We start from the raw sequence: 115,110 nt of genomic DNA, 5'->3' as shown, positions 1-115,110 counted from the left end.
CGCGCACTTCGTCGGGGGTGCCCTGAGCAGCCACCACCCCGGGGCCCAGGATGATCACGTGGTCGGCCAGGCGAAATGTGGCTTCCAGGTCGTGCGACACCACGATGCTGGTCAGCCCCATGGCATCGTTGAGCTGCCGGATGAGCTGGGCTGCGGTGCCCAGCGATATAGGATCCAGCCCGGCAAACGGCTCGTCGTACATGACGAGTTCCGGGTCCAGCGCAATCGCCCGGGCCAGCGCCACGCGCCGCGCCATGCCGCCCGAGATCTGGCTGGGCATGAGGTCACGCGCGCCGCGCAGACCCACGGCATGCAGCTTCATCAGCACCACGTCGCGGATCAGGGCCTCGGACAGGTCGGTATGCTCGCGCAGCGGAAACGCCACGTTCTCGAAAACGCTCATGTCCGTGAACAGCGCGCCGAACTGGAACAGCATGCCCATGCGCCGCCGAGCGGCATAGAGGCCAAGGGCGTCCATCCTGCCCACGTCCTGGCCATCAAACAACACCTCACCACTCTGCGCACGCTGCTGCCCGCCGATCAGGCGTAGCACTGTCGTCTTGCCACCGCCCGATGCTCCCATGAGGGCCGTCACCTTGCCTCTGGGCACCGACAGGCTCACGTCGCGCAGGATCACACGGTCGTCATAGGCGAACGTGACATTGCGCAATTGAGCGAGGACGGGACAGCCGGACATGCAGGAGTGCAGGTTTCTTGGAATCAGTGGGCAGCAGGTCAGGACCAAGCATGGCCCAGCACTCTTGATCGTACCCCGCAGCACTTACATACATTCATGAATGTCTGTAAAAGCCGCGATCACGATTGGGGTTTGCTCGCTTGCAAAAAGAACAGACAGAGCTTTTCAAGCGCCCGATTGTGCCAACAAAGGCGCTGACGCGGGAAACCACTGGTTGCAGCCTTCGGCAAACGCTGGCTTATCGGGCGGCTCAAGGGCTCTTTGGCAGCCGTTTGGATGACGCCAGCCCGTCCGGACGCACCCATGAAAAACGGCGCCCGGAGGCGCCGCTCTTGAGACTACACCGGATCAGCGTGGCAGGTCCGAGTACCCCATGAGGAACTCGTCCACGGCGCGGGCGGCCTGGCGGCCTTCGCGGATGGCCCACACCACCAGCGACTGGCCACGGCGGATGTCGCCGGCAGCGAACACCTTGGGCACGTTGGTGGCGTAGCCGCCATCAAAGTCCGTGGTGGCGCGTGCGTTGCCGCGGGCGTCCTTGTCGACGCCGAACGCATCCAGCACGGGCGCCACGGGGCTCACGAAACCCATGGCCAGCAGCACCAGGTCGGCCTTGAGCACCTGCTCCGAGCCAGCCACTTCCACCATCTTGCCGTCCTTGAACTCGACGCGCACGGTCTTCAGACCCGTGACCTTGCCCTTTTCGCCCAGGAATTCCTTGGTCGAAATGGCGAATTCGCGCTCGCAGCCTTCTTCGTGGCTGGAGCTGGTGCGCAGCTTGATGGGCCAGTAAGGCCAGGTCAACGGGCGGTTTTCTTCTTCGGGTGGCTGGGGCATCAGCTCAAACTGGGTCACGCTGGCAGCGCCGTGGCGGTTGCTGGTGCCCACGCAGTCGCTGCCGGTGTCGCCGCCACCGATCACGATGACGTGCTTGCCGTCGGCACGCAGCTGGCCCTTGAGCTTGTCGCCCGCGTTGACCTTGTTTTGCTGCGGCAGGAACTCCATCGCGAAGTGGACGCCATCAAGATCGCGGCCGGGCACTGGCAGGTCGCGCGACTGCTCGGCGCCGCCGGTCAGCAGCACCGCGTCGAATTCCTTGTTGAGTTGCTCGGGCGTCACGGTTTCCTTGGCCCAGTTGGTCACCTTGGATTCCTTGCCCAGGCCGTCCTTGGCCGCGCCAACAAACACGCCCGTGCGAAATGTGACGCCTTCGGCCTCCATCTGCTTAACGCGGCGGTCGATGTGCGTCTTTTCCATCTTGAAGTCGGGAATGCCGTAGCGCAGCAGGCCGCCCACGCGGTCATTCTTTTCGAACAGCGTGACGGCGTGCCCGGCGCGGGCCAGCTGCTGTGCAGCGGCCATGCCGGCCGGGCCGGAGCCGACCACAGCGACCTTCTTGCCCGTCTTGTGCTTGGGCACGCGGGGCTGCACCCAGCCTTCGGCCCAGGCGCGGTCGATGATCGCGTGCTCGATCGACTTGATGCCCACCGGGTCGTCGTTCACGTTGAGCACGCAAGCCGCCTCGCACGGTGCGGGGCAGATGCGGCCGGTGAACTCGGGGAAGTTGTTGGTCGAATCCAACACGGCCCAGGCGCTCTTCCAGTCCTGCTGGAAAACCAGGTCGTTGAAGTCCGGAATGATGTTGTTGACCGGGCAGCCGCTGTTGCAAAACGGCGTGCCGCAGTCCATGCAACGCGCACCCTGAACCTTGGCCTGCGCGTCATCGAGGCCGATGACGAATTCCTTGTAGTGCTTCAGGCGCTCGGGGACGGGCTTGTAGCCCTCTTCGATGCGCTCGTATTCCATGAAGCCGGTGGTCTTTCCCATGACGGTGTCCTTGTATCTCTATGAATGCTGTGCCGGAGTGCGATCAGGCGCACGCCTTACTTGGCGGGAGCTGCTACTTTTTTCGCAGCAGTCACGGCAGGTGTGTCAGGCTCTTGCAGCACTTTTCGTTCATAAATCTCGGCCAGGGCACGCTTGTACTCGGTCGGGAAGACCTTCACAAACTTGCCGCGCGAAGAAGCCCAGTTGTCCAGCAGTTCGCGAGCGCGCTTGCTGCCCGTCCAGCGGTTGTGGTCTTCCAGCAGCTTCTTGAGCTGGACCTCGTCCGCCTGGCCGTTGTGCCAGATCGAGCGTGGCACCGTGGCCTCCTGCTCCGTGGCGGGCAGGATGCGCTCCAGGGTCACCATCGACATGTTGCAACGGGTGTCAAACTGGCCGTCTTCGTCGTAGACGTAGGCGACGCCGCCGCTCATGCCCGCAGCAAAGTTGCGGCCTGTCTTGCCCAGCACCAGCACGGTGCCGCCGGTCATGTATTCGCAGCCATGGTCGCCCGTGCCTTCCACCACCGCCGTTGCGCCCGACAGGCGCACGGCAAAGCGCTCACCGGCCACGCCACTGAAGAAGGCCTCGCCCGTGGTGGCGCCGTACATCACCGTGTTGCCCACGATGGTGTTGCGAACCGCATCGCCGCGGAAGTCGATGCTCGGGCGCACCACCACGCGGCCACCCGACAGGCCCTTGCCCGTGTAATCGTTGGCGTCGCCGATCAGGTACAGCGTGATGCCGCGCGTGAGGAAGGCGCCGAACGACTGGCCGCCCGTGCCTTCGAGCTGGATGCGGATGGTGTCATCCGGCAGGCCTTCCGGGTGCACGCGGGTGACCGCGCCAGACAGCATGGCGCCGACCGAGCGGTTCACGTTGCGCGCCACCTCGATGAACTGCACGCGCTCGCCCTTTTCAATGGCGGGCTTGCTGCGCTCGATGAGCTTGCGGTCGAGCGTGTGCTCGATGTTGTGGTCCTGCACATCCACATGGAAGCGCGGCACGTCGGCGGGCACGTTTGGCTGTGCAAACAGGCGGCTGAAGTCCAGGCCGCGTGCCTTCCAGTGCTCCAGGCCCTGGCGGGTGTCGAGCAGGTCGGTGCGGCCGATCAGGTCGTCAAACTTGCGGATGCCAAGCTGAGCCATGATCTGGCGCACTTCTTCTGCGATGAAGAAGAAGTAGTTCACCACGTGCTCGGGCTTGCCCGAGAACTTCTTGCGCAGCGCGGGGTCCTGTGTGGCCACGCCCACGGGGCAGGTGTTCAGGTGGCACTTGCGCATCATGATGCAGCCTTCCACCACCAGCGGGGCCGTGGCAAAGCCGAACTCATCCGCGCCCAGCAGCGCGCCGATGGCGACGTCGCGACCGGTCTTCATCTGGCCGTCGGCCTGAACACGGATGCGGCCGCGCAGGCGGTTGAGCACCAGGGTCTGCTGGGTTTCGGCCAGGCCGATTTCCCAGGGGCCGCCAGCGTGCTTGATGGACGACCAGGGCGATGCGCCCGTGCCGCCGTCGTGCCCCGCGATCACGACGTGGTCGCTCTTGCACTTGGCCACGCCGGCCGCAATGGTGCCAACGCCCACTTCAGACACCAGCTTGACGCTGATGCCCGCATGCGGTGCCACGTTCTTCAGATCGTGGATCAGCTGGGCCAGGTCTTCAATCGAATAGATATCGTGGTGGGGCGGTGGCGAGATCAGGCCCACGCCGGGCACGCTGTGGCGCAGCTTGCCGATGTAGTTGGACACCTTGCCACCAGGCAGCTGGCCGCCTTCGCCGGGCTTGGCGCCCTGCGCCATCTTGATCTGGATCTGGTCGGCCGACGACAGGTACTCGGCTGTGACACCGAAGCGGCCTGACGCCACCTGCTTGATACGGCTGCGCAGCGAATCGCCGTCTTGCAGGGGGAGGTCTACCTCGACGTTCTCGGCACCGATCACGCTCTTCAGGGTGTCGCCCTTCTTGATCGGGATACCCTTGAGTTCGTTGCGATAGCGGGCTGCGTCTTCGCCGCCTTCACCGGTGTTGCTCTTGCCGCCGATGCGGTTCATGGCCACGGCCAGCGTAGCGTGTGCTTCGGTGGAAATGGAGCCCAGCGACATGGCGCCGGTGGCAAAGCGCTTGACGATTTCCTTGGCCGGCTCGACCTCGTCCACCGGGATCGCCTTGGAGGGATCGATCTTGAACTCGAACAGGCCGCGCAGCGTCATGTGGCGCTTGCTCTGGTCGTTGATGATCTGGGCGTATTCCTTGTACGTGTTCCAGTTGTTTGCACGCGTGCTGTGCTGCAGCTTGGCAATCGCGTCGGGCGTCCACATGTGGTCTTCACCACGGGCGCGCCAGGCGTATTCGCCACCTGCGTCCAGCATGGTTTCCAGCACCGGGTCGTCACCAAAGGCGGCCTTGTGCATGCGGATGGCTTCTTCGGCAATCTCGAACACGCCGATGCCTTCCACGCGGCTGGCGGTGCCGGTGAAGTACTTGCCGACGGTTTCGGTGTTCAGGCCAATGGCCTCGAACAGCTGGGCACCGCAGTAGCTCATGTACGTGCTCACGCCCATCTTGGACATGATCTTGGACAGGCCCTTGCCGATGGCCTTCACGTAGTTGTAGATGGCCTTGTCGGCCGACAGATCGCCGGCGAGGTCCTTGTGCATCTCGGCCAGGGTTTCCATGGCCAGATAGGGATGTACAGCCTCAGCTCCATAACCGGCCAGCACGGCAAAGTGGTGCACTTCGCGAGCCGTCCCCGTCTCAACCACCAGGCCCGCCGTAGTGCGCAGGCCTGCGCCGACCAGATGCTGGTGGATGGCGGACAGCGCCAGCAACGCAGGGATGGCCACTTGCGTGGCGCTCACGGCGCGATCGCTGACGATCAGGATGTTGGCGCCGCCCTTGATGGCATCGACCGCCTGCGCGCACAGCGAGGCCAGCTTGGCTTCCACACCCTCATGCCCCCAGCTCAGTGGGTAGGTGATGTCGATGGTCGCGCTCTTGAACTTGCCCTGCGTGTACTTTTCGATGTCGCGCAGCTTGGCCATGTCGGCAAAGTCGAGCACGGGCTGGCTCACTTCGAGCCGCATGGGCGGGTTGACCTGATTGATGTCCAGCAGGTTCGGCTTGGGGCCGATGAAGCTGTTGAGCGACATTACGATGGCTTCGCGGATCGGGTCGATCGGCGGGTTGGTCACCTGGGCGAACAGCTGTTTGAAGTAGTTGTACAGCGGCTTGTTCTTGCCGGAAAGCACGGCCAGCGGGCTGTCGTTGCCCATGGAGCCAATGCCTTCTTCGCCGTTCTTGGCCATGGGGGCCATCAGGAATTTGATGTCTTCCTGCGTGTACCCAAACGCCTGCTGGCGGTCCAGCAGCGGCAGGTCGGCAGGCGTAGCAGCGGCTGCGGTGTCACCGGCATCAATGCTGTCGAGCTTGATGCGCAGGTTCTCGATCCACTGCTTGTAGGGCTTGGTGTTGACGACGTTGGCCTTGAGCTCGTCGTCGTCGATCATGCGGCCTTGCTCCAGATCGATCAGGAACATCTTTCCGGGCTGCAGACGCCATTTGCGCACGATCTTGTTCTCGGGAATCGGCAGCACGCCCGATTCGGAACCCATGATGACCAGGTCGTCATCGGTGATGCAGTAGCGTGAGGGGCGCAGGCCGTTGCGGTCCAGTGTGGCGCCAATCTGGCGGCCATCGGTGAACACGATGGAGGCGGGGCCATCCCACGGCTCCAGCATGGCGGCGTGGTATTCATAGAAAGCGCGGCGGCGCTCGTCCATGGTGGTGTGCTGCTCCCAGGGCTCGGGGATCATCATCATCACGGCCTGGCTGATGGGGTAGCCAGCCATGGTCAGCAGCTCAAGGCAGTTGTCGAACGTGGCGGTGTCGGACTGGTCGGCAAAGCTGATGGGGTAGAGCTTTTGCAGGTCGGCAGCCAGAACGGGCGAGGCCATCACGCCTTCGCGGGCCTTCATCCAGTTGTAGTTGCCCTTGACGGTGTTGATTTCACCGTTGTGCGCCACATAGCGATACGGGTGGGCCAGCGGCCACTCGGGGAACGTGTTGGTCGAGAAGCGCTGGTGCACCAGACCGATGGCCGAAACGCAACGCTCGTCCGACAGGTCCTTGTAGTACACGCCCACCTGGTCGGCCAGCAGCAGGCCCTTGTAGACCACGGTGCGGCTGGACATGCTGGGTACGTAGTATTCCTTGCTGTGCTGCAGCTTGAGCGCTTGGATGTTGGCGCTGGCCGTCTTGCGGATCACATACAGCTTGCGTTCCAGCGCGTCCTGCACGATCACGTCGTTGCCACGGCCGATGAACACCTGGCGCAGGATGGGCTCCTTCTTGCGCACGGTGGGGGACATGGGCATGTCCACGTTGACCGGCACATCGCGCCAGCCCAGCAGCACCTGGCCTTCGGCCTTGATGGCGCGCTCCATCTCCTGCTCGCAGGCGAGACGCGAGGCGTGCTCCTTGGGCAGGAAGATCATGCCGACGCCGTACTCGCCCGCCGCCGGCAGGGTGACGCCCTGCTTGGCCATCTCTTCGCGGTACAGCGCATCGGGGATCTGGATCAGGATACCGGCGCCGTCACCCATCAGAGGGTCGGCACCCACCGCGCCACGGTGGTCGATGTTTTCCAGGATCTTCAGGGCCTGCGTCACGATGTCGTGGCGCTTGATGCCCTTGATGTGGGCCACGAACCCGAGGCCGCAGGCGTCGTGTTCGTTACCCGATGAATACAAACCGTGTTGTTGCAGATGCTGGATCTCGGCAGCCGTGGTCATGGCGCACTCCTATATTTTTCGCAGGGAATGGGAGATTAGTGCATTGCAACATGGTTTGGCAAGTGGATTAATTAGGGTCAGATACACCATTAAAGAAATACCAATGCAATCGTCTTTAAATTGGGGACATATCAAAATCTATAGCACCACAGGCAATGAATACTTTCGCCATGGCCGTATTCAGCTAGATTTTGTCTGGATGGGCGGCCTTCCCGCCCTCCCACGGGTAACCCTGCGCGGCGTACCGCTCTGCAGATCCTGGAGAAACTTAGCGTCGCCCAGAGCCCAGCCGCTCAACGCCGATGCCGTAAGCGCCTCCTGGTCCTGCGATCCGATGCCTGCCTGCACAAGCGCTGCGTAAGCCGCTTCGCGCGCAAATGGCGTGTTGCCCAGCGCCCAGTAAAGCGCATGGGGGGTCAACAGGCGGTCCTGGCGCAAACCCAGCCAATGGGCATGGCTCGACCACACGTAGTCGGCGGCGTGCACCACTTCGCCCGCACGCACCGGGTTCAGATCCAGGTAGACCATGCACGGAAGCAGGTATCGCTCGGGCTGTAGCACGGTGGAGCGGTAGCGCCCCTCCCACAAGGTGCCCGTGCGCGCGTGGCGCCGGTTGAAATACTGCACGTAACGCCGCCCTATCGCCTGCATCAGCTGGGGCAGGCCTTCCGCTGTGGCGGGCGTCACGAGCAGATGGAAGTGGTTGTCCATCAGCACATAGGCATGTACGGCCACGCCATATTTCGGCGCGTTGTCCGCCAGCAATGACAGCATGGTTTCGCGATCTTCGCGGTCAACAAAAATGGGCTGGCGGTTGTTACCCCGCTGGATGACGTGGTGCAGATGACCGGCAAGGGTCAGGCGCGGCAGGCGGGCCATGGCGGGGATGGAGAGCTGGGGTGGGCGCGATCATAAATCCGTCCCCGATTCGCGCGCGCCGCGGTGCAAGGTGGCGCGCGGTCAGAGCGGCGCGGCTGCGGTAGCCCCTGGAACGGAGTCAACCTGCGGGTCCAGCCCAAAGCGCGCACCCAGGGCCTTGTCGAGCCCAAACTCTTCCAGAATGGCCCGAAGACGCTCGGCGGCGCTGCGCTTCCTCTGCCCGGTGTAACGGGCAATGATCAGCTCGTTCTTCATGCTGTGCTCCCAGCCCACCAGTTCTGTCACCGTCACTTGGTAACCGCTGGCCTCCAGATACAGGCAGCGCAGCACGTTGGTGACCTGGCTGCCCAGCTCACGGGTATGTAGCGGATGGCGCCAGAGCTCTGCCAGCGGCGTGCGCGCCAGTTGCAGCGCCTTGCCTTGGCGCAGACATGCCGCCATCTCGGCCTGGCAGCAGGGCACCAGCACCATGGCGCGGGCGTGCTTCTGGAGGCCGAAGGCAAGGGCATCGTCAGTGGCCGTGTCGCACGCGTGAAGAGCAGTCACCACATCGATGCGTTCTGGCAGTTGACCGGCGGCCGTGGATTCCGCGACCGACACGTTCAGGAATGACATGCGTTCAAAGGCCAGCTGGTGCGCGAGCGCGCGCGATTTTTCCACCAGCTCGGTGCGCGTTTCAACGCCATAGATATGACCGCGGCCCAGAGCCTTGAAGTACAGGTCGTACAGGATGAAGCCCAGGTACGACTTTCCTGCCCCATGGTCGGCCAGCGTGGGGCCACCGTCAGGCGTGGAAAGCTCGGTCAGCAGGGGCTCGATGAAGTTGAACAGGTGGTAGACCTGCTTGAGCTTGCGCCGCGAATCCTGGTTGAGGCGGCCCTCGCGCGTGACGATGTGCAATTCCTTGAGTAGTTCGACCGACTGGCCGGGGCGCAGTTCGGACAGCTCGGCAGCGGCCGCATTGGGGGCGGCCGGCTTGGAACCGGCGTTGCGAGGTTGTTGCGTGCTGCGCGCCACAGTGGTGTCTTTTTTCTTCTTCATTGCGGCAGGTTCTGGGTTGTATCCGCTGGTGTTGGCGCCTTCGAATGCGGGCCGACATCCAGTGCCGCCCAGCCCGGCGCGCCCAGTGCCTCCAGCACCTCGATGTTGCGCTCGAAGATCGTTTCCGCCTCCGGGAACACCTCCACGGCGCGGTCGATGCTCGCCTCGCGCAGCAAGTGGAGCATGGGGTACGGTGAACGATTGGTGCAGTTGGTCACATCATCCGCATCGGTACCGGCGAACTGAAACCGGGGATGAAAGCTCGCGATTTGCAGGGTGCCGTCAAGCTCCAGCTCTTCGAGCAACGCGTCGGCCTCGCCCAGAAAATCATTGAAGTCCAGAAAGTCATGGAGGCAATGCGGGAGGATGAGCAGTGTCGTGTCCCGCACTTCGGCGGGCGTTGCGACCAGACCGGACAGCTCGCTACGCAGCAGACCCCGCACCCTGTCGAGGTCTTCCGTCATTGCCACCACGTAATGGATCTGACCCTTGACATGAACGCTCTTCGCGAAGGGGCAAAGGTTGAGCCCGATCACGGCACGCTCAAGCCACCGCACGGTGTCCTGAATGAACGGATCGGCGGCCTCGGCTGAGGCTGCCGAAGAAGTGGAAATGGGATGGGAGATCATGAAGCGCGCGCGCGGGGCGCGGTAGAGTGCCCGTGATTTTACGGGGGCGCTTTGCGCGCAGCCCTGACGACACTCAGTCGAAGAGGCGCCGCCCCGTCAGCCGCTCGTGCTCGCGCGTAGCAAAGCGGTCCGTCATGCCAGCAATGAAGTCGGCCACAGCGCGCGCGCGGAAGGCGCCCTCATCCAGCATCGCCTGTTCGGCAAACGCCGCCTTCATCTCCTGCGGGGAGGCTGTGTACGCCGCAAAAAGGTCGCGCACGACCTCCTGCGCGCGTGCCGTGGTCTCCATGACGCGCGGGTGGCGGTACAGGTTCTTGAAAAGGAATTGCTTGAGCTCCAGCGAGCGGGCGCGCATCGCGTCGCCAAACATCACGAGTGGAGGGGACCGCCGAACGGCCTCTACATCAGTCGGTGCAGCATCGGCTAGCGCAGCCTGCGTGGCGTCAATCACGTCATAGACCTGCGCACTGAGCATGCGGCGGATAGCTTCGAACAGCAAGCGCCTTTGCCGCCGAGGATGCGCAAGGTCTGGATACTCGGCCAGCGCCGCGGCGCGGTAATGGTCGAACAGCGCAACATCTTCAAGCTGGTCCAGCGTGATCAGCCCTGAGCGCACACCGTCGTCGATGTCGTGCGCGTTGTAGGCGATCTCGTCCGCGAGGTTGCACAGCTGGGCCTCCAGACTGGGCTGCTCCCGGCGCAGGAACCGCGCGCCAACGCCGCCGGGCTCAATGGCCTCCAGCTGCTGCGCATTGAGGCGCGAGCAGTGCTTGAGGATGCCTTCGCGGGTTTCGAACGTCAGGTTGAGGCCGTCGTACTGCGGATAGCGCTCTTCCAGCTGGTCCACGACGCGCAGGCTTTGCAGGTTGTGCTCAAAACCCCCGTGGGCTGCCATGCAAGACTGCAACGCGTCTTGCCCCGCATGACCAAACGGCGTGTGTCCCAGATCATGGGCCAGCGATATGGCTTCGACCAGATCCTCATTGAGGTGGAGTGACCGCGCGACGGACCGCCCGAGCTGTGCCACTTCAAGCGAATGGGTCAGCCGTGTACGGAACAGGTCCCCCTCGTGGTTGAGGAAAACCTGCGTCTTGTAGACCAGCCGCCGGAAGGCAGTAGAGTGCACGATCCTGTCGCGGTCACGCTGGTAATCCGTGCGCGTGGGTGCGGGCACCTCAGGATGGCGACGCCCTCTCGTGACAGCGGGGTCGCAAGCATAGGGCGCTAAAACGGTTTGCGGGATCAAAATGACCTGTAGCGCTTGTTTCAATTGCACCAATTGCTATAAAAAAAATAGCAATTGATGATCAGGTGCTATGCGCAACAGGCATCGATCACCTGCCGTACGAGCATGTCCGGCGCCGGTCGAACCGCAGCGCGGCCAGGACCGTCAATCACCACAAACCGGATCTCTCCCGCTTCCGACTTCTTGTCCAGGCGCATCAGCTCCAGATACCGCCCGGCGTTGTCTTGCGCATCCAGCACCGGCCCCTTCGTGGGAAGGCCCGCGCGTTCAATCAACCTCGTCAGTCGCTTCACAAAAGCCGCGTCGACCAGACCGAGCCGATGGGAAAGCTCGGCAGCCATCACCATGCCGGCACCAACGCCTTCACCATGCAGCCAGACGCCATAACCCATGCCGGTTTCTATGGCGTGCCCGAAGGTATGGCCAAAGTTGAGAATGGCTCGCAGTCCAGTCTCTTTCTCATCTTGCCCCACCACCCACGCTTTGATCTCGCAGCTACGGCGCACGGCATGCGCCAGAGCCTCTGGGGCCTGCGCAAGCAACTGGTCCATACTGACCTCTAGCCAACCGAGAAACTCGGTATCAGCGATGGGTCCGTACTTGATGACCTCGGCAAGCCCAGAGCTGAATTCACGCTTGGGGAGTGTGGAGAGCACAGAGAGGTCGCACACGACCAGTCGTGGCTGGTAGAACGCCCCGATCATGTTCTTGCCCAGCGGGTGATTGATGGCAGTCTTGCCGCCGACCGACGAATCCACCTGAGCCAGGAGCGTTGTCGGCACTTGCACGAACGGCACGCCGCGCATGTAGGTTGCTGCGGCAAACCCTGTCATGTCGCCGACCACACCGCCACCCAGTGCAAACAGTACGGTCTTGCGATCGCAACCCGCAGACAAAAGCGCGTCAAAGACTTTTTGAAGGGATTCCCAAGTTTTGAACTCTTCGCCGTCGGGCAACTGCAACTCGAGAATTCTCTCGTAACCCGCTTCTAACGCTTGCTTCAGTCTACTTACGTAAAGCGGAGCCACCGTCGTGTTGGAGACGATCAGTGCCGTGGACGCTCCGGGAAGGGTCGCGTAAGAAGCGGGGTTGTCGAAAAGGTCATCGCCGATAGCGATCTGGTAGCCCCGGTCGCCGAGTTCAATGGCCACTTGTTGCGTATGCACAGTCATGAAAGATCAAAAATGCCGTTATATCGTGATGATGACAGAGGGCGGTGGCCCTTAGGGGCTCTGATGCAGGACCCCTGTGAGATTCAACCTGAGAGACGGTCCAGGGAAATCTTCAGTTCTAGAAGCCTTGCACTCCAGCTGAGGGTTGACTACGAGCCCATGTACGCCGAATGAAGTGCAGCAGCCGTCCGTCGCCTCGCGCATCGCATATACCTCTGCAACCCGCCCTATGCCTTGTCGAGACCGTCATCAACATGCCTCCATGCGGTTGGTTCCCCCACAACGCATAGCAGGCCCCCTTGAAATGGAAAGCGACAAAAACAAAGGCCAACCCTTAGGTTGGCCTTCCAGGTCATCGCTTCGCTTTAAGGGCAAGCTACGGCGCCGCCATCCTTGATCGTCAACGTTACGGTTTGCTTCGCAAGCGTGGCATCGTAGATGTCAATCGGTATGGTTTTGTCCGCAGTTACACACCGGTTTTGACCGACAGGCACTGAGACCGTCAGCGTTGTCGCGGTGATCGCCACGCTAGTATTGACCGAGTCTGCAACGCTAATCAGCGGTGTGTACGGAGCAGTTCCACCTGAAATCAGGAAAGTCACCGGAGCGTTGCTGGTCTCAGGTACCTGCTGGGTTGCAGGAGCCACCGAAAGCGCATTGCTCGTGACAGTGACGGTTGAGGTCACGGATTTTCCCGAAGCATCAGTGACTGTGATCGTCGCAACACCCTGAGCGCGCAAGCTCACGGACACAGCAGATCCCGAGACTGTTGCTGTCGCGACGGTCGGGTTACTCGAATTGACCGAGTATGGAGCTAGACCACCGGAGACGGCGAACGCATTACTCGTGCCTGCAGGTCCCGAAATCGTAGCAGGGGTAATGCCCAAAGTCGTCACCTGGACAGTTATTGCGATCGAAATCGTGGCGCCTGCCGCATCTGTCACGAGCACAGTGGCTGTACCTCCTTTGGGCTGTCCGACGACTGTCACAGTTGCGTCGCTTACCGAAGCGGTCACCACGCCCGCATCGGAGCTGCTCACGGTGTACGGCATGACGCCGCCACGGATATTGAACTGTCGGGTTTCTCCCGGGGCAAGGGAGAGGGCGTTTCCAACGCTGCTTGCCATAGCCACCGCCTTTGCGGTGACGGTTATCTTCACCTGCTGGACAGGCAAACTGGTGTCGTACACGACGACATCAGAGGATCCCGCGCCATTAGCGCGAACCAAAACAATATTATCAGGTGTCAGGCCAACACTTATGGAAGAGTCGGAGCTGATCACACCATACGGAGGACGCCCACCTCGCACTTCAATATCCGTTGACCCGCTCGCGCCGACGGGAAGCGAAATGCCGCTAATCGGAGGAAACAGACGCAGTGTTGCCGAAGGGCCAGTAGGCGTTCCGCCTCCGCTGCCACCACCTCCGCAAGAGGCGAGCAGCACTGTCGCAGACAGCAGGATCGTATTCAATATTTTTTTCATTTAATCACCATTTACATTAACGCTTGGGACCGTTATCCGAGATCACCTTCGGAGTTATGAATACCAGCATCTCCCGCTTTGTGGATTCCTTTGTCCTGCTCTTGAACAGATTACCCACCACCGGGACATCACCAATCAGCGGCACCTTGTTTTCCTGGTTGGTCTCTTCCATCTCAAAAATACCGCCGATGACTACCGTACCACCATTTTCGATCAGGATCTGGGTCTTGATATGCTTGGTATCGATGGCAACGCCCTGGGAAGTCGTTTCACCACGGCTGTCTTTATTGATGTCCAAATCAAGAATGATATTACCCTCGGGCGTAACCTGTGGCGTGACCTCCAGCTTCAATACAGCTTTCTTGAACGCAAGTGTCGTCGCACCGTTAGGCGCCGTTACTGAATAAGGATACTCAGTTCCTTGCTCGATCAAAGCTTTGGTCTGGTCCGCAGTAATGATCCGAGGACTTGAAACGATTCGACCCTTCCCGTCGGCCTCCATCGCGGACAGCTCAAGGGTAAGAAAACGATTCGCTGCTGAATTGAAGATCGATAGCGCAAAGCTTCCCACGGAACTCACGTTGGACAGGCTTGCCGGCAAGTTGACGAAGTTTCCGTTGGCGTTGGTGGTCCCCCCTGCACCACTCGAAGCAACTGCGTCCGCATAAGACGAGCCGAATGCCACCCGGTTGTTACCGCCAAGCCCGTAGCCGCCATCCCCACCACGGTTTGCGCGCAGATCAGCACCCCCGAGTCGCACGCCCAGAGATCTGCCAAACGAATCACGTGCTTCAACAATGCGTGCCTCGATCAGCACTTGCCTCACCGGGACATCCAGGCTGGCGAGCAACTGGCGGACTTCTTCAAGTCGGCCCGGTGTATCAGTCACAAAAAGCTGATTTGTACGCGGTTCAGAGATTGCACTTCCCCGCTCCGACAAGAATCGTGTCGACGTATTACCATTTGAGCCGCCGGACGAATTCGCCAGTTGAACGACCAGATCAGACGCCTTGGCATAATTCAATTGAAACGCTTGCGTGCGCAAGGGTTCAAGCCTCTGAATCGCCTGAGTCGCTTCAAAGTCCTTTTTGGTCCGCGCATCGATTTCGTCCTTCGGCGCAATCCAAAGGACGCTACCGGTTTTACGCATCCCCAAGCTCTTCGCATCCATGATGATTTGCAAGGCTTGATCCCAAGGCACATCCTTCAGCCTGAGCGTAAGGGACCCAGTCACGGTATCCGAGGTAACGATATTGAAATTAGTGAAATCCGCAATTACCTGAAGTAGCGATCTGACTTCGATGTTCTGAAAATTGAGGGACAGCTTTTCCCCACTGAATCCCGGCCCTTGACTGAGTTTTGTCAGATCTACCTTCTTTTGGCGGATCTCGACCACGAACTGGTTATCGCTTTGATACGCACTGTGCTCCCACTCACCAGCCGCCTCAATATTCATGCGCACTCGTTCTGCAGACTGGGTGGTCGTTATCCTCTGGACCGGCGTGCCAAAGTCAGTGACATCCAGTCGCCGGCGCAAACCTTCAGGAAGCGACGACCGGAGAAACTCAACACTAAGACCCTTCCCTTGCTGCTGGATGTCAACACCGACGTCGCTGCTACCTAGCCCGATGACGACGCGGCCAGACCCATCCGCCCCACGGCGAAAATCAATGTCTTTGAGCGGCTGAATCGTTGATGCAAACACGTCCGATCCGGCGGCAGCCGCCACAGGCGCAGATGCCCCCCCTCCGGAAGAGTCAAGGGTCAGAAAAACCGTGCGTCCAGCGATCTCCGTGCGATATGACGTCGGAGATTTCAGGTTTAGAACGACCCGCGAGCGCTCGCCCGCCTGCACGATGGAAATCGATTTGAGATTTCCCTGATTGACCTCAACCGAACTCTTCCCGGTCGAATTCACCACTCCCGGAAAGTCCAGGGCGATGCGCGCGGGGGATTGAATCGCAAACCCGGATGGGGCAGCCAACAGAGGCTCACTCAGATCAATGCGAATTACCTCTGCACCGCCCTGCAGACTGCTTGACACGTTTTGAAGAGCGTTTTGCGCATGGGCTACCAGTCCAGCAACGGCCAGCGAAAGACCAAAAAATGCGTCGCGGGATCGCACCATGAAACCTACATGACCGTTCTTCATTTCTTCCCCTCTTGCAAATCAAGCGAAGTAATTCGCTCCATCCAGTCGCCGGTAGCGTCCTGCACGATTTCGCGCAACTGGATCTGGTTCTCTGAAATTTTTACGACCTTGCCGTAGTTCGGCCCAAGATAATTGCCAACGCGCACCTGATAAAGAAGATTGTCCACCTTCAACAGAGCCGTCGGCGCCCCAGTTTTATTCAAACTGCCAACCATGGTCATCGCGTCCAACGGAAACGATTCAAGTGGTTCTTTTCGCCGGGCCATCTCGGGTGCGATCAACGTTGCGTTCGATGCAACCTGGGTCGAATCACGTCGCAACGCTTGAGTGAGTTTCAGCTGGTTGAACGGATCAAGGGAGCTTTCAACGGCGTACGATTCGGGGGTAAATTTCTTCGGCTCAGAGAGAGGCGTTACCCTGGATTTCGTATTCGCACGCTGATCAGCCATCCACGCCGCAAGATCGTCATTCCCGGTTGGTAGGCAACCTGACAAAAGTGGAAGCGTGAAGGCGCAAGTCCAAACAATGTGCCTCGCCATCACTTTTTAGCTCCTGTCTTTTTCTGAGCCTGAATTTCTTCAGGATCAAGATATCGGTAGGTCCGTGCCGTGGCGTCCATCGTCAAAGTGCCACCGTCTTTCGCGTTCGGAGTTACCGAGATTCCATTCAATGTCACGATTCGTGAAAGATTCGCAATATCAGAAGCAAACGCACCGATATCATGATATTTGCCAGAAACTCGAACAGAAATAGGCAGCTCAGCATAATAGTCGCGAACGACTACCTGCCCAGGTCTAAACAACTCGAATTGCAGACTACGTCCGAGACCGGCTTGGTTGATATCAGAAAGCAGGGCCGCCATCTCGGCCTTGCTGGGGAGCTGCTTCTCAAGCTGTATCACATACTGCTGGATCTGCTCGCGTTGCTTCTTGAGAGCCTCGAGACTGACCGCCTTCACCAGCTTCTTTTGGTAGTCGTCCCTCAGCGCGACTTCCTTGGCTCTCTCCGTATCGAGCTCCACTTGGTAATCTGAAATGTGAATAAACCAAAGGAAAGCGGCTGTTGCTGTCGCGATGAAAGCGCACAACAGCACCTTTGGCAGGACAGGCCAAACAGATGGATCTTTCGTATCGAGATTGCGAAACTGGGCCTGTACCTTGGCGGCGAGCTCTGCAAAGTCAACTGATTTCTTTTGAATCTTGGCCATTTATTTCCCCTGGGTCGAGGACGTGACCGCGCCACTTGCATCAATCGTCTTTTGTGCCTCGCTGGCGCGCACGAGTTGCACACGCACATTGAACACGGCCACCCTCCGCTGGTCCCTTGGGCTCAGACTGAGGCTGTTGGCTACGATTTCAATCAGTTCCGGGCGGGTGAACCAAGGAGTATTTCCGGAAAGATTCCGGAGCATTTCCGAAACCCGCTCATTGGATTGCGCCATCCCCTGCAGCGTGATTGTCTGGCCGTCCTGCCGAAGGTTGGTGATGTAGACGCCATCCGGGAGTTGGCGCACCAGTTCATTCAGAAGGTGGACCGGGAGGTTGCGGTCGGATTGAAGATCCTCAACAGCCTTTTGCCGCGCCCGCAACGCAGCGATCTCGTCCTCTATCGAAGCAATTTCCTTGATCTGGTTTTCGAGGACCTTGATCTCCGTTTGAAGGAACGCATTCTTTCCTTGCTGGTCAGTGATCATCAACTGAAACCACCAATAAATTGCGCCGGCCACCACAAGTCCGATGAGCAGAGAGCCGAACATCGTGGCCTGAAAAGCTTCTCGCCGCTGCTTTCGGGCCGCCTCTCTGTGAGGCAGTAAGTTAATCAATATCACTGCAGGAACCTCCGCATTGCCAAGCCGCAAGAGGTCAGATAAGAGGGCGCTTCACGCACCATTTTCTTGAGGCGCACAGCCCCTCCGATCTCCATTCCGTCAAATGGATTAACCGCACTGCAGGCAAAACCCGTTTGCTGTGTCACCGCCTCCGTTAACCCCGGAAGCGGTGCCGAACCACCCGCGAGCATGATGTGGTCCACGCGGTTGTGAGGCGTGCTCGTGAAGAAAAACTGAAGCGCACGTCCGATCTCCTGCGCCATGCTATCCACAAAGGGACGTAGCACCGCAGACTGGTAGTCCTCAGGCAGATCGCCATTTCGTTTCTTGCTTTCAGCCTCCTCTATCGAAAACCCGTACTGACGAACTATCAATTGCGTCAGTTGAGCACCGCCAAAGGCTTGATCACGGTCATAGAGAACTTCTTCGTTCCGGATCACCTGCATGCTGGTTGTCAGCGCACCCACCTCGAACAGGGCAACCAATGCATTGAGGCCCTTGTTGGGAAGGGCCTCGATGAGCCGACCTGCGGCCAAACGGGATGCGTGGGACTCAATGTCGACAACAACGGGCTTAAGCCCGGCAGCTTCAGCCAGCCCCTGGCGATCCTGAACTTTTTCCCGCCGGGAAGCAGCAATCAGCACTTCGACATCCCCAGGAGCCGTTTTGCTCGGACCGATCACGCAAAAGTCGAGGCTGACCTCGTCGAGGGAAAACGGTATGTACTGATTGGCTTCCGACTCGACTTGGACTTCAAGCTCGCGCTCAGACATCCCGCCTGGCAGCGTGATCTTTTTAGTAATGACTGCAGATGGAGGCAAAGCGAGAGCGACGTTCTTGGTACGCGTACCGCTCTTTTTCACCAGACGTCGCAGCGCGTCTGCAACTTCATCGAACTTTTCGATGTTGCCGTCGGTAATCCATCCCCGCTCCAGCGGCTCGATGGCGCAACGCTCTAGTACCAGGGCACCGGCCTTGTCGCGTCCCAACTCCACCAGCTTGACGCTGGAAGAGCTGATGTCGATCCCGAGGAGCGGAGCTGTCTGGCGACTGAATAAAGACCCCATTGAGATCAAGATTGGTCCCCTGTAACTTGCCAAAATGAGGCAACAAAACTTAACACTTCACATGAATGCTATCAGTAAGGTAGTTCACCAGCAAAGATTTTTGCCCGCGGCCCTGCGGAGCACCGTTGTCAAAAGCAGACGGATTTCGGACCCGCCTGTCCACGACTCCACGGTCAATAGTTGCGTCCCGGCGGTTGGCACAGTCTTCGCGGCAGCGGGCCTTTTTATAATGATGGGTCTTTTCACTGGAGCGATATGCCTGCCTCGACACCCAAGCCTGCCTCAGCTGCAGGCGCTCCAGCAGCGCGTCCGCGCGTTCATTGGCTGTTCCGAGCAGTGCTTTGGATTGCAGGCCTAGCCGTCGCCGCTGGAGCTGCGCTAGGGCTGGGCATTGCTCTGGCTTTAGCGGTGGCCTATCCAAACCTGCCGGATGTTTCCGATCTGGCGGACTACCGCCCCAAGCTGCCTTTGCGCATCTACTCTTCCGAGGGCGCACTTCTGGGGGAATTCGGCGAAGAGAGGCGCAATCTCACCCCCATTGCAGAGATCCCCAAGGTGATGACGGACGCAGTGCTGGCGATTGAAGACGCTCGGTTTTTCGAGCATGGCGGGGTGGACTACAAAGGCATGGTTCGTGCAGCGCTGGCAAATCTCGGGAGGGTGAAAAGTCAGGGCGCATCCACGATCACCATGCAGGTAGCACGAAATGTTTATCTCTCGTCAGAGAAAACATTTACGCGGAAAATTTACGAAATATTACTTACCTTCAAACTGGAGCATCTGCTTTCCAAAAACCAGATTCTTGAGATCTACATGAACCAGATTTTCCTGGGCAATAGATCCTATGGTTTTGCAGCGGCCTCGGAGGCTTATTTCGGAAAGCCTCTCAAATCGATATCCGTGGCCGAGGCGGCCATGCTTGCGGGACTTCCGAAGGCGCCCTCCGCATACAACCCCATCAGCAACCCCAAGCGTGCACGCTCGCGTCAGCTGTACATCATTGAGCGGATGGAGGAAAACGGCTTCATCACGGCCCAGCAGGCCGTTGATGCGAAAAAGGAAGAACTCAAGATCCGTACCGGCCCGGACAACACCCGTATTCATGCCGAGTACGTGGCTGAGATGGCACGGCAGCTGATCTTCAGCCAGTATGGGAATGAGGCCTACACCCGGGGGTTGAACGTCTACACGACCCTCAATGCGGCAGAGCAGGAAGCCGCCTACACAGCACTTCGTCGCGGCATCATGGACTACGAGCGCCGCCAGCAGTACCGGGGCCCAGAAAAGTTTGTTGCTCTGCCCTCCGCCGCGCAGGAGGTGGAGGACGCTGTGGACGATGCGCTCGCGAACCACCCTGACAACGGCGATGTGCTGTCTGCCGTGGTGCTCGACGCAAATGCCAAGAAGATTATTGCGGCCCGCGCAAACGGCGACACGCTGGAAATTGTGGGGGATGGTCTCAAACCCGCCCAGTCGGGGCTGAGCGACAAGGCCCCGCCCAACATCAAGATACGCCGCGGCGCGATCATCAGAGTCGTCAAGACGCCCAAGAGCACCTGGGAAATTACCCAGCTGCCTGAAGTGGAAGGGGCTTTTGTCGCACTGGATCCGCGCACGGGGTCCATCCGGGCGCTCGTTGGTGGCTTCGACTTCGACAAGAACAAGTTCAACCACGTGGCGCAGGCCTGGCGGCAGCCGGGCTCCAGTTTCAAGCCGTTTATCTATTCGGCAGCGCTTGAAAAGGGGTTTACTCCTGCTACCGTGGTCAACGATGCGCCACTGTTCTTTGACGCAGGCATCACCGGCGGACAGCCATGGGAACCCAAGAACTATGACGGCAAGTACGACGGTCCCATGAGCTTGCGCACGGGCCTGGCCAAGTCCAAGAACATGATTTCGATCCGCGTGCTGCAGGCGGTAGGCCCCAAGAATGCCCAAGACTGGATCACCAGGTTCGGCTTTGAGGCGGAAAAACATCCCGCCTACCTGACGATGGCGTTGGGCGCTGGCTCTGTGACACCCCTCCAGATGGCGACAGCCTATTCCGTGTTTGCCAATGGTGGCTATCGCGTCAATCCTTGGCTGATTTCCAAGGTGACGGACCACAAGGGCAGGATCATTTCCGAAACTTCGGCACCTGCGCCCGGTGACCTGCCCCGTGTCATCGATGCCCGGAACGCCTTCGTCATGAACAGTCTGCTGCAGGAAATCACGCGCAGTGGAACAGCCGCGCGCGCGCAGGCAACGCTGAAACGCCCCGACCTCTACGGAAAGACAGGCACCACCAACGATTCGGTAGATGCCTGGTTTGCCGGTTATCAACCCACCATCGCGGCGGTGACCTGGATCGGCTATGACACGCCACGAAATCTCGGCAGCCGCGAAACTGGCGGCGGCCTGAGCCTTCCCGTGTGGATCAGCTTCATGGAGAAGGCGCTCAAAGGCGTGCCTGTCATGGAGCCGACAGTGCCCGCTGGAGTCGTCAACTCAGGAGGCGAGTGGTTCTATGAGGAGTACGCGCGCAACGCAGGTGTGGGCAGTGTCGGGCTGGATGAACGGTCCACGGCAAGCCCCGCAATTGCACCGCAGGCGCCTCCTCCCGCAGAGGAGCGTAGCCGGATCCTGGATCTTTTTCGCAACTGATGCCGCTCGCGCGGGGCGCCTATGTCGCGCCGCAATATCAGCGAGTGAGCGGCGAAAAATCCAGTGTCAGGCCCGACTGTTCGCTGGCGCTCTTGCTGAGGCACTGGAAAAACTCTCCGGCGCCCTTGGTGTCCTGCCACATGGCACCATCAAACCGGTAGTGGTAGCCACCTGACCGTGCGGCCATCCAGACTTCCTGGAGCGGCTTTTGGAGGTTGACGATAATCTGGCTGCGGTTGGGGAATGTCAGTGTGACCATACCACCAGTACGCTGGTTGTCCACGTCAGCATCCGACGCTTCGTTGATGCGGTCACAGCTGTGCTCAACAGCCTGAAGCAAGGCCTCTGCGTGATTCAGGAACTCGAGGTCGGTCATACAATTGCCAATGATGAAATCAACCCGAATTCTAGTGAGGACCTTTGTCCTTGCTGCGGGCGCGGCACTGGTATCGGCCTGCGGTCAACGAGGCCCGCTGTACCTTCCATCGCCCCAAGAGGCTCCGCAGCGCGCTAGCCTGCCCCAGACCTTGTCGCTTCCAAGCGCCTCGGAGTCATCACAGCGCAAAGACGCGCCAGGCTCAACACCTCGCTAACGCGCGGACCCCGTCAGCCATCGGTTATATCGGCACCTCGCACCATTGCATTTGCAATCGGATCGTCAAACGCTTGATATCCATCAAGGGCTCGCGCGAAGCCCCCTTCTACAGTGCGGTTTTTATTGCTCTGCAGGACGGCCATGGCCCTCGAACTCTACCGCGACAAGAATCACGCTTGCCTGATGTTCACTGACCTCGTCGAGGAAGACGGGCAGGCGGTGCAGGCCAATCAGTTCCTGATTGTCGACGACGACACCGGCGCGATCATTGATCCGGGTGGGAACCTGGCGTTCAACGAATTGTTCATGGGAATGACCAAGCACTTTGCGCCGCACAAGCTCAGCTACATCATCGCCTCACACGCAGATCCAGACATCATCGCTTCGCTGGACCGATGGCTGACCAGCACCAAGGCCAACCTTGTCATCTCACGCGTGTGGGAACGTTTCGTACCCCATTTCACCAAGGTAGGCAAGACCGAAAACCGGGTGATCGGCGTCCCCGACGAAGGCGGCCGCCTGCCGCTCGGGCGCCACGAACTTCATCTGCTGCCCGCGCATTTCATGCACTCCGAAGGCAATTTCCACTTCTACGACCCCGTGAGCCGGATCCTTTTCACGGGCGACCTGGGGGTCTCGATGATGTCGGGGGCCGAGGCCCGTGTCCCGGTGACGAACCTGAAAAATCACATTCCGCGCATGGAAGGCTTTCACCGACGCTACATGGTGTCCAACAAGGTCCTGCGGCTGTGGGTCAGGATGGCACGGCAGCTGGATATTGCGATGCTCGTCCCGCAGCATGGGGCACCGATACTGGGCAAGCCTGCCATCGAGGAATTCTTCTCGTGGATCGAAAACCTGATGTGTGGCGTGGACCTGTTTGACGACCGGGCCTATCAGCTTCCACAGGGGTACATTGATCCGGTCACAAGACAGATGCGGCCCAGCGTCCGGTCTGCCTGAAACAGACGTCCGAAAGCGCTTCACAGCGCCGCGACCGGCCCGGCTCCGAGCTAGACAACTATCTTGCCGTGTTGCGGCTTGCGGCAGCGGGCTGGCGGCCACCAGCGTGCGCCAGCTTCTGTCGCTTGCGAGCCCACTGCCAACCGCGCCACCCCAGCAACGCAGTTAGCACTGCACCATACACGGCAACTTCTGCAAAATCGTTCTTGCCGGCACGCATCCAGAAAAAATGCAGGATCGCAAGGCCAGCTACGGCATACACCGAAGCATGCAGGCGACGCCAGCGCACAGCCCCCAGCGATTTGATGGCGCGATTGAAGGAGGTCACTGCCATCAGCGTGAGCAACACGAGCGCCACAAAGCCCACCAGAATGAACGGCCGCTTGATGATGTCGGCCACGATATCACCCACGTCGAACGCCATGTCGAACCAGCTGTAGCTCAACAGGTGCAGCGCCGCGTAAAAGAACACAAACAGCCCCAGCATGCGCCGAAAGCGCGCGAGCTGGGGAGTCGAGGTCATCACACGTATCGGCGTGACCGCCAGCACCAGGCACAGCGCCCTCAAGGTCCAGTCGCCGGTGGCTCGAACCAGTGCCTCGGCAGGGTTGGCCCCCAACTGGTCCGCGAATGCGGCGTACACCAGCCAGAAAAACGGACCCAGGCACGCCACAAACACCAGGGGCTTGGCGGCGGGCGAAAGCAGTGATTTACGCATCTGGCAATGCGGTCAGCCAAGCGAACGAGCAAGCATCAGCCGCGCTCTTCAGTAGAACTTCTTGAGGTCCATTCCCGCGTAGAGCTGGCCGACCTGCGCCTCGTAGCCGTTGAACATCAGCGTCTTGCGCTTTTTGGCAAACAGGCCGTCTTCTCCAATGCGCCGCTCGGTGGCCTGGCTCCAGCGCGGGTGATCCACCTCAGGGTTAACGTTGGAGTAGAAACCGTATTCCTGCTTCGCAGCCTTGTTCCAGGCCGTGGCTGGCTCCTTCTCGACGAAGCGGATTTTCACGAGGCTCTTGGCGCTCTTGAAACCATACTTCCACGGCACTACCAGGCGTACCGGAGCCCCGTTTTGGTTGGGCATCACCTCGCCATACATGCCGAAGGCAAGCATCGTGAGTGGATGCATGGCTTCATCCAGTCGCAACCCTTCCACGTAGGGCCACTCCAGTACGCGAGAGCCGACAAATGGCATGGTGGCCTTGTCCGCCAGGGTGACGAATTCAACGTACTTCGCACTCCCCTGGGGTTCCACGCGTTTGATCAGCTCCGACAGCGAATAGCCCACCCACGGGACCACCATCGACCAGCCTTCCACGCAGCGCAGCCGGTAGATCCGCTCCTCCTGCGCGCTCAGCTTGATGAGGTCTTCTATGCCGTACTTGCCCGGTTTCTTCACCAGGCCTTCCACTTCCACCGTCCACGGTGCTGTCTTCAAGGTATGCGCGTTGCGCGCAGGGTCGGCCTTGTCGGTGCCGAATTCGTAGAAGTTGTTGTAGGTGCTGGCGTCCTTGTAGTCGGTAAGCTTTTCCAGCGTCGTTGCGCCAGCTACCGAAGAGCGGGCGCCTAGCAGAGCCGCGAGCTTGCCCGGGCGCGGGACGGCCGCCGCCTGCGCCAGCGCCTCGCGCCCGGCCCATGCCGCCAGCGCAGCCCCGGCTGTACCTGTGGCCATGAGCTTGAGCATTTGCCGACGCTGCTCGTACACCTGACGCGGTGTGATTTCGGAGGAGTGCGGGTGGTTGAAGCCCGAATCGCGGGAAGGGATCAGCATGGGGAGGTCTCCGGTCGGCATCAAAAGGTGCAGGTCACGCTATGAGCAGTACAACTGCCAGTTCGTTCCCTCCACACATCAGGTTACACCGAAGACGCCATGGTTGCAGCCCATGGTGCGGCTACCCGGCTGCAAAGCCCGGGGATAACGCCGAACGCGCGCCCCAGCCCTTTCGGGTCTTACAGCGTACCGTAGCTGTGCAGCCCGCTCAGAAACATATTGACGCCCAGAAACGCGAAGGTGGTCACGGCCAGACCCACCAGTGCCCACCAGGCAGAGATCGCACCGCGCAGGCCTTTCATCAGCCGCATGTGCAGCCAGGCAGCGTAGTTGAGCCAGACGATCAGCGCCCAGGTTTCCTTGGGATCCCAGCTCCAGTACCCGCCCCACGCCTCGGCAGCCCACAGGGCGCCCAGCACTGTGGCGATCGTGAAGAAAGCAAAGCCCACCGCGATCGACTTGTACATGACATCGTCGAGGATCTCGAACGACGGCAGCCGCGCTGCAATGCGCTTGCGGCCCAGCAGAATGCCCGCCACGATGAAGGCGGAAATGCCGAAGTACACCATCCAGTAGCCGCCACCATTTTCGGTAGCGCCCTGGCGGAACACGATGGGCTCAAAGCACAGCACCACGCCCAGCAGCCACAGTGGCGCCAGCTTGTACCAGCGCGTTTCCGTGGCCTGCTGCTTGATCAGGTAGGCAAAGGCCACCATGGCCGCCAGCGCAAAGGTACCGTAGCCGATGAAGTTGGCGGGCACGTGCAGCTTCATCCACCAGCTCTTGAGGGCTGGCACCAGTGGCTGGATCTCGTGCGCCTCACGCACCACGGTGTACCAGAGCAGGAACCCGACGGCCGCGCTCACCACCAGCATCACGAAGCCGCCCAGCGCACGGGTGTCGTACTGCTCTTCGTAGTACAGGTAGAAGGCGGCGGTCATCCAGCAAAACAGCACGAACACTTCGTACAGGTTGCTCACCGGGATATGGCCGATGTCGGGCCCGATCAGGTAGCTTTCATACCAGCGCACCATCGTGCCGATCAGCGCCATGGCCACGGCCACCCAGGCAATGCGCGAGCCGATGAGACTCATGGTGCGGCCCTCGCCGCGTGAAAACATGCCGATCCAGTAGAACGCTGTGCTCATGAAAAAGAGCATGCTCATCCACAGGATGGCCGACTGGCTGGACAGGAAGTATTTGAGCCCGAACACTGCATCGGCGCGGGCAAGGCTACCGGCACCGTCCTGCTGATACAGCCCGATGGCGAGCAGGGACGCAGCAGCCACGATCAGTGCCAGGCTACGCAACGGCCGCCAGAACCAGCCCAGCCAGATCATGGACGGAATGGTGCCGACCAGAATACCCTTTTCGTACCCGTCCATGAAGCTGCCGTAGCGCTGCAACGCGAAGACCCCGCCCACGGTCACAAGCAGGGCAAAAACCCAGTCGAACCAGTTGCGGCGAGAGAAATAGCCCTCGTTGAGGGTGACTGTGGTCGTCGTCGGATTCGGGGAAGATGTCGCGGTGTTCATGCGGTGCCTTGGCGGGGGGATGCCCCGATCAATTTCTGAGCAAGCTGTACAAACTCCTGGTCGCCGTCCATGGTCTTGCGGTTGGTCGACAGGGCCATGGTTGCGCGGGTGCGGCCGTCCTGCGGCGCAATCCAGATCCATACGCGCCGCTCACGCACGTACAGCATGGCAAATATGCCCAGGATCAGCAAGGCGCACCCCAGATAGACAATATTCTTTCCAGGGGCTCGCGCCACCTGGAACACGCTGGCCTGCACCTGCGTGAAGTCCTTGAGTTCGAACGCCAGGGGCGCGGGGTACACCTGGGCATCACTGAGCGACAGCACGGCCTGGGTCATGAAAGCCCGGGTCTGGTCGTCCTGGGCCAGCGGGGCCAGGCCCGCCTGCTGGCGTGTGAGCTGTGCCAGCTCGAACAGCGTGCCATTGAGAATGCGGACCAGCACCTCGCCGGCGCGCGCGCGCTCGGCCTCGGGCACGTTGGCCTCCATGAAATCCGAGACGGCCTGCAGCCCTCCGGTGGGCTTGCCGTTATCAAGGCCCTGCCCGGCAAACAGCGACAGCGCACGCGATGCCGACTGCTGCAGCTGGCCAGAAAGATCACCGCGCGCCGGGTCGATGGCCTGCGCCACGTAGCGGCGCACAGCCTCCTCGCGCGCCGCAGGGTCGACCAGCGCGGCCTTCATGCGCACAAAACCGTCCATGCTGCCCTTGTCGTCTGCGGGCACCCGCAGATAGCGAAACGGCTCCGAAGGCGTTTCGCGCACACCCATCAGAAATACTGGCACGCCGTCGCCCGTGTCCACGGGCAGCATGTAGTTGTGGAACTCGCGCGCCTGCCCTGCGGCATCGCGCAGCTTGTAAGTCACGCTGGGGCCCACGTTGCGCAGTTCCTTCTTGGTCACCGTCTTGTTGGCGGCCCCCAGACGGGACTCAACCGATTCGCGCAGGTCGACCTTGCGCACATCCACGCTGGTCTCGCCGGGGCCCGCACCGGCAAAGTTTTCCACGTTGATGGTGCGCAGGGCTGTGAACTCCAGGGTCAGCGTGTCGTTGCCGGGCAGCCCGCCCTTGTTGGTGAGCTGGGTGGAATTGCCCACCACGCCTTCCACATCAAAAGCCTTGGCGCCCGCCACCATGGGCACCGCGCGCAGCTTGAGGTGCGAGCCCCCGTCGTCAAAGCTCGACTGATAGATCTCAATGCCCTTGTAGCTGGCCGGGTGGTTTACCTCGACCCGCGCGGGCGTTTTCTCGCCGGTGGCCTTGTCGTGGATCACGATCTCGCTGGCAAACAGCTTGGGCATGCCGGTGGAGTAATGCTCCACGATGAACTTCTTGAGCTCGATGGCAAAGGGCAGGTCCTGCAGCAGCACGCCATCCGACTGGTTCAGGATGGCGGTGCTGGACTGCGTGCCCTCGGCCACCAGCAGGTTGCCGCGGAAGGTGGGGTTGCGCTCGGACAGGCGGTGCTCGGGTTTCACATCTGCGATCAGGCCGCCCCCCTGGTACGGCGTCTTGCCGCCCCAGAGCATCTGAGCGCGTACGATCAGGTCGCCATCGAGCAGCCCGCCGATGCACACCAGCACGATGGCGCTGTGCGCCGCGATGTAGCCCAGCTTGTTGGCGGCCCCCGCCTTGGCGGCCACCATCCAGCCGGTGCCGGGGCCTGCGGCTGTATCGCGCTGCTGCAGACGCACCTTCCACCCGCCACCGGCCAGCATGGTGCCGACGCGACGCGCCTCGGCCTCTGCCCCATCGGCCAATTCGGCCTCGGCCCTGTGATGGAACGCCTTGAGGCTCTGCTCACGGATGTTTTCCTTGTACACCCGCAGGTCCGCGAGGATTTTGGGGGTATTGCGCGCAATGCACAGCGAAGTGCTGAGCACCAGGAACGCCAGGATGAGCAGGAACCACCAGGCGCTGTAGACCGCATTGAGCTGGATGGCGCCAAACACTTCAGCCCAGAACGGACCGAACTGGTTGACGTAGTTGACCGCCGGCTCGTGCTGCTTGAGCACGGTGCCGATGACCGACGCGATGCAGATCACCGTCAGCAACGAGATGGAGAACCGCATCGAGGAGAGCAGTTCGATCGCGGCGCGCAGGGCCTGGGAGCCGTACCGGACGCGAAGGCCCTGGGTGTTGTCTGACATGGATGGAAGTGGCTACGGACACGAAAAAAAAGGGCGGGCCATCTGTGCGATGGACCCGCCCTTTTTGGGTTTGTTATTGGCGGTTGGTTCCGTGCGGCCAGGTGGTTCGGACCCCTGGCAGCAAATATCAGCGCAGGCCGGCGATGTAGTCAGACACGGCGCGGATTTCCTTGTCGTTCAGCTTGGCAGCCACTTGCGTCATCTGGGTGCTGTTGGCGCGCGAGCCGTCGCGGAACATGTTGAGCTGGGCCACGGTGTAGTCGGCGTGCTGACCCGACAGGCGCGGGTACTGCGCAGGGATACCAGCGCCGTTCGGGCTGTGGCAGCCTGCACAGGCCGCGATCTGGCGGTCGGCAATGCCGCCGCGGTAGATGCGCTCGCCCATGGCGACCAGTTCCTTGTCTTTGGCGAAGCCGGGCTTGATGGGCTTGGAGGCCACCCAGTAAGCGATGTTGCGCATGTCGTCGTCCGACAGCGCGCTGGCAAAGCCCTTCATGACCGCATTGTTGCGCTTGCCCGACTTGAATTCGTGCAGCTGCTTGACCAGGTACTCGGGGTGCTGCGCCGACAGCTTGGGGTTGGCAGCGATGGCCGAGTTGCCGTCTGCGCCATGGCAGGCCGCACACACCGCCGTGTACAGCGCCTCGCCCTTGACGAGATCCGGTTTGGCTGCTTTGGGCGCTTCACCCGCTGCAAAGGCCGTAAAAACAGGTGCTGCCAGTGCGGCAGCCGTCAGCATGGAGGCGAGCAACTTCATATCGAGGGTGTGTGTTTATGTGCGCAAAACCTCGCGATTCTACAATGATGCTCCTTCGCATCCCAATTCCCCATGACGACACTCCCTACCGCGCCAGTTGCTGGCTCTCTTCCGCCCGCACCTGACGCCAAGATCGCCATGGGCTGGATGCACACTGCGAGGTTCCTCACGACGGCCGCGCAGCTGCACCACCTGCCTCCGATCCACGTCCCCGAAATCGCCTTCGTGGGCCGCTCCAACGCAGGCAAGTCCACCTGCATCAACACCCTCACCCAGCAAAAGCAGCTGGCCTTTGCCTCCAAAAGGCCAGGACGCACGCAGCACATCAACCTGTTTTCGCTGGGCAAGCACGGCGTGACCGATGCGGTGCTGGCCGACCTGCCGGGCTACGGCTATGCCAAGGTCTCGCGCTCCGACAAGCAGCGCTGGCAGCAGGTGATGGTCAATTACCTGGTCAGCCGCCCGGGCCTCACGGGCATCGTGTTGCTGTGCGACCCCCGGCTGGGGCTGACCGAGCTGGACGAAGCGCTGCTTGAAGTGCTGCGCCCGCGGGTGGAAGAGGGCCTCAAGTTCCTGATCCTGCTGACCAAGGCCGACAAGCTCACACGCACCGAGCAGGCCAAGGTGCTGTCGATTACGCGACTGCAGGCCGGCGGCGGCGAGGTGAAGATGTTCTCGGCGCTCAAGAAACAAGGCGTGGATGAAGTGGCCCAGTTGCTGTGGCAGTGGTCGCACCCCGTCCAGCCAGGGGCCGCGGGGGCCGCCGAAGCGGCCGGTGGCACGCCAGAGCTGATCGCAGCCGCCCCGGGCGAGCCCGCAGGCCCTGCAAACGAAGAAATCCAGCCAAACTAGCCTCTAGCGCTTGATCCGATTGCGCTGGATGCTATTTAAAATATAGCAAAATGATCCAGACGCAATCTGTTCACCTGCCGCAGGGCATCACGCTCGAATGCCGTGTCAGCGGCCTGGCGGGCCGCCCCGTGCTGCTGTTCCTGCACGGTTTCCCCGAAGGGGCATTCATCTGGGATGAATTGCTGCTGGCCTTTTCCCACCCCGAAAACGGTGGCTACCGGTGCGTGGCACCGTACCTGCGCGGGTTTGGCCCGTCCAGCAGCCCGGCCGAGGTGGAGGCCTACCGGGCCAAGCACCTGGTCAATGACCTCGCCGCGCTGATCGATGTTGAGAGTGCCACGGGCACGGTGGAATGCCTGGTGGCCCACGACTGGGGCGGCGCCGTGGCGTGGAACCTGGCCAACCAGCAGCCAGGGCGCATGAAGCGGCTGGCCATCATCAACTCGCCGCACCCCGGCGCGTTCTTGCGCGAGCTGCAGCACCATGCGGGCCAGCAGGCCGCCAGCCAGTACATGCACTTTTTGTGTCGCCCTGATGCCGAAGAGCTGCTGGCCGAAGACGACTTCCGGCGGCTGTTCGGCTTTTTCGATGCGCCGGACGGCACCGCGCCCGCCTGGCTGACAGACAGCGTGCGCGCCCAGTACCGCACGCTGTGGCAGCACGGGCTGACCGGTGCCTGCAACTACTACCGTGCCAGCCCGCTGCGCCCGCCGCGCGAAGGCGACCCGGGTGCCCGGGCGGTGACGCTGCCCGAATCAATGCTAAGCGTGACCATGCCGACGCTCGTGCTCTGGGGCATGGACGACCCGGCGCTGCTGCCCGGTCTGCTGGACGGCCTGCCGGGCTGGGTACCGCAACTGCAGCTCAACCAGGTGGAGAAGGCCTCGCACTGGATCGTCCACGAGCACCCGGAGCGTGTGGCGCTCGAGCTCAAGCGCTTTCTTCAATAAAATTGATAGCAACACAGGCTTATAAGACCTGGGCTTGAGAGCAATTTGGCTTAAAAAACAGCCCGCACAGCCTTCAAAACGACCGCACGCACCGCCTGAGGGACAAGCACTGCGCTGATCAGTAAACGGAGGCCTCGCCCACCGGCCGGGTCTTGAACCGCTTGTGCACCCAGTAGTACTGGCCGGGCGACACATCGATATAGCCCTGCAGCTGCACGTTCATGCGCGCCGTATCGGCCTCGGCATCGTCGGATGGGTATCCGGACCACGCTGGCGTGATCTCGGCCACATAGCCAGAGGGCGTCAGCCGCGTGACCATGGCAATCACCTTGGCCCGGCCGAGCCGCGCAAAACGCGAGAGCGAGGGAACCGTGGCGGCCTGCACGCCATAGAACGGCACAAACAGCGAATCGTTGCGGCCAAAGTCCATGTCGGGCAGCAGGTACAGCAGACCGCCCTTTCGCAGGTTGGCAATGATGGGCTTGACGCCATCGCTGCGGTTGAGCATGCGCACATCGCCAAAGCGCTGGCGGCCTTCACGGAACCAGGCGTCCACGGCCGGGTCGGGATGCGTGGCGAAGATCGACGTGAACGCCCGGGGCGTGTGCAGCGTGAGCGCGGAGCCGCCCGCGTCCATGCCGTAGAAATGCGGCGCGAAGATGATGGTGGGCTGGTCACCCTCCAGCTCCTGCAAGGCACCGGTGAGCTTCACGCGCTGCTGCACCACGTCGCGCGGGGCAAACCACAGCCAGCTGCGGTCCAGCCACGACTGGCAGAACACCACAAAGGTCTCTTGTGCCCAGGCGCGCCGCTGCGCCTCCGGCACATCGGGGTAGCACAGCGCCAGGTTGCGCAGCGCCACGCGGCGGCGCGGGGCGGCCAGCACAAACAGCACCCGGCCGATCAGCCAGCCCATGCCGCGCAGCACCGGCAACGGCAGCCGGGCCAGCACACGCATGAACCACACGCCCAGGCGCCCGGTCATGCAGGACCTCCTGCGGCGGGCGCGCCTTCGCCACGGGGCTGCTTGTAGCGGCCGTAGCCCCACAGGTACTGCCCGGGGCACTGGCGAATCAGGTGTTCCATGGCCTGGTTGATCTGCACCAGCGCTTCGGTCATGTCGGCAGACAGCGGCTGCGCCAGTGGCTCGAAATACGCGGCAAAACCCCGGCCCGACGCCAGTCGCTCGCAGCGCACCAGCACCACCGCCGCGCCCGTCTGCTGCGCCAGGCGGGCGGCCAGCGTCATGGTGTACGCGTCCTGCCCAAAAAAAGGCGCCCACTGGCCCTGGCCCTCGGGCGGTACCTGGTCGGGCAGCAGGCCCACCGCTTCCCCGCGGCGCAGGGCCTTGATCATCTGGCGCACCCCCGCCAGCGTAGTGGGCACCGCCACGATGCCAGGGCGGTTGCGCGCGGTTTCCATCACCCGGGCCAGCCAGGCCTGGCGCGCGGGGCGGTACAGCACCGTGATCGGGCCATGGCGGCTGCTCCAGCCCCGCGCCACCGCCTGTGCAGACAGCTCGAAGCACCCCTGGTGTGGCGTGAGGAACACGACGCCGCGGCCCTCGGCATAGGCGTCGTCGACACAGTCCTGGCCTTCCACTGAACACGGCAGCGTAGCGCCCAGCCACAACCGCGGCAGTTCGGCCACCATGCGGCCCGCGTGCCCGACTGCCGCACGCACCTGCGCAAACCGGTAACCCGCCCGGGCCGAATTTGCCAGGAACCGCCGCCGGTACGTGGGCGACGCAGCAAACGCCACCCATCCCATGGCTGCGCCCAGCGCGTGCAGCAACCACAGCGGCAGTACTGAAAAGAATCGGAAGACGACTGGCATTAAAATGTTCAGGTCGCTGAGTTAAATGAGCAACTTGCAGGGCGACGTTAAAAAAATCTGCTAAAGCGTTCGCCAAAGCTCCCGAGGCTGCGGGCGACGCCCAAAATGCCGGAACACAGGAGTTTATTCAAATGGCGAACGACTTTCTCTTCACCTCGGAATCCGTCTCTGAAGGCCACCCCGACAAGGTGGCTGACCAGATCTCTGACGCGATCCTTGACGCGATCTTCACGCAGGACCCGCGCAGCCGTGTGGCCGCCGAGACGCTGACCAACACCGGCCTCGTCGTGCTGGCAGGCGAGATCACCACCAACGCGCATGTCGACTACATCCAGGTGGCGCGCGACACCATCAAGCGCATCGGCTACGACAACACCGACTACGGCATCGACTACAAGGGCTGCGCTGTATTGGTCGCCTACGACAAGCAGAGCAACGACATCGCCCAGGGCGTGGACCACGCGAGCGACGACCACCTGAACACGGGCGCCGGCGACCAGGGCCTGATGTTCGGCTACGCCTGCGACGAAACGCCCGAGCTGATGCCCGCGCCCATCTACTACGCACACCGTCTGGTTGAACGCCAGGCCCAGCTGCGCAAAGACGGCCGCCTGCCCTTTTTGCGCCCTGACGCCAAGTCGCAAGTGACCATGCGCTATGTGGACGGCAAGCCCCACAGCATCGACACCGTGGTGCTCTCCACCCAGCACCACCCCGACCAGAGCGAGACGCAAACCAAGATGAAGGCCTCGTTCACCGAAGCCATCATCGAAGAAATCATCAAGCCCGTGCTGCCCAAGGAATGGCTCAAGGACACACGCTACCTGATCAACCCCACGGGCCGTTTCGTCATCGGCGGCCCCCAGGGCGACTGCGGCCTCACGGGCCGCAAGATCATTGTGGACACTTACGGCGGTGCCTGCCCCCACGGCGGCGGCGCCTTCAGCGGCAAGGACCCAACGAAGGTGGACCGCAGCGCCGCCTACGCCGCCCGCTACGTGGCCAAGAACATCGTGGCCGCAGGCCTTGCGCGCCAGTGCCAGATCCAGGTGGCCTACGCCATTGGCGTGGCCGAGCCGATGAACATCACCGTGTACACCGAAGGCACCGGCGTGGTGTCTGACGACCGCCTGGCAGCCCTGGTGCGCGAGCACTTCGATCTGCGCCCCAAGGGCATCATCCAGATGCTGGACCTGCTGCGCCCCATCTACGAAAAGACGGCGGCCTACGGCCACTTCGGCCGCGAAGAACCCGAGTTCACCTGGGAGAAGACCGATAAAGCGGCGGCACTGCGTGCTGCCGCCGGACTGTAAAGCCCGCCGCGCGATAGCGCGGTTTCGGTCTTCGGGCGCAGTTCATATCGCGCTAGCGATGTGAACGAAGACCAAGGTACGGACAAGGCTGCTGCACTGCGTGCGGCAGCAGGGCTGTAAGCCCTCCGCGTATCGCGCGGCTTTCCGTACGTGGACGAAGCTCATATCGCGCCAGTGATGTGAACGCAGCCACAACGAGACAAGGCGGCCCAACCCTCCGCCTGCCCCCTACAAGCCGCAACTCCGCGTTGCGGCTTTTCTTTTGTCCGCACAGCGCCCCTCCCCACTGCGCGCCCTCCTACACCGTCTCGCATTGCCTGCTGACGGGTCTTGAAGGCGCCGGCACTTATCGTTCCTGCATCCCCTGTCGGGCCCGTCCGGGCCGCAACCTACCGCATTTCAAGGAACCGCAGCCATGCTCAAGTACGCCATCATCTTTGCCGTCATTTCGCTGATTGCCGGGGCACTGGGCTTCACCGGCGTGGCAGCAGGGGCTGCGGGCATCGCGAAGGTGCTGTTTGTCATCTTCCTCGTGATCGCCCTGGTCTTCGTGGTGCTGGCGATGCTGGGCGTGGGCGCAGCGCGCAAGGTACTGCGCAAGTGAGCGCGGCCCGATCCATGGACGCCGCCAACATTTTTGAAGCCCTGCGCGAGAGCCATGAACGCCAGCGCACGCTGTACCGGCAGCTGGTCGAGACGAGCGGCGACACGCCGGAGCGGCGCGAGCTTTTCCAGCAACTCAAGGAAGAACTGCTGGCCCATGAACTGGCCGAAGAGCGGCACTTCTACATTCCGCTGATGGCCCAGGATGCCGGTGTAGATCTGTCACGCCATGCCATTGCAGAGCACCACCAGCTCGACGAACTGGTGGAATCGCTGGAGGACACCGAACCCTCAAGCCCTTCCTGGCTGGTGCTGGCCAAGAAGCTGGCGCACAAGGTCGAGCACCACCTCACCGAAGAAGAGCACAAGTTCTTCCAGATGGCGGGCAAGCTGCTGACTGAGCAGCAAAAAACCTCGCTCGCAAAGTCCTACCAAGCCAGCTACGAAGAAGCCAAGGCCGCCACGGCCTGATCCACGTACCGGGACGCGAGCCCACGCCTCGGCGGTCGCTTGCGGTTCAGACTGCTTCCTGCGCCTGCACCACGCAATTGCGGCCGCTCGACTTGGCTACGTACAGCGCCGTATCGGCCCGCTTGATGAGCGCGTGGCTGTCTTCGTGGTGATCCCACGTGGCCACGCCAAAGCTGGCGCTGACGTGCCCCACGGCGTCGAATGGAGTTCCTGCGATGCGGGCGCGTAGCGCTTCGGCCATGGCCATGGCCGCATCCACCGGCGTTTCCTTGAGCAGGATGATGAATTCCTCGCCACCAAAGCGTGCCGCGCAGTCCGATGACCGCAGCAGTTCCCGCACGCGCAGCGCGGTGCTCTTGAGCACCACGTCGCCCGAGTCGTGCCCGAAGGTGTCGTTGATGCGCTTGAAGAAGTCGATATCGAACATGACCACCGACAGGCTTCCCTTCTTGATGCGGGTGTCAGCCATTTCGGCCTCCAGCCGCTCGAAGAACCGGCGGCGGTTGACCAGGTCGGTCAGGAAGTCCTTGGTGGCCAGGTCTTCGAGCTTGCTGTTCAAGCGTGCCATGGGGCCGATCACCAACCAAGACAGCGACAGGTTGAGCCCCACAAACAGCAGCACAAAGCTAGCTGCAAGCACGGCCATCACGGTGTGGAAGGTCTCGCGCGCTTTTTCCAGCGGGAAGTACATGGGGACCTTCACCACCTGGATGCCCACCGTTTCGTTCATCTTCCAGCCAAAGCCGTTTTGATCGCCGTACACCTTGAGCATGGTCGGCGGAGCAACAGCGGGTGTGCTGTGGCAGGCCATGCACTGCGCCTGCTTGATGGTGATGGGGCGTGCCACATACATCGCGCGGTTTACGCCCTCGCCGACCTCACCGGTCACTTCCTTTTTCAGGTCGGTCCGACCTTCGCGGAAGTCGGTGATGAGGCGCTCTTCCCACTCGTTGGCGCGGTCGCGCAGGTTGGTGGGGTTGAGCACGGCCTCCTTGTACTCGAAGCCCGGAAACCGGTTCTGGAGGCGGCGCAGCGTCTCGGTGGCGGCAAACGCGGGTACCGTCTGCGGCAGGAATTTCTCGTCCAGCGTTACGTCCAGATGCGGCTTGACCAGCTCGGTGGTGTAGTCGCGGATGGCCATGGCGGCGTGCATCATGATCTGCGACTTGTAGTGCACCTCATCGATGGCTTGCTGCTGCAGAAAGCGGTGCACGTACAGGCCGGCGCCGGCGGCTGCAAGCAGCAGCACGCCAGCGAGCACCAGATTGAATTTGAGTCGCAAAGACATGGGTTCCCTCTTGCGCCACCACATGCTCACACGTGACGGCTTGTGATGGCGGGACATGCGCCAAACGCGGCAAAGCGTGCAGTTGTGCCAGATTTCAACGGACAGGTCCACTCCATTGTGCGCCGCGCGAGGCATGCAGCAATCGAAATCGAAAGGCATGGGCGCCGCTGTGGAGCGACCACCAGCGGGCAATCGGTCGCGAACCCGTCTGACACCGTGCGCACGGTGGTGTGGGACGATGGAATGCCCGACTGCACGACGCCCTCTCTGTGTCACCGGCACTCGTGGCCTCCCTCGGACGGATGCCGCTGCACATGCGAGGCGAGCCCGCCCGGTTACTGTCATCGCACCGCAGCGCTGTCCGCGAAACGCGGCTTAGCGGTTTCGCCACCCATGACCCTGCAACACACAGACGATCCTGCCATGCTCCGCATCACCATCGCGCAACTCAATTTCACGGTCGGCGACATCGAAGGCAACGTCGCCCGCATGGTGGCTGCAGCACACGATGCTGCGCGCGTGCAGTCCGACCTGATCGTGTTCAGCGAACTGGCACTGTGCGGCTACTACCCCGGCGACTTGCTGGACGAGCCCGCTTTTTTGCAGCGCATCGACGCGGGGCTGGCCGCGCTGCAGCGCGCGTCTGCCGAGCTGCCGCAACTGCACTGGGTGGTAGGCACGCCCACCCCCGCCAGCGGCCCCGGAAAGAAGCTGCACAACAGCCTGGTGGTGCTGCAGGGCGGCAACGTGCGGCTTCAGTACGCCAAGCAGCTGCTGCCCACCTACAACATCTTTGACGAGCGCCGCCACTTCGAGCCCGGCCCGGACGTGGCCAAGGTGCTGCGCATCGGCAGCGCGCAAGTGGGCCTGCTGGTGTGCGAAGACGGCTGGAACGACCATGGCGGCGACTACGTGATCAACCCGTTTGAACGCATGCGGGATGCAGCGCCCGATCTGGTCATCAGCATCAACGCCAGCCCCAGCCACGTGGGCAAGCGCGAGCAGCGGCATGCGATGTTTGGCGGCTCCGCCCGCCGCCACGGCCTGCCCATCCTGTATGTGAACCAGGTGGGTGGGCACGACCAGCTGGTGTATGACGGCGGCTCGTTTGCCGCGGAGCCCGATGCCGGCATCGTGTTCGAGGCCAGGCGATTTGGGGAAGACCTGTGCACACTGCGCTTTCAAGAGGGCCGCTTTCTGGACGATGCGGGCGAGCGGCCCGCAGGGGTGCCCGCCCAGGGCTTACCGACCATGGAGTTCTACCGCCAGCAGATCCTGCTGGGCCTGCAGGACTACGCGCGCCGCTGCGGCTTTGCCCAGGTGGTGGTGGGCAGCTCCGGCGGCATCGACAGCGCGCTCACCCTGGCGCTGGCAGCGCAGGCGCTGGGGCCGGACAACGTGGTGGGCATCACGATGCCGTCGCGCTACTCCAGCAGCGGCTCGGTCGATGACTCGGTGGCGCTGTGCCGCAACCTGGGCGTGCAGCTGCTGACGCACCCGATTGCGGATCTTGTGGCAGGCTACGCGGCGCAGTTTGCGCAAAGCTTCGGCAAGCCTCTGCAGGGCCTGCCACTGGAAAACCTGCAGGCCCGCATCCGCGGCACGGTGCTGATGGAATACAGCAATGCCTTCGGACACCTGCTGCTCACCACGGGCAACAAGTCCGAGATCTCGGTGGGCTACTGCACGCTGTACGGCGACACCAATGGCGGCCTGGGACTGATCGGCGACCTCTACAAGACCGAGATCTTTACGCTGTCGCGCCACGTGAACGCGCAAGCCGGACGCGAGCTGATCCCGCAGGCCATCATCGACAAGGAACCATCGGCCGAGCTGGCCCCGGGCCAGCGCGACGTGGACAGCCTGCCGCCCTACCCTGTGCTGGACGAAGTGCTCAAGCTGCTGATCGAGGGTGACCGGCTCTCCGCGGCAGAGCACGCGTCGGCGACGGCATTTGTGGAGCAGCTGGAGCGCCAGCCCGAAGGCCGCGCGCTGGTGCAGCGGGTGCGCATGATGGTGGCGCGCAACGAGTACAAGCGCCGCCAGGCGCCGCCCATCCTGCGGGTGCGCGGGCGCGCTTTTGGCAGCGGCCGGCAGATGCCGATTGCAGCGCGGTATGTGTGACCCGGCGCTGGCGGTGCACGCGGCACGCACTGCTCAAGCCCACGCCGCACAGCAGTAAAATTACTATAAAAATAGTAGCTACCCAGGCATTTGCAACAAGCGCCGGGAGCCAAAAATACCTAAAAAACCCCGAACGGCGCCAGCGCCACCGCACGGGCTGCCCTGCCACCGGAGACACCGGACATACCGGAGACATATGTACGACACCGCCATCTACATCGGTCGCTTTCAACCCGTGCACAGCGGGCATGTGGCCCTGCTCGAGCGGGCGCTCGGCAGCGCCCGGGCCGTCATCGTGGTGGTGGGATCGGCATGGCAGGCGCGCTCGCCCAAGAACCCGTTCACCTGGCAAGAGCGCGAGGCCATGCTGCGCGCCGCACTGCCCGCTGCCGACAGCGCGCGGCTGCAGGTGCTGCCCGTGCGCGACTATTACAACGAGGCGGTGTGGGTCAAAGCCGTGCGCGCTGGCGTGGCGGGCTTGGTGCCGCACGGCGCACGCATCGGACTGGTGGGCCATTTCAAGGACGCCACCAGCGGCTACCTGCGCGCCTTTCCGGGCTGGGAGCTGATCCACATGGAGCGCCAGGGAGCCATCGACGCCACCGCCGTGCGCGACGCGTACTTTGGCGCAGCTCCCGGGCAGTCCGCGCAGGCGCTGGCGCCGCTGGCCGCACAGCTGCCTGCGGGTACGCTGGCGGCACTCGAAGACTTTGCGGCCACTCCGGCCTACCCGGCACTGCAGGAGGAATGGCGCATGCTGCGCGGCTACCGCGAAGCCTGGTCGGCCGCGCCCTACCCGCCGGTGTTTGTCACGGTCGATGCCGTGCTGCGCTGCCAGGACCAGATCCTGCTCATCCGCCGCGCCCATGCACCCGGCAAGGGCCAACTGGCCGTACCCGGCGGCTTCATCGAGCAACGCGAAACGGTGTGGCAGTCATGCCTGCGCGAGCTGACCGAAGAAACGCACTGCGACCTGCCCGAGTCCACCATGCGCGCAGCCCTGCAGGCGGTGGCCGTGTTTGACCACCCCGACCGCAGCCAGCGCGGCCGCACCATCACCCACGCGCACTACTTTGACCTGGGCGATGCCGCCATGCCCGCTGTACAGGCAGATGACGACGCCCTGGAAGCGCGGTGGGTGCCCATCGAGGCGCTGCGCGGGCGCGAGGAAGAGTTCTTTGAGGACCACTTCCACATGCTCGATCATTTTCTGGGGCTGACACCGCGGCCCTGAGATCACGATGCGCCTACGGAGGCGCGCAGCAGCGGTCACGCTGTCGAAGTGCGCGCTGGAATCGATCGGCCCGATGGCCCGCCCCCGACCAGCGCACTGCGCGCCCACGCGGGCCATGCAGTTCCGTCGACGGCGGGCGCACGCGCCATTAGCGCGGCGACGTCATTACCCCAGCGGCTGGGGTTGGGTGGCCTGCGGATCATCCAAGCCGGAGACGTCTCCCGCAGGCTGCACTGTGGCGCCGCATTCGACCCTGTTGCGCCCATTGGCCTTGGCCCGGTACAGGGCCGAGTCGGCCGACATGAAAAGGTCCTGAACGGTGTGGCCGTGGTCCGGGAACACCGCCACGCCAAAGCTGCAGGTGACCGGGCCGGCGTCGCCGAGCTCGGGCCAGACGGCGCTCTCGAGCTTGCCGCGCAGCTGGTGTGCCAGCAGGATCAGGTCGTGCAGGCTGATGTCGGTGCACAACATCAGAAACTCCTCGCCCCCCCAGCGAAACAGGTAGTCGGTAGAGCGCACCTGGTCCTTGACGAGCCGGGCCACGCCGCGCAGCACGGTGTCACCCACGGCATGGCCGAAGCGGTCGTTCACGCGCTTGAACCAGTCCAGGTCAAACAGGCACACCCCCATGGGCACGCGCAACCGGCGGCACAGGTCCAGCTGCTGCTGCAGGATGCGTTCGCACTCGCGGCGGTTGAGCAGGCCGGTCAGCACATCGTGTGCAGCGATTTCCTGCAGCGCCAGCTCGGTGTTCTTGCGGTCGGTGATGTTCTCGACCATGCCCACCACGCGGGTGGGGCGGCGATCGGCATCGCGCTCGCAGACCCGTCCCCGGTCGTGCACCCAGAGGTAGTGGCCATTGCGGTTGCGCAGCCGGTATTCGGCCGAATAGCGCTCGCGCAGTCCGTCAATGTGCTCGCGCAGCACGCGCTGCACCCGGGCTGCATCGTCGGGGTGCACGTTGTCTGCCCAGGTCTGCAGTTCGGGCGGCATCTCCTGCGGGCCGTAACCCAGCATCCGCTTGAGCTGGGGGCTGAAGAACACCTCGTTGGTCGTGAGGTTCCAGTCCCACAGGCCGTCGGATGCATCAGACAGCGCATAGCCCAGCTGCACGTCGCGGTTGGCCATGTCCCGTTCGGTGGCCACCCGCTGGGTGATGTCGCGGGCGATGGACAGAAACAGCTCGCGCCCTTCGTGCACAAAGCAGCTGGTATGCACCTCGACCGGCACCTCGGCGCCGCTCTTGTGCCGGTGCTGCCCGATGAAGTAATACCCGCGCGCATCGCGGATCGCCTGGGCAATGCTGCCCCACTGCTCAATCCCGACCACATCGCGCTGAAGGCTCAACACCGAGTGCTGCACGATCTCGCCCCGCTCAAATCCCACCTGTGCCAGGGCCGCTTCGTTGCAGTCGAGGATGCTGGAGGTCTGCGGGTCAATCAGAAAGACCGCGTCAGGCAGGTGCCTGAAAACCACCTCGAAAGAGGGCAAGGAAGGAGGCTGCATGGTGGGCGCCTGCGGCGAACTGTTACAAGTTGTTGGATGGTACTGCAGCCTTCCGGAAATAGGTTGTTCAAATGTGAATTGGAAGCCCCATAGGGGTAGGGTCCTTTGGAGATGAACCGCCGCAATTCCGGCCCGCTCGGCGTGAAGCGCCTCCGCTCATCAATCCCCTGCAGACCTCGGGCCTTGAAACTGTCACAAATGCCCGTATCATTAGCACTCGCCAAGGATGAGTGCTAACAACACCCTCCGAAGGAAGTTTGGTGCGTCCGGATGATCCGGGCGCCGAGTCAGCCTTTCAGCTTTTTTACCGAAACAGGAGCAATGCAATGAACCTTCGCCCTCTGAACGACCGCGTGATCGTCAAGCGCATCGAAAGCGAAACGAAGACCGCCTCCGGCATCGTCATCCCCGACAACGCGGCTGAGAAGCCCGATCAGGGTGAAGTGCTGGCCGTAGGCCCAGGCAAGCACGACGAAGACGGTGACCGCATTGCCATGAGCGTGAAGGTCGGCGACCGCGTTCTGTTCGGCAAGTACTCGGGCCAGACCGTCAAGGTCAACGGCGATGAGCTGCTGGTCATGAAAGAAGACGATTTGTTCGCCGTTGTGGAGAAATAAAGCTACTGCGCAGGCGCCAGGCGTCGTTGCGCGGTGCTCGCAATCCTCACGTACAGGAAGTACGTTCCGGTTGCTGCGCTCCGTGCGCCTAGCCTGACACCTGCTCGCTACGCTTTCTTTCCCCACCCCCCGCTATTCGTTTCAAGTTTTTAGATTTTCAGGAGCTCCAAATGGCAGCAAAAGACGTAGTTTTCGGCGGCGAAGCCCGCGCTCGCATGGTTGAAGGCGTGAACATTCTGGCCAACGCGGTCAAGGTCACGCTGGGCCCCAAGGGTCGCAATGTGGTGCTGGAGCGCTCGTTCGGCGCCCCTACCGTGACCAAGGACGGTGTGTCCGTGGCCAAGGAAATCGAACTCAAGGACAAGCTGCAGAACATGGGCGCCCAGCTCGTGAAGGAAGTGGCCTCCAAGACCAGCGACAACGCTGGTGACGGCACCACCACCGCCACCGTGCTGGCCCAGGCCATCGTTCGCGAAGGCTTCAAGTACGTGGCCGCCGGCATCAACCCGATGGATCTGAAGCGCGGTATCGACAAGGCTGTGACGGCCCTGGTCGAAGAGCTGAAGAAGGCTTCCAAGCCCACCACCACTTCCAAGGAAATCGCACAGGTCGGCTCGATCTCTGCCAACTCCGACGAAACCATCGGCAAGCTGATCGCTGACGCCATGGACAAGGTTGGCAAGGAAGGCGTGATCACCGTGGAAGACGGCAAGTCGCTGGACAGCGAACTGGACGTCGTGGAAGGCATGCAGTTTGACCGCGGCTACCTGTCGCCCTACTTCATCAACAACCCAGAAAAGCAATCCGCCATTCTGGACAACCCCTTCGTGCTGCTGTTCGACAAGAAGATCAGCAACATCCGCGACCTGCTGCCCACGCTGGAGCAAGTGGCCAAGGCTGGCCGTCCGCTGCTGATCATTGCCGAAGAAGTCGAAGGCGAAGCCCTGGCTACCTTGGTCGTGAACACCATCCGCGGCATCCTGAAGGTTGTGGCTGTCAAGGCTCCTGGCTTTGGCGACCGTCGCAAGGCCATGCTGGAAGACATCGCCATCCTGACGGGTGGCAAGGTCATCGCTGAAGAAGTGGGCCTGACGCTCGAGAAGGTGACCCTGGCCGACCTGGGCCAGGCCAAGCGCATCGAAGTGGGCAAGGAAAACACCATCATCATCGACGGCGCTGGCGCTGCTGCTGACATCGAAGCCCGCGTCAAGCAAGTGCGCGTGCAGATCGAAGAAGCCACGAGCGACTACGACCGCGAAAAGCTGCAAGAGCGCGTGGCCAAGCTGGCCGGCGGTGTGGCAGTGATCAAGGTCGGCGCTGCCACCGAAGTCGAAATGAAGGAAAAGAAGGCCCGCGTGGAAGACGCACTGCACGCCACGCGCGCAGCTGTGGAAGAAGGCGTTGTAGCCGGTGGTGGCGTGGCCCTGCTGCGTGCCAAGCAAGCCGTGGGCGACTCGATCAAGGGCGACAACGCTGACCAGGAAGCCGGTATCAAGCTGGTGCTGAAGGCCATCGAAGCGCCCCTGCGCGAAATTGTGAACAACGCCGGTGGCGAAGCCTCGGTGGTGGTAAACGCTGTGTTGGCCGGCAAGGGCAACTTCGGCTTCAACGCTGCCAACGACAGCTACGGCGACATGCTCGAGCTGGGCATCCTGGACCCCACAAAGGTCACCCGTACGGCCCTGCAAAACGCTGCCTCCGTGGCATCGCTGCTGCTGACGACCGAGTGCATGGTTGCTGAAGCCCCGAAGGACGAGTCTGGCGCCGGCGGCGCAGGCATGCCTGACATGGGCGGCATGGGTGGCATGGGCGGCATGGGCATGTAATTGCCCGGCTGAGCCTTACCGCTCACTGCAAGAAAAAGAAGGGCCGCGCAAGCGGCCCTTTTTCTTTGGTCGGACGGACAAGAAGAGGTGCCGTTTGACGCCGCCCTCAACGTCCATCGGCGAACCCCCTGAATGCTATCAATTAAATAGCTATAAAAGCATATAAATCAAGCGCTAGCGGCCTATTCCATTCAAAATCTGCCCGCCAGGCTCGCCACAGGCCTTTAACGCCTGCCCCCAAAGGCCAACGCCAGCGGCTCCGTCAGGCGCCGCGCAGCGCGTGCGTCTCGCGCGCCAGTTGGGTAATGCGCGCCCAGTCGCCGCTGCGGATGGCATCAGCCGGCGTCAGCCACGAGCCACCCACACAGCGCACGTTGGGCAGCCCCAGGTAGTTGGGCGCAGTGGCCAGCGTGATGCCGCCGGTGGGGCAGAAGCTGACCTGGCCAAACGGGCTGGCCCACGACTTGAGCAGCGGAATGCCACCCACCGCCTCGGCCGGAAACAGCTTGAGAAACGTCAGCCCATCGGCCAGCGCAGTCATGATTTCGCTGGAGGTTGCAACGCCCGGCAGCAGCGGCAAGTTGAGGCCCTTGCAGGCGCTGCCCACCGCCGACGTGTATCCGGGGCTCACGGCAAAGCGAGCACCGGCCTCGCTGGCGCGGCGGGCGTCGTCGGCATTGAGCACCGTGCCCACGCCCACGATGGCTTCGGGCAGGCTGCGGGCAATGGCCTCGATGGACGGCAGGCCTGCCGGGGTGCGCAAGGTAACTTCCAGCACTTTCACACCACCGGCCAGCAGGGCCTCGGCCAGGGGCAGTGCGTCTTCCACGCGGTCGATGACGATGACGGGGATGACCGGGCCGTGGGTGGCGATGTCAACGGGGTTCATGGGAATACTCCTTGGTATGGGGCGCCGCATGCGGCGTATGACGGGGGCGAGCTTCAGGCCAATGCGCCCTCTCCCACGCAGCGAGAGAGGAAGAAGGCGCGCAGCGACTCAAAGGGTGCGACCTGCTACAGCCAGGTGCAGGCGCCCTGCTCGGCACCGCCCGCATGGCGGCGGAAGTTGGCAAACAGCTCGCGGCCAAAGCCGGTAGCGGGGGGCACGGTGTAAGGCGCCAGCGGGCGCGCGGCCCAGGTGGCTTCGTCCACCAGCACATCCAGCGTACCGGCCACGGCGTCCACGCGCACGATGTCGCCATCCAGCACCTTGGCCAGCGGGCCGCCCGCCATCGCCTCGGGCGTGACGTGGATGGCAGCGGGCACCTTGCCCGATGCGCCGCTCATGCGACCGTCGGTCACCAGCGCCACCTTGAAGCCCTGGTTCTGCAGCACGGCCAGCGGCGGCGTGAGCTTGTGCAGCTCGGGCATGCCATTGGCCTGCGGGCCCTGAAAGCGCACCACGGCCACCATGTCCTGCTGCACCTCGCCCGCGGCAAAGGCGGCCAGCAGGGCTTCTTGCGAATCGAACACGCGGGCGGGGGCCTCGATGATGTGGCGGTCTTCCGGCACGGCCGATACCTTGATCACCGCGCGGCCAAGCCGGCCTTGCAGCAGCCGCAGCCCGCCCGTGGCCGAAAACGGGCGGTCTACCGGGCGCAGCACGGTTTCGTCGCCCGACACCTCGGGGGCGCCCTGCCCGCCTGCGGCAATGCCGCCTTCGTTGATGCTCAGCACATCGGGGTGCATGAAGCCGCCCTTGAGCAGCTCGCGCAGGATCCAGCGCGGGCCGCCCGCGGCCTCGAACTGGTTCACATCGGCATCGCCATTGGGGTACACGCGGGCCAGCAGCGGCACCACCGACGACAGCTCGTCAAAGTCCGTCCAGTCGATCAGGATGCCGGCGCTGCGCGCCACCGCCACCCAGTGGATCAGGTGGTTGGTAGAGCCGCCGGTGGCCAGCAGCGCCGCCATGGCGTTGACGATGCAGCGCTCGTCCACCAGCTTGCCGATGGGCGTGAAGCGCGGGCTGCGCTTGCCGATGTCGAGCACCGTGCGCACGGCCTGGCGGGTGAAGGCCTCGCGCTCCGCGGTGCCCGGTGGGGCAAAGGCCGCGCCGGGCACATGCAGGCCCATGGCCTCCAGCAGCATCTGGTTGCTGTTGGCCGTGCCGTAAAAGGTGCAGGTGCCGGGGCTGTGGTACGCGGCCGATTCGGCCTTGAGCAGCTCGTCGCGGCCGACCAGGCCCTGGGCGTACTGCTCTCGCACCTTGGATTTATCCTTGTTCGACAACCCGGTGCCCATGGGCCCTGCCGGCACAAACACGCAAGGCAGGTGCCCGTAGTGCAGCGCGCCGATCAGCAGGCCGGGCACGATCTTGTCGCACACGCCCAGCAGCAGCGCACCGTCGAACACATCGTGGGACAGCGCTACCGCCGTGGCCATGGCAATGGCATCGCGGGAGAACAGCGACAGCTCCATTCCGGGGGTGCCCTGCGTGACGCCGTCGCACATGGCTGGCACGCCGCCCGCCACCTGCACCGTGGCGCCATGGCGTGCAGCTTCGTCGCGCAGCACTGGCGGAAACGCCTGGTACGGCTGGTGGGCCGAGAGCATGTCGTTGTAGGCCGTCACCACGCCGATGTTGGGCGCCTTCTCGACCGTGACCTTGAACTTCTCGGACCCCGGCAGCGCGGCGTAGGCGTGGGCCAGGTTGGCGCAGCCCATGCGGTCTTGCGGGGGCTTGCGGGCGATCATCGCGTCCACCACCGCAAGGTAAGCCGCGCGCGTTTCTGCGCTGCGTGAAATGATGCGGGCCGTCACGCGCGCTACTGTTGAATGCATGCAATGCTCCATCGAAGGAATCAGGCGGCCCGGCGCGGGCGCCCGTTTTGTGAGGGCTTAGAATGTAACTCGATAACCACGCCACATCAAGCCATGACCCTGCAGATCCTGCCTGTTGCACCCTCCGAACTCGGCGAATCGCCCTTCTGGCACCCCGCCCAGCAGCGCCTGTACTGGTGCGATATCGAAGGTTTTGCCCTGCGCGCCTGGCACCCGGCCACTGGGCAGGAGTGGACGTGGAAGACCCCCAGCGAGCCCGCCTGCTGCGCACCTGTAACCGATGGAAAGATAGTAATCGGGTTACGTGATGGGTTTTATTTGCTGGACCCAGCCACCGGCGCCCTGCACTGCCTGGCCACCCTGCCCAACCCGCCCCACGATGTGACCCGCCTGCGCCTGAACGACGGCCGCTGCGACACCGCCGGCCGCTTCTGGGCGGGCTCCATGGTCACCCCGCGCATAGCGCCCGACGCCGCCCTGTGGCGCCTGCAAGTCGGCGCGGGTGGTTACGCGGTGGAGCAGATGGCCGGCGACAACTTCACCGCCAACGGCCTGGCCTTCAGCCCCGACAACCGCACGATGTACTGGTCCAACACGCCAGAGCACCGTATCGACCGCTTTGACTTTGATGTGGCCACCGGCACCATCACCAACCGCCGCCCCTGGGTGCAGTTCGACCGCAAGGTCGAAGGCCAGCCCTACGGCGGCCGGCCCGATGGCGCAGCGGTGGATGTGGACGGGAACTACTGGGTTGCGATGTACGAGGGGGCTTGCGTGCTGCAGCTATCGCCAGCGGGTGAGGTGCTGCAGCGCATTGCAGTGCCGGTGCAGTGCCCGACGATGGTGTGTTTTGGGGGGGAGGATTTGCGGACGCTCTATGTCACTTCGGCCCGTAAGGGGAGGCCGGCGGGGGAACAGGAGGCAGCAGTACCGGCAGGGTCGCTGTTCAGGTGCCAAGTGACTGTAGCTGGGCTACCTGTCAATCTTTTCACCATCTGAACCACCAGCGGGGGACCCACCGCGATATTGACTTGCCGATTAGACGAAGTGCGCCCACTCGATTGATCACCACGACGGCAATGACCGTGCGAGTTGCGACATCCGCAAGCTGCTCAAATAGCGATCACCCCATGTTTCCTCTATTTAACTCAACCACCTCGAATGCCAATTCAAGCTCGGAATCAGGTTTCGTACGTTCTTGTGTACATGCTGATTGGCGCGCTCATGCTGGAAGCATTGCGCGCCATCGCTCTTGGGGAATTGACCAAAACCTCGATGGTCACAGCAACCCTATTCGCCGTGACAGCCTTGGTGGGTGGCTGGATAAAAGCAGTGCAAAGTCGCCGCCGGGTTGAAATCGATCCGCGAACTGGACAAGTGACTATCTACTTTGTCTCCGCATTCTTCTCATCCATTCAAATTCGCTATCCCCTGGCACAGTTCGGTTCGGTGCGCTCGTACATAACGATCGGGCGCTTCCCAAAGAACTACGTCGAACTTGTCACAAGAAATGGGAGCGAAGCTTTGATAGTGGCGGCATTTGCTCCGACCAACGGTGCTTCCTCATTTTGGTCCTCTCCAACAGACACAGAGAGCGCAAAGGCGATGCACCTCAGAAAAGAGATTTCCAGCCAATGTGGGCTCATCGATGGAGGCTTCCTAGGATCGAGGATGGTTGGGGCACTGATCGGAACCCCAACTAGCTGAAAAGCGGAAGTCATCTCATATCTAAATCTTCCTGCACTCAAACCGTGCCCACCACCCCCAGCACGTCATAACACGCCCCCATGTTGTGATAGTCCACCTTACCCGCATTGCTCTTCTCGCGGGTGGTGTTGCGGTTGTCGCGGTGCAGGATGCGAAACCACGCGCCGTGTTCGTGGTCCACAAAGTGGGCCCAGCAGTAGGCCCAGATGCGGTCGTACCACTGCCAGTAGCGCGCGTCGCCCGTGCGCACGGCCAGCACCGCAGCGGCGGCCAGGCTTTCGGCCTGCACCCAGTGGTATTTGCCGTCGTCGCAGATGCTGCCGTCGGGCGCCATGCCGTAGTAGATGCCGCCGTGCTCGTCATCCCAGCCCTTGGCCATGGCGTCGTTGAACAGGCGCTCGGCACACGGCAGGTGCCAGTCAGCCGGTAGCAGCGCATCCAGCTGCAGCAGCAGCTTGGCCCATTCGGTCTGGTGGCCGACCTGGTAGCCCCAGGGGCGGAAGATATTGGTGCGGTCGTGGCGGTTGTAGTCCCAGTCCACGGACCAGTCGGCGTTGAAATGCTCCCACACCCAGCCTTCGGCCGCCGGGGCGCTGATGCGGTCTGACAGGGCGGCCTGGCGCTGGCAAATGCCTTGCGCCAGTTGCTCGGCGCGCTCGATGTAGCGGCGCTCGCCCGTGGCGCGATGGGCCGAGATCATGGCCTCGCAGGCGTGCATGTTGGCGTTCTGGCCGCGGTAAGCAGCCGGTTGCCAGCCGGGGCTGGCCTCGTCGGCGTACAGGCCAGCGGCGGGTTGCCAGAAGTGCTGCTCGGCGGTGTCGAAGGCCTCGCTCAGCCAATCGCGGGCTTCGGGCACGCCGGCTTCGAAAGCGCGGGCGTAGGCCAGCATCACAAACGCCATGCCGTAGCAGTGGCGGGTGGCGTCCAGCACGCGGGCATGGCCCTCATGCCAGTCAATGAGCCATGTGTAGCCGCCGGTGGCAGGGTCGAGGAAGGCCGTGCGCAGAAACTGCAGTGCATGCAGCATGCCGGTGCGGTAGCGCTCGTCGCCGGTGGTGCGCAGCAGCATGGCGTGCGTGACCACGTAGCGCGTGGCGCTGACCAGGTGGCGCGTGCGCGCGTCGGTCACTGTGCCGTCGTCCAGAAAGAACTGGTACATGCCGCCGCTGGGGTCGGTGGCCGTGCGGTCGTAGAACGCCATGGTTTCGCGCAGGTGGGCGCGCAGGAAATCGGGCGAGCGGAAATCGGGCAAGGGCGGGGTCATGTGCGAAGTCTCATGGCACGGATTCATGGGCGATCCGTTGGATGGGTAAGGGCCGTCAGAGCGGCTTTAGCGGGGCTGCTGACCTTTTGTGCGGCGCTTCGACCGGCTCAGCCTGAATGGACTGGGGAGTGATTGGCGCGAGGAGAATCCACAGCCCCTCAAAGCCAGTTGCCACAGCGCGGCAGGTCGTTTCCCGCTTGCAGCAGGTCAGTCGCCGCTGCGCAGCATGCCCAGCAGCCCGGCGGTGGAGCCATCCAGCCCCGTCACATCACCGCTGGCCAGCCGCGCCTCGATGTCCCTGGCCAGCACCTTGCCCAGCTCCACACCCCATTGGTCAAAACTGTTGATGCCCCACAGGCTGCCGCTGACAAACACGCGGTGCTCCTGCAGCGCGATCAGCGCGCCCAGCGATGCAGGTGTGAGCGCATCCAGCAGCAAGAAGGTGCTGGGGCGGTTACCCGGGAAGTGGCGGTGCGCATCGGCATCGCTGGCCTTGCCCACCATCAGCGCCTGGGCCTGCGCCAGGGCGTTGGCCAGCAGCTTGCCCTGGTGGCCGGGCAGCGGGTGCGTGGGCTGGCGCACTGCGATCAATTCGAGCGGCACCACATCGGTGCCCTGGTGCAGCATCTGGAAGAACGCGTGCTGGCCGTTGGTGCCGGGCTCGCCCCACAGCACGGGCGATGTGGCGTAGGGCAGCGTGCGGCCATCCTGGTCCACGCGCTTGCCGTTGCTTTCCATCTCCAGCTGCTGCAGGTAGGCCGGCAGGCGCCGCAGGGCCGCGTGGTACGGCGCGATGCAGCGGCTGGCAAAGCCGTGGAAGTTGCGGTACCACACGTCCAGCAGGCCCATGCGCACGGGCAGGTTCTGCGCCAGCGGTGCAGTGCGAAAGTGTTCGTCCATCGCGTGGGCACCCGTCAGGAATTCGCGAAACCGCGCAGCGCCGATCGAGATGGCCAGCGGCAGGCCGATGGCCGACCACAGCGAGTAGCGGCCGCCCACCCAGTCCCAGAAGCCGAAGGTGGTGTGGATGCCCATCTGCCGCGCCGCATCCACATTGGTGGTGAGCGCTGCAAAGTGGCGCGCCACGTCGGTGCCGCCCTGCGCGTCAAACCATGCGCGCGCCGATGCGGCGTTGGTCATGGTTTCGGCGGTGGTAAAGGTCTTGGATGCAATCAGGAACAGCGTGCTGTGCGGCTGCAAGCCCTGCAGCACGCTGTGCAGCTCGTGCCCGTCCACGTTGGACACAAAGTGCAGCCGCTTGCCCGGTGCGCGGAATTCTTCGAGCGCCAGCACGGCCATGTGCGGGCCCAGGTCAGAGCCCCCGATGCCGATGTTCACGATGTCGGTGATGGCGTCATCGCCGCGCACCGCGTCGGCATAGGCCAGCATGGCGTCGAGCGTGCCGTGTACTTGCGCGAGTTGCGCAGCGACTTCGGGACCGTCGCCCGGCAACGCCAGCCCGGCGGGGCGGCGCAGCAGCGTGTGCAGCACCGCGCGGCCTTCGGTGTTGTTGATGGGCTCCCCCGCAAACATCGCGTCGCGGTGTTGGGCCAGGCCGCAGGCCTGCGCCATGCTCAGCAGCAAGCCCTCGGTCGTGCTGTCCCACAGGTTCTTCGACAGGTCTGCAAACACATGCGGCGCCTGCTGGCTGAAATGCGCAAACCGCCCCGCGTCATTCGCGAAGGCATCACGCAGGTCGAACTGGCGCCCGCGCTGGGCAAAGTGGACCGCAAGTTCGGGCCACTGGGGGGTCTGGTCGCAACGGAGGTGCATGGCGGATAGCGGAATCTTCAGAACGGGCGCATGGTAACTTGATTACACGTTTTGACAAACATTCAGGGCCGCAAAAATGTCAAAAAGCGTTTATCAGGCTTAGGACTACACAATTTCATGTAACGTGATTACAATTTCGAGCCTCACACCTACCAAGCCCACCCGAGTTGGAGACCCCATGAGTTTTGACCTTGTCCTGTTTGGCGGAACCGGCGACCTGGCCTGGCGCAAGCTGATGCCTGCGCTGTTCCAGGCCTTCCGCCACGGGACGCTGCCCACGGGGGGCCGCATCATCGCGGTGGCCCGCGACGACCTGAGCGACGAACAATACCGCAGCCTGATCCGGTCGCGCTTTGACGGTGTGGACCTGGCCAAGCGCCCGGCCCCTGAAGAGTTCGAGCAGTTTGCCGCCCTGCTGCACTACCTGCGCATGGACCTGTCGCAAACGCAGGACTACGAGCGGCTGGCCGCCATGCTCAAAGAGCGCGCGGCCGAATCGGTAGTGATGTATGTGGCCACCGCGCCCAGCCTGTTCACCAACGTGTGCGAGCAGATCGCCGCCGTGGGCCTGAACGGCCCCACCACCCGTGTGGTGCTCGAAAAGCCGCTGGGCCACGACCTCAAGTCCAACCAGGCCATCAACGAAACGTTGCGCCGCGTGCTCAAGGAAGAGCAGGTCTTCCGCATCGACCACTACCTGGGCAAGCCGTCGGTGCAGAACCTGTTTGCCGTGCGCTTTGGCAACGCGCTGTTCGAGCCCCTGTGGCGGCGCGAGCACATTGCCAACATCCAGATCACCATTGCCGAGGAGCTGGGCGTGGAGTCGCGCGGCGCGTTCTACGACCAGACCGGCGCACTGCGCGACATGGTGCAGAACCACGCACTGCAGCTGCTGTGCGCGATTGGCATGGAGCCGCCCATCAACTCGGGCGCCAACGCCATCCGCGATGAAAAGCTCAAGGTGCTGCAATCGCTCAGGCCCTGGAGCATGGAAACGATTGGCCAGCATGTGATCCGCGGGCAGTACGCCGCGGGCAATGTGCACGGCCAGCAGGTGCCCGGCTACGCGCAGGAAAAAGGCGTGGCTGCCGGCAGCACCACCGAGACCTTTGTGGCGCTGCGCACCGAGATCAGCAACTGGCGCTGGGCGGGCGTGCCGTTCTACATCCGCACCGGCAAGCGGCTGGCGGGGCGCGATGCGCACATCGTCGTCAACTTCAAGCCCGTGCCCCACCCGATCTTCAAGACGGCCGCCGGTGCGGCCAACCGCCTGGTGATCAACCTGCAGCCCAAGGACGGGCTGGAGCTGCACCTGATGGCCCAGGGCGCCGCCCAGCACCAGACGGAGCCGGCCCTGTCGCAAGTGCACCTGAACCTGGACTTCGACCAGCGCTTTGGCGCCGAGCGCGTGGGTGCGTATGAGCGCCTGCTGCTGGACGTGATTGCCGGCCGCCTGAACCTGTTTGTGCGCAGCGACGAACAGGAAGAAGCCTGGCGCTGGGTGGAACCCATCCTGCAGTACTGGAAGAACGACCCTGCGGGCCCGCGCCCGTATGCACCCGGTACCTGGGGGCCGAATGCTGCGAGCGCGATGATTGCGCGAGACGGACATTGCTGGAGCGAAGAGATGTGATGTGGTGCAGGCCTGCCCTTCAAGGCAGCGCCGTGCCGCACCGCAGTGGGGGCCCTCGGGGCCCTTTTGTTTTGGGTCTGTGAAGAAGGTACCTGCCCGGTCAGCGCAGGCGTTCCACCAGTTCGATGGGCAGGCCGTCCGGGTCTGCGATGAAGGTGAAGCGTGCCCCGGTGAATGGATCGATGCGCACCGGTTCTGCCGTCACGCCGTGGGCTACAAGCGCGGCCAGGCTGGCATCCATGTCGTCCACGCGCAGCGCCAGGTGGCGCAGGCCGCAGGCCTCTGGGTAGGACGGCCGCGGTGGCGGGCTGGGGAACGAAAACAGCTCCACCTGCGTGCCGTCGGGCAGCGCCAGGTCGAGCTTGTATGACTGGCGTTCGGCGCGGAACACCTCGTGCACCACGCGCAGGCCCAGCACCTCGGTGTAGAAGCGGCGCGAGCGGGCGTAGTCGCCCGCAATGATGGCCACGTGGTGGATGCCGCCCAGTTGCAGCGCGGGCGGCTGGGGCGGCAGGTCCGCGCTGGTCATGGCGCCGAACCCGCGATGTCGAGCGCGCGGGATGCGCCGTACAGCGCAGGGGTGGCGCCGGGGTCGATCACCCAGACCGGAATACCCCCCAGATACGGCTGAAACCGCCCTTTGGCCTCGAACCGCGTGCGGAACGATGACTGGTCAAACCACGTGCCCAGCCGCGGCACGATGCCGCCGCCCAGGTACACGCCGCCGCGCGCACCCAGCGTAAGCGCCAGGTTGCCGGCCACGCTGCCTAAAAAACCGCAGAACAGGTCCAGCGCCTCCAGCGCCAGCGCATCGTTGGCCTGCAGGGCCAGCTCGGTCACTTGCGCGGCGGAGCTCACCTCTTTGCCGCCGCGCTGGGCCAGGCGGCGCAGCGCGTGGTACAGGTCCACCAGCCCCGCGCCACACACGGCGCGCTCGGCCGAGACATGGCCGTAGCGCTCTTGCAGGATGGCCAGCACATCGAATTCGCGTTGCGTCTGCGCGGCCAGCGTGACGTGGCCGCCTTCGCCCGACAGCGGTACGCCCGCCGACGAACCGGGCGGAAACACCAGGCCCGACACGCCCAGGCCGGTGCCCGGGCCCACCAGCGCAATCGCTGCGCCGGGCACGGCCTCGCCTCCGCCCACGGGGCGCAGCAGGTCGGGCGTGAGCAGGGGCAGCGCCAGGGCCAGCGCAGTGAAGTCGTTGATGACCACCAAGCGCTCAAAGCCAAAGGCCTCGCGCACGGCGCGCTGCGAAAAGCTCCAGCTGTGGTTGGTCATGCGGATGGCGTCGCCAGTGACCGGGTTGGCAATGCCGAAGGCGGCCTCGCGCGGGGTGGCGATGCCCACCTCGTGCAGGTAGGCCTGCAGGGCGGCATCCACGGTGGGGTACTGGGCGCAGGGCAGCACACGCGTGTCGTGCAGCGGGCCGTGGGGCGCGGCCTGCCAGGCAAGCCGGATGTTGGTGCCGCCGATGTCGGCCAGCAGGCGCAGGGGGAGTGAAGGAGGCATGGTGGGCAAGGGCTGCTGGGGATTCACCCAAATGCTATATTTTTAATAGCTATGAGGGCAATTGGAACAAGCACTACAGGCTGTTTTTACCTGAAATAGGGCCTGCAGCGGTAACAAAAAGCCTGTGCGGCATGCCCGCGGGCTGGGGCTGTTCGCCAGCAGCCAGTCTGATGGGCGCACGCGCCACAGCCACCGCCAGCGCTGCCGCCCGGGCCCGCATCGCCCGCCGGGCAGCGCCGGCGGTCGCTTGCTCAGGCGACGCGCGCTTCGGTCTTGGCGTCGAACCAGTGCGCGTGGGCCGGTGCCACGCTCAGGCCCACGCGGTCGCCGGGGCGCACGCGGGTCTGGGCGTCGGTGCGCAGGGTGACGTTGCCGGCGGCGGTGTCCACCACCACATAGGTGTCGGGCCCAGTGGGCTCCACCACGCTGACCTCACCGCGCCAGGGGGCGGCGTCGTCCAGCACCAGGTGCTCGGGCCGCACGCCCAGCATCATTTCTTCGGACTGCTGGGGCGCCGCCAGATCCAGCGACGCACCCTTGAGCCCGAACTGCCCCGCCTGCGGCGTGCCGCGCAGCAGGTTCATGGTGGGCGAGCCGATGAAGGTGGCCACGTACGTATTGGCCGGGCGGTTGTAGATCTCGTCGGGCGTGCCGAGCTGCTGCACCACGCCGCCTTTCATCACCGCAATGCGCGAGCCCAGCGTCATGGCCTCGACCTGGTCGTGCGTGACATACACGCTGGTGATGCCGCTGGCCTGGTGCAGGCGCTTGATTTCGGCGCGCATCTCCACGCGCAGCTTGGCGTCGAGGTTGGAAAGGGGCTCGTCAAACAGAAAGAGCTGCGGCTGGCGTGCCAGCGCCCGCCCCATGGCCACACGCTGGCGCTGCCCGCCCGAGAGCTGGCTGGGCCGGCGGTCCAGCAGGTGGCTGATCTGCAGCATGGCCGCGACTTCGTCGATGCGCTTTTGCCGCTGGGGCTTGGGCATCTTGCGCATCTCCAGCGCAAAACCGATGTTGTCGGCCACGCTCAAGGTGGGGTAGAGCGCGTAGCTCTGGAACACCATGGCGATGTCGCGGTCGCGCGGGGGCATGCCCACCACGTTCTTGCCGCCAATGCGGATCTCGCCCTCGGTGGGCTCATCGAGCCCTGCGATGATGTTGAGCAGCGTGGACTTGCCGCAGCCCGAAGGGCCCACCAGGATGAGGAACTCGCCGGGCGCAACGTGGATGTCCACCTTGCGCAGCACCTCCACGCTCTTGTCGCCCTTGCCGAAGCGCTTGTTGATGCCTGCGATGTCGAGTGATGACGCCATGATCTTTCCCTTACCCTCTTAACCTTTGACTGCGCCAGCGGTGAGCCCGCGCACAAAAAACTTTCCTGCCAGCACATAGATCACCATCGTGGGCAGGCCCGCGATGATGGCGGCGGCCATGTCCACGTTGTAGGCCTTCACGCTGCTGGAGGTGTTGGCCAGGTTGTTCAGCCCCACGGTGACGGGCTTGGATTCGGTGCCCGAGAACACCACACCGAACAGGAAGTCGTTCCAGATATTGGTGAACTGCCAGATCAGCGTGACCATGACGATGGGCGTGGACAGCGGCAGCACGATGCGCCAGAAGATCTGGAAGAAGCTCGCGCCATCCATGCGCGCCGCGTTCACCAGTTCTTTGGGGATGGCCGCGTAGTAGTTGCGAAAGAACAGCGTGGTACCGGCCAACCCCGCCAGGCAGTGCACCAGCACCAACCCGGTGATGGAGCTCGACAGCCCCAGCCAGCCCAGCACCTGGCTCATGGGCAGCAGCACCACCTGGAACGGCATGAACACGCCAAACAGCAGCATGCCGAACAGCGCATCGCTGCCGCGAAACTTCCACAGGCTGAGCACGTAGCCATTGAGCGCACCCCACACGGTGGAGATCAGCACCGCGGGCACGGCCATGGACACCGAGTTCCAGAAGAACGGGCGCAGGCCATTGCAATCCACACCCGTGCAGGCGCTGGACCATGCCGTGCCCCAGGCCGACCAGTTCAGTGCCGCGGGCAGCGCCAGCAGCGATGTGCTGCGGATCTCCTCGGCATCCTTGAACGAGGTGACCAGCATGGCGTACAGCGGCAGCAGGAAGAACGCGGTGGCCAGGGCCAGCACGGCATACACCAGCAGGCGACCGAGCGATGGAAAGAGGGAGGGCTTAGCGGTCATGGGGCTTGCTCCGCAGTTCGCTGTAGAGGTAAGGGATGACCAGTGCCGCCACGGTGGCCAGCATCATGGTGGCGCTGGCGGCGCCCAGGCCGATCTGCCCGCGCGAGAACGACATCGTGTACATGAAGGTGGCAGGCACATCAGTGGCAAAGCCGGGGCCGCCGGCCGTGAGCGCCATCACCAGGTCAAAGCTCTTGATGGCCAGGTGCGACAGCACCATGAGCGTGGAAAAGAACACCGGACGCAGCGCGGGCAGCACGATGCGCCAGTAGATGCGGGGCAGCGATGCACCGTCGACCTGTGCGGCCTTGATGATGCTGTCGTCAATGCCGCGCAAACCAGCCAGGAACAGCGCCATGGCAAAGCCCGCGCTCTGCCAGATACCCGCGATGACCACGCAGTAAATGGCCATGTCGGTGTCGACCAGCCAGCCGAATTCAAAATTGGGGAAGCCCCAGTCGCGGACCATTTTCTCGATGCCCAGGCCCGGGTTCAGCAGCCACTTCCAGGCCGTGCCCGTGACCACGAACGACAGCGCCATGGGGTACAGGTAGATGGTGCGCAGCGCGCCTTCGGCCCGGATCTTCTGGTCCAGCAGCACGGCCAGCAGCACGCCGATCAGCAGCGAGCCACCCACGTAGCCCACACCAAAAATGCCCAGGTTTTTCAGGGCCACCCACCAGCGGTCCATCTCCCACAGGCGCTCGTACTGCGCCAGGCCTGCCCATTCGTAGTTGGGCAGCATGCGCGACACGGTCAGGCTGAGCACGCCGTTCCAGACCATCAGGCCATAGATGAACGCGAAGCCCAGCACAAAGGCCGGGGCCACCACCAGCTTGGGCAGCCAGGTTTCAAAGGTGTTGTGCTTCATGGCCGTTGCACCTCCATCGGAAGGCGCACGCGCACCGGGGGCAGCGACCCGCGCAGCGGCGGAGCATGGGGGTCAGTTTTCATGGCTGCAAACATGGGTTGTGCGTGTAACGCATATCAAAAAAGGGGGGCACGCGGAGTGCCCCCCAATGAACAAAGTAACTTCAGACTAACTCGCAGACTCTTTCAGGGTCTGCCAACGATCCCCTGCGGGATCGCTGGCAGGCTCTTACCACCAGACTTCGTACTGCACACCCACCAGCGTGCGCGAAGTCTTGCCATTGGCCCCGAACGAGGCAGCATTGGCGAGTGCCGCTGCCTGGTTCCAGTTGGCCTTGGTTACGTACAGGCGCAGCTCGGGGCGCGACCAGAAATCTTCCGACAGGGCCAGGGCGCCGGCCAGCGTGACCTTGGACAGGCGCTGGTCCGGGCCTGTGCCCTTGCGGGTCGTGGTCGACACTTCAGCCAGGCCCTTGAAGTTCTTGGTGAACGCATACGAGCCACGGCCACCCAGCGAGAAGTCCTTGGTCTCCACGCCGGTCACGTCCGCCTTGTTGGTCTGGTAGGCAATCAGTGCCTGCCCGCCAAACGCGCCACGTTGCCAGTTGATCGAGTCGGCGATGCGGAACACGCGCTTGCCTGCCGACTTGCCATCGATGGACTCAAACTGACCATCGATGCGGGCGTGACCGCTGGATGTCTGCACAAACAGGGCGTTGCTCAGGCCAGGGATCAAGAAGTCCTTCTGGTTGTGCGACACCGAGATGCCCGAACCCGAACCGCCGTTGACCTGACCCGAGCCCGACACTGCGGTCAGCAGCACGCGCAGCTTGCCGCCAGGGTTGGTGTTGATTTCGGACAGGTCGGCGTTGATGCGACGCGCCTTCACGTTGGCGGGCTGGTTGCTGTCAAACTTGTCGCCCGTGAACACGCCCACGCCCAGCTTCATGCCGCCGATCGGGATGTCGGTGACGCCAGCGCCCTGGTTGTCGCCGTAGTTCATCAGGAAGTTGTCGACGATGTGCACGTCCTGGATGCGCAGGCGGCGCTGGCCGGCCCAGAACTTGGCCTCGGGAGCGAACGAGAAGCCGCTCATTTCCACAAAAGCCTGCTCGGTGCTGATGTCGCCACTGCCCCACTTGGCGGGCATGTAGTTGACCTTCCACTTGACGCCGCCAACATCGAAGGTGCGGGCAAAGTTCACTTCGATGCCGTTGTCGCCTTCGTTGCCCAGACGGAACTTCTGCAGTTCGCCGCCCAGGGTGAGGCCGCCCTTGACGCCGTCTTCGTGGTTGAACACCGGGCCGCCACGTGAGTAGCCGTTGAATTCAAAGCCTGCGACTTCCATGGCCATGGCGCCATTTGACAAGCCGGTCAGGCATGCGGCGGCCAAAGCCACCGCCGTCAGGCGGTTTCTTTTCATCATGATGAGATCCCTCGGGGGTTTGGTTTTAGTGTGCGTGCAGCACGCGGATTACTTGGTCTTCGCGGCGGCCGCGATCTTCTTCATGGCGTCAGCCACGGTCACCTTGTCGTCGTTCCAGAACTGGCTGACCACGTCCTTGATGGCGCCTTCGGTGGCAGGCGGGATCGCCATGCCGTGGGCCGTGCTGGGCACCAGGCTGCCGCTCTTGGCGGTGTCTGCAAAGTCCTTGGCCGAGGCCTTGGCGCAATCGTCGAACTTGTCCATCTTCATGCCGGCACGCACCGGGATGGAGCCCTTGTTCAGGTTGAACACTTCCTGGAACTCGGGGCTCATGATGGAGCTGGCCAGGTCGCTTTGCGCCTTCTGGGCGGCGGCGTCCTTGAGTTTGAACAGGATGAACGAATCGACGTTGAAGGTGAACGCGTTGGCGGTGCCCGGAGCGGCAGCGCACAGGAAGTCCTTGCCGGGCACCTTGCCTGCGGCCAGGAACTCACCCTTGGCCCAGTCGCCCATCAGCTGAAAGCCTGCCTTGCCCTGGATGAGCATGGCCGTGGCCAGGTTCCAGTCGCGGCCGGGGGCGCCTGCGTCGGTGTACGACTTGATGCGGCGGAAGGTCTCCAGCGACTTCTTCATGGTGTCGCTGTTGATGGCCGCGGCGTCGAGCTTGACCAGTGCATCCTGGTAGAACTTGGCACCACCCACGCCCAGCACCACGGATTCAAACGTGGTGAAGTCCTGCCAGTTCTGGCCGCCGTGGGCCACAGGAATCAGGCCAGCGGCCTTGAGCTTGTCTGCCGCGGCAAAGAATTCGTCGAAGTTCTTGGGCATGCTGGCCACGCCAGCCTTCTTCAGGGCGTCTGCACTGCCCCACATCCAGTTCACGCGGTGCACGTTGACGGGGGCGGCCACGTAAGCGCCCTTGTACTTCATCACGTCGGCGACCACCTTGGGCAGCAGGTCATCCCACTTCTCGGCCTTGGCCAGGGTGTCCATGTTGGCCAGCACGCCTTCGGAAGCCCATTCCTGGATGGCCGGGCCCTTGGTCTGCGCAGCGGATGGCGGGTTGCCCGAGATCACGCGGCTCTTGAGCACGGTCATGGCGCTGTCGCCACCGCCGCCGGCCACGGCAAAGTCGCGCCACGTGTGGCCCTTGCCCTGCATGATCTTCTTGAGCTCGGCGACCGACTTGGCCTCGCCGCCGGAGGTCCAGTAATGCAGGACTTCCACCTCGCCCGCGCTGGCCGACATTGCAGCCGCCAGGCCCACCGCCACAGCGGCAATTTTTGTCATCTTCCACATACCCATGTCTCCTCGATGTTGTGAACCGGTGGTGCTTCTCGTGCGCCGCATACCGGGTGCCGTTCAGCGCAGTCCGTACTTTAATTACAATAATTAATGAACTTATCAGGGGTTTCCCGGATGTGTCACAAAAGCTGCATGCAGCCGGAATACGGCCGCGCAACCGGCCGCACACCCAGCTGCCGGGCTGTCGGCGGGCTGCCCGGCAAGGGGCGCTTTGTTATGCTCAATACCCATGGCCACGATACTCATTGTTGAAGATGACCCCCTGCTGCTGGACGCATTGACCGGCCAGCTTCAGCAACTGGAGTTTGAGGTGTGCACCGCCAGCAGCGTGGCCGAGGGCACCGCGGTATTGCAGGCGCGTGCCGTGGACGGAATCATCCTGGACCTGGGCCTGCCCGGTGCCGACGGCATGGAGCTGCTGACCTGGGCGCGCTCGCACATCGCCGGTCTGCCGGTGCTCATTCTGACCGCGCGCGACGGCGTCGAAGACCGCATCCTGGGCCTGAACGCCGGGGCCGACGACTACATCACCAAGCCCTTCAACATGCAGGAGCTGCAGGCCCGCCTGCAGGCCATGCTGCGGCGCGCGCGCCAGCCCGCATTCACCCAGGCCAGCAGCGCCGCAGGCGGACCGAGCAGCACCATTGGCCCCCTGGTGCTTGACCACGGCACCCACACCGCACACCTGCAGGGCGAGCGCCTGGAACTGACGCAGCGCGAGTGGGAGCTGCTGGAGTTGCTGGTCAACCGCTGCGGCGAGGTCGTCACGCGCGACGACGTGCTGGCCGCCTGGCGCGCCGGCCCGCCCGAGCCCGGCCAGAGCACGGCGGCCCCGCTCAACTCGAATGCGCTGGAGGTGTACGTGCACCGCCTGCGCCGCAAGCTCGATGCCACCAACCTCAACATCCGCAACATACGGGGGTTGGGGTACATGCTGAACAGGCCGTGACGAGACACCCCCTGAGGCGCTGCGCGCCTTCCCCCTTGAAGGGGGACGACGGCCTTTGCTGCGGGGCGGCCCTTGCTGGCCGTCCTCGCGTTGACCCAGCGCCAGTTGCATCGGCCGCGAGTGGTGCACAGCGCCTCAAATAGCAAGCAACAATGCGCCACGTTCCGGGTGTTTCGCTTCAACGCAAGCTGCTGCTGTGGCTGCTGCTGCCGCAGCTGGTGCTGTGGCTGTCGGGCGGTTTCCTCGCGTGGCGGATTGCGCTGCAGAACGGCGAAAAAGGCATTGACCAGACGCTGACGCAGTCGGTGCGGGCGCTGGCGCGGCAGATCAAGCCCATTGGCGACGGGCTGCTGGTGGACTTTCCGAAGGCCGCGCAGGACATCCTGGAGCAGGACCCGGCCGACCGCATCACGTACATGGTGTCGTCCCCGCCCGGCCGCTTCCTGCTGGGCAACGCGCAGCTTCCCCCGCCGCCGCCCGTGACCGTGCGGGTGGGCGACCCCTACCTCTACCACGCCCGCGTGGACGACCGCGCCGTGCGCGTGGCGCTGCTGGACGTGGACTACGGCACCCCGCAAACGCGCCAGACCTTGCGCGTGCAGGTGGCGCAGAGCCTGACGGTGCGCGAGCGCATCGCGCAGGAGCTGCTCGAGCAGATGCTGCTGCCCATGTTCCTGATGGGCCTGACCCTGAGCGCCGTGGTCTACGCCGGCGTATCGCGCGGCCTGCAGCCGCTCAAGCGGCTGGAAGCACAGATCGAACGCGCCGGTGCCCGGCCCCAGGGCGGGCCGCAACTGCTGTTCTCGCCCATCGAACTGGCCTCGGCACCGCAGGAAGTGCGCTCGCTGGCCAGCACCATCAACCGCCTGCTGGACGCCGTGGCACGCGGCCAGCAAAAGGAAAAACGGTTTCTCAACGACGCCGCCCACCAGCTGCGCACGCCGCTGGCCGGCCTGATTGGCCAGACCGAACTGGCCCTGCACGAAAGCCACGAGCCTGCGGTGCAGGAGCGCCTGAAAAAGGTGCTGTCGGCCGCGCAGCGCAGCGCCCACCTGGTGCACCAGCTGCTGCAGCTGGCGCGCTCCGAATCGAGCGTGGACATGCAGCCCGTAGACCTGGCCGCCCTGGCCCGCGAAGTGGCGCGCGACTGGGCCGCCCGTGCACTCACGCTGGGTATGGACCTGGGCTACGAAGGCGACGACACGCTGGCCGTGCGCGGCCACCCCCTGCTGTTGCGCGAGGCGCTCAACAACCTGATCGACAACGCCCTGCACTACGCAGGCGCGGGCGCCACGGTGACGGTGCGCGTGGCCGCCTGCCCCGAAACACGCCGCGCGCTGCTGGTTGTCGAAGACGACGGTCCTGGCGTGGCTACGGCGCAGCTGGGCGACCTGTTTGCGCGGTTCTGGCGTGGGTCGGACAAGCCGGGTGGGTGTGGGCTGGGATTGTCGATCGTGGAGGAGATTGCGCTGCGGCACGGGGGGGAAACTGTGGCGGAGGCGGTGGAGCCGCAGGGGTTGCGGGTGGGGATGAGGTTGCCGAAGGGGTGATTTTTGGCGTTATTGGCTGATAGCGCTTGTTCTATTTGCCTGGATAGCTATTTATTTGATAGCGACATGTTTTGTCGCTCGGCTCGTTGGCATGGTTGGTGGTCGCATCCTCAAACCGTTCGGGCTGAGCTGTTCGAAGCCTGGCTTGGCGATGGCTACCGCGTGGTTGAGTTGAGGGCGGAGGCCGGGAGTCGCCCGGCGTGCGAGTAACTTTCTTTTGGCTCGCCAAAAGAAAGTCACCAAAGAAAAGGCGACCCCGCTGTCTGCGTCCCCTGCGCTTCGCTACGGGGCAACCTGCGGTGCTCGCGGGCGGGGTGCGCTGCGGAACTCGCTGCGCTGCCTTGCAGCTCCGCTCAAACAGCCGCAGCGAGTCAGTTCACGATGCGCGTGTGTCCTTCGGCACACGCGCCACCCCGCCCGCTGCGCTCCTCGGCGCATACAGAGGGGATTGGGGACCAGACATCCATTCGGGCCTTTGCTTCGCTCGGCCCCATCTCGCGGGCGCAGGCGCCTCGCGCAGCCAAGCGCCGCTGGCGACGAGCGCGACCCATGACGGGTCGAGCGCAGCGATGACCCGAATGGCTGTTCGGCTGTTCGGCTGTTTGGCGCCCCACCCCTTCTGGCTGCGCCTGCGCCGGGGCGGTTGCGGGGTGGCAGTCGCGCAGGTGCGCGGCTGCTTCGTGATCTGACTCGCCGTGGCTGTCCGAGCGGCGCGCGCAGCGCAAAGCGAGTTCCACGGCGCACCCCGCAACCGCCACGGCGCAGGTTTGCCCCGCAGCGAAGCGAAGGGGTCGCAGACTGAGGGTCGCCTTTTCTTTGCTTACTTTCTTTTGGCGAAGCAAAAGAAAGTGAGTCGCTCGCCGGGCGACTCCCGGCTCCCGCCCTGAACACGAGCACACCGCCAGATCTGTAGAAACCGATCTCCAAAGGAGGCCCCAAAAAACAAAAGCGGCCAGCGCCCAAAAGCACCAGCCGCCCAAAAAAGACGCGAAAAAACTCAGACGGCCAGAATCAGCTTCTCCAGCTTCACCGCATCCACCGCAAACGCCCGGATGCCTTCGGCCAGCTTCTCCGTCGCCATCGCATCCTCATTCAACGCATAGCGGAACCCCGCCTCGTCATAGTTCACCGCGGGCAAGTCCATGTCCCGGGCAGCATCCGCATCCAGCGCCTGCTGCAGCGGCGCGTCACTCGCAGCCAGCTGCGCCAGCAGTTCAGGCGCAATGGTCAGCAGGTCGCACCCCGCCAGCGCCGTGATCTGGCCCACGTTGCGAAAGCTCGCGCCCATCACCTCGGTGGCAATGCCAAAGCGCTTGTAGTGGTTGTAGATCTGCGTCACCGACTGCACGCCGGGGTCGTTGGCACCTGCGCGCGCAGCCTCGTCCCAGCTGGCGCCGGCCTGCTTCTTGTACCAGTCGTAGATGCGGCCGACAAAGGGCGAGATGAGCTGCACCTTGGCCTGCCCGCAAGCCACGGCCTGCGCAAACGAGAACAGTAGCGTGAGGTTGGTGTGGATGCCCTTGCGTTCGAGCTGCTCGGCGGCCTTGATGCCCTCCCAGGTGGCGGCGATCTTGATGAGCACGCGGTTGATGTGGATGCCCTCGGCCTCGTACAGCTCGATGATGCGTTCGGCGCGCGTCACGGTGGCGCTGGTGTCAAAGCTCAGGCGGGCGTCCACTTCGGTGGAGACGCGGCCGGGGATGGTGGCCAGGATCTCGCGGCCAAAGCGGACCAGCAGGCGGTCGATGATCTCGTCCATGGGGCGGCCTTTGAACCGCGCCACGGTTTCATGCAACAGGGGCGCGTATTCGGGCTTTTGCACCGCCTTGAGGATCAGCGACGGGTTGGTGGTGGCGTCCTGGGGCTGGAATTGCGCCAGTTGCTTGAAGTCGCCGGTATCGGCAACCACGGTGGTGAACTGTTTGAGGGCGTCGAGTTGGTTCATCGCGCCATTATTCCGCAACGCAACAGATTAGGGCCTGTTCACACTATTTTTGCCAGATGCGTTGCAATCCAAAAGAGCCAGGCGCTAGGCGCCAAACGAAGCTGGGGTGCGGCCCCAGCGAGGCTTGGCAACGACGCGGATGGCTCTTTTGGGTTGCAACCCGAAGGGAGGGCAATGCAAACCGCGCCACTCGTTGTTGCGTTCCTAGCCAAGGCCCCGGCCTTGGCGTCGTCACGCGCCTAGATTGGCGCGGTTTGCATCGCCTTCGCACTGGCAAAAATAGTGTGAACAGGCCCTAGCCCGTACTGCCCACCACCGATACACCGTGCACGCCCAGGGACAGGTGCACCTCGTCGCCCGGGGTCAGCACGTCGTCCAGGTCACCCGACACCACAAACACCCGCCCCAGCGCTGTCTCGAACGTGTACTCGTGCACCCCGCCCAGATACGCCAGCTGGACCAGCCGGGCTGCCAGGGTGGCCGGGTCCGCCTGCCGCGCAATGCGCCAGGCCTCTGGGCGTACCGCCACCTTCACGGGGCCGGCGGGCGGCGCCAGGCGCGGGCGCAGCACCAGCGGGCCCAGCTGCACCGTGCCGTCAGCCTGCCCCGTGCCGGGGAACAGCATGGCCTCGCCCATGAAGCCGGCCACGAACTCGCTGGAAGGCGTCTCGTACAGCGCGCGGGGGGTGCCGCGCTGGGCGATCAGGCCCTGGTCCATCACGATGATCTGGTCGCTCACGGCCATGGCTTCGGCCTGGTCGTGCGTGACGTACGCCACCGTGAGCGACAGCCGCTGCTGCAGCGCGCGAATCTCCTCGCGCATCTCGCGGCGCAGCCGGGCGTCGAGGTTGGACAGGGGCTCGTCAAACAGCAGCACCTCGGGCTCCAGCACCAGCGCACGGGCCAGCGCCACACGCTGCTGCTGTCCGCCCGACAGCTCGCTCGGCAGGCGCTCGTCAAAACCCACCAGCCCCACGCTGCGCAGCGCCTCCACGGCTTTGGCACGGGCGGGGTCCTTGGCCTGGCCCGACATGCGCAGGCCGTACATCACGTTCTCCACCACGTTCATGTGCGGGAACAGCGCGTAGCTCTGGAACATCATGCTCACGTTGCGCTGCGCCGGGCCCAGCGTGGTCACGTCCACCCCGCCGATGAGGATCTGGCCCGACGTGGGCGACTCCAGCCCCGCAATCATGCGCAGCGTGGTCGTCTTGCCGCACCCCGAGGGGCCGAGGATGGTGGTGAGCGTGCCACGCGGCACCTCGAAGCTGATGCCCTTGACGGCCAGCGGCGCACTGCTGCCGCTGCCGTAGCGCTTGGTGATGTTGCGAAACTCGATGCCCGCTGAGTTGGTATTCATGGTCTTTATATGTTCAATTCTTCACGGCACTCGGACAAGCCACCAGCCGCAGATACTGGCGCCCCCCGGCGCGAGGGACGCCGAGCAAGGGCCGCCCCGCAGTGAGGGCGTCGTCCACCTGGGGGGGAAGGCGCCGCAGGCGACTCAGGGGGGTCATCGTCTTCCGAGTTTGCGGTCGCCCACCAGCCACTGGATGAGCGCAATCGATGCTGACATCAGCAATATCAGCACCGTGCAGTACGCCAGCGCCACGCCGTAGTCACCGTTGCCCACGCGGCCAATGATGTAGGTGGTGGCCAGTTCGTTCTCTGCCGTGACCAGAAAGATCACCGCGCTGACAGTGGTGATGGCCCGCACGAAGCTGTAGACCAGCGCCGCCACCAGCGCGGGCTTGAGCAGCGGCAGGACCACATGGCGCAGTGTCTGCATGCTGCCGGCGCGCAGCATCACCGAGGCTTCGTCCAGCGACCGGTCGAGCTGCTTGAAGGCGGCGGTACCCGCCCGCACGCCCACCGGCAAATTGCGGAACATGAAGCACAGCACGATGATGAGCGCCGTGCCCGTCAGTTCAAACGGCGGCACGTTGAAGGCCAGGATGTAGCTCACGCCCAGCACCGTGCCCGGGATGGCAAACGCCAGCAGGGCCGAGAACTCGAACGCGCCCTGCCCCCGGAACTCGGTGCGTGCCAGCAGCCACGCAATGCCGATACCCAGCGTGGCCGTCATCGGCGCCGAAATGGCCGCCAGCTTGATCGTGGTGAAGAACGAGTTCCACGCCGTGCCCGCCCACACCAGGCCGAACTGGCCCCACTCCACGCTGAAGGCCGTGCGGAAGTGGTTGAGCGTGATGGTGTAGTCACGCCCCCAGGTCTGCACAAAGCCGCCGGCCAGCGCAAACAGGTACACGATGAGGGTGAACGCCATCCACGGCAGCGCGATGGAATGCACCACGCGGCGCACGCCGGTGGGCAGCGGCATGGCAATGCCCGAATCGCCCTTGCCCGACACGGTGGTGAAGTTCTGCTGGCCCAGCAGCCCGCGCTGGATGGCAAACACCGTGAGCGCAAAGAACGTGAGGATCCACGCCAGCGAGGCCGCGCGCCCCTGGTCGTACTGCGCGCCCACAATGGCAAAGAAGATTTCGGTGGACAGCACCGAGAACTGCCCGCCCACCACGATGGGGTTGCCGAAGTCGGCCATGCTTTCGATGAAGCCCACCAGGAACGCATTGGCCAGCCCGGGCTTGAGCAGCGGCAGCGTGATGGTCATGAAGGTCTGGAACGGGCTGGCGCGCAGCGTTTGCGCAGCCTCTTCCAGGCTGGGTGCCACGCCCTGCACCACGCCGCGCATGATCATGAAGGCGATGGGGGTGAAGGCAAACGTCTGCGCCAGCCACACGCCAAACCAGCCATAGAACCAGCGCGTGGGCGGGATGCCAAACGCGTATTCGAGAAACTGGTTGACCACGCCCGCACGGCCAAACAGCAGGATGAGGCCCAGCCCCACCACGAACGGCGGCGTGATGATGGGCAGCAGCGCAATCACATTCAAAGGGCGCGCATAGCGGCGCGATGCGCGCTCGGCCATCAGCGCCATGAAGGTGCCCAGCAGCGTGGTGCTGGTGGCCGTCATCAGCCCCAGAAACAGCGTGTTCCACGCCACGCCGCAGCGCTGGCCCGCACCGCTCAGGCAGGCCAGACCGAAGTTGCGCTCCTGCGCAATGCGCTCCCACATCACCGCCAGCGAAAACGGCCCGTCTTCCAGGAAAAACGCCGCGCCCAGTGCCTTGAGAACCGGGAACACAATGAACAGCGCCAGCAGGCTGCCGCAGCCCAGCACGGCCGCCGCCACAAACAGGTCGCCCTTGAAGTAACCGCGTCGCGCCAGGCCAAACGCGGCCAGCACCAGCAGTGCCGCCAGCGCCAGGAAGGCGCCCCAGCCCATGCCCGGCTGGCGCGTGCCCAGCTCGCCCAGGCTTTGCGTCAGCCACTCAAACGCCCAGCCGCGCGCACCAATGGCAAAACCGCTGGCCAGCAGCGCCAGCAGGCCCAGCCCGCCGCCCAGCAGCAGCACCGCGCCCTGCCTGCGGCCGGCAGGCATCAGCGATGCGGCCCCGGCAACGACCAGGCCGATGAGCCCCAGCCACAGCCACGGGCGGCCAAACGCGGCCGCCTGCATCAAACCATTGCCGGTTTGCTCGGAGGCGAAGACCTGCCCCGCGGCCAGCAGGCCGTTGGCGTCCTGCTGCGCGTACCACGGCAGGGCCAGGTAGCCCAGCACACCGATGACCAGCCAGATCCACAGCGGCCGGTTGACGGCCCCGTGGCGCGTGGCAAACGAAGGGCTGGCGTGTGCCGCCAGCGGCGATGCCGATACCGACATCGCTTAACGCGGAGCGTTCTGGACTTCTTTTTCCCAGCGCGCAATCAGGCGGCGGCGCTCGGCGCTGGCGCCGTACTTGGCGTAGTCGTAGTTGATGAGCTTGATCTTGGAGGGGTCGGTCATGCGCGGGTCTTTGGGCACCTGCGTGTTGCTGGGCAGCTGGAACTGCTTGGCCGCCAGGCCAAACTGCTGGCCACCGGGCGTGAGCGCCCATTCGTAGAACTTCTTGGCGGCCTCGGTGTTGGGGCCGTTCTTGACGATGCTCATCGAGCCCACCTCGGCGCCCGTGCCTTCCGAGGGCGTGACAGATCCGACCGGGAAGCCATTGACGGCTTCGGTGGTCACATCGTGCACAAAGCTGACCGACACCGTGGTTTCACCACGCGCTGCTGCCTTGACCGGCGCCGTGCCCGAGCGGGTGTAGGTGCTCACGTTGGGATGCAGGGCCTTGAGGTAATCAAAGGCCTTTTCCTCGCCCATCAGCTGGACCAGCGTGGCGATCATGGTGTAGGCCGTGCCGCTGGAGGCCGGGTTGGCCATCTGCACCTCGCCCTTGAGTTCGGGCTTGAGCAGGTCAGCCCAGGACTGCGGGGCTTTCAGCTTGCGCTTGGCCAGCAGTTCGGTGTTGTAGCCAAAGCCCAGCGGGCCGAGGTACACACCCACGGTGCGGTACTTCGAATCGGCCGCCTGCTTTTGCGCCCAGGGATGCAGCTGTGCGAGTTGGGTCGACTTGTATTCGAGCGTGAGGCCCTGCTCGGCCGCCTGCAGGTGCGGGTCGCCCGTGCCGCCGAACCAGATGTCGGTTTTGGGGTTGGCCTTTTCGGCATTGAGCTGCGCCAGCGCCTCGCCCGAGCCCTTGGCCGTCATGTTGACCTTGGTGCCCGTGGTCTTGGAATACACGGTGGACATCAGGTTGCACCACTCGGCCTGCACCGAGCAGATGATGTTGACCTGGCCCTGCGCGAACGCGCCCGATGAGAAGAGGGCCAGCGCAGCGGCGGCAAGGATGTTTTTGTGCATGGGGAGTTTCCTTCTGGGGACAACAGGGATGGGATGCAGCCTGCCCACCGTGCGGTCGGCGGCTGGCGGCCCGGCGCGGGGCGCGGGACGTTCATGACAATCGGATGACAGCCGATCGTATACGCAGCCCGGCACCGGGGCCACGGGGATAACACGCACCGGCTTGCGCTGCCGCAGACCCTGTACACGGCCCCCCGCCTGGATGAAACCCAGTTACCATTTCCGCTGGCTGCCCCATCACCATGACCGTTTCACGCACCCCGCTCACCCCATCGTCTGCACAGGTGCAGGCCGCGGGCGCGGCCGTGCGGGGCGTTCGCCCGTCGCACTTCTGAAGGAGCGCAGTTGACCATGCTGGACCGCATCACCGCATCGCTATCGTCCCTGGCGCCCGCCGAGCAGCGCGTGGGCAAGCTGGTGCTGACAGACCCCCGCGCATTTGCACGGCTGCCCGTGCGCGAGCTGGCCGAGCGCGCCCATGTGAGCAAGCCCACCGTGGTGCGCTTTTGCCGCAGCATGGGGTACGACGGCCTGGCCGATTTCAAGCTCAAGCTGGCGGGCAGCGTGAGCGAGGGTGTGCCCTTCATCCACCGCAGTGTGGATGTGGACGACAAGACCGGTGACGTGCTGGTGAAGGTGGTGGACAACGCCGTGGCTGCGTTCCTGCAATACCGCAACGCCGCCAGCACCGTGGCGCTGGAGCGCGCGGCCGAGGCGATTGCCGCCACCTGGAAAACCGGCAAGCGCATCGAGTTCTACGGCGTGGGCAACTCCGGCATCGTGGCGCAGGATGCGCAGCACAAGTTCTTTCGCCTGGGCGTCACGTCGATTGCCACGAGCGACGGCCACATGCAGGTGATGAGCGCCACACTGCTGGGCCCCGGCGACTGCGCGGTCATCATCTCCAACTCGGGCCGCACGCGGGACCTGATGGACGCGGCCGACATTGCCCGGCGCAACGGTGCCACCACTATCGTCATCACGGCCAGCGGCTCGCCCCTGGCCAGCACCTGCAACATCCACCTGGCCGCCGACCACCCCGAGGGCTACGACCGCTACAGCCCCATGGTGTCGCGCCTGATGCACCTGCTCATCATCGATGTGCTGGCCACCTGCGTGGCGCTGCGCATCGGCAGCTCGCTGCAGCCCATCCTGCAGCAGATGAAGGAAAACCTGCGGGCCAAGCGGTACGCGTGAGGGCCCGGGAAGCAGCCCGGCCCCCGCCAGGCGTGGTCAGTCCAGCGTCACGCCCGCGTTCTTGATCACCTTGCCCCACTTCACCGTCTCGGCCTCGATGAAGGCATCGCAGGCCTCGGGCGTGGTGCCTTCGGGGAAGGTGCCCATGGCGTCCAGCTTGGCTTTCGTCTCTTCGCTCTGGATGATGGCGTTGACGGCGTCAGACATGCGCTTGACGATGTCGCGCGGCGTGCCGGCCGGGGCAATCATGCTGGCCCAGGTGCTGCCCACCAGGCCAGGAATGCCCTGCTCGATGAAGGTAGGCACATCGGGCACGGCAGGCAGGCGCTTCTCGCCCGAGACGCCAATCAGCCGCACGCGGCCCGACTTGCCAGCCTGGATGAGACCCGTGGGCGCATCAAAGAACAACTGGATCTGGCCGCCCAGCAGGTCGGTGAACGCTGGTGCCGCGCCACGGTAGGGGATGTGCACCATGTACGTCTGCGTCAGCGCCTTCATCAGCTCGCTGGTCAGGTGCGCAGCCGAGCCCGTACCCGACGAGCCAAAGCTGATCTTGCCCGGGTTGGCCTTGGCGTACGCGACCAGTTCCTTGGTGTTCTTGAACGGCGCGTTGTTGGGCACGGCGGCCAGCAGCGGCGACACCCCCATGAGCGACACACCCACCAGGTCCTTGCGCGGGTCGTAAGGCAGCTTGGGGTAAAGGCTGGTGTTGGCGGCGTAGGCCGCAATCACCACGCCGAAGGTGTGTCCGTCGGGTGCGGCCTTGGCGACTGCGTCCACACCGATGATGCTGTTGGCACCCGCCCTGTTCTCGATCACGATGGGCTGGCCCAGCGCCTTTTGCAGGCCCACCTGCAGCAGACGCGCCATCTGGTCGGTAAAGCCGCCGGCCGTGTACGGCACGATGATGCGGATCGGCTTGCTGGGCCATGCCGTTTGCGCAAAGGCGGGCAGGGCCGCGCTGGCCAGTGCGGCAGCGCCCGCGTGGACGACCGTGCGGCGGGAAAGGGGTGCATTCATGGTGTTGTCTCCGTTTTTTTGTCAAATCAGGCTGTAGCGCTTGATTTATTTGCACCTACAGCTATCTATTGAATAGCAAAACGCCCTTCCCTTGCTTGCACGCGGGGAAGGGCCGGTTGCCATCGCCAACACACGTCTTACAGCGCCTTGACCAGTTCCGGCACGGCCGCAAACAGGTCCGCCTCCAGCCCGTAGTCGGCCACGCTGAAGATCGGGGCCTCGGCATCCTTGTTGATCGCCACGATCACCTTGGAGTCCTTCATCCCAGCCAAGTGCTGGATGGCGCCCGAGATGCCCGCTGCCACGTACAGCTGCGGCGCCACGATCTTGCCGGTCTGGCCCACTTGCCAGTCGTTCGGTGCGTAGCCTGCGTCCACCGCGGCGCGGCTGGCGCCCAATGCGGCGCCCAGCTTGTCGGCCAGCGGGGTCATGACTTCGTCGAACTTTTCCTTGCTGCCCAGCGCGCGGCCACCGGAGACGATGATCTTGGCTGCGGTGAGTTCGGGGCGGTCGCTCTTGGCGATTTCGCTGCCGATGAAGCTGCTCTTGCCGTTGTCGGCGGTGGCGGCTGCGGTTTCGACGGCTGCGCTGCCACCCGTTGCGGCTGCGGCGTCAAAGCCGGTGGTGCGCACGGTGATGATCTTGACGCTGTCTGCGCTTTGCACGGTGGCAATGGCGTTGCCGGCGTAGATGGGGCGCTCGAAGGTGTCGGCTGCGATGACCTTGGTGATGTCGCTGATCTGCGCCACGTCCAGCTTGGCGGCCACGCGGGGGGCGATGTTCTTGCCGCTGGCGGTCGCGGGGAACAGGATGTGGCTGTAGTTGCCGGCGATGGCGAGCACTTGCGCGGCGACGTTCTCGGCCAGGCCGTGTTCCAGGCCGGCTGCGTCGGCGTGGATGACTTTGGCAACGCCTGCGATGCTGGCGGCGGCTTGTGCGGCCGCGCCGGCGTTGTGACCTGCGACGAGGACGTGCACGTCGCCACCGCAGGCAACTGCGGCAGTCACGGTGTTCAGGGTGGCGCCCTTGATGGACGCGTTGTCGTGTTCAGCAATAACGAGAGTTGTCATGACAGTCGTCTTTCTCTTGAGTCTGGAGGGTGTTGGCATCAACCACGGCCTTCGATCAACCGGGGCCGATGCGAGGGACACCGAGGAAGGGCCGCCCCGCACCGAGGGTGTCGTCCCCCTGGGGGGAAGGCGCGAAGCGACTCAGGGGGGTCAAATGACTTTCGCTTCGTTCTTGAGTTTTTCAACGAGTGCGGCCACGTCAGCCACCTTGATGCCGGCGCCGCGTTTGGCGGGTTCGGTCACTTTCAGGGTTTTGAGACGGGGAGCCACGTCCACGCCGAGGTCTTCGGGCTTGAGGATGTCGAGCTGCTTTTTCTTGGCCTTCATGATGTTGGGCAAGGTGACGTAGCGGGGCTCGTTCAGGCGCAGGTCGGTGGTAATGACGGCTGGCAGCGAAAGCTGCAGGGTTTCCAGGCCGCCGTCGACTTCGCGGGTCACGCTGACCTTGTCGGCTGCGAGTTCGACCTTGCTGGCGAAGGTGGCCTGGGGCAGGTCAGCGAGGGCTGCGAGCATCTGGCCGGTCTGGTTGGCGTCGTCGTCGATGGCCTGCTTGCCCAGGATGATGAGCTGGGGTTGTTCCTTGTCGACCAGAGCTTTGAGGATCTTGGCCACAGCCAGGGGCTGGAGTTCGACGTCGGTCTCGACCAGGATGGCGCGGTCGGCACCGATGGCCATGGCGGTGCGCAGGGTTTCCTGGCACTGGGCCACGCCGCAGCTGACTGCGATGACTTCGGTCACCAGGCCTTTTTCTTTCAGGCGCACGGCCTCTTCAACGGCGATTTCGTCAAAGGGGTTCATGCTCATCTTCACGTTGGCGATGTCCACACCGGTGTTGTCCGACTTGACGCGGACCTTCACGTTGTAGTCCACCACGCGTTTGACAGGGACAAGGATCTTCATGGATTGGTCTTTCTGAAAAACAGGGAAATTGGTCCATCAATGCATCAGCACTCAAGGCGCTGGTGCAGGTCACGCAGTTCGCGCTTGAGCACCTTGCCAATCGCGCTGCGCGGCAGCTCGTCGATGAAGTGCAGCGCGGCCAGCCGCTGCGTCTTGCCCGCACGGGCGTTGTACCAAGCCATGATCTGGCCGGCATCGTCGGTGGCGCCGGGTTGGCGGCACACAAAGGCCACCGGCGTTTCGCCCCACTGTTCGGAGGGCACGCCGGTCACGGCCACGTCCTCCACCGCCGGGTGCTTGCGCAGCTCGGCTTCGAGGTCGCTGGGGTAGATGTTGAAGCCACCGCTGATGACCATGTCCTTGCGGCGGTCCAGCAGTGTGAGGAACCCCTGGTCATCGAACCGCCCCACATCGCCCGTGCGGATGAAGCGCTTGCCCGTGGCATCAAACCACTCGGCCTCGCGCGTCTTGTCGGGCTGGCGGTGGTAGCCGGTCATCATGCCGGGTGAATGGCCCACCACCTCGCCGGTGGCACCGGGCGGCAGCTCGTTGCCTTCTTCATCGATCAGGCGGATGTCGCTGGTGGAGGCAGGCTGGCCCACGGTGTGCAGCTTGTCGGGGTGCTCGTGCGCCGCCAGGATGCAGGTGCCACCGCCCTCGGTCATGCCATAGAACTCGTACAGCGCGCCCGGCCAGCGCGCCAGGATGTCGGCCTTGAGCTCGGCGCGGAACGGCGCGCTGGTGCAGAACTTGGCGCGAAAGGACGACAGGTCAAACTCGCCAAACTGCGGCAGCGCCATGATGCGCTGGTACTGCACCGGCACCAGCATGGAATGCGTGGCGCGGATCTGCTGCGCGGTCTGCAGGTAGCGCAGCGCATCAAACTTTTGCATCAGCCGCACGCTGCCGCCCCAGCCCAGGCCGGGAAAGAACGACACCAGCGTGGTGTTGGAATACAGCGGCGTGGCCAGCAGCGTGACGCTGTCCGGCCCGTAGCCCTGCGCCAGGCCGCGCACCAGGTGCGCCCAGCGCATGCCGTGCGACTGCACGATGCCTTTGGGATTGCCCGTCGTGCCGGAGGAATAAATGATGTTGAACGGGTGCTCGGGGCCCACGTCCACCGGCTGAGGCACCGCGCCTTCGGCGGCGAGCCACTCCGTCCACGGCGTGCCCGCGCCCGCGTCATCCAGCGCCACAAGGGTCAGCGCACCGGCGCCTTGCATCACCGCAGGCGGCACTGCCGCCCTGCCCTGCGCATCGGCAAACAGCACGCGCGCCTGCGCATCGCCCAGCATCGATGCCATGGCATCGGGCGTGACAGAAGGCGCGAGCGGCGCCACCACCACGCCCGCGCGCAGTGCGCCCAGGTACACGGCCGCATAGCGCACCGACGACGCGGCGCACACGGCCACCACATCGCCCGGCTGCAGGCCCCGCTGCTGCAAGGACGCCGCCACGCGGTCCACCAGGGCATCGAGCGCAGCCCAGTTCAGCGCGGTGTCGTCATCGGCCAGCGCGCTGGCCTGCGGGCGCTGCTGCGCGTGCTCGCGCAGCAGGTCGGAGACCCGCCGGAACGGCGGAAAAGGAGCGGAAATAGCAGGAGTGGCAGGAGTGGCAACGCTGGTCATGTCACTGCTTTTACTCGAAGGTGATGCCCTTGTCGCGGATCACCTGGCCCCACTTGGCGTAGTCGCCGCTCACGCGCCTGGCCATCTGGTCGGGGGCTTGGTAGTTGGCAATCGCGCCGGCATTGAGCAGCTTGTCCTGCACCTCCTTGTCGGCCAGGATGGCCTTCACTTCGGTGCTGATGCGCTCGACCACGTCCTTGGGCGTGCCGGGTGGGGCCATCAGGCCGCCCCACGACACGGCATCAAAGCCCTTGAAGCCCTGCTCGGCAATCGTGGGCACGTTGGGGATCACGCCCACGCGCTTGGGCGAGCCCACGGCAATGGCGCGCAGCTTGCCGGTCTGGATGTGGGGCAGCGCGGCCACGAGGTCGGCATACATCATGGGCACCTGGCCACCCAGCGTGTCGGTGATGGCGGGCACGCCACCCTTGTAGGGCACATGCTCCATCTCGAACTGGCCCAGCTGCTTGAGCAGCTCCATGCTCAGGTGGCCAAAGCTGCCCACGCCCGAAGAGGTGTAGTTGAGCTGGCCCGGCCGCGCCTTGGCGTGGGTGATGAGCTTTTGCAGGTCGGTCACCGAGGGCATCTGCGCCGGGTTGACCACCACCACGATGGGCAGGTCGTACACCGTAGCCACCGACACGAAATCCTTGGTGGTGTCGTAGCCCGCCTTCTTGTACAGGTGCGGCGCCAGCAGCGTGGGCGTGGCCAGCATCATCAGCGTGTAGCCGTCGCCGGGGGTCTTGGCGATCTGCTGCGCGGCAATGGAGCCCGAGGCACCCGCGCGGTTTTCCACCACCACGGGCTGCTTCAGACGCTCCGCCAGCTTCTGGCCCACGATGCGCGAAGCCGTGTCGGTGGGGCCGCCTGCGGGGAATGGCACCACCAGCTTGATCATCTTGCTGGGCCAGGCCTGGGCGTATGCAGGGGCCGTGCCCAGCAGGCCAAGAGCCGATACAGCCGCAGCTGCGGAGAGAACGGCGCGACGCGAGAAAGCCGCGCGCAAAGAGGATGGTGTTTTCATAAAGAATTCGTTTTTGCTTTCAGTGATCTGCAGCGTTGCTTAAGCCCAAGGCGTCCGAAACCGGCACTGCCCAGACGCGGGCAGCCGCGCAAGGGCCGCCCCGCCGCGCTGGCTGCGTCCCCTGCCCGCAACGCGCAGCGTTGCGAGAGCGGGGGAAGCCGCGCAGCGGCTCAGGGGGTGTTAGTCCAATTTCGCGCCCGACACCTTCACGACGCGCTCCCAAACGGGCGCATCCTTCTTGAACTGCGCGCCGAATTGCTCCGGGTTGCTGCCCACCGGGATGAAGCCCATCTGCTGGATGCGCTCGCGCACTTCGGGCAGCGCAATGATGGCCTGCAGCTCGGTGCCCAGGCGGGCGACCACCTCAGGCGGGGTCTTGGCAGGCGCGCTCATGCCCACCCAGCCAGTCACCTGGAACACCTCGTCCTTGATGCCCTGCTCAGACATGGTGGCCAGCTTGGGCAGCGCGTCCATGCGCTGGGTGCCGGTCACGGCAAGCGGCTTGAGGCGGCCTGACTCGAGATACGGACGGGCCGATTGCAGGCTGGCAAACGCCATCTGGAACTGCCCGCCCACCAGGTCTTGCAGCATGGGCGCCTCGCCCTTGTAGGGCACATGGTTCATGTCGGCCTTGTACTTGTCGGAGAGCCACGCGCCCGCCAGATGGGCATACGAGCCAGCGCCCCACGAGCCGTAAGCGATCTTGCCCTTGTTGCGCTCGATGTAGGCCATCAGCTCCGACGCGTTGTTGACGGGCAGCTGCGGGTTCACCACCAGCACCACGGGCGCCAGCGCAATCTGGGTGATGAGGGCCTGGTCCTTTTGCGGCTGGTACGGCAGGCGCTCGTACAGGAACTGGTTGATCAGCATGGTGGTGCCCAGGGACACCAGCAGGGTGTAGCCGTCGGCCGGCGACTTGAGCGCCTGGTCGGTGCCCGTCACGCCGCCAGCGCCGCCGCGGTTGTCCACCAGCACAGGCTGGCCCAGGCGGGCCGAGAGCTTTTCGCCCAGCGTGCGCGCGGTGATGTCGGTAGCGCCACCAGCCTGGTAGGGCACGATCAGCTTGATGGGCTTGGCAGGCCAGGCGTCCTTGCCGGCCTGGGCCAGGGCCGAGCCCAGCAGACCGGTGCTCACGAGGGCGGCCAGGCCTTGAAGGGCCCTGCGGCGAGGAATGCGAAAGAAGTTCATGTTTGTCTCCAGATTGCGATGGAAAAAGGTCTATAGCGCTTGTCTGGCAAGCGCAGTCCGCTATGGTTTTGATAGTTATGGGAGCGGCGGAAGCGTGAGCACGCCCTTGTCGCGCAGGGCCTCAAGCTCTGCCTCGGGCAGTTGCAGCAGCTGCTGCAGCACCTCGCGCGTGGCGGCGCCCAGGGTGGGCGGTGCATTGCGGATGGGCAGGCGCTGGCCGTCCATCCGGTAGGGGGGTGCAAACACATGGGTAGTGCCGGCCACGGGGTGCGGCATCTCTTGCAGCAGGCCGCCACGGCGCGTGCGCTCGCTGGTCAGCGCTTCGTGCAGGCCGGCCACACGGCCGCAAGGGATGCCTGCGGCAGCCAGGCGCTCCAGCAACACATCGCGCGCAAACCCGGCAATCAGCTCCTTGAGCATGGGGCTCAGCACCAGGCGGTTCTTCGCACGCTCTACATTGGTGGCAAAGCGCGGGTCTTCGACGATGTCGGGGCGATGGATGACCAGGCGGCAGAACTTGTCGAACTGCGCGTTGTTGCCCACGGCGATGATGAGCGGCCCGTCGGCCGCGTCGTACATGCCGTAGGGCACGATGGACGGATGCGCATTGCCGTAGCGCTGCGGGTCGTGGCCCAGCAGCATGGCATCCAGCCCGTAGTAGCCGGTGATCATCAGGCCGCAGTCGTACAGCGCCATCTCGATGTGGCGGCCCTGGCCTGTTTTGGTACGACGAAACAGCGCGGCCAGCACGGCCTGCGCGGCGTACATGCCGGTCATCATGTCCACGGCAGCCACGCCAAACTTCAGGGGGGGCTGGCTGGCCTCGCCGTTGAGCGCCATCAGCCCTGCCTCGCCCTGGATCACCAGGTCGTAACCGGGGCGCTTGGCCTCGGGGCCGGAGCTGTCGTAGCCCGCCACCGAGCAGTAGATGAGGTCGGGCTTGATGGCCTTGAGCTGCTCGTAACCCAGGCCCAGCTTCTCGGCGCCGCCGGTCTTGAAGTTCTGGACCACCACGTCGCACTGCGGCAGCAGGTCGCGGATGATCTTCACGCCTTCAGGCGTCTGCAAATCCACCGTGATGGACCGCTTGTTGCGGTTCATGCTGTTGTAGTAGGTGGTCTCGGTCTTGCCGATGCGCATACCCCAGTCGCGGGTGTCGTCGCCGCGGCCGGGGTGTTCCACCTTGATGACATCGGCACCAAAGTCGGCCAGCACCTGGCCGCACAGCGGCCCGGCAAACACACGCGAGAGGTCGAGCACGCGCACGCCTTCAAGCGGGAAGTCCATGCCTTCGGGCAATGCGGGTGTGGGGGTTGTGGAGATCATTTCGTAGTGTCTTGTGTAGCCGCGCCAGCGGCATTGACCTGGCGCAGGCGTGCGAAATCGGCCGGGCGCTTTTCCAGAAACGCACCAATGCCTTCGCGGGATTCTTCGGTGGCTTGCGACTGCACCATGAGCTGCGCCTCTAGCTCCAGCTGGTCGGTCAGCGGCTGTGCGTAGGCGCTACGGCACAGTGCCTTGATGTGGCCCATGGCAGCGTCAGGCCCGGTGGCGACCTGCGCGGCCAGGGCCACGGCCTGGGCCAGCGCCTCGCCCGGCTCGGCCAGGCGGTTGACGGGGCCCAGCGCGTGCAGACGCTCACCCGAGATGCGTTCGCCCGTGAGGCACAGCTCGGTCAGCACCTGGCGCGACACGAACTCGGCCAAAAAGGCAGTTGCGCCGCCATCTGGCGTGAGCCCCACCTTCACATACGCGACCGAGAACACGGCATTGCGTGCGGCCACCAGCATGTCGCAGGCCAGCGCAAGCGACAGGCCCGCACCGGCTGCTGCGCCCTCCACCGCCGCGATCACCGGCTTGCGGCAGTCGCGCACGGTGCGGATCAGGTCGTGCAGGCCTTCGAGCTTGGCGCGGCGTTCTTGCACCGGCAGCTCGCGTCGCTTGGCCAGCTGGCGCAGGTCACCGCCCGCACAAAAGTGTCCGCCCTCACCCGTGAGCACGATGGCGCCCACGGTGGGGTCGGCCTCGGCCTGCGCCAAGGCTGCGGTCAGCGCCGCATAGAACGCGGGCGACAGCGCATTGCGCGCGGCGGGGTTGTTGTGGGAGAGCACGAGCACCGCGCCCTCGCGGCGTTGCAGCAGAGGCAGTGGTTGCTCCATGGCTTCAGCTCCGGCCGAGCGCGATGAATCGCGCCAAGTGGTGATCCTCATCGCCCAACTGGTGGTCCACCATGACCAGGCGCTTGGCGTAGTGCGACAGGGGCAACTCCCACGTCATGCCAATGCCGCCGTGCAACTGGATGCTTTCCTCGGCCACCAGCGCGCCGATGCGGCCCATGGTGACCTTGGCGGCCGACAGCGCGCGCTCGCGCTCGGCGCGGTCGGTGCTGTCCATGGCAGCGGCTGCGTTGATGACGGCCGAGCGGGCTTGTTCCACTTCGAGCAGCAGGTCGGCCATGCGATGCTGCAGCGCCTGGAAGCTGCCAATCGGCACACCAAACTGCTTGCGCGTCTGCAGGTATTCCAGCGTGTGCTTCTTGGCTACGTCCATCGCGCCCAGCGCCTCGGCGCATACGGCCAGAATGCCCCAGCCCACGGCATGTTCCAGCGTGGCAAAGCCCTGCCCTTCCGCGCCCAGCAGCGCGCCCGCGCCGACCTGCACGTTTTGTAGCGTGACTTCGGCCACGCGGCCACCGTCGATGCGGCCCATGCCGCGGCGTGTGAGGCGCGCAGCATCGGCAGGCACGATGAACAGCGAGATCCCCTCTTCATCGTCCACTGCGCCCGAGGTACGGGCGCTGACCAGCAGCAACTGGGCCTGGTCACCATGCAGCACCACGGCCTTGTGGCCCGTCAGCAGCCAGCCGTCGCCATTGCGCACGGCGCGGGTGGTCACGCGGTTCATCGCGTAGTGCGCGCCGGGCTCTTCATGCGCCAGCGCGGCGACGGTGCTGCCGTCGATAAGGCTGGCGATGTGTTCCTTTTGCGCTTCGCTGCCCGCCAGGCCCAGCGCCCGGCCCACCACCAGCGCGCCGACAAAGGGCTCCACCACCAAGCCGCTGCCCAGGGCTTCAAACACCACGGCCACATCAAAGCCTGCGCCGCCAAAGCCACCATCGGCTTCGGGGAACAGCGCGCCAACCGCGCCCAGTTCGGCAAAGCGGCTCCACAGCGCCGCGTCCATGCCGGTGTCGCCGTAGGCAATGTGGTTGCGGGTTTCGATGCCGTACTGCTCGGCCACGAAGCGGTTCAGGGTGTCCGCCAGCATGCGGCGGTCTTCGGTATGTTCAAAGTTCATCGCGGCAACCTCACAGGCCCAAGATCATTTTTGAAATGATGTTCTTCTGGATTTCATTGGAGCCGCCGAAGATCGACAGCTTGCGGTAGTTGAAGTAGTTGGCGGCCGCCGTCGCAGCCTCCTTCGGGCCCACGGGTTCGTCGGCGTTGCCTTCGTACTGCGCTTCTTCAATGAAGGGCAGTGCATACGGGCCCATGGCGCGGCGGATGAGCGACAGGATCTCCTGGCGGATCTCGGTGCCACGGATCTTGAGCATGGAGCTTTCGGCGCCTGGCGCACCACCACCAGCCACAGCGGCAATCACGCGCAGGTTGGTGGTCTTCATGTTCTCCAGGTCGATCTCGACTTGGGCCATGCGGGCAGCGAACAGCGGGTCCTGGTCCAGCGGCTTGCCGTTCTTCATCACCTTGGCGGCAATCACCTGCAGCTTGGCCAGTGCGGCAATGCAAAAGCCCACGCCTGCGATGCCCGTGCGCTCGTAGGTCAGCAGGTACTTGGCGTACGTCCAGCCCTTGTTTTCCTCACCCACCAGGTTTTCCACCGGCACCTTCACGTCGGTAAAGAACACCTCGTTGACTTCCTTGTCGCCATCGAGCGTGCGGATGGGGCGCAGCTCCACGCCGGGCGAATTCATGTCCACCAGCAAGAAGCTGATGCCCGACTGCGCCTTGGCCTCGCGGTCGGTGCGCACCAGGCAGAAGATCATGTTGGCGTGCTGGCCCTGGGTGGTCCAGGTCTTTTGGCCGTTGACGATGTAGTGGTTACCCTGGCGTACTGCCGTGGTCTTGACCGAGGCCAGGTCCGAGCCCGCGCCCGGTTCGGAGTAGCCTTGGCACCACCAGTCCTCACCGCTCAGGATGCGCGGCAGCCAGTATTTCTTTTGCGCTTCGTTGCCAAACTTGATGAGCACCGGGCCCAGCATGTTCACGCCAAAGGGCACGATGCGTGGGCCGCCTGCCAGGGCGCATTCGGTGTCGAAGATAAACTTTTCGACCGCACCCCAGCCGGGGCCGCCATAGGCCTCGGGCCAGTGGTTGGCCAGCCAGCCGCGCTTGTTCAAGATGGCGTGCCATTCGTCCTGGTCGGCCTTGGTCAGTCGCTGCCCGGCCTTGACCTTGGTGGCGATGCGCTCGGGCAGCTTGGCTTTCAGAAAAGCCTGCACCTCGGCGCGGAAGGCTTCTTCTTGGGGAGTGAAATTCAGGTCCATATCGGGTCGCTTGCAGTTCAGAGTTCGGTGGTGGGGCGCAGGGTCAGAAGATTTCGAAGAGACCTGCAGCGCCCATGCCCCCGGCAATGCACATCGTCACCACGCCGTACTTGGCCTTGCGGCGGCGGCCTTCGAGCAGCAGATGGCCCACCAGACGCGCACCGGTCATGCCAAAGGGGTGGCCGATGGCAATCGCGCCGCCGTTCACGTTCAGCCGCTCGGACGGAATGCCCAGGCGGCGCTGGCAGTACAGGGCCTGCGATGCAAAGGCCTCGTTCATCTCCCACAGGTCAATGTCCTGCACCGTGAGGCCATGGCGTGCCAGCAGCTTGGGCACGGCAAACACGGGGCCAATGCCCATTTCGTCGGGCTCGCAACCCGCCACCGCAAAGCCGCGGAACGCACCCAGCGGCTGCAGGCCACGGCGCTCGGCTTCTTTGGCTTCCATCAACACGCAGGCGCTGGACCCATCCGACAACTGCGAGGCATTGCCCGCCGTGATGAACTGGCCCGTGCCCTTCACGGGCTCGAGCTTGGCCAGGCCTTCCAGCGTGGTGCTCGCGCGGTTGCAGTTGTCTTGCGTGGCCGTAACGTCGCGGTACGTGACCTCACCGGTCTCCTTGTTCTTTTCCATCATGCGCGTGGCGCAGGGCACGATTTCGTCGGCAAACACGCCGCCCTGCTGTGCGGCGGCCGTGCGCTGCTGGCTTTGCAGCGAGAACGCGTCCTGGTCTTCACGGCTGATGCCGTAGCGGTGGGCCACGATGTCGGCGGTGTCGATCATGGCCATGTAGAGATCGGGCTTGTGCTCTTGCAGCCAGGGGTCGATGTCTGCCGGGTTACCGGGGCGGATGGCCGAGATGCTTTCCACCCCGCCCGCCACCATGGCGGGCACGCCTTCGGCCACGATGCGGCCGGCGGCAATCGCCACCGACTGCAGGCCCGATGCGCAAAAGCGGCTGGCCACCATGCCCGCCACCGACAGCGGCAGGCCCGCGCGCAGCGCCGTCTGGCGGCCGATGTTCTTGCCGGTGATGCCTTCAGGGTAGCCGCAGCCCATCACCAGGTCTTCGATCAGCTCCGGGTCGATGCCCGAGCGCTCGACCGCCGCCTTCACGGAAAAGGCCGCCAGCTGTGGTCCGGGTGTGGCATTGAATTCGCCCCGATGCGACTTGGTCAGCGGGGTGCGGGCGGTGGAAACGATGACAGCTTCACGCATGATTTGCTCCTGATTTGATAGCTAACAGGGAAGGATTTGATTGGACTTGAGGCAGAAATCACTCAAAAAGCAGGTTCTGAGCGGTGCGGCGCTGCCCGGGGTCGATGGATTCGGATGGAGCCCACCGGCGCAGCCGCCCTGCCCCGTTCGGACTGGGCTTGTCGAAGCCTTGCTCTTCGCTTCGAAAGGCCGAGCGTGAACGGCCGCGGTCATGCGCCCTTGTTCAGGCTGTCAAAGTTGCGCCCCTCGGCCACCAGCTTTTCCAGCAGCGGCGCGGGCTGCCAGAAGAGCGAGTCTTCCTGGACGAACTCGCGGATGTCGGCCAGCACCTTGGGGAGGCCTGTCATGTCGGCCCACTTCATGGGGCCGCCGCGGTGGCGCGGAAAGCCGTAGCCCGCCACAAAAGTCACGTCCACATCCAGCGGGCGCAGGGCAATGCCTTCGGCCACTACCTTGGCGCCTTCGTTGACCATGGCGGCCATGTAGCGGCGCATGATCTCGTCGGCGCTGAAGCTGCGGGGCGTGACGCCTTTCTTCGCACGCTCGGCATCCACGATGGCCAGCACTTCCGGGTCGGGCTGGCCCACACGGGCACCGTCGGGGTACAGGTAAAAGCCGCGCCCGGTCTTCTGGCCGAACCAGCCGCGCTCGCAGATGCGGTCGGCAATCGCCACATAGCGGGCCTTGGGGTCGCGTGTGGCGGCGCGGCGCTTGCGCGTGGCCCAGCCAATGTCGCCACCGGCCAGGTCCGTCACCTGGAAGGGGCCCATGGCAAAGCCGAAGCCGCGCACCGCAGCGTCGATCTCATACGGGCTGGCCCCGTCTTCGAGCAGGTAGTCGGCCGCCTGCTTGTACACAGCCAGGATGCGGTTGCCGATGAAGCCGTCACACACACCTGCGCGCACAGGCACCTTTTTGAGCTTCTTCGCCAGCTCGAACGCCGTGGCCACCACGTCGGGCGCCACCTTGGCGGGTACCACGATCTCCAGCAGCTTCATGATGTTGGCGGGGCTGAAGAAGTGCAGGCCGATCACGTCTTGCGGGCGGCCAGTGGCGGCGGCAATGGCGTCGATGTCGAGGTACGAGGTGTTGGTGGCCAGCACGGCGCCGCTCTTGCACACGCGGTCCAGCTCGCGGAACACGGCCTTCTTCACCTCGATGTCTTCAAACACGGCCTCGATCACCAGGTCGACCTGGGCAATGTCGGCGTAGTCGGTGCTGCCGGTGTAGCGCGCCATCACGGCAGCCTGGGCGGCGTCGGTCATGCGGCCTTTGGCTACCAGGCCGTTGTAGACCTTTTCCACATTGGCGCGGCCGCGGGCGAGGGCCTCGGCGTCGCGCTCGATCATGGTCACGGGCAGGCCGGCATCCAGCGCCGCCACGGCAATGCCCGCGCCCATGGTGCCGCCGCCGATGACGGCAATGCTGCCCACGGGGCGTGGCTGGGCGGCCTGGGCTTCGGGCACCTTGACGACCTCGCGTTCGGCAAAGAAGGCATGGATGAGGCCGGCGCGCTGCGGGCTGTCCAGGCATTCGAGAAACAGCAGGCGCTCGCGCGTCAGGCCGTCATCAAACGGCAGCTGCACGGCGGCCTGCACGCATTCGATGATCTTCAGCGGCGAGAACAGGCCGCGCGACTTCTTGGCCGTCTCGGCCTTTTGCGCTTCGAGCCAGGCCAGTGCGGCCTGCGGCTCGGCAATGGCGAGGTCGCGGGTGCGGCGCACCGGGGCGTTGGCTGCCAGCAGTTCGCGCACATAGGCGAGGCCTGCGGCCAGCGGGTCGGTGTCGTCCACGAGCTTGTCCACCAGCCCTGCATCCAGCGCGGCCTTGGCCTTGAGGTGCTGGCCGCTGAGCATCATGGCCGTGGCGGCCTGCACGCCCATCAGGCGCGGGGCGCGCTGCGTGCCGCCGGAACCGGGCAGCAGGCCCAGATTCACTTCGGGCAGGCCCAACGTGGCTGCCGGCAAAGCCAAACGGTAGTGCGCTGACAAAGCTACTTCCAGCCCACCGCCCAGCGCGGCGCCGTGGAGCACGGCGACCACGGGCTTGTTCAGGTTTTCGATAGCACCGCAGACCTCGGGCAGCAGCGGAGCTACGGGCGGCTTGCCAAATTCGCGGATGTCCGCCCCGGCGATGAAGGCCTTGCCGGCGCCCACCAGCAGCACGGCCGCCACGGCAGCATCGGCCTGCGCCTGCTGCATGGCGGCCAGCAGGCCCTGGCGCACGGCGGCGCCCAGGGCGTTGACGGGCGGGTTGTCGATGGTGACGACCAGGACGTCGCCGTGCAGCGCGGTGGTGACAACGGAAGATGCGGGAATGGCAGCGCCCATGCGGCAAAGTCTCCTGGTGGTGGGAACCTGTTGATGACCGGGCGATTGTTGATGCGTGAAGTTATCTTGACAATTACATAGCCCATTGACAGACTGTCAAAGGCCTTTTGACAAACCGCCTAAAATCGGCGATTTCACGCAGCCCCCGCCATGGAACTCACCTCCCTCACCGTGCTGGTCGACATCCTGGATGCCGGCAACCTCAGCCAGGCCGCCCGCAACCTGAAAATGACGCGCGCCAACGTGAGCTATCACCTGCACCAGCTGGAGAAGTCGGTGGGCGTGCAGCTGGTGCGCCGCACCACGCGCCGGGTGGAGCCCACCGAGGTGGGCCTGCGCCTGTACGCCCACGGCCGCGCCATCCAGAACGAAATGCTGGCCGCGCGCGAGACCATTGCCACGCTGGGCCAGGGCTTGCAGGGCCGGGTGGGCCTGAGCGTGCCCAGCGGCTACGGGCAGATGGTGATGTCGGACTGGCTGATCGACTTCAAGAGGCTGTACCCCGGCATCGTGCTGGATGTGCGCTTTGAAAACCGGGTGGACGACCTGATCCGCGACGAGGTGGACATTGCCATCCGCGTGATGCCCGAGCCGCCGCCCACCCTGGTGGCGCGCGACCTGGGCAGCGTGCACTACATCGCCTGCGCATCCCGCGCCTACGCCGAGGCGCACGGCCTTCCCCAGAGCTTTGACGCACTGCAGGCCGCGCCGGTGATCACCTCAGGGGTGGTGGGCAAGCAGTTGCGCCTGCGCGGTTACCGTGGGGATGAACGGCAGGAGGTGCTGCTGGAGCCCACCATCATCTCCGAGCACTTTCCCTTCTTGCGCCAGGGCATCCTGGCCGGGCTGGGCGTGGGGCTGGTGCCCGACTACGTGGTGCAGGACGCGGTGACCAGCGGCGAGGTGCTGACCACGCTGGACGACTGGCGGCTGAGCATCTTTGGCACGCAGATGTTCATGCTGTACATGCCCGACCGCCACCAGACGCGTGCGGTACGCACCTGCATTGACTACCTGCTGGGACGGGCGCTACCAGCGGCCGGCCACGGGGTGGCTGCGGATCCCGGATGAGCACTTTTTGCGTACTTACAAGCAAAAATAGCCGCAAGTGCAGGTATTACTTGCACTTGCAGCTATTCAATTGATAGCAATCGCTGCGGTGAATGCAGCGCTGCCGGATGAGTCCCGGCGCCGCGCGCCAACCCACCCGCGCGACGGCTGGCGTCAAATCCGGCCTTCCTCCACGGCGTGGCAAGCAATGCGGATGCCGCCAATGCTCAGCAGCTGCGGGCGCTCCGTGCGGCAGCGGTCGTTCACATGCGGGCAGCGCGGGTTGAAGGCGCAGCCGGGTGGCGGGTTGAGCGGGTTGGGCACCTCGCCCTGCACGGGAGTGCGCGCCTTGCCGGTGTCGTGCATCTTGGGGATGGCATCGAGCAGCATGCGCGTGTAGGGGTGGCGCGGCGTGTCAAACAGCGTGTGCTTGTCGGCCAGCTCCACCAGACGGCCCAGGTACATCACGCCCACCTGGTCGCTCACGTGGCGCACCACGGCCAGGTTGTGGCTGATGAACAGGTAGGTCAGCTGCCGCTCGCGCTGCAGGTCCTTCATGATGTTGAGCACCTGCGCCTGCACTGATACGTCGAGGGCGCTGGTGGGCTCGTCGCAGACCAGGAACTCGGGCTCGGTGGCCAGGGCGCGCGCAATCGAGATGCGCTGGCGCTGGCCGCCCGAGAACTGGTGCGGGTACTTGACCATGTCGAGCGGCGACAGGCCCACCGACTTGAGCAGCTCGCCCACGCGGGTCTTGAGCTCGGCCTCGTCGGTGATGAGGCCGTGCTCCTTCAGCGGCTCGCCAATGATGTCTTCCACCAGCCAGCGCGGGTTCAGGCTGGCGTACGGGTCCTGGAAGATCATCTGGATGCGGCGGCGCATGGCCTTGGCGTTGTTGCCCTTGAAGGCAGCATGCGCATCCTGGCCGTCAAACGTGAGGCCACCACGGGTAGGCTCGTACAGGCCGACCAGCAGGCGGGCCACCGTGCTCTTGCCGCAGCCGGACTCGCCCACCAGGGCGAGCGTCTTGCCTTTTTCGATCTCGAAGCTCACGCCATCCACAGCATGCAGCAGCGTGCGCGGCTTGCGCTCGATCACGCGGTTGAGCCAGGGGGCAGATACGTCAAAGGTTTTGGCCAGGTCGTGCGCCTGGACGAGGGCCTTGCTGTTCACGGATGTCGTCTTTGTATGGGTGGGGGCAGCGGTGTTCGTGTTCATGCGGCCACCCCGGCTTTCGCAGCGGACTTGCCATCGTGCAGCCAGCAGGCGGCGCGCGTGGTGCCTGCGTCGAGCAGGTCGGGGCGCTCTACCAGGCAGCGGTCAAAGGTCTTGGGGCAGCGCGGGTTGTAGGCGCAGCCCTTGGGAATGGCGTTCAGGCGGGGCATGGCTCCGTCGATCTGGTTGAGGCGCTCGCGGTCCATCGTCATGTCGGGGATGGAAGCCATGAGGCCGCTGGTGTAGGGGTGCGAGGGGCGGTTGATCACGTCGTGCACGGGGCCGATCTCGGCCACGCGCCCGGCGTACAGCACAGCCACGCGGTCGCAGGTCTCGGCGATCACGCCCATGTCGTGGGTGATCAGCATCACCGCGGCGCCGCGCGATTTGCAGATGTTTTTGAGCAGCGTGATGATCTGCGCCTGGATGGAGACATCCAGCGCGGTGGTGGGCTCGTCGGCCACGATGAGCTTGGGCTCGGCCGCCAGGGCCAGGGCAATCACCACGCGCTGGCGCATGCCGCCCGAGAACTGGTGCGGGTAGTGGTCGATGCGCTCTGCCGCCGCCGGAATGCCGGTGTCCTGCAGCAGCGCAATGGCGCGCTGGCGGGCCTCGGCGGGCGTCACCGGCAGGTGGGCCAGGATGGTCTCGGTGAGCTGGCGACCCACGGTGTACAGCGGGTTCAGAGAGGTCAGCGGGTCCTGGAAGATCGCGCCGATGTGCCGGCCGCGGATGTGGCGCATCTCGTCGTTGCCGAGGTTGTCGATGCGCTTGCCTTCCAGCAGGATCTGGCCCGAGGCCACGCGGCCCGGTGGCTCCAGCAGGCCGATGATGGCCGCGCCCGTGAGGGACTTGCCGGCGCCAGACTCTCCCACTACACCCAGGATCTCGCCGGGTGCGATGGAAAAGGAAATGTCGTCCAGGGCGCGCAGGGTACCGCGGCGGCCCGGAAATTCGACAACGAGGTTTTTGACTTCTAGGAGGCTCATGGGATGGTCGTTTTTATTGTTCTGGTCGGGCTCAACGAAGACGGGGGTTGAGGGCATCACGCAGCCAGTCGCCCAGCAGGTTCACCGACAGGGCAATCAGCACCAGCATGGCGCCGGGGAAGACGGTGATCCACCATTCGCCGGAGAACAGGTAGTCGTTACCGATGCGGATCAGCGTGCCCAGCGACGGCGAGGTGGGCGGCGCGCCCACACCCAGGAACGACAGCGTGGCCTCGGTGATGATGGCCGTGGCCACCTGGATGGTGGCCAGCACCAGCACCGGGCCCATCACGTTGGGCAGCACGTGCTTGCGCATGATGCGCAGCGGCGATACGCCCGTTACGCGGGCGGCCTGCACGTATTCCTTGTTGCGCTCGACCAGCGTGGAACCACGCACGGTGCGCGCGTACTGCACCCAGCCGGTGAGCGAGATCGAGATGATCAGCACGCCAAACGCCAGCGACTCATGTGCGTTGGGAAAGAGCGCCCGGCCCACGCCCGCGATCAGCAGCGCCACCAGAATGGCAGGGAATGACAGCATCACGTCGCACAGGCGCATGAGCACGGCATCGATCCAGCCGCCGCGGAAACCCGCCAGCAGGCCGAACGACACCCCCACCACGACGGACAGCAGCACCGAAGCGAGGCCCACCACCAGCGAGATGCGTGCGCCGTAGATCAGCGCCGAGAGGATGTCGCGGCCCTGGTCATCGGTACCCAGCAGGTACTTGGTGGAGCCTTCGGCAATCCACGCGGGGGGCAGACGGGCATCGCTCAGTTCAAGCGACGCGAGGTTGAACGGATTGTGCGGGGCGACCCATCCGGCAAAAAGCGAGCAAAAGACGCAGATCAGCGCAATGGTGGCCGCCAGCATGGCCACCGGCGATGTGCGGAAGCTGTAGCCAACGTCGCTGTCCAACCAGCGGGCAAGGGTAGTTTTCATTGTGGGAAACCAGTAAACATGCGGCGACGCAGGTCGCGGGTAGCGGCCATGCGTCGCCCTGTGGACTCAATAACCGTGGTTCGGTTCTAGGGGAAAAAAGATAGCGCGGTCTGCAAGGCCAGGGGCCTGGCTTACTTCTCGATGCTCATCCACTTGAAGGGCATGTAGTTGTCGGCCAGCTGCACCAGCTTGACGTTCTTCTTCACGCCCCACGCCAGTGCCTGCTGGTGCAGCGGCAGGTGGCCGATATCGGCGGAATGGATGTCAAACGCTTCCTTGATCATGGCGTTGCGCTTGGTCTTGTCGGTCTCGACCTGGATCTGCTTGGTCAGCTCGTCGAGCTTGGGGTTGCAGTACGCACCCAGGTTGAACTGGCCGGCACCACCCTTGTCTTCGGGGCAGATCATCAGCGCGTTGAGCGCGTTGTGCGCGTCGTACGTGGTCGGCGTCCAGCCCAGCATGTAGAAGCTGGTGTCGCGGCGCAGCACCTTGGGGAAATACGTGCCCTTGGTCTCGGCCTGCAGGTTGATCTTGACGTTGATGCGCGCCAGGTTGGCCGCCACGGTCTGGCAGATGCGGCCGTCGTTCACGTAACGGTCGTTCGGGCAGTTCATGGCCACTTCGAAGCCGTTGGGGTAACCGGCTTCTGCCATCAGCTTTTTGGCGGCTTCCACGTCGTACGGCAAACGCTTGGCATCGGGCAGGAAGCCGTTGATGCCGGGGCCCACCATCAGCGCCGACGGGTTGGACGCACCGCGCATCACGGTGCGCTTGATGCCGTCGATGTCGATGGCCTGGTAGAAGGCCTGGCGCACGCGCTTGTCCTTGAACGGGTTCTTGCCCTTGACGTTGGAGTACAGCAGCTCGTCGCGCTTCTGGTCCATGCCCAGGAAGATGGTGCGCAGCTCGGGGCCGGTGATGGCGCGGGCATTCGGGCTGCTGTTGATGCGCTCGATATCCTGCACAGGCACGGGTTCCATCACGTCGATTTCGCCCGACAGCAGTGCCGCTACGCGGGTCGCGTCGTTGCCGATGGGTGTGAAGATGACCTCGGTGGCGTTGCCTTCGATCTTGCCCCAGTAGGCGCCGTTGCGCACAAATGCGGTGCGCACATTGGGCTGGCGCTCGCGCAGGCGATACGGGCCGGTGCCGTTGGCGCGGAACGACGCGGCGTTTTCGATGCCCTTGCGGCGGTCCACGGGCGTAATGGCCTGGTTGGTCTCACACCACTTCTTGCTCATGATGTACGAGGTCGTGATCACATCGGGCAGGATGGGCTGGGGTGCAACGGTCTCGATCTCGATCGTGTGGTCGTCGATCTTGCGAACGGTCTTCACATCGCTATTGGTGGCGCGCATGTCGGAGCCTTCGCCCTTCATGCGGCCAAAGCTGAAGATCACGTCGTCGGCCGTGAATGGTGTGCCGTCATGGAATTGCACGTTCTTGCGCAACTCGAAGCGCCACACGGTGGGGGAGGTCTGCTTCCAGGCGGTGGCCAGGGCCGGTGCAAGGCTCAGGTCCTTGTTGCGGCCGACCAGGGGCTCGTACACGTTGCTGGTCACGCTCAGCTGCAGGGATTCATTGAGCGAATGCGGGTCCATCGACAGAGCGTCGCCCTGGTTGGCGATCCGGATGGTCTGCGCACTGGCGACGACGCCGGTGGTTGCGAGCGCTGCGAACAGGGCCGTCAGGGCAACTTTCTTTTGAAAACTCATGGAGATCTCCTGGTGGTGAATGGGTGCGTAAGCGGCTGCGCTTGCGTGTGAATAAGGGTGCCCACCCTAGAGGGTCGGCAATGGCATTGACTGCTCGATCAGGCTGGCGTGCAAGGCCGAACCCAGCGGCAGGATGTCGTCGTTGAAGTCGTAGCGGCTGTTGTGCAGGGCGCTACCGCTGGCGCCCGTGCCCTGGCCAATGCGCAGGTACGCGCCGGGCTTGGTCTGCAGCATGAAGGAGAAGTCTTCCGCCCCCATGCTGGGCTCCAGGTCGCGCACCACATGGTCGGCGCCCAGCAGGGACTCGGCCACATCACCGGCAAAGATGGCCTCGGGCTCGCTGTTGATCGTGGCGGGGTAAATGTGCTCGTAGTGAACGGTAGCAGTGGCGCCAAAGCCCAGCGCAATGGCGCTGCACAGCTCTTTCAGGCGTTTTTCCACCATCTCCTGCACGACAGGGTCGAAGGTGCGAACGGTACCCACCAGCGTGGCCGAGCCGGGCAGCACACTGAAGGCGCCCAGGTCACCGGCCTGCATGGCGCACAGGCTGACCACCGCGCTTTCAATCGGGCGCACGTTGCGCGAAACGATGCTCTGCGCTGCAGTGATGATGTGTGCGGCGACCAGCAGCACATCCACCGTCTGGTAAGCGTGCGCACCATGGCCGCCGCGTCCGGTGATCTCGATGGTGATGCGGTCGGCTGCGGCCATCATGGGCCCCGCGTTGATACCCACTGTGCCCGGCTTCATCGAGGGCCAGTTGTGCATGGCGTAGATCGACTGGACCGGAAAACGGTCAAACAGGCCGTCTTCCATCATCACGCGCGCGCCTGCAAAGCCCTCTTCGCCCGGCTGGAACACCAGCACGGCCGTGCCGTCAAAGTTGCGGGTTTCGGCAAGATACCGCGCCGCCCCCACCAGCATGGCGGTGTGACCGTCGTGGCCGCAGCCGTGCATCAGCCCGGGCTTGCATGACTTCCAGGAAAAGTCGTTGTGCTCTGCCAGAGGCAGCGCGTCCATGTCGGCCCTCAGGCCCACCATGCTGCCGCTGGCCGTACTGCGGCCGCGAATGACGCCGACAACGCCGGTGCGACCGATGCCGTCATGGATCTCGTCCACACCGCAGACCTTGAGGGCCTCTTTCACCCGGCTGCTGGTGTAGACCTCCTCAAACCCCAGTTCGGGGTGGGCATGCAGATCGCGGCGCAGCGCGGTCAGTTCGGGGTGGTACTGCGCAATGCGCGCAAACACCCGCCCGCCGGCTTTGTATCGAAGCGGCTGCATGTCAGGCGTCCAGCGCGCTGTGCGCTATCGGCAACGCCCCGCAGGGGTGTTGCACCTGCTGGAGACACCGGGCAAGGGCCGCCCCGCAGCAAGGGTGTCGTCCCCCTTGAGGGGGAAGGCGCCGCAGGCGACTCAGGGGGTGCTTCATGTCTAGTGTCCTCCGGCCTTGCCCACGCGCAGGCGCGGATCGACCGCAAAGTACAGCAGATCGACCACCAGGTTGATCACCACGAAGATCAGGGCGATCAGGCACAGGTAGGCGGCCATCACGGGGATGTCGGCGAACGTCACGGCCTGGATGAACAGCAGGCCCATGCCTGGCCACTGGAACACCGTTTCCGTGATGATGGCAAACGCAATCAGACCACCGAGTTGCAGCCCGGTGATGGTCATCACCGGAACCAGCGTGTTCTTCAGCGCATGGCCGAAGTGGATAGCCCGGTTCGACAGGCCGCGGGCCCGGGCGAACTTGATGTAGTCGGTGCGCAGCACCTCCAGCATTTCGGCACGCACCAGCCGCATGATCAGCGTGAGCTGGAAGATGGCCAGCGTGATGGCCGGCAGGATGATGTGGTGCCAGCCCTTGGCCTTGAGCAGGCCGGTGCTCCACCAGCCCATCTGCACCACCTCGCCACGGCCAAAGCTCGGGAACCAGCCCAGCGTCACGGCAAACACCAGGATCAGCAGGATGCCGATCAGGAAGGTGGGCAGCGACACGCCCAGCAGCGACAGGGTCATGAACACCTGGCTGGTGAACGTGCCGCGCTTGAGCGCCGCATACACGCCCATGGGCACGCCGATGACCAGGGCCATGAATGCCGCCACCAGGGCCAGCTCCAGCGTGGCCGGGAAGCGTTCGGCGATCAGACGGGAAACCTTGGCGCCCTGGCGCAGGCTCAGGCCGAATTCGCCCTGGGCGGCATTCACCAGAAAGTGGCCGAACTGCACAAAGAAAGGTTTGTCGAGACCGAGCTGGGCGCGGAGTTCGCGGACCTGTTCGGGGGTGGCGTCCTGTCCAAGAAGAAACACCACGGGATCTCCGACGTACTGGAACAGCATGAAGGAGATAAAGGCCACCGTGACCATGACAACCACAGCCTGTAGCAGGCGGCGCAATATGAAGGCGAGCATCAGAGAAGTCGAGTGTGTGTTCGATAGGAACGCCAACGCCGCTTTTGGCAGGGTTGGCGCTATGGGGCAATACGCAGGCAGGGTAAACCAAAAAGAGCAAGGGTCGCGGAACCCATGCGACCCTTGCTCTTGCCCAGTGCGTGGGCGGGGGTCAGTTCACCTTGACGGTGCGCATGTCCACGCGGTTGTCAGCGCGGTGCACCAGTTCGATGTTCTTCTTCATGGCCCAGGGAATCACCTGGTCGTGCAGCGGGATGTGCGACACGGTGTCGTTGGACAGCTGCAGCGCTTCAGTCAGCATGCGGGCCCGCACGGGAGCGTCGGTCTCGGCCTTGATACGGTCCACCAGATAGTCCATGCGCTGGTTGCTGTAGCGGCCTACGTTGTAGTTGCCGTCGCCACCCTGGCCCACGGTACGCACCAGCGACTGCAGGCTGTACAGGGCGTCAAACGTTGGCACACCCCAGCCCAGCATGTAGATGCTGGCTTCGTAGCGCTGGATCATCGGGAAGTAGTTGACCAGCGGCAGCGTGCGCAGCTTGGCCTTCACGCCAATGCGCGACCACATGGCGGTCACGGCCTGGCAGATGGCTTCGTCGTTGATGTAGCGGTTGTTGGGGCAGGCAAAGTCGACTTCAAAGCCATCGGGGTAGCCGGCTTCGGTCAGGAGCTTCTTGGCAGCGTCGACGCTGTAAGGGAAACGCTTGCCCACGGCCTCGGTATAGCCCGCCACTTGCGGCGCAACGATGGTGCCTGTGGGCTTGCCCAGGCCGCGCATGATGCTGCGCGAGATGGTGTCGGCATCGATGGCCTGGTAGAGGGCCTTGCGGACGCGCACGTCCTTCAGGGGGTTCTTGCCTTTGATGTTGGAGCCAGGCAGTTCTTCACGGAACTGGTCCATGCCCAGGAAGATGGTGCGGTTTTCGACGCCGTCGACCACCTTCAGCTCAGGGCTGGCGCGCAGGCGGCCCAGATCCTGGGGCGTGGGGTCAAGAACCATGTCCACTTCGCCCGAAATCAGCGCCGCGATGCGTGTGGCATTCGACTTGATGGGCGTGTAGACGATCTCGGTCACGTTACCGTCCATCTTGCCCCACCAGTTGGGGTTGCGCTTGAACACCATCTTGACGTCGGGCTGCCAGGAATCGAGCAGATAGGGGCCGGTGCCCATGGCATTGCGGTGGGCAAAGTTTTCGTCACTGCCCTTGATGTCCTTGGGCTCGACCGACTTGTTCTTTTCGGCCCAGGCCTTGCTCATCATGCGCAGTTCGGTCATCTGGCGCAGCAACACGGGGTTGGGGGCGCTCAGGATGACGTCGATCGTCTGGTTGTCGACCTTGTTCACCTTGCTGATGCCCTGGACGTAGGGCGTGAAGTTGGAGGTCTTTGCCATGGCGCGCTGCAGCGAGTACACGGCGTCATCGGCGGTAAAGGCAGAGCCGTCATGGAATTTGACGCCCTGGCGCAGATTGAAACGGATCTGCGTCGGCGTGATTTCTTTCCATGATGTGGCCAGTACGGGCTCCACATCGAATGTCTTGCTGTTGTAGTAAACAAGGCTCTCGTAGACATTGGCATGGATGCCGTTTTGGAGTGCATTGTTTTGCGAGTGGATGTCCCAGGTGGCGATTTCGCCCTGACTTGCCCACTTGAAGGGCTTGGCTTGCACTGCAGGAACAGCCAGCAGCGCCGCAGCGGCAGCAACCGACAAAAGACGGTACTTGAGTTTCATGGAACCCTCTTGAATAAAAGTTTTACTATGCAGTAAAGGTTGCTCTATCGCCAACGGGAAATCCCTGAATCCCTGATGCAAAGAAGGGCCTATCCCACGCGTTGGCGCAGACATCTCTTGCAAGGATGGTGCCAAGTTTGCGTAATACGCGAAATCGCATGACACCACGGAGAATTCCTGACGCACGTGCACGTGGTTGCTTTGAGGACTCGCCGTCCGGCAAGATGGGGCAACCTTCCGCGTCTGGCATGTAGCCCGAGTTACAAGTTGCGATCCCGCTCACCCCGCCTACGCCGGCGACGGGATTGCCAGATTCAGGGAATGCTTCGCTATGGCCACCGAGGCGAGGTGCCAACTTCCCCGAGCGACGCGCGGGTAACGATTTTTCTTGAAAGCACTTGACGGCCCGTCGACCGGCGCAGCAACGAAAAAGCCGCCCGAAGGCGGCTTTTAAGCTTTGAAATTCAAGACTGGCTTAACGCCAGCCTGTGAATTAGAAGCTGTGACGGATACCGAAGTCGTAGCCGGTGGAGTTGCGGTTAGCAGCAGTCACCGAACCGTTCAGAGCTTGTGCAGCACCGTTCTTGTTGGTCACGCGAGCAACGGTCGTGTACAGAGCCGTACGCTTCGACAGGTTGTGCACGTAGCCCAGAGCCAGCTTGTTGCTGCGTGGGTCAGCACCGACGGTGTCGATCTTGTAGGTCGAGTAAGCCAGGCGAACTTCGCCAGCGCCCATAGGAACCAGACCACCGATCAGGAAGCCCTTGCCGTCTGCGCCGCCGTCGATTTCGTCTTGGCTGTAGTGAGCCATGATCTTGGCCACGCCCAGGTCGTACTGGCCGCCCAGGTTGATCGACTGGATGTCGCCAGCCAGGAACTTCGTTTCCGACAGAGCCAGAGCGACGTTGATAGGACCGTTGGCGTAACCGACGCGCAGGGCCATGCCGTTGCCGTCCTTCTTGTTAGCCGCGTTGCTCAGGTTTTCACCCATGTAGTACTGGGCTTGGCCATAGAAACCGCCCAGCTTGCCTGGCAGGAAGTAGCCGATGGAGTTCGAAGCGCGAACAGTCGTAGGACCGCCCAGGCTGGAGTTCAGGGTCTGGGTCGTGCCGACGCCGTTCGTACCGAACGGATCGAACACAGTCAGGTTCCAGAATTGGGGAGTGTAGTCACGGCCCAGACGAACTTCACCGAAGCCGCCGTTCAGGCTGACCGTCGAACGACGGTTGAAAGTCAGACCGCCGCCGCCAGTGGTGGCGCCTTGGTTGTTCGTGGGGGTCAGAGCGCCGGAACCATTGTCGTTGTTAACGCCAGCTTCGAGCCAGAACGAAGCGGACATGCCGCCACCCAGATCTTCAACGCCGCGGAAACCCAGACGGCTGCTGTTGTAGCCGGAGTTCGTCAGTTGCGAGCGGTTAGCGACGCTACCGTTGCCGTAAGCGTAGGTTGCATCAACCACGCCGAACAGCGTCACGGAAGATTGAGCCATTGCAGCGCCGGAAGCAGCCAGCACAGCCAGGGCAATCAGGGATTTTTTCATTGCGAGTTACTCCAAGGTTAAACATAGGGCGCCGGTACGGGGGGTCTATGGTGAAAGCACACCTGCACAGTCCCGCCGGTTCCCCGGGCCAACCTCCTGGTGGGGAAGTTGCTCTTATTGCACCAGACCCGGACCGGTTTCGCAAAGGAATTCACCCACAAACTTCCTGAAAGAGGAAATCCGTTGCAGTGCTGCAACATTTCGCGGGAAGGCGGCAAAATCCAGGTTTACGGGAGCAGGCAGCCCACAAAGGTCCGGGGCGTTTTGTTTCCAAACGCAATTTGTGTTTCGGCGGTCTTGTCACAGAAAGTTTTCCATGGACTCATTTTTTAGTGCGGCCGACGCCGCCTTGCGCACACTGTTTGCAACGCCCCGGTCATCGACGCCGTCACCAGCGCAGGGCATTGTGGAAGCCGAGATGGATGCGGCGCAAAAACGACTGTCTGGAGCATTGATGCGCGTCAACCATGTGGGAGAGGTCTGCGCCCAGGCGCTGTACACAGCTCAGGCGGCGGTGACGTCTGACCCGCAGTTGCGCGCCCACCTGGTCGCGGCGGCCCGCGAGGAAACCGATCACCTGGCATGGACGCGCGAGCGGCTTGATGCGCTCGGTGCCCGCCCCAGTCTGCTCAACCCCTTGTGGTTTGCCGGCGCCTTTGCACTGGGCCTCGTGGCCGCCAAGGTGAGTGATCGCGCCAGCCTGGGCTTCGTGGTGGAAACCGAAAACCAGGTTTCCGCCCATCTGCACAGTCATTTGCAACGGCTGCCCGAGGCCGACGTGGCCTCGCGCGCGGTGGTGGCCCGCATGAAGGATGACGAAGAGCGACATGCAGCGCAGGCACGCGCATCCGGTGCGCTTGAACTGCCTGCACCGGTCCGGGGTGCAATGCGTGCCGCAGCCAAGGTCATGACCAGCACGGCGCATTACGTGTAGGGGCGGAGCCCGCGTAAGGCCCCGCCGTGAGGCACGCGGGGCCTGTCAGGCCGTTTGATCAGGCCTCGATGACCTCAAACCCCGTCGTGATCTCGGCGGTTTTGCCCAGCATGATGCTGGCCGAGCAGTATTTGTCGTGGCTCATGGCTATGGCGCGCTCTACGGCCGTTGGCGGGATGCCTTTGCCGCTCACGGTGAAATGCATGTGGATCTTGGTGAACACCTTGGGGTCGGTTTCTGCCCGCTCGGTGGTCAGTTTGACACTGCAGCCCCGCACATCGTGGCGGCCGCGCTTGAGGATCAGCACGACGTCGTAGGCGGTGCAGCCACCGGTACCGGCCAGCACGGTTTCCATAGGGCGGGGCGCCAGGTTCTGTCCGCCGTTGGCAGGGTTGGCGGCATCGGGGGCGCCATCCATGGTCAACACATGACCGCTGCCGGTTTCGGCCACAAATCCCATTCCCGAGCGGGTTCCCGCTCCACCTGTCCAGCTCACTGTGCATTCCATCGTCTGATTCCCTGGTTGTGTTTGATTGGCGCTTGATGAGCGCGTCGCTTTTTTGCACGGGTCTCCCCTGCTTGGGCTTCTCCGATTGCGAATTTTGCTGCGACGCAACAAGAGTTGCGCTAAACTGTACCCAAGCGCTGCGATTCCGGTTGTATCCGGCCCGCAGATGGCCCCCGCCCCGCAGAGCGCGTTGCCCGGGCCCCGCACCGATTGTCTCCTCCATCTCCTCAAAGGATGGATTAGCCCCAGGCCTCACGGCCCGGGGCTTTTTTTTGCGTGATCGGGGCGTGGGCTGCAGCTTTACAGCGCGGCCGGATGCCCGAAGGGGCACCACCTATGATGTGGGCCCCCGCCAGCGCCGCGGTGGCCTCCCTACGCTTTTGCCCATGACCCAGCACCTCACCCCTGCCGACTACCTCAAGAAGATCCTGACCGCCCGCGTGTACGACGTGGCGGTGGAGTCGGCGCTGGAGCCCGCCAAAAACCTCAGCCGCCGCCTGCACAACACGGTGCTTTTAAAGCGTGAGGACCAGCAGCCGGTGTTCAGCTTCAAGTTGCGCGGCGCCTACAACAAGATGGCGCACCTCACACCCGAGCAACTGGCGCGCGGCGTGATCTGCGCTTCGGCTGGCAACCACGCCCAGGGCGTGGCCATGAGCGCCCACAAGCTCGGTGTGCGCGCCGTGATCGTGATGCCCACGACCACGCCGCAACTCAAGATCGACGCCGTGAAGACCCTGGGCGGCGAAGTCGTGCTGTTTGGCGAGAGCTATTCAGACGCCTACGGCCATTCGCTCCAGCTGCAAAACGAGCAGGGCCTGACCTTTGTGCACCCGTTTGATGACCCGGACGTGATTGCGGGCCAGGGCACCATTGCCATGGAAATCCTGCGCCAGCTGCAAAGCCTGGGCAGCAACCAGCTCGACGCCGTGTTTGTGGCCATCGGCGGCGGCGGCCTGATCTCGGGCGTGGCCAACTACATCAAGGCCGTGCGGCCCGAGATCAAGGTGATCGGCGTGCAGATGAACGACTCGGACGCCATGATCCAGTCGGTGGCCGCGCACGAGCGCGTGACGCTGCCCGACGTGGGGCTGTTTTCCGACGGCACCGCCGTCAAGCTGGTGGGCGAGGAGACCTTCCGCATCGCCCACAGCGGCCTGGTGGATGAGTTCATGACGGTGGACACCGACGCGGTGTGCGCGGCCATCAAGGACGTCTTTGTGGACACGCGCAGCATCGTCGAGCCTGCCGGCGCACTGGCGGTGGCCGCCATCAAGCAGTACGTGGCCACGCACCAGACCCAAGGTGAAACGTACGCCGCCATCCTGTGTGGCGCCAACATGAACTTCGACCGCCTGCGCTTTGTGGCCGAGCGCGCCGAGGTCGGTGAAGAGCGCGAGGCCCTGCTGGCCGTGACCATTCCCGAAGAGCGCGGCAGCTTCCGCCGCTTTTGCGAAGTGGTGGGCAGCCTGCCCGGCGGCCCGCGCAATGTGACCGAGTTCAACTACCGCATCAGCGATGCGGCGCAGGCGCATGTGTTTGTGGGCCTGACCGCGCACGGCAAGGGCGAATCGGAAAAAATAGCCCAGACCTTCACCCGCCACGGTTTTGAGTCGCTGGACCTCACGCACGACGAGCTGGCCAAGGAGCACCTGCGCCACCTGGTGGGCGGCCATTCGGCGCTGGCGCAGGACGAGCGGCTGATGCGCTTTACCTTCCCCGAACGGCCAGGCGCACTGCTCAAGTTTTTGAGCCTGATGCAGCCCACCTGGAACATCAGCCTGTTCCACTACCGCAACCAGGGCGCCGACTACGGCCGCATTCTGGTGGGCATGCAGGTGCCGCCCGAAGACGCCGCCACGTTCGACGCCTTCCTGTCCACGCTGGGCTACCCGTATGTGGAAGAGACGCTGAACCCGGCCTACCGGTTGTTCCTGCGCTCCAAGTAAGCGAAATATGGGTCAAATCGGCCGCTGGCGCTTGTTCCATAAGCGCTGGCAGCTATCAAAAGTGAAGTAACCGACAGCCTGCCCATGCAAGCCCTGCGCCACTACCTGCTGGCCGTGCAGTTCTTCACGCGTATTCCCGTCACCGGGCGGCTGGCCGACTGGGTGGGGTTCAGCCCCGCCATGCTGCGGGCCAGCGCGGGGCATTTTCCGGGTATCGGCTGGCTGGCGGGTCTGCTGGCCATGGGTGTCTACGCCGGGCTTTTTCTCGCACTGGGCGGGCAGCCGATGGCGGCACCCGTCGCAGCCGTGTTTTGCACGATCGCCACGGTGCTGATGACGGGCGGCTTCCACGAAGACGGACTGGCCGACGTGGTGGATGGCCTGGGTGGCAGCTATGACCGCGAACGCGCACTCGACATCATGAAAGACTCGCGCGTCGGTGCCTTTGGCGCCATGGCGCTGGTGCTGGCACTGCTGGCCAAAGTAAGCCTGCTGGCGCTGCTGGGCGCGCACAACCTGCCCGCTGCGCTGGCCGCACTGGGAGGCGCGCATGTGCTGTCGCGGCTGTGGCCACTGTTCATCGTGCGGGCGCTGCCGCATGTGGGCGACACGGCGCGGTCCAAAAGCAAGCCACTGGCCGACCAGATCACCCCCGGCGCGCTCGCAGCGGCCTGTGTATGGTGTTTTGTGCCTGTAGCCTTTGTATTGATTGCAATGCCAGCTATATTTTTCATAGCATCTATCATTTTGAGCGGGTTGGCTGCCGCATGGATGGCGCGCTGGTTCGCGCGCCGCCTGCAGGGCTTCACCGGCGACTGCCTGGGCGCCACGCAACAGGTCAGCGAGATCGGTTTTTACCTGGGCGCAGCGCTGGCCCTGCCCTGGCTGTGAGCACGGCGCAGCAGCCACCGCTGCCGCAAAGGCGCTTGTGGCTGGTGCGCCATGCCCGCCCGCTGGTGGCGCCCGGCATCTGCTACGGCGCGCTCGATGTACCGGCCGATGCCGCCGCCACGCGCACGGCCGCAGAGCAGCTGGCAGCAGCGCTGCCGCACGGTGCACCAGTGTGGCACTCGCCGCTACAAAGATGTGAGCAGCTTGTGCATGATCTGCTTGCGCTACGACCCGATCTGACCCCAAAACCAGACGCCCGCCTGCGCGAGATGGACTTTGGCCACTGGGAGGGCCAGAGCTGGGACGCCATTGGCAAGGCCCGCGTGGACGCATGGACGGCAGACTTCTGCGGCCACGCCCCGGGTGGCGGCGAATCGCTGGCGCAGATGCTGGAGCGCGTGCAGTCGGCACTGGCATCGTGCGGCGCCCTGCATGGCGTGATTGCCAACGCGGGCGAAGAGCCCGATGCCACGGCAATCGGCGCCGCATCAGACATCGTGTGGATCACCCATGCGGGCGTGGCGCGCTGTGTGGCGTGGATCCACGAACACGCTCCACGTAGCGCAAACCCGACCGCAGAATGCTGGCCTGTGGCTGCACCGGCCTGGGGAGCCTGGGAATTACGCCTGCTTACCAAAAATCCGGCGACGGCATAGAGCGCCAAAAAGGCACGGCGAGGGCTAAAAATGCGTCCGCGCGGCGCGCCCCGCGGACTACTTCTTGAGCGGCATGTCCAGCGTCAGCGTGGCCGGTGCGCCCATGGCGGGGCCCAGCTCTGCCTGACGGGGACTCAAGGCCTGCAGCACCAGACCGGGCTCTACCGCAGCGCCCACGCGGTAGGGCTTGGCGGGCTGGCCGTCCACGGCAATCAGGGCCGCGCCACCGCCGCTGCTGCGGCCTGAAAGCACGCCGATCAGAGAGAAACGGCTGGCCAGCGATGCCACGGGCACTGCAGGTGCGGCACCCGCAGCGGCTGCCGGCACGGCACCCAGCAGGCGGGCCAACGCCTGGGCGTCGGGCGCGACCGCGGCCGCCACCACCGGCGGTGCCATGGCCGCAGGCCCGGAGGCCGACAGGCGCAGCCCCCAATACACCACGCTGGCGCCCGCGGCGGCCCACAGGACCAGAGTCCCCAGGCGCACGCCCCATTTGTTGCTGAGTGAATTGGTCACCATGCGCGGATTATGATTCACGCGATCCGACCATCCGAGAGACCGCCAGCAGTGAACACATCCCTCCCCGTCCTCTTGCGCTCCGCCCGCCGCGGCATTGCCCGCGGCTTCACCCTGATCGAACTCATGGTGGTGCTCGTCATCATCGGCGTGCTGGCCGCGCTGATCGTGCCCAACGTGCTGGACCGCGCCGACGACGCCCGCGTGACCGCCGCCCGCACCGACATCACCAACATCATGCAGGCGCTCAAGCTGTACCGGCTGGACAACCAGCGCTATCCCACGGGCGAGCAGGGCCTGCAGTCGCTGGTCAACAAGCCCACGTCCGGGCCCGTGCCCAACAACTGGAAGCTGTACCTGGAAAAGCTCCCCAACGACCCCTGGGGCCGCCCTTATCAGTACCTCAACCCCGGCATCAAGGGCGAGATTGACGTGATGTCGTTCGGCGCAGATGGACAGTCGGGCGGCGAAGGCAAGGATGCCGATATCGGCAGCTGGCAGTGAAATATGACCCCCACGGTCGCGCACTGCGTGTCGCTCCCTGCCCCCCAAGGGGGCCGGGCCTTGCTTGGGGCGGCCCGGCGCTGCGGCCGCACGCCGCTCGCAGACGCTGTGGCTGCTGCTAACGGCCCCACCTAGCTCCCATGCCCACCCACCGCTCACGCGGGTTCACGCTCCTTGAGCTGCTGGTCGTCATCAGCATCATGGCCTTGGCCACGGCGGGCGTCGGGCTGGCCATGCGCGACAGTGGCAGCACGCTGCTGGAGCGCGAAGCGGCCCGGCTGTCGGCGCTGCTGGAATCGGCCCGCGCCCAGTCACGCGGCGCAGGTGTGCCGGTACGCTGGCGCGCTACGCCCCAGGGCTTCCGTTTTGAAGGCTTGCCGCCCAGCGCCCAGGCTGCCTTGCCCACCCGGTGGTTAGATGCTGGCACCGTGGTGCGCGGCCAGCCAGTGCTGATGCTGGGGCCCGAGCCCCTCATCGGGCCGCAGCAGGTTTTCATCACCCACCAGCAGTACCCCGAACGGGTGCTGCGCGTGGCCACCGACGGCGTGCGGCCTTTTTTTGTGGAGACCGCGCAGTGAGCCCGGCCCGCGTGCGTCCACGCCGCCGTGCACCGTTGCCAACGCTTCGCGGCTTCACGCTGGTGGAGGTGCTGGTGGCACTGGCCATCGTCGCCATCGCCCTCATGGCCGGGCTGCAGGCCACCACGGCGCTCACGCGCAATGCGCTGCGGCAGTCCGACATCGTGCTGGCCCAGCTGTGCGCCGAAAACGAACTGGTGCGCGCTCGCCTGTCGGCCCAGATGCCCAGCGTGGGCGACAGCCTGCAGCCATGCGAACAGGCAGGCCGGCAGCTGACGGTGGCCATGATCGTGCGGCCTACGCCCAACCCGAGTTTCAGGCGCATTGATGCCCAGGTGCTGGATGGCGAAAACTCCATCCTGCGCATTTCTTCGATCATCGGGCGGTATTAGATGTCCCCCCTGAGTCGCTTCGCGCCTCCGCGCCGCAGTCAGAGCCTGCAGCCCTTCGGGGCCGTCCAAACCTGCGCAGGCAGGCTTGGAGCCGCGGCCCTCAGCCCCCAAGGGGACGTCGGCCTTTGCTGCGGGGCGGCCCTTGCTGGCCACCCTCGCGATGGCGCAGCGCCAGTGGCGTATGCCCAGGGCGCGCGCGGCTTCACGCTCATCGAACTGCTCGTCGCCATCGGCGTGATGGCCCTGCTGGCCATCCTGAGCTGGCGCGGGATCGATGGCATGGTGCGCGCGCAGGAGACGACGCGCCAACGGGCTGACGAGATGCTGGTGCTGCAGTCGGCGCTGGGGCAGTGGGGCGCGGACCTGGACGCGTTGATGTCCATCCCCAACACCACGCCGCTCGACTGGGACGGCCAGGTGCTGCGCATTACGCGCCGCAGCAGTGCCGAGCCCGACGAAGGGGCGCTGGTGGTGGCATGGACGCGCCGCGCTGGCCAGGGCACTGCCGGCACCTGGCTGCGCTGGCAGTCGCAGCCGGTACGCACCCGGGGCGCATGGCAGGCGGCATGGCAGCAGGCGGCCCAGTGGGCCCGCACCCCGGGCGAGGGCGAGCGGCGGCTGGAAACCGCGCTGCTTCCGCTGCAAGACTGGCAGATCTTCTACTACCGGGGCGGAGCGTGGTCCAATCCATTGTCCAGCGCTGGCGCACAGCCGCCCGGGGGCTCTTCCGCAGTACCCGACGGTATCCGCCTGCAGATCACCCTGCCCGCAGGGCAGGCGCTGGCAGGGCAACTCACGCGTGACTGGGTCAAGCCCACGCTGGGCGGGGGGCGCTCGTGAGGCACGCTGCGCCCAAGGCAACGGCCCAGGGCGGTGCCGCGCTGCTGGCCGCCATGCTCACCGTCACCCTGGTGGCCACCTTTGCCGCGTCGGCGATGTGGCAGCAATGGCGCGCGGTCGAGGTCGAGACGGCCGAGCGCGGGCGTGTGCAGTCCGCCTGGATCCTCATCGGCGCGCTCGACTGGTCGCGCCTCATCCTGCGCGAAGACGGGCGCGCGGGCGGCGCAGACCACCTGGCAGAGCCATGGGCCGTGCCGCTGCAGGAGGCCAGGCTGTCCACCTTTCTCGCGGCAGACCGCAATGTGTCGCAGGTGGACGATGCCACCACCGACACGACCGAGGCCTTCCTTTCCGGACAGATCAGTGACATGCAGGGGCGGCTAAACCTGACCAACCTGGTGCAGGGTGGCCAGGTGCAGCCGCTGGCGCTGCAGCAGTTCAACCGGCTGTTCGAGCGGCTGAGCCTGCCATCGCAACAGCTCTCGGCGCTGGTCGAATCGCTGCGCCAGGGTCAGGCCACCGCGGGTGGCGATGGCAGCAGCGCGCCGCTGATGCCCGCCCGCGTATCGCAACTGGTGTGGCTGGGGCTGCCGCAAGCCACGGTGGATGTGCTGGCGCCCCATGTGTCGCTGTTGCCCAGCCCTACTCACATCAACCTCAACACCGCGGGCATCGATGTTCTGATGGCCGCCATCGAAGGCCTCGATGTGGCGAGCGCGCAGCGCATCGTGCAAATGCGCGAATCGCGCCATTTCCGCTCCATTGCCGAGATGCGCGAGCAGATGGGCACCACCATGAAGCTCGACGACTCCACCCACACGGTGGCCTCGGCTTACTATGAGGTGCGCGGCCGGCTGCGGCTGGGCGACGTGATGGTGGACGAGCGTTCCCTGGTGCACCGTGTGGGCATGGACGTGACCACGATCTGGCGAGAACGCGGGGCTTTCGACCGCGCTGCGCCCGGCTCCCCCGCCACCCCCCTGCGCTGACGTGGCGCCGCAAGAACATCCCCCTAAAATGGTTCGCAAAACGCGTTCATGAGCACCCTCATCCTCTTTCTGCCGCCGACCCTGCCCGGGCCGTCGACCACCTACAGCTACACGCTCACGGCGAATGGCCACATTGCCATTCGCCATGACAGCGCCCCTGCGGCCCTGCTGCCCGAGCCCACACGCCCCGGTGGCGAGGTGGTGGCCGTGGTGCCCGCGCGTGCGCTGTCGTGGCAGCGTGTGCAGCTACCGCCGGGCCTGCCCATCGGCCCCGGCCACCAGACACCGCGCCTACGCCTGGCGCTGGAGGGCCTGCTGGAAGACCGCGTGCTCGACGATGCCGCCCAACTGCACTTTGCGCTGCAGCCCGGCTCTGCTGGCGACGGCGCCGTGTGGGTGGCGGTGTGCGACCGCGCCTGGCTGCGCGAAAACCTGCAGGCCTTGGAAAGTGCCGGCCGCCGCGTGACGCGCGTGGTGCCCGAATTCGCACCCGGCCCGACCGACAGTGGCGGGCCCGAGCTGTGTGCCCTGGGCACCCCCGAAGAACCTTACCTGGTCATCACCGGCCAGGGGGCCGAACTGGGCGTGACGGTGATGCCGCTGACACCCATGGCCCTCACGCTGGTGCGCCTGGGCGCCCTGGGTAGCGGCGGCGCGCCAGGCACCGATGAACAGCAGCCTGCGCTGGTGCTGCGCGCCGAGCCCGCCGTGGCCGCACTGGCCGAACGCACGCTGGGCCAGCGCGTGGCGCTGCACACCGCCAGCCAGCGCGCGCTCGATGCTGCACGCAGCGACTGGGACCTGGCCCAGTTCGACCTGGCCAGCAGCGGCAGCACGCGTGCCCTGCGCAAGGCCGGCACCACCCTGAGCGCGCTGCTCAATGCGCCGCAGTGGCGCGCGGCCCGCTGGGGCGCCGCCGTGCTGGTGGTGGCGCATATCGTGGGCCTGAATGCCTGGGCCTGGCAGGAGCGGCAGGCACTGGCCGACAAGCAGGCCAGCGTGCGCGGCATGCTCACGCAGACCTTCCCACAGGTGAAGGTGGTGGTGGACGCACCCGTGCAGATGGAACGCGAGCTGGCCCTGCTGCGGCAGGCCGCCGGTGGCGTGTCGGCGCGCGACCTGGAGCCCATGCTGGCAGCGGCAGGCGCAGCGCTGCCCGAAGGGCGCATACCCGCCAGCATTGAATACACCCCGGGCGAGCTGCGGCTGCGCGGCCTGGACATGAACTCCGACGAAGAAGCGGCCCTGCTCGCACGGCTGCAGGCCAGCGGCTACCAGGCCCGGCCTGAAGACGGCAGCCTGCTTTTGCGCACCGAAGGCACACCATGACGCAAATGACCCAGGCCACCGCAATCACCGCCAGCCTGCAGGCCCGCTGGAAGGCCCTGGCGCCGCGCGAACAGAACCTGGTGCTGGCCGCGGGCGCCATCGTGGCGCTGGCGTTACTCTGGTGGGTGGCCATGGCACCGGCACTGGCTACATTGCGCGCAGCCCCTGCACGCCACGCAGAACTCGACACGCAGGTGCAGCGCATGCTGACGCTGCAGGCCGAGGCACAGCAGCTCCAGTCGGCACCGCGCAGCAACCCCACGGATTCGGTGGGCACACTGCGCACGGCGCTCACGCAGCGCCTGGGCCCTGCGGGCCAGCTCAACGTGGTGGGCGACCGTGTGACGGTGGTCCTCAAGGGTGCACCCGCTGACGGCCTGGCACAGTGGCTGGCGCAGGCACGCAGCAACGCGCACGCGTCTCCGGTCGAGGCACGGCTGGTGCGCAGCGCTGCTGCGGCAGCCCCTGCAGCAGCGGCTGGTGCAACAACAACACTGGGCGGCGCTGCACCCTCCGGCGCGCCGCGCTGGGATGGCACCCTGGTGCTGGCCCTGCCGGCGGGCCGTTGAAGAGCCGGACAGCTGCTGGCGTTCATCCCCGCTTACTCACCCGTCTCTTTCAACCTTTCCCGGCACCATCCAACCCGTGGCACGCAACACCCGCAACCGCACCCAGCCGACCGGCATGCCCCGCACTGCGTGGGCGTGGGCCATGGCGGGCGCTCTGCTGGGCGGTGTGCCGGCCATCGTCGCATTTGCGCCTGCGGCCTGGCTCACGGGCCAGGTGGCACGCGCGACGGGCGGGCAGGTGCTGCTGCAGCAGCCGCGCGGCACGGTGTGGTCAGGCTCCGCCCAGCTGGTGTTGACGGGCGGTGCCGCCAGCCAGGACCAGGCCGCCCTGCCCGGCCGCGTGCAATGGCAACTGCGCCCTGGCTGGACGGGCCTGAGCGCACGCCTGCAGGCCTCTTGCTGCACCCCCCAGCCGCTGCAGGTGGCGGTGCAGCCGCGCTGGGGTGGCGCCCGCGTGGCGCTGTCGGACGGCCAGAGCCAGTGGCCCGCCGCACTGCTGTCAGGCCTGGGTACGCCATGGAACACGCTGCAGCCGCAGGGCCAGCTGGTCCTGCAGACCACAGGGCTCACGGCCACCTGGGCTGCCGGCCGCATGGCGCTGGCCGGCCAGGCACAGCTGGATGCGCGTGGCATGTCCACCCGGCTGACCACGCTGCGGCCCATGGGCAGCTACCGGCTGGCCCTGCAGGGCGGCGAGGTGCCAGGCCTCACGCTGACCACGCTTGAAGGCCACCTGCTGCTCAGTGGCACGGGCCAGTGGGTGGGCAACCGGCTGCGCTTTGCGGGCGAAGCCAGCGCCGCCACACCCGAGCGCGAGGCTGCGCTGTCGAATCTCCTGAACATCATTGGACGGCGCAATGGCGCGCGATCCATCATCACCGTGGGTTGAACCTATGACTTTCCTGATTCCACCACGCCTGGGATTTGCTATTAAATTTATAGCTGCAGGGGCAATACTTGCCTGCACTACTGGCCAGATTGGCGCCCAAACGGCCATCAACACGGCCACCGGCAGCGTGCGCGCAGGCGAACCGGTGACGCTCAACTTTGCCAATGCCGAGATCGAGGCCGTGGCTCGCACCATGGCCACCATCACGGGCCGGAACGTGGTGGTGGACCCACGCGTGCGGGGCCAGCTCAACCTGGTGACCGAGCGGCCCGTGACGCCCGCCGGGGCCTTCCAGCAGTTCCTCGCAGCCCTGCGGCTGCAGGGCTTCACGGTGGTGGAATCGGCCGGCCTGTACAAGGTGGTGCCCGAGGCCGACGCCAAGCTGCAGGGCGGCAGTGTGAGCGTGGTGCAGGGCAACGCCGGCAGCGCACCCGCAGGCGGGCAGATCGTCACGCAGATCTTCAAGCTCAACTTTGAAAACGCGGCCAATCTGGTGCCGGTGCTGCGCCCGCTGATCAGCCCCAACAACACCATCAACGTGAACCCCGGCAATAACTCGCTGGTGATCACCGACTATGCCGACAACCTGCAGCGCCTGGCGCGCATCGTGGCGGCCATGGATGTCTCCAACGCCAGCGATGTGGAAGTGATCCCGCTGCGCAACGCCGTCGCCGCCGACCTGGCGCCGCTGGTGGCCCGGCTGATCGACGGTGGGGGCGGGAGCGGTGCTGCACCCGCTGCGGCGCAGGGCCAGGCAGACACGTCCTTCAAGACCACCCTGATCGCCGAGCCGCGCAGCAACTCGCTGATCCTGCGCGCCGCCAACCCGGCCCGCGTGGCCCAGGTGCGCGCACTGGTGGACCGGCTGGACCAGGCGCCGGTGCCGGGCAGTGCCGCCTCGACCGGCAACATCCATGTGGTGTACCTCAAGAATGCGGATGCGACCAAGCTCGCCACCACCTTGCGCGCGGCCATGGCCGCCATGGGCAATGGCAGCGGTGGCGGGGCTGCATCAGGTGGAGGCAGCAGCGCGCCGGTGTCCACGGGCGGCGGCGGCCTGAGCGGCGGCACTGGCAACAGCGGCAGCATGCTCAGCGGCGGCGGGTTGTCGTCGGGCAACGGCGGGCTGAGCGGCGGGGGCGCCAGCCTTGGGTCAAGCGGCGGCAGCAGCAACCAGCCTTCCACCGGTGGCCAGATCCAGGCCGACCCCACCACCAACTCACTCATCATCACCGCACCCGAGCCGTTGTACCGGCAGCTGCGCACCGTGATCGACAAGCTCGACGGCCGCCGCGCGCAGGTGCTGGTCGAGAGCCTGATCGTCGAGGTATCGGCCAGCAAGCTGGCCGAGTTCGGCATCCAGTGGCAGAGCCTGCTGGGCAAACAGGGCGACGGCACAATTGGCGTGATCGGCACCAACTCCGGCCAGGCCGGGGCCAACATCATCGGGCTGACCGCAGCAATTGCCAGCGGTAGCGCCACCAGCATTGCCAGCGCTGCCAGCGGCCTGGGGGCGGGCCTGAACCTGGGGCTGGCACCGCGCATCAACGGCCAGTACTACCTGGGCGCACTCGCCAACTTCCTGCAAAACAGCGGCGATGCCAATGTGCTCTCCACCCCCAACCTGATGACGCTGGACAACGAGGAAGCGCGCATCGTGATCGGCACCAACGTGCCGTTTGTCACCGGCTCATATGCCAACACCGGCGGGGGCAACAACCTCAACCCCTTCACCACCGTCGAACGCAAGGATGTGGGCCTGATGCTCAAGGTGCGCCCGCAGATCAGCGAAAACGGCACCGTGAAGATGGCGATCTACCAGGAGGTCTCCAAGATCGACGGCAACACGCTGAGCAACGTCAACGGGCCCAGCACCAGCAAACGGTCCATCGAATCGAACGTGGTGGTGGACGACGGCGCGATCATCGTGATTGGCGGCCTGCTGGAAGACAGCTACCAGCAGGGCCAGGACAAGGTCCCGGTGATGGGCGACCTGCCCGTGGTGGGTGGCCTGTTCCGCAGTGAAAACCGCTCGCGGACCAAGACCAACCTGATGGTGTTCCTGCGGCCCATCGTGGTGCGCGACAACGCCACCAGCGATGCCCTGATGGTGGACCGCTACGAAGCCATCCGCGCGCTGCAGCAGGCGACACAGCCGCCGTCGAGCGTGGTGATGGGCTCGGTTACCGGCGCCCCGGTGCTGCCCGCGCTGCCCCAGCGCAATGGCGTTGCCACCGGTCAACCGCAACCGCAGGCGGCACCTCCGCAGCCCACACCCGTGGCCGCGCCGGTACCGCAGCCCATGCAGCAGCTCACGCCAGCGCCCCTGCCGCAGGCCGTGCCAGCGCCGGTCGCGCCCCAGGGCACCCCGCAAAGCAGCACGGTACCGGGCATCAACGCCCCGCTGGCCGCGGCCAACCCGGCCGCTTCGGCAACCCTGTACTACGTCAATGTCGGCGTGTTCGGCAAGGACGCCGAGTCGCGCGCGGCCATGGCCAAGCTGCGCAACATGGCCTTGCCCATGTCGATGCAGTCGGTGGACACCAACCGCGGCGCGCTCACCCGCGTGCGCGTGGGGCCCTACGCCAGCCTGGAGGCCGCAGAGGCCGCGGCCGCCACGGTGCGCGCCCAATCCCTTTCCGCCACGGTGTCGCCCCAGGCGCTCTGACCGAACCCTTCACTGACCTGCTCCATGCGCCATCCCCTGCCCTACGCCTTTGCCCGCACAGCCCAGCTGCTGCTGGAGGACGACGGTCACCAGCTTGTGCTGTGGCATGGGCCGCACCCTGACGCGGGAGCGCTGTCGGAGGTGCTGCGCAAGCACCCGGTGCAGCAGATGCTGCCCCTGGAAGCGGCAGCCCTGGCGCAGCGCATCAGTGCCGCGTATTCGCACAGCGAGTCGAGCGCCGCCACGGTGGTGAGCGAGGTCGAGAGCGACGCCGACCTCTCGCGCATGATGCAGGAGCTGCCAGCGGTGGAAGACCTGCTGGAATCGGCCGGCGACGCACCCATCATCCGCATGCTCAACGCCCTGCTCACGCAGGCCGCACGCGATGGCGCCAGCGACATCCACATCGAACCGTACGAGCGCCATTCCAGCGTGCGTTTTCGGGTGGACGGCACGCTGCGGGAGGTGGTGCAGCCCAACCGCGCACTGCACGCCGCGCTGATCTCGCGCCTGAAGATCATGGCCGACCTGGACATCTCCGAAAAGCGCCTGCCGCAGGACGGCCGCATCAGCCTGCGCCTGGGTACGCGCGCCATTGATGTGCGTGTGTCGACCCTGCCCAGCGCCCACGGCGAGCGCGCCGTGCTGCGCCTGCTGGACAAGAGCGAGAGCAAGCTCAGCCTGGAAGCCGTGGGCATGCAGGGCGAAACGCTGCAACGTTTTGAAAGCCTGATCGGCCAGCCCCACGGCATCATCCTGGTGACCGGGCCCACGGGCTCCGGCAAGACGACCACGCTATACGCGGCGCTGGGCCGGCTCGATGCCACGCGCAACAACATCATGACGGTGGAAGACCCCATCGAATACGAGTTGCCGGGCGTGGGTCAGACGCAGGTCAACAGCAAGATCGAGCTGACGTTTGCCAAGGCCCTGCGCGCCATCCTGCGGCAGGACCCGGACATCATCATGATCGGTGAAATCCGCGACTTCGAGACGGCGCAGATCGCCATCCAGGCATCGCTCACCGGCCACCTGGTGCTGGCCACGCTGCACACCAATGATGCCGCCAGTGCCGTGACCCGCCTGACCGACATGGGGGTTGAGCCCTTCCTGCTCTCATCATCGCTGCTGGGCGTGCTGGCCCAGCGCCTGGTGCGCAAGTACTGCACACATTGCGAAGGCACGGGGTGCGAGCATTGCGGACAGACGGGCTACACCGGTCGTACCGGCGTGTTCGAACTGCTGGTGACCACCGACGCCATCCGTGCACAGATCCACAACCAGGCCGCCGAGGCCGACATCCGCGCTGCGGCACTGGCAGGCGGCATGGCGCTGATGCGCGATGACGGGGAACGCCTGATAGCCGCAGGGATTACCAGCCGGGAAGAGGTCGTGCGCGTGACGCGGGACTGAGCCTGACTGCAGGAGCACTCGCCTTTACCGGGCAACCGGGGGGAAGGCAAGGCCACGCACCAACCTGCAGCCCTCTGCCCCGGAGGACCACAGCTCCGATAGCGACCTTGCAGAGAGCCCAGATTGCTATGCTTTTAATAGCATCCAGGGATGATCAAACAAGGACCTGCGGCCAAAATCGCCCAAATTACCGGATCTGCAGAGGCTGACGGCCCCCACCACCGGCCGCACCTGAGCCAGCGCTGTACGCGCCATGCGCAGCGGCAGCATGCACCGCTGCGCCACGCCCGCCGCCCTGCAGCTTGAACTGGCTCACCGCGCTGGTGAGCTGCACAGCCTGCTCACGCAGCGATTCCGAGGCAGCCGTGGACTCTTCAACCAGTGCTGCGTTTTGCTGCGTCATGTTGTCCAGCTGGCTGACGGACTGGCTGATGTGGCCCACGTTGTCGCTCTGCTCGGCCGACGATACGGTCAGCTCGCTGATGATGCCCGCCACACGGCGCACGCTGCCGACAATCTCCGTCATGGTGGCGCCCGCCTGGCTGACCAGCCGCGAGCCGTCTTCCACGCGCTCCACCGATGAGCTGATCAGACCCTTGATCTCATGGGCCGCGGCGGCGCTGCGCTGCGCCAGGGTGCGCACTTCGCTGGCCACCACGGCGAAGCCCCGACCTTGCTCGCCTGCGCGGGCGGCCTCCACGGCGGCGTTGAGCGCCAGGATGTTGGTCTGGAACGCGATGGAATCGATCACGCCGGTGATGTCGGCAATCTTGCGCGAGCTGGCGGTGATCTGGTCCATGGTGGTCACGACATTGGCCACGACCGTGCCCCCGCGTGCCGCCACCTCGGCGGCCGTGGCCGCAAACTCGCTGGCCTGGCGCGAGGATTGCGCGTTGCCCTGGAGCGCGCTGGTCAGCAATTCCATGGACGACGCCGTCTCCTCCAGGTTGGCCGCCGTCTGCTCGGTACGATGGCTCAGGTCATGGTTGCCGGAAGCAATCTCGGAGCTGGCCGTAGAGATGTTGTTGGCCGCTTCCTGCACCTGTTGCACCAGGCCGCGCAAGGCATCCTGCATGCGGCCCATGGCACCCACCAGCTGGCCGACTTCGTCCTGCGACGTGGCGCGGACATCATGCGACAAATCGCCCGCAGCGATGCGCTCGGCCAGGGTGCTGGCCTGGGCCAGCGACTGCAGGATGGAGCGCACACTGAAGAACGTGAGCGGAATCAGCACGGCCAGCGCAAGAAGCAGCGCGCCGGCAATCAGCCCCGACATCGTGGATGTGAGCCTGTTCACCCCTTTGCGGGCTTCTTCCATCTTGTCGCGTGCGGTTCCGGCCAGCCCCAGCAGCAACTGGTCTGTGGCTTCCATGTGCTTCTTGAGGCGGTCGGCGTAGGCCCCGCCCACGGCCCCGTCGATCTGGGCCCGCTCGATCTGCTCGAATACGGGCGCAATACCTTTTTCGTACTCCTTGACCTCGACAAGTGCCTTATCGATGGCCTCGACAAAACCCGCATCACCCGCCTGGGTCTGCCGTACCTGTCCCAGGCCTTTGGTCAACCCGGCCAGAGCCTTGCCCCAGGACTCGCGCAGGGCGGCCACTTCCACTGCGTTGTTGAAACTGATGATGATGTCTTTTTCGGTGCGGCGCAGGTCGCCCAAGGTGGTGCGCAGCTCGGCCACATCGGTCAACGTCTGCACACGCTGCGAGAAGAGGATATCCAGCGTGTTGCTGGTGCGGTCCAGTGCCAGGTAACCCATGCCACCGATGACGACCAGCAGGATCAGGGAGAAGACCGTGCCGAAATACAGACGGGTACGAATGGACAGGCGACCCAGGGCGTTCATGGCACTTCCTTACAAATAATCACAATTACCCGCCAGTTAGCAACTTTGATGCCACGGCGGCGATTTCCGCCTCCAGCCTTGGGAGCCAGAGGGTGCGTGACTGTATGTGTAACGCCCTGTTTCCCGGCCTATGGGTTTCCCCAAGCTGCAGCGGCGTGCCGCCAACTCAGGGCAACCATAAGTGTGGCTAATGCCAACCAGACCGTCAGGCGGATGCGATGGGGATGTAGAGCGCCCCGCCCCCCTTCTGGAATTCCGCGGCCTTCGCCTCCATTCCCTGGGCCAGCGCCTCGGCTTCTGCCAGTCCCTTGGCCGCCGCAAAATCGCGCACCTCCTGCGTGATCTTCATGGAGCAGAACTTGGGCCCGCACATCGAGCAGAAGTGCGCCACCTTGGCCGAGTCCTTGGGCAGGGTTTCGTCGTGGTATTC

96 protein-coding genes (2 of these 96 only partly in view) are annotated in these 115,110 nt (G+C 64.4%); 33 read left to right on the top strand and 63 right to left on the bottom strand.

Translation table 11 applies throughout. The annotated features are described in order from the left end of the window. From ACTPOI_RS06080 to ACTPOI_RS06015, 14 genes are all read right to left on the bottom strand, one after another. Positions 1–697, bottom strand: the 5' portion of a protein-coding gene (locus ACTPOI_RS06080; RefSeq protein ID WP_440107397.1) for an ABC transporter ATP-binding protein. Its footprint begins 122 nt before the window's first position; only the first 697 of its 819 coding nucleotides appear in the window; it begins with the start codon at positions 695–697; the stop codon falls past the left edge of the window. Between the two features lie 348 nt (positions 698–1,045). Further along, a complete protein-coding gene (locus ACTPOI_RS06075; protein WP_440107395.1) occupies positions 1,046–2,524 on the bottom strand; it encodes a glutamate synthase subunit beta in 1,479 nt (492 codons plus the stop codon). Positions 2,525–2,580: 56 nt separating this feature from the next. Then, positions 2,581–7,314 carry a glutamate synthase-related protein gene (locus tag ACTPOI_RS06070; protein WP_440107393.1) on the bottom strand — a complete coding sequence of 1,578 codons (4,734 nt, stop codon included), beginning with the start codon at positions 7,312–7,314 and terminating at the stop codon, positions 2,581–2,583. Positions 7,315–7,494: 180 nt separating this feature from the next. Next, the gene (locus ACTPOI_RS06065) at positions 7,495–8,193 is read right to left on the bottom strand and encodes a transposase (protein ID WP_440107391.1); all 699 of its coding nucleotides are present in this window, start codon (positions 8,191–8,193) and stop codon (positions 7,495–7,497) included. An 81-nt stretch (positions 8,194–8,274) separates the two neighbouring features. After that, positions 8,275–9,234, bottom strand: coding sequence for a class I SAM-dependent methyltransferase (locus ACTPOI_RS06060; protein ID WP_440107389.1), 960 nt, complete (start codon positions 9,232–9,234; stop codon positions 8,275–8,277). Then, the gene (locus ACTPOI_RS06055) at positions 9,231–9,863 is read right to left on the bottom strand and encodes a DUF1415 domain-containing protein (RefSeq protein ID WP_440107387.1); all 633 of its coding nucleotides are present in this window, start codon (positions 9,861–9,863) and stop codon (positions 9,231–9,233) included. Before ACTPOI_RS06055 ends, ACTPOI_RS06060 begins: the two co-directional genes overlap by 4 nt. Before the next feature lie 73 nt (positions 9,864–9,936). Then, positions 9,937–11,106 carry a deoxyguanosinetriphosphate triphosphohydrolase gene (locus tag ACTPOI_RS06050; RefSeq protein ID WP_440108276.1) on the bottom strand — a complete coding sequence of 390 codons (1,170 nt, stop codon included), beginning with the start codon at positions 11,104–11,106 and terminating at the stop codon, positions 9,937–9,939. A gap of 71 nt (positions 11,107–11,177) precedes the next feature. Continuing rightward, entirely contained in the window at positions 11,178–12,281 is a 1,104-nt protein-coding gene (gene aroB, locus ACTPOI_RS06045; protein WP_440107384.1) for a 3-dehydroquinate synthase, read from the bottom strand. A gap of 365 nt (positions 12,282–12,646) precedes the next feature. After that, a complete protein-coding gene (locus ACTPOI_RS06040) occupies positions 12,647–13,765 on the bottom strand; it encodes a hypothetical protein (RefSeq protein ID WP_440107382.1) in 1,119 nt (372 codons plus the stop codon). Between the two features lie 16 nt (positions 13,766–13,781). Then, on the bottom strand, positions 13,782–15,893 hold the full coding sequence (pilQ, locus tag ACTPOI_RS06035; protein WP_440108275.1) for a type IV pilus secretin PilQ: 2,112 nt from the start codon (positions 15,891–15,893) through the stop codon (positions 13,782–13,784). Between the two features lie 20 nt (positions 15,894–15,913). Then, positions 15,914–16,456: a pilus assembly protein PilP gene (locus tag ACTPOI_RS06030; RefSeq protein WP_440107380.1), complete on the bottom strand. Its 543-nt coding sequence runs from the start codon at positions 16,454–16,456 to the stop codon at positions 15,914–15,916. Next, positions 16,456–17,124 carry a type 4a pilus biogenesis protein PilO gene (locus ACTPOI_RS06025; protein WP_440107378.1) on the bottom strand — a complete coding sequence of 223 codons (669 nt, stop codon included), beginning with the start codon at positions 17,122–17,124 and terminating at the stop codon, positions 16,456–16,458. The genes ACTPOI_RS06030 and ACTPOI_RS06025 overlap by 1 nt, the downstream gene beginning before the upstream one ends. Then, a complete protein-coding gene (locus ACTPOI_RS06020) occupies positions 17,125–17,745 on the bottom strand; it encodes a PilN domain-containing protein (protein WP_440107376.1) in 621 nt (206 codons plus the stop codon). After that, entirely contained in the window at positions 17,742–18,821 is a 1,080-nt protein-coding gene (locus ACTPOI_RS06015) for a pilus assembly protein PilM (RefSeq protein WP_440107374.1), read from the bottom strand. Before ACTPOI_RS06015 ends, ACTPOI_RS06020 begins: the two co-directional genes overlap by 4 nt. Positions 18,822–19,067: 246 nt before the next feature. Here ACTPOI_RS06015 and ACTPOI_RS06010 point away from each other — a divergent pair, with 246 nt between their 5' ends. Then, the gene (locus ACTPOI_RS06010; protein WP_440107372.1) at positions 19,068–21,455 is read left to right on the top strand and encodes a penicillin-binding protein 1A; all 2,388 of its coding nucleotides are present in this window, start codon (positions 19,068–19,070) and stop codon (positions 21,453–21,455) included. Positions 21,456–21,492: 37 nt separating this feature from the next. Here ACTPOI_RS06010 and cyaY read toward each other — a convergent pair whose 3' ends face one another. Continuing rightward, entirely contained in the window at positions 21,493–21,831 is a 339-nt protein-coding gene (gene cyaY / locus ACTPOI_RS06005; protein WP_440107370.1) for an iron donor protein CyaY, read from the bottom strand. A gap of 10 nt (positions 21,832–21,841) precedes the next feature. On the opposite strand from cyaY, the gene lptM reads away from it, so the two are divergent. After that, the gene (gene lptM / locus ACTPOI_RS06000; protein WP_440107368.1) at positions 21,842–22,048 is read left to right on the top strand and encodes an LPS translocon maturation chaperone LptM; all 207 of its coding nucleotides are present in this window, start codon (positions 21,842–21,844) and stop codon (positions 22,046–22,048) included. Between the two features lie 143 nt (positions 22,049–22,191). After that, positions 22,192–23,013, top strand: a complete 822-nt coding sequence (locus ACTPOI_RS05995) for an MBL fold metallo-hydrolase (protein WP_440107365.1) — start codon at positions 22,192–22,194, stop codon at positions 23,011–23,013. 58 nt (positions 23,014–23,071) lie between these two features. On the opposite strand, the gene ACTPOI_RS05990 is transcribed toward ACTPOI_RS05995, so the two are convergent. From ACTPOI_RS05990 to ACTPOI_RS05970, 5 genes are all read right to left on the bottom strand, one after another. After that, entirely contained in the window at positions 23,072–23,731 is a 660-nt protein-coding gene (locus tag ACTPOI_RS05990; RefSeq protein WP_440107363.1) for a sulfite oxidase heme-binding subunit YedZ, read from the bottom strand. A gap of 48 nt (positions 23,732–23,779) precedes the next feature. Continuing rightward, positions 23,780–24,784: a protein-methionine-sulfoxide reductase catalytic subunit MsrP gene (gene msrP, locus ACTPOI_RS05985; protein ID WP_440107361.1), complete on the bottom strand. Its 1,005-nt coding sequence runs from the start codon at positions 24,782–24,784 to the stop codon at positions 23,780–23,782. A gap of 179 nt (positions 24,785–24,963) precedes the next feature. Then, positions 24,964–26,319, bottom strand: coding sequence for a c-type cytochrome biogenesis protein CcsB (ccsB, locus tag ACTPOI_RS05980; protein WP_440107359.1), 1,356 nt, complete (start codon positions 26,317–26,319; stop codon positions 24,964–24,966). After that, positions 26,316–28,469, bottom strand: a complete 2,154-nt coding sequence (locus ACTPOI_RS05975; protein WP_440107357.1) for a cytochrome c biogenesis protein ResB — start codon at positions 28,467–28,469, stop codon at positions 26,316–26,318. Before ACTPOI_RS05975 ends, ccsB begins: the two co-directional genes overlap by 4 nt. Positions 28,470–28,596: 127 nt before the next feature. Next, on the bottom strand, positions 28,597–29,226 hold the full coding sequence (locus ACTPOI_RS05970) for a c-type cytochrome (RefSeq protein ID WP_440107355.1): 630 nt from the start codon (positions 29,224–29,226) through the stop codon (positions 28,597–28,599). A 72-nt stretch (positions 29,227–29,298) separates the two neighbouring features. On the opposite strand from ACTPOI_RS05970, the gene yihA reads away from it, so the two are divergent. Continuing rightward, positions 29,299–30,078 (top strand): ribosome biogenesis GTP-binding protein YihA/YsxC, encoded by a 780-nt coding sequence (gene yihA, locus ACTPOI_RS05965; RefSeq protein WP_440107353.1) that lies wholly within the window; start codon positions 29,299–29,301, stop codon positions 30,076–30,078. A 50-nt stretch (positions 30,079–30,128) separates the two neighbouring features. Further along, the gene (locus ACTPOI_RS05960; RefSeq protein ID WP_440107351.1) at positions 30,129–31,028 is read left to right on the top strand and encodes an alpha/beta fold hydrolase; all 900 of its coding nucleotides are present in this window, start codon (positions 30,129–30,131) and stop codon (positions 31,026–31,028) included. Between the two features lie 118 nt (positions 31,029–31,146). Here the strand turns inward: ACTPOI_RS05960 and ACTPOI_RS05955 are convergent, their stop codons facing one another. Next, a complete protein-coding gene (locus ACTPOI_RS05955) occupies positions 31,147–32,013 on the bottom strand; it encodes a lysophospholipid acyltransferase family protein (RefSeq protein WP_440107349.1) in 867 nt (288 codons plus the stop codon). After that, positions 32,010–32,864: a lysophospholipid acyltransferase family protein gene (locus tag ACTPOI_RS05950; RefSeq protein ID WP_440107347.1), complete on the bottom strand. Its 855-nt coding sequence runs from the start codon at positions 32,862–32,864 to the stop codon at positions 32,010–32,012. Before ACTPOI_RS05950 ends, ACTPOI_RS05955 begins: the two co-directional genes overlap by 4 nt. Positions 32,865–32,995: 131 nt before the next feature. Between ACTPOI_RS05950 and metK the strand changes: the two genes are divergently transcribed. From metK to ACTPOI_RS05935, 3 genes are all read left to right on the top strand, one after another. After that, the gene (metK, locus tag ACTPOI_RS05945) at positions 32,996–34,177 is read left to right on the top strand and encodes a methionine adenosyltransferase (RefSeq protein WP_440107345.1); all 1,182 of its coding nucleotides are present in this window, start codon (positions 32,996–32,998) and stop codon (positions 34,175–34,177) included. A 415-nt stretch (positions 34,178–34,592) separates the two neighbouring features. Continuing rightward, positions 34,593–34,781, top strand: coding sequence for a DUF1328 domain-containing protein (locus ACTPOI_RS05940; RefSeq protein WP_440107343.1), 189 nt, complete (start codon positions 34,593–34,595; stop codon positions 34,779–34,781). A gap of 14 nt (positions 34,782–34,795) precedes the next feature. After that, positions 34,796–35,251 carry a hemerythrin domain-containing protein gene (locus ACTPOI_RS05935; protein ID WP_440107341.1) on the top strand — a complete coding sequence of 152 codons (456 nt, stop codon included), beginning with the start codon at positions 34,796–34,798 and terminating at the stop codon, positions 35,249–35,251. Positions 35,252–35,297: 46 nt separating this feature from the next. On the opposite strand, the gene ACTPOI_RS05930 is transcribed toward ACTPOI_RS05935, so the two are convergent. Next, positions 35,298–36,539 (bottom strand): diguanylate cyclase, encoded by a 1,242-nt coding sequence (locus ACTPOI_RS05930; RefSeq protein WP_440107339.1) that lies wholly within the window; start codon positions 36,537–36,539, stop codon positions 35,298–35,300. A gap of 423 nt (positions 36,540–36,962) precedes the next feature. On the opposite strand from ACTPOI_RS05930, the gene ACTPOI_RS05925 reads away from it, so the two are divergent. Then, entirely contained in the window at positions 36,963–38,663 is a 1,701-nt protein-coding gene (locus tag ACTPOI_RS05925; RefSeq protein WP_440107337.1) for an NAD+ synthase, read from the top strand. Between the two features lie 196 nt (positions 38,664–38,859). After that, on the top strand, positions 38,860–39,897 hold the full coding sequence (locus ACTPOI_RS05920) for a bifunctional nicotinamide-nucleotide adenylyltransferase/Nudix hydroxylase (RefSeq protein WP_440107335.1): 1,038 nt from the start codon (positions 38,860–38,862) through the stop codon (positions 39,895–39,897). Positions 39,898–40,062: 165 nt separating this feature from the next. On the opposite strand, the gene ACTPOI_RS05915 is transcribed toward ACTPOI_RS05920, so the two are convergent. Next, complete coding sequence (locus ACTPOI_RS05915; protein ID WP_440107333.1) at positions 40,063–41,403, bottom strand: sensor domain-containing diguanylate cyclase; 1,341 nt, start codon at positions 41,401–41,403, stop codon at positions 40,063–40,065. A 326-nt stretch (positions 41,404–41,729) separates the two neighbouring features. Between ACTPOI_RS05915 and groES the strand changes: the two genes are divergently transcribed. Then, on the top strand, positions 41,730–42,020 hold the full coding sequence (groES, locus tag ACTPOI_RS05910; protein ID WP_069103693.1) for a co-chaperone GroES: 291 nt from the start codon (positions 41,730–41,732) through the stop codon (positions 42,018–42,020). A 170-nt stretch (positions 42,021–42,190) separates the two neighbouring features. Then, a complete protein-coding gene (gene groL / locus ACTPOI_RS05905) occupies positions 42,191–43,846 on the top strand; it encodes a chaperonin GroEL (RefSeq protein WP_300461464.1) in 1,656 nt (551 codons plus the stop codon). 262 nt (positions 43,847–44,108) lie between these two features. Here the strand turns inward: groL and eda are convergent, their stop codons facing one another. After that, the gene (gene eda / locus ACTPOI_RS05900) at positions 44,109–44,735 is read right to left on the bottom strand and encodes a bifunctional 4-hydroxy-2-oxoglutarate aldolase/2-dehydro-3-deoxy-phosphogluconate aldolase (RefSeq protein ID WP_440107330.1); all 627 of its coding nucleotides are present in this window, start codon (positions 44,733–44,735) and stop codon (positions 44,109–44,111) included. Between the two features lie 125 nt (positions 44,736–44,860). Further along, the gene (gene edd / locus ACTPOI_RS05895; protein WP_440107328.1) at positions 44,861–46,630 is read right to left on the bottom strand and encodes a phosphogluconate dehydratase; all 1,770 of its coding nucleotides are present in this window, start codon (positions 46,628–46,630) and stop codon (positions 44,861–44,863) included. 93 nt (positions 46,631–46,723) lie between these two features. Between edd and ACTPOI_RS05890 the strand changes: the two genes are divergently transcribed. Together ACTPOI_RS05890 and ACTPOI_RS05885 are read left to right on the top strand one after the other, a co-directional pair. After that, positions 46,724–47,629 carry an SMP-30/gluconolactonase/LRE family protein gene (locus ACTPOI_RS05890; RefSeq protein WP_440107326.1) on the top strand — a complete coding sequence of 302 codons (906 nt, stop codon included), beginning with the start codon at positions 46,724–46,726 and terminating at the stop codon, positions 47,627–47,629. Positions 47,630–47,830: 201 nt separating this feature from the next. Beyond that, entirely contained in the window at positions 47,831–48,337 is a 507-nt protein-coding gene (locus ACTPOI_RS05885) for a hypothetical protein (protein ID WP_440107324.1), read from the top strand. A 37-nt stretch (positions 48,338–48,374) separates the two neighbouring features. Here the strand turns inward: ACTPOI_RS05885 and ACTPOI_RS05880 are convergent, their stop codons facing one another. After that, the gene (locus tag ACTPOI_RS05880) at positions 48,375–49,601 is read right to left on the bottom strand and encodes an AGE family epimerase/isomerase (protein WP_440107322.1); all 1,227 of its coding nucleotides are present in this window, start codon (positions 49,599–49,601) and stop codon (positions 48,375–48,377) included. Positions 49,602–49,808: 207 nt separating this feature from the next. After that, complete coding sequence (gene pgi, locus ACTPOI_RS05875) at positions 49,809–51,374, bottom strand: glucose-6-phosphate isomerase (RefSeq protein ID WP_440107320.1); 1,566 nt, start codon at positions 51,372–51,374, stop codon at positions 49,809–49,811. A 178-nt stretch (positions 51,375–51,552) separates the two neighbouring features. On the opposite strand from pgi, the gene zwf reads away from it, so the two are divergent. Beyond that, on the top strand, positions 51,553–53,007 hold the full coding sequence (zwf, locus tag ACTPOI_RS05870) for a glucose-6-phosphate dehydrogenase (protein WP_440107318.1): 1,455 nt from the start codon (positions 51,553–51,555) through the stop codon (positions 53,005–53,007). 100 nt (positions 53,008–53,107) lie between these two features. Here the strand turns inward: zwf and gloA2 are convergent, their stop codons facing one another. From gloA2 to ACTPOI_RS05835, 7 genes are all read right to left on the bottom strand, one after another. Then, positions 53,108–53,536, bottom strand: a complete 429-nt coding sequence (gloA2, locus tag ACTPOI_RS05865; protein ID WP_440107316.1) for an SMU1112c/YaeR family gloxylase I-like metalloprotein — start codon at positions 53,534–53,536, stop codon at positions 53,108–53,110. Continuing rightward, positions 53,533–54,519, bottom strand: coding sequence for a glucokinase (glk, locus tag ACTPOI_RS05860; RefSeq protein ID WP_440107314.1), 987 nt, complete (start codon positions 54,517–54,519; stop codon positions 53,533–53,535). Before glk ends, gloA2 begins: the two co-directional genes overlap by 4 nt. Before the next feature lie 251 nt (positions 54,520–54,770). Beyond that, complete coding sequence (locus ACTPOI_RS05855; protein ID WP_440107312.1) at positions 54,771–55,832, bottom strand: ABC transporter ATP-binding protein; 1,062 nt, start codon at positions 55,830–55,832, stop codon at positions 54,771–54,773. 18 nt (positions 55,833–55,850) lie between these two features. After that, positions 55,851–56,720 (bottom strand): carbohydrate ABC transporter permease, encoded by an 870-nt coding sequence (locus ACTPOI_RS05850; protein WP_300455010.1) that lies wholly within the window; start codon positions 56,718–56,720, stop codon positions 55,851–55,853. Then, positions 56,710–57,591, bottom strand: coding sequence for a carbohydrate ABC transporter permease (locus tag ACTPOI_RS05845; RefSeq protein ID WP_291519627.1), 882 nt, complete (start codon positions 57,589–57,591; stop codon positions 56,710–56,712). Before ACTPOI_RS05845 ends, ACTPOI_RS05850 begins: the two co-directional genes overlap by 11 nt. A 228-nt stretch (positions 57,592–57,819) precedes the next feature. Beyond that, positions 57,820–58,938 (bottom strand): carbohydrate porin, encoded by a 1,119-nt coding sequence (locus ACTPOI_RS05840; protein WP_440108274.1) that lies wholly within the window; start codon positions 58,936–58,938, stop codon positions 57,820–57,822. A 126-nt stretch (positions 58,939–59,064) separates the two neighbouring features. Then, positions 59,065–60,315: an ABC transporter substrate-binding protein gene (locus ACTPOI_RS05835; protein ID WP_440107309.1), complete on the bottom strand. Its 1,251-nt coding sequence runs from the start codon at positions 60,313–60,315 to the stop codon at positions 59,065–59,067. A 235-nt stretch (positions 60,316–60,550) separates the two neighbouring features. Here ACTPOI_RS05835 and ACTPOI_RS05830 point away from each other — a divergent pair, with 235 nt between their 5' ends. Both ACTPOI_RS05830 and ACTPOI_RS05825 read left to right on the top strand, forming a co-directional pair. After that, complete coding sequence (locus ACTPOI_RS05830; RefSeq protein WP_440107307.1) at positions 60,551–61,270, top strand: response regulator transcription factor; 720 nt, start codon at positions 60,551–60,553, stop codon at positions 61,268–61,270. A gap of 152 nt (positions 61,271–61,422) precedes the next feature. Further along, positions 61,423–62,820, top strand: coding sequence for a sensor histidine kinase (locus tag ACTPOI_RS05825; RefSeq protein ID WP_440107305.1), 1,398 nt, complete (start codon positions 61,423–61,425; stop codon positions 62,818–62,820). A gap of 997 nt (positions 62,821–63,817) precedes the next feature. On the opposite strand, the gene tal is transcribed toward ACTPOI_RS05825, so the two are convergent. From tal to ACTPOI_RS05805, 4 genes are all read right to left on the bottom strand, one after another. Continuing rightward, positions 63,818–64,765, bottom strand: a complete 948-nt coding sequence (gene tal, locus ACTPOI_RS05820; RefSeq protein WP_440107303.1) for a transaldolase — start codon at positions 64,763–64,765, stop codon at positions 63,818–63,820. A gap of 295 nt (positions 64,766–65,060) precedes the next feature. Further along, positions 65,061–66,125, bottom strand: a complete 1,065-nt coding sequence (locus tag ACTPOI_RS05815; RefSeq protein WP_440107301.1) for an ABC transporter ATP-binding protein — start codon at positions 66,123–66,125, stop codon at positions 65,061–65,063. Between the two features lie 153 nt (positions 66,126–66,278). Then, entirely contained in the window at positions 66,279–68,507 is a 2,229-nt protein-coding gene (locus ACTPOI_RS05810) for an ABC transporter permease (protein ID WP_440107299.1), read from the bottom strand. 3 nt (positions 68,508–68,510) lie between these two features. Beyond that, positions 68,511–69,527: an ABC transporter substrate-binding protein gene (locus ACTPOI_RS05805; protein ID WP_440107297.1), complete on the bottom strand. Its 1,017-nt coding sequence runs from the start codon at positions 69,525–69,527 to the stop codon at positions 68,511–68,513. A 351-nt stretch (positions 69,528–69,878) separates the two neighbouring features. On the opposite strand from ACTPOI_RS05805, the gene ACTPOI_RS05800 reads away from it, so the two are divergent. Continuing rightward, the gene (locus tag ACTPOI_RS05800) at positions 69,879–70,724 is read left to right on the top strand and encodes a MurR/RpiR family transcriptional regulator (protein WP_440108273.1); all 846 of its coding nucleotides are present in this window, start codon (positions 69,879–69,881) and stop codon (positions 70,722–70,724) included. Between the two features lie 36 nt (positions 70,725–70,760). On the opposite strand, the gene ACTPOI_RS05795 is transcribed toward ACTPOI_RS05800, so the two are convergent. The 12 genes from ACTPOI_RS05795 to ACTPOI_RS05740 form a co-directional block, all read right to left on the bottom strand. Then, positions 70,761–71,744 (bottom strand): tripartite tricarboxylate transporter substrate binding protein, encoded by a 984-nt coding sequence (locus ACTPOI_RS05795; protein ID WP_440107295.1) that lies wholly within the window; start codon positions 71,742–71,744, stop codon positions 70,761–70,763. Positions 71,745–71,881: 137 nt separating this feature from the next. After that, positions 71,882–72,814: an electron transfer flavoprotein subunit alpha/FixB family protein gene (locus ACTPOI_RS05790; RefSeq protein WP_440107293.1), complete on the bottom strand. Its 933-nt coding sequence runs from the start codon at positions 72,812–72,814 to the stop codon at positions 71,882–71,884. A 150-nt stretch (positions 72,815–72,964) separates the two neighbouring features. Further along, complete coding sequence (locus tag ACTPOI_RS05785) at positions 72,965–73,714, bottom strand: electron transfer flavoprotein subunit beta/FixA family protein (protein WP_440107291.1); 750 nt, start codon at positions 73,712–73,714, stop codon at positions 72,965–72,967. A 44-nt stretch (positions 73,715–73,758) separates the two neighbouring features. Further along, the gene (locus ACTPOI_RS05780) at positions 73,759–75,342 is read right to left on the bottom strand and encodes a class I adenylate-forming enzyme family protein (RefSeq protein WP_440107289.1); all 1,584 of its coding nucleotides are present in this window, start codon (positions 75,340–75,342) and stop codon (positions 73,759–73,761) included. A gap of 10 nt (positions 75,343–75,352) precedes the next feature. Continuing rightward, positions 75,353–76,366 (bottom strand): Bug family tripartite tricarboxylate transporter substrate binding protein, encoded by a 1,014-nt coding sequence (locus ACTPOI_RS05775; protein WP_440107287.1) that lies wholly within the window; start codon positions 76,364–76,366, stop codon positions 75,353–75,355. A gap of 180 nt (positions 76,367–76,546) precedes the next feature. Then, the gene (locus ACTPOI_RS05770; protein WP_440107285.1) at positions 76,547–77,554 is read right to left on the bottom strand and encodes a Bug family tripartite tricarboxylate transporter substrate binding protein; all 1,008 of its coding nucleotides are present in this window, start codon (positions 77,552–77,554) and stop codon (positions 76,547–76,549) included. A gap of 75 nt (positions 77,555–77,629) precedes the next feature. Further along, complete coding sequence (locus ACTPOI_RS05765) at positions 77,630–78,880, bottom strand: CaiB/BaiF CoA transferase family protein (RefSeq protein WP_440107283.1); 1,251 nt, start codon at positions 78,878–78,880, stop codon at positions 77,630–77,632. Next, positions 78,877–79,713 (bottom strand): oxepin-CoA hydrolase, alternative type, encoded by an 837-nt coding sequence (locus ACTPOI_RS05760; RefSeq protein ID WP_440107281.1) that lies wholly within the window; start codon positions 79,711–79,713, stop codon positions 78,877–78,879. Before ACTPOI_RS05760 ends, ACTPOI_RS05765 begins: the two co-directional genes overlap by 4 nt. A 4-nt stretch (positions 79,714–79,717) precedes the next feature. After that, entirely contained in the window at positions 79,718–80,851 is a 1,134-nt protein-coding gene (locus tag ACTPOI_RS05755) for an acyl-CoA dehydrogenase family protein (RefSeq protein ID WP_440107279.1), read from the bottom strand. 10 nt (positions 80,852–80,861) lie between these two features. After that, a complete protein-coding gene (locus ACTPOI_RS05750) occupies positions 80,862–82,058 on the bottom strand; it encodes an acyl-CoA dehydrogenase family protein (protein WP_440107277.1) in 1,197 nt (398 codons plus the stop codon). Between the two features lie 43 nt (positions 82,059–82,101). Beyond that, entirely contained in the window at positions 82,102–83,277 is a 1,176-nt protein-coding gene (locus ACTPOI_RS05745) for an acetyl-CoA C-acyltransferase (protein ID WP_440107275.1), read from the bottom strand. A 209-nt stretch (positions 83,278–83,486) separates the two neighbouring features. Beyond that, positions 83,487–85,607, bottom strand: coding sequence for a 3-hydroxyacyl-CoA dehydrogenase NAD-binding domain-containing protein (locus ACTPOI_RS05740; protein ID WP_440107273.1), 2,121 nt, complete (start codon positions 85,605–85,607; stop codon positions 83,487–83,489). 150 nt (positions 85,608–85,757) lie between these two features. Here ACTPOI_RS05740 and ACTPOI_RS05735 point away from each other — a divergent pair, with 150 nt between their 5' ends. Continuing rightward, positions 85,758–86,678 (top strand): LysR family transcriptional regulator, encoded by a 921-nt coding sequence (locus tag ACTPOI_RS05735; protein WP_440107271.1) that lies wholly within the window; start codon positions 85,758–85,760, stop codon positions 86,676–86,678. A gap of 153 nt (positions 86,679–86,831) precedes the next feature. Here the strand turns inward: ACTPOI_RS05735 and ACTPOI_RS05730 are convergent, their stop codons facing one another. From ACTPOI_RS05730 to ACTPOI_RS05695, 8 genes are all read right to left on the bottom strand, one after another. Continuing rightward, positions 86,832–87,875 (bottom strand): ABC transporter ATP-binding protein, encoded by a 1,044-nt coding sequence (locus tag ACTPOI_RS05730; protein WP_440107269.1) that lies wholly within the window; start codon positions 87,873–87,875, stop codon positions 86,832–86,834. Continuing rightward, complete coding sequence (locus ACTPOI_RS05725; RefSeq protein WP_440107267.1) at positions 87,872–88,861, bottom strand: ABC transporter ATP-binding protein; 990 nt, start codon at positions 88,859–88,861, stop codon at positions 87,872–87,874. The genes ACTPOI_RS05730 and ACTPOI_RS05725 overlap by 4 nt, the downstream gene beginning before the upstream one ends. Before the next feature lie 31 nt (positions 88,862–88,892). After that, positions 88,893–89,804: an ABC transporter permease gene (locus ACTPOI_RS05720; protein ID WP_069104820.1), complete on the bottom strand. Its 912-nt coding sequence runs from the start codon at positions 89,802–89,804 to the stop codon at positions 88,893–88,895. 131 nt (positions 89,805–89,935) lie between these two features. Continuing rightward, entirely contained in the window at positions 89,936–91,519 is a 1,584-nt protein-coding gene (locus tag ACTPOI_RS05715) for an ABC transporter substrate-binding protein (protein WP_440107265.1), read from the bottom strand. A 66-nt stretch (positions 91,520–91,585) separates the two neighbouring features. Beyond that, positions 91,586–92,803 (bottom strand): M20 aminoacylase family protein, encoded by a 1,218-nt coding sequence (locus tag ACTPOI_RS05710; RefSeq protein ID WP_440107263.1) that lies wholly within the window; start codon positions 92,801–92,803, stop codon positions 91,586–91,588. A 150-nt stretch (positions 92,804–92,953) separates the two neighbouring features. Next, positions 92,954–93,934 (bottom strand): ABC transporter permease, encoded by a 981-nt coding sequence (locus tag ACTPOI_RS05705; protein ID WP_069104817.1) that lies wholly within the window; start codon positions 93,932–93,934, stop codon positions 92,954–92,956. Positions 93,935–94,085: 151 nt separating this feature from the next. Further along, positions 94,086–95,666 (bottom strand): ABC transporter substrate-binding protein, encoded by a 1,581-nt coding sequence (locus tag ACTPOI_RS05700; protein ID WP_440107260.1) that lies wholly within the window; start codon positions 95,664–95,666, stop codon positions 94,086–94,088. A gap of 493 nt (positions 95,667–96,159) precedes the next feature. Next, positions 96,160–97,206, bottom strand: a complete 1,047-nt coding sequence (locus ACTPOI_RS05695) for a porin (protein WP_440107258.1) — start codon at positions 97,204–97,206, stop codon at positions 96,160–96,162. A gap of 316 nt (positions 97,207–97,522) precedes the next feature. Between ACTPOI_RS05695 and coq7 the strand changes: the two genes are divergently transcribed. Then, positions 97,523–98,140, top strand: a complete 618-nt coding sequence (gene coq7 / locus ACTPOI_RS05690; protein ID WP_440107256.1) for a 2-polyprenyl-3-methyl-6-methoxy-1,4-benzoquinone monooxygenase — start codon at positions 97,523–97,525, stop codon at positions 98,138–98,140. A gap of 58 nt (positions 98,141–98,198) precedes the next feature. On the opposite strand, the gene ACTPOI_RS05685 is transcribed toward coq7, so the two are convergent. After that, positions 98,199–98,648, bottom strand: coding sequence for an OsmC family protein (locus tag ACTPOI_RS05685; RefSeq protein ID WP_440107254.1), 450 nt, complete (start codon positions 98,646–98,648; stop codon positions 98,199–98,201). A gap of 386 nt (positions 98,649–99,034) precedes the next feature. Here ACTPOI_RS05685 and ilvA point away from each other — a divergent pair, with 386 nt between their 5' ends. The 3 genes from ilvA (at position 99,035) to ACTPOI_RS05670 (ending at position 102,144) form a co-directional block, all read left to right on the top strand. Beyond that, a complete protein-coding gene (gene ilvA / locus ACTPOI_RS05680; protein WP_440107252.1) occupies positions 99,035–100,597 on the top strand; it encodes a threonine ammonia-lyase, biosynthetic in 1,563 nt (520 codons plus the stop codon). Positions 100,598–100,681: 84 nt separating this feature from the next. Further along, positions 100,682–101,488, top strand: a complete 807-nt coding sequence (locus tag ACTPOI_RS05675) for an adenosylcobinamide-GDP ribazoletransferase (protein WP_440107250.1) — start codon at positions 100,682–100,684, stop codon at positions 101,486–101,488. 44 nt (positions 101,489–101,532) lie between these two features. Continuing rightward, positions 101,533–102,144, top strand: a complete 612-nt coding sequence (locus ACTPOI_RS05670; RefSeq protein ID WP_440107248.1) for a histidine phosphatase family protein — start codon at positions 101,533–101,535, stop codon at positions 102,142–102,144. A gap of 57 nt (positions 102,145–102,201) precedes the next feature. Here ACTPOI_RS05670 and ACTPOI_RS05665 read toward each other — a convergent pair whose 3' ends face one another. Further along, the gene (locus tag ACTPOI_RS05665; protein WP_440107246.1) at positions 102,202–102,663 is read right to left on the bottom strand and encodes a type II secretion system protein N; all 462 of its coding nucleotides are present in this window, start codon (positions 102,661–102,663) and stop codon (positions 102,202–102,204) included. Positions 102,664–102,711: 48 nt separating this feature from the next. Here ACTPOI_RS05665 and gspG point away from each other — a divergent pair, with 48 nt between their 5' ends. The 10 genes from gspG to ACTPOI_RS05615 all read left to right on the top strand — a co-directional run bounded on the left by gspG (position 102,712) and on the right by ACTPOI_RS05615 (position 112,831). After that, entirely contained in the window at positions 102,712–103,164 is a 453-nt protein-coding gene (gspG, locus tag ACTPOI_RS05660; protein ID WP_440107243.1) for a type II secretion system major pseudopilin GspG, read from the top strand. A gap of 140 nt (positions 103,165–103,304) precedes the next feature. Further along, positions 103,305–103,742 (top strand): prepilin-type N-terminal cleavage/methylation domain-containing protein, encoded by a 438-nt coding sequence (locus ACTPOI_RS05655; RefSeq protein ID WP_440107241.1) that lies wholly within the window; start codon positions 103,305–103,307, stop codon positions 103,740–103,742. A 35-nt stretch (positions 103,743–103,777) separates the two neighbouring features. After that, complete coding sequence (gspI, locus tag ACTPOI_RS05650) at positions 103,778–104,134, top strand: type II secretion system minor pseudopilin GspI (RefSeq protein WP_440107239.1); 357 nt, start codon at positions 103,778–103,780, stop codon at positions 104,132–104,134. Between the two features lie 174 nt (positions 104,135–104,308). Continuing rightward, entirely contained in the window at positions 104,309–104,974 is a 666-nt protein-coding gene (locus tag ACTPOI_RS05645) for a PulJ/GspJ family protein (RefSeq protein ID WP_440107237.1), read from the top strand. A 53-nt stretch (positions 104,975–105,027) separates the two neighbouring features. After that, positions 105,028–105,963, top strand: a complete 936-nt coding sequence (gene gspK / locus ACTPOI_RS05640; protein WP_440108272.1) for a type II secretion system minor pseudopilin GspK — start codon at positions 105,028–105,030, stop codon at positions 105,961–105,963. A gap of 48 nt (positions 105,964–106,011) precedes the next feature. Continuing rightward, a complete protein-coding gene (gene gspL, locus ACTPOI_RS05635; protein ID WP_440107234.1) occupies positions 106,012–107,292 on the top strand; it encodes a type II secretion system protein GspL in 1,281 nt (426 codons plus the stop codon). Further along, a complete protein-coding gene (gspM, locus tag ACTPOI_RS05630; protein ID WP_440107232.1) occupies positions 107,289–107,861 on the top strand; it encodes a type II secretion system protein GspM in 573 nt (190 codons plus the stop codon). Before gspL ends, gspM begins: the two co-directional genes overlap by 4 nt. Before the next feature lie 115 nt (positions 107,862–107,976). Beyond that, positions 107,977–108,750, top strand: coding sequence for a type II secretion system protein N (gene gspN, locus ACTPOI_RS05625; RefSeq protein ID WP_440108271.1), 774 nt, complete (start codon positions 107,977–107,979; stop codon positions 108,748–108,750). Between the two features lie 4 nt (positions 108,751–108,754). After that, on the top strand, positions 108,755–111,418 hold the full coding sequence (gspD, locus tag ACTPOI_RS05620) for a type II secretion system secretin GspD (protein WP_440107230.1): 2,664 nt from the start codon (positions 108,755–108,757) through the stop codon (positions 111,416–111,418). Positions 111,419–111,442: 24 nt separating this feature from the next. Then, complete coding sequence (locus ACTPOI_RS05615) at positions 111,443–112,831, top strand: GspE/PulE family protein (protein ID WP_440107228.1); 1,389 nt, start codon at positions 111,443–111,445, stop codon at positions 112,829–112,831. 187 nt (positions 112,832–113,018) lie between these two features. Here the strand turns inward: ACTPOI_RS05615 and ACTPOI_RS05610 are convergent, their stop codons facing one another. Together ACTPOI_RS05610 and thiC are read right to left on the bottom strand one after the other, a co-directional pair. After that, positions 113,019–114,680, bottom strand: a complete 1,662-nt coding sequence (locus ACTPOI_RS05610; RefSeq protein ID WP_440107226.1) for a methyl-accepting chemotaxis protein — start codon at positions 114,678–114,680, stop codon at positions 113,019–113,021. A gap of 205 nt (positions 114,681–114,885) precedes the next feature. Beyond that, on the bottom strand, positions 114,886–115,110 hold the 3' portion of the coding sequence (gene thiC, locus ACTPOI_RS05605; RefSeq protein ID WP_440108270.1) for a phosphomethylpyrimidine synthase ThiC. The gene runs 1,650 nt beyond the window's last position; only the last 225 of its 1,875 coding nucleotides appear in the window; its start codon lies beyond the right edge, outside the window — the gene reads right to left on this strand; its stop codon occupies positions 114,886–114,888.

The sequence above is a fragment of the Acidovorax sp. BL-A-41-H1 genome (genome assembly GCF_051942715.1).
The sequence above is the reverse complement of the archived record's forward strand: the minus strand, read 5'-3'. Positions and strand labels throughout refer to the sequence as shown.

Coding starts and splice junctions, on each gene's coding strand:
- ACTPOI_RS06075 (WP_440107395.1), bottom strand. CDS start 2,524: ATGGGAAAGACCACCGGCTTCATGGAATACGAGCGCATCGAAGAGGGC.
- ACTPOI_RS06070 (WP_440107393.1), bottom strand. CDS start 7,314: ATGACCACGGCTGCCGAGATCCAGCATCTGCAACAACACGGTTTGTAT.
- ACTPOI_RS06065 (WP_440107391.1), bottom strand. CDS start 8,193: ATGGCCCGCCTGCCGCGCCTGACCCTTGCCGGTCATCTGCACCACGTC.
- ACTPOI_RS06060 (WP_440107389.1), bottom strand. CDS start 9,234: ATGAAGAAGAAAAAAGACACCACTGTGGCGCGCAGCACGCAACAACCT.
- ACTPOI_RS06055 (WP_440107387.1), bottom strand. CDS start 9,863: ATGATCTCCCATCCCATTTCCACTTCTTCGGCAGCCTCAGCCGAGGCC.
- aroB (WP_440107384.1), bottom strand. CDS start 12,281: ATGACTGTGCATACGCAACAAGTGGCCATTGAACTCGGCGACCGGGGC.
- ACTPOI_RS06040 (WP_440107382.1), bottom strand. CDS start 13,765: ATGAAAAAAATATTGAATACGATCCTGCTGTCTGCGACAGTGCTGCTC.
- pilQ (WP_440108275.1), bottom strand. CDS start 15,893: ATGGTGCGATCCCGCGACGCATTTTTTGGTCTTTCGCTGGCCGTTGCT.
- ACTPOI_RS06030 (WP_440107380.1), bottom strand. CDS start 16,456: ATGGCGAGGCACATTGTTTGGACTTGCGCCTTCACGCTTCCACTTTTG.
- ACTPOI_RS06025 (WP_440107378.1), bottom strand. CDS start 17,124: ATGGCCAAGATTCAAAAGAAATCAGTTGACTTTGCAGAGCTCGCCGCC.
- ACTPOI_RS06010 (WP_440107372.1), top strand. CDS start 19,068: ATGCCTGCCTCGACACCCAAGCCTGCCTCAGCTGCAGGCGCTCCAGCA.
- cyaY (WP_440107370.1), bottom strand. CDS start 21,831: ATGACCGACCTCGAGTTCCTGAATCACGCAGAGGCCTTGCTTCAGGCT.
- lptM (WP_440107368.1), top strand. CDS start 21,842: ATGATGAAATCAACCCGAATTCTAGTGAGGACCTTTGTCCTTGCTGCG.
- ACTPOI_RS05995 (WP_440107365.1), top strand. CDS start 22,192: ATGGCCCTCGAACTCTACCGCGACAAGAATCACGCTTGCCTGATGTTC.
- ACTPOI_RS05990 (WP_440107363.1), bottom strand. CDS start 23,731: ATGCGTAAATCACTGCTTTCGCCCGCCGCCAAGCCCCTGGTGTTTGTG.
- msrP (WP_440107361.1), bottom strand. CDS start 24,784: ATGCTGATCCCTTCCCGCGATTCGGGCTTCAACCACCCGCACTCCTCC.
- ccsB (WP_440107359.1), bottom strand. CDS start 26,319: ATGAACACCGCGACATCTTCCCCGAATCCGACGACGACCACAGTCACC.
- ACTPOI_RS05975 (WP_440107357.1), bottom strand. CDS start 28,469: ATGTCAGACAACACCCAGGGCCTTCGCGTCCGGTACGGCTCCCAGGCC.
- ACTPOI_RS05970 (WP_440107355.1), bottom strand. CDS start 29,226: ATGAAGTTGCTCGCCTCCATGCTGACGGCTGCCGCACTGGCAGCACCT.
- yihA (WP_440107353.1), top strand. CDS start 29,299: ATGACGACACTCCCTACCGCGCCAGTTGCTGGCTCTCTTCCGCCCGCA.
- ACTPOI_RS05960 (WP_440107351.1), top strand. CDS start 30,129: ATGATCCAGACGCAATCTGTTCACCTGCCGCAGGGCATCACGCTCGAA.
- ACTPOI_RS05955 (WP_440107349.1), bottom strand. CDS start 32,013: ATGACCGGGCGCCTGGGCGTGTGGTTCATGCGTGTGCTGGCCCGGCTG.
- ACTPOI_RS05950 (WP_440107347.1), bottom strand. CDS start 32,864: ATGCCAGTCGTCTTCCGATTCTTTTCAGTACTGCCGCTGTGGTTGCTG.
- metK (WP_440107345.1), top strand. CDS start 32,996: ATGGCGAACGACTTTCTCTTCACCTCGGAATCCGTCTCTGAAGGCCAC.
- ACTPOI_RS05940 (WP_440107343.1), top strand. CDS start 34,593: ATGCTCAAGTACGCCATCATCTTTGCCGTCATTTCGCTGATTGCCGGG.
- ACTPOI_RS05935 (WP_440107341.1), top strand. CDS start 34,796: ATGGACGCCGCCAACATTTTTGAAGCCCTGCGCGAGAGCCATGAACGC.
- ACTPOI_RS05930 (WP_440107339.1), bottom strand. CDS start 36,539: ATGTCTTTGCGACTCAAATTCAATCTGGTGCTCGCTGGCGTGCTGCTG.
- ACTPOI_RS05925 (WP_440107337.1), top strand. CDS start 36,963: ATGCTCCGCATCACCATCGCGCAACTCAATTTCACGGTCGGCGACATC.
- ACTPOI_RS05920 (WP_440107335.1), top strand. CDS start 38,860: ATGTACGACACCGCCATCTACATCGGTCGCTTTCAACCCGTGCACAGC.
- ACTPOI_RS05915 (WP_440107333.1), bottom strand. CDS start 41,403: ATGCAGCCTCCTTCCTTGCCCTCTTTCGAGGTGGTTTTCAGGCACCTG.
- groES (WP_069103693.1), top strand. CDS start 41,730: ATGAACCTTCGCCCTCTGAACGACCGCGTGATCGTCAAGCGCATCGAA.
- groL (WP_300461464.1), top strand. CDS start 42,191: ATGGCAGCAAAAGACGTAGTTTTCGGCGGCGAAGCCCGCGCTCGCATG.
- eda (WP_440107330.1), bottom strand. CDS start 44,735: ATGAACCCCGTTGACATCGCCACCCACGGCCCGGTCATCCCCGTCATC.
- edd (WP_440107328.1), bottom strand. CDS start 46,630: ATGCATTCAACAGTAGCGCGCGTGACGGCCCGCATCATTTCACGCAGC.
- ACTPOI_RS05890 (WP_440107326.1), top strand. CDS start 46,724: ATGACCCTGCAGATCCTGCCTGTTGCACCCTCCGAACTCGGCGAATCG.
- ACTPOI_RS05880 (WP_440107322.1), bottom strand. CDS start 49,601: ATGACCCCGCCCTTGCCCGATTTCCGCTCGCCCGATTTCCTGCGCGCC.
- pgi (WP_440107320.1), bottom strand. CDS start 51,374: ATGCACCTCCGTTGCGACCAGACCCCCCAGTGGCCCGAACTTGCGGTC.
- zwf (WP_440107318.1), top strand. CDS start 51,553: ATGAGTTTTGACCTTGTCCTGTTTGGCGGAACCGGCGACCTGGCCTGG.
- gloA2 (WP_440107316.1), bottom strand. CDS start 53,536: ATGACCAGCGCGGACCTGCCGCCCCAGCCGCCCGCGCTGCAACTGGGC.
- glk (WP_440107314.1), bottom strand. CDS start 54,519: ATGCCTCCTTCACTCCCCCTGCGCCTGCTGGCCGACATCGGCGGCACC.
- ACTPOI_RS05855 (WP_440107312.1), bottom strand. CDS start 55,832: ATGGCGTCATCACTCGACATCGCAGGCATCAACAAGCGCTTCGGCAAG.
- ACTPOI_RS05850 (WP_300455010.1), bottom strand. CDS start 56,720: ATGACCGCTAAGCCCTCCCTCTTTCCATCGCTCGGTCGCCTGCTGGTG.
- ACTPOI_RS05845 (WP_291519627.1), bottom strand. CDS start 57,591: ATGAAGCACAACACCTTTGAAACCTGGCTGCCCAAGCTGGTGGTGGCC.
- ACTPOI_RS05840 (WP_440108274.1), bottom strand. CDS start 58,938: ATGGAAGTCGCAGGCTTTGAATTCAACGGCTACTCACGTGGCGGCCCG.
- ACTPOI_RS05835 (WP_440107309.1), bottom strand. CDS start 60,315: ATGTGGAAGATGACAAAAATTGCCGCTGTGGCGGTGGGCCTGGCGGCT.
- ACTPOI_RS05830 (WP_440107307.1), top strand. CDS start 60,551: ATGGCCACGATACTCATTGTTGAAGATGACCCCCTGCTGCTGGACGCA.
- ACTPOI_RS05825 (WP_440107305.1), top strand. CDS start 61,423: ATGCGCCACGTTCCGGGTGTTTCGCTTCAACGCAAGCTGCTGCTGTGG.
- tal (WP_440107303.1), bottom strand. CDS start 64,765: ATGAACCAACTCGACGCCCTCAAACAGTTCACCACCGTGGTTGCCGAT.
- ACTPOI_RS05815 (WP_440107301.1), bottom strand. CDS start 66,125: ATGAATACCAACTCAGCGGGCATCGAGTTTCGCAACATCACCAAGCGC.
- ACTPOI_RS05810 (WP_440107299.1), bottom strand. CDS start 68,507: ATGTCGGTATCGGCATCGCCGCTGGCGGCACACGCCAGCCCTTCGTTT.
- ACTPOI_RS05805 (WP_440107297.1), bottom strand. CDS start 69,527: ATGCACAAAAACATCCTTGCCGCCGCTGCGCTGGCCCTCTTCTCATCG.
- ACTPOI_RS05800 (WP_440108273.1), top strand. CDS start 69,879: ATGCTGGACCGCATCACCGCATCGCTATCGTCCCTGGCGCCCGCCGAG.
- ACTPOI_RS05795 (WP_440107295.1), bottom strand. CDS start 71,744: ATGAATGCACCCCTTTCCCGCCGCACGGTCGTCCACGCGGGCGCTGCC.
- ACTPOI_RS05790 (WP_440107293.1), bottom strand. CDS start 72,814: ATGACAACTCTCGTTATTGCTGAACACGACAACGCGTCCATCAAGGGC.
- ACTPOI_RS05785 (WP_440107291.1), bottom strand. CDS start 73,714: ATGAAGATCCTTGTCCCTGTCAAACGCGTGGTGGACTACAACGTGAAG.
- ACTPOI_RS05780 (WP_440107289.1), bottom strand. CDS start 75,342: ATGACCAGCGTTGCCACTCCTGCCACTCCTGCTATTTCCGCTCCTTTT.
- ACTPOI_RS05775 (WP_440107287.1), bottom strand. CDS start 76,366: ATGAAAACACCATCCTCTTTGCGCGCGGCTTTCTCGCGTCGCGCCGTT.
- ACTPOI_RS05770 (WP_440107285.1), bottom strand. CDS start 77,554: ATGAACTTCTTTCGCATTCCTCGCCGCAGGGCCCTTCAAGGCCTGGCC.
- ACTPOI_RS05765 (WP_440107283.1), bottom strand. CDS start 78,880: ATGATCTCCACAACCCCCACACCCGCATTGCCCGAAGGCATGGACTTC.
- ACTPOI_RS05760 (WP_440107281.1), bottom strand. CDS start 79,713: ATGGAGCAACCACTGCCTCTGCTGCAACGCCGCGAGGGCGCGGTGCTC.
- ACTPOI_RS05755 (WP_440107279.1), bottom strand. CDS start 80,851: ATGAACTTTGAACATACCGAAGACCGCCGCATGCTGGCGGACACCCTG.
- ACTPOI_RS05750 (WP_440107277.1), bottom strand. CDS start 82,058: ATGGACCTGAATTTCACTCCCCAAGAAGAAGCCTTCCGCGCCGAGGTG.
- ACTPOI_RS05745 (WP_440107275.1), bottom strand. CDS start 83,277: ATGCGTGAAGCTGTCATCGTTTCCACCGCCCGCACCCCGCTGACCAAG.
- ACTPOI_RS05740 (WP_440107273.1), bottom strand. CDS start 85,607: ATGGGCGCTGCCATTCCCGCATCTTCCGTTGTCACCACCGCGCTGCAC.
- ACTPOI_RS05735 (WP_440107271.1), top strand. CDS start 85,758: ATGGAACTCACCTCCCTCACCGTGCTGGTCGACATCCTGGATGCCGGC.
- ACTPOI_RS05730 (WP_440107269.1), bottom strand. CDS start 87,875: ATGAACACGAACACCGCTGCCCCCACCCATACAAAGACGACATCCGTG.
- ACTPOI_RS05725 (WP_440107267.1), bottom strand. CDS start 88,861: ATGAGCCTCCTAGAAGTCAAAAACCTCGTTGTCGAATTTCCGGGCCGC.
- ACTPOI_RS05720 (WP_069104820.1), bottom strand. CDS start 89,804: ATGAAAACTACCCTTGCCCGCTGGTTGGACAGCGACGTTGGCTACAGC.
- ACTPOI_RS05715 (WP_440107265.1), bottom strand. CDS start 91,519: ATGAGTTTTCAAAAGAAAGTTGCCCTGACGGCCCTGTTCGCAGCGCTC.
- ACTPOI_RS05710 (WP_440107263.1), bottom strand. CDS start 92,803: ATGCAGCCGCTTCGATACAAAGCCGGCGGGCGGGTGTTTGCGCGCATT.
- ACTPOI_RS05705 (WP_069104817.1), bottom strand. CDS start 93,934: ATGCTCGCCTTCATATTGCGCCGCCTGCTACAGGCTGTGGTTGTCATG.
- ACTPOI_RS05700 (WP_440107260.1), bottom strand. CDS start 95,666: ATGAAACTCAAGTACCGTCTTTTGTCGGTTGCTGCCGCTGCGGCGCTG.
- ACTPOI_RS05695 (WP_440107258.1), bottom strand. CDS start 97,206: ATGAAAAAATCCCTGATTGCCCTGGCTGTGCTGGCTGCTTCCGGCGCT.
- coq7 (WP_440107256.1), top strand. CDS start 97,523: ATGGACTCATTTTTTAGTGCGGCCGACGCCGCCTTGCGCACACTGTTT.
- ACTPOI_RS05685 (WP_440107254.1), bottom strand. CDS start 98,648: ATGGAATGCACAGTGAGCTGGACAGGTGGAGCGGGAACCCGCTCGGGA.
- ilvA (WP_440107252.1), top strand. CDS start 99,035: ATGACCCAGCACCTCACCCCTGCCGACTACCTCAAGAAGATCCTGACC.
- ACTPOI_RS05675 (WP_440107250.1), top strand. CDS start 100,682: ATGCAAGCCCTGCGCCACTACCTGCTGGCCGTGCAGTTCTTCACGCGT.
- ACTPOI_RS05665 (WP_440107246.1), bottom strand. CDS start 102,663: ATGGTGACCAATTCACTCAGCAACAAATGGGGCGTGCGCCTGGGGACT.
- ACTPOI_RS05655 (WP_440107241.1), top strand. CDS start 103,305: ATGCCCACCCACCGCTCACGCGGGTTCACGCTCCTTGAGCTGCTGGTC.
- gspK (WP_440108272.1), top strand. CDS start 105,028: ATGCTCACCGTCACCCTGGTGGCCACCTTTGCCGCGTCGGCGATGTGG.
- gspL (WP_440107234.1), top strand. CDS start 106,012: ATGAGCACCCTCATCCTCTTTCTGCCGCCGACCCTGCCCGGGCCGTCG.
- gspM (WP_440107232.1), top strand. CDS start 107,289: ATGACGCAAATGACCCAGGCCACCGCAATCACCGCCAGCCTGCAGGCC.
- gspN (WP_440108271.1), top strand. CDS start 107,977: ATGCCCCGCACTGCGTGGGCGTGGGCCATGGCGGGCGCTCTGCTGGGC.
- gspD (WP_440107230.1), top strand. CDS start 108,755: ATGACTTTCCTGATTCCACCACGCCTGGGATTTGCTATTAAATTTATA.
- ACTPOI_RS05615 (WP_440107228.1), top strand. CDS start 111,443: ATGCGCCATCCCCTGCCCTACGCCTTTGCCCGCACAGCCCAGCTGCTG.
- ACTPOI_RS05610 (WP_440107226.1), bottom strand. CDS start 114,680: ATGAACGCCCTGGGTCGCCTGTCCATTCGTACCCGTCTGTATTTCGGC.